This window comes from Intrasporangium oryzae NRRL B-24470, from assembly GCF_000576595.1.
GTDB classification, from domain to species: domain Bacteria; phylum Actinomycetota; class Actinomycetes; order Actinomycetales; family Dermatophilaceae; genus Intrasporangium_C; species Intrasporangium_C oryzae.
The window spans coordinates 1-102,021 of sequence record NZ_AWSA01000014.1 but is presented as its reverse complement, the minus strand read 5'-3'; the positions used below and the strand labels follow the sequence as shown (position 1 = coordinate 102,021).

General features: G+C 71.5%; 95 protein-coding genes and 1 riboswitch. Of the genes, 36 read left to right on the top strand and 59 right to left on the bottom strand.

Translation table 11 applies throughout. The features are described from left to right. Positions 1-99 precede the first annotated feature (99 nt). The 5 genes from N865_RS08515 to N865_RS08495 all read left to right on the top strand — a co-directional run bounded on the left by N865_RS08515 (position 100) and on the right by N865_RS08495 (position 4,650). Positions 100-1,116 carry a zinc-dependent alcohol dehydrogenase family protein gene (locus N865_RS08515; protein WP_034804159.1) on the top strand — a complete coding sequence of 339 codons (1,017 nt, stop codon included), beginning with the start codon at positions 100-102 and terminating at the stop codon, positions 1,114-1,116. Positions 1,117-1,386: 270 nt separating this feature from the next. Next, positions 1,387-3,138: a phytoene desaturase family protein gene (locus N865_RS08510; RefSeq protein ID WP_084328070.1), complete on the top strand. Its 1,752-nt coding sequence runs from the start codon at positions 1,387-1,389 to the stop codon at positions 3,136-3,138. Next, positions 3,135-3,593: an SRPBCC family protein gene (locus N865_RS08505; protein WP_034804070.1), complete on the top strand. Its 459-nt coding sequence runs from the start codon at positions 3,135-3,137 to the stop codon at positions 3,591-3,593. Before N865_RS08510 ends, N865_RS08505 begins: the two co-directional genes overlap by 4 nt. 300 nt (positions 3,594-3,893) lie before the next feature. Further along, positions 3,894-4,280 carry a DUF6916 family protein gene (locus tag N865_RS08500; RefSeq protein WP_034804068.1) on the top strand — a complete coding sequence of 129 codons (387 nt, stop codon included), beginning with the start codon at positions 3,894-3,896 and terminating at the stop codon, positions 4,278-4,280. Between the two features lie 79 nt (positions 4,281-4,359). Continuing rightward, the gene (locus N865_RS08495; RefSeq protein WP_034804066.1) at positions 4,360-4,650 is read left to right on the top strand and encodes a DUF6916 family protein; all 291 of its coding nucleotides are present in this window, start codon (positions 4,360-4,362) and stop codon (positions 4,648-4,650) included. Here N865_RS08495 and N865_RS08490 read toward each other — a convergent pair. The 10 genes from N865_RS08490 to N865_RS08445 all read right to left on the bottom strand — a co-directional run bounded on the left by N865_RS08490 (position 4,629) and on the right by N865_RS08445 (position 18,190). Next, entirely contained in the window at positions 4,629-5,135 is a 507-nt protein-coding gene (locus N865_RS08490) for a GNAT family N-acetyltransferase (protein WP_034804155.1), read from the bottom strand. The two genes, N865_RS08495 and N865_RS08490, sit on opposite strands and share 22 nt — an antisense overlap. An 8-nt stretch (positions 5,136-5,143) precedes the next feature. Continuing rightward, positions 5,144-5,665, bottom strand: coding sequence for a phage tail protein (locus tag N865_RS08485; protein WP_034804063.1), 522 nt, complete (start codon positions 5,663-5,665; stop codon positions 5,144-5,146). 9 nt (positions 5,666-5,674) lie between these two features. Further along, positions 5,675-6,187: a phage tail protein gene (locus N865_RS08480; protein WP_034804060.1), complete on the bottom strand. Its 513-nt coding sequence runs from the start codon at positions 6,185-6,187 to the stop codon at positions 5,675-5,677. An 8-nt stretch (positions 6,188-6,195) separates the two neighbouring features. Then, positions 6,196-6,702 (bottom strand): phage tail protein, encoded by a 507-nt coding sequence (locus N865_RS08475; protein WP_034804058.1) that lies wholly within the window; start codon positions 6,700-6,702, stop codon positions 6,196-6,198. An 11-nt stretch (positions 6,703-6,713) separates the two neighbouring features. After that, positions 6,714-11,912: a beta strand repeat-containing protein gene (locus tag N865_RS21695; RefSeq protein ID WP_169735723.1), complete on the bottom strand. Its 5,199-nt coding sequence runs from the start codon at positions 11,910-11,912 to the stop codon at positions 6,714-6,716. A 267-nt stretch (positions 11,913-12,179) separates the two neighbouring features. Next, positions 12,180-13,556, bottom strand: coding sequence for a GH1 family beta-glucosidase (locus N865_RS08465; RefSeq protein WP_211244880.1), 1,377 nt, complete (start codon positions 13,554-13,556; stop codon positions 12,180-12,182). A 1-nt stretch (position 13,557) separates the two neighbouring features. Then, positions 13,558-14,430, bottom strand: coding sequence for a bile acid:sodium symporter family protein (locus tag N865_RS08460; protein WP_034804053.1), 873 nt, complete (start codon positions 14,428-14,430; stop codon positions 13,558-13,560). Between the two features lie 3 nt (positions 14,431-14,433). Then, complete coding sequence (locus N865_RS08455) at positions 14,434-16,605, bottom strand: beta-glucosidase (RefSeq protein ID WP_211244879.1); 2,172 nt, start codon at positions 16,603-16,605, stop codon at positions 14,434-14,436. 48 nt (positions 16,606-16,653) lie between these two features. Next, positions 16,654-17,700 (bottom strand): mechanosensitive ion channel family protein, encoded by a 1,047-nt coding sequence (locus N865_RS08450; RefSeq protein ID WP_051510357.1) that lies wholly within the window; start codon positions 17,698-17,700, stop codon positions 16,654-16,656. A 13-nt stretch (positions 17,701-17,713) separates the two neighbouring features. Then, a complete protein-coding gene (locus N865_RS08445) occupies positions 17,714-18,190 on the bottom strand; it encodes a DUF6069 family protein (protein ID WP_051510356.1) in 477 nt (158 codons plus the stop codon). A gap of 291 nt (positions 18,191-18,481) precedes the next feature. Here N865_RS08445 and N865_RS08440 point away from each other — a divergent pair, with 291 nt between their 5' ends. The 3 genes from N865_RS08440 to N865_RS08430 all read left to right on the top strand — a co-directional run bounded on the left by N865_RS08440 (position 18,482) and on the right by N865_RS08430 (position 22,647). Further along, complete coding sequence (locus N865_RS08440; protein ID WP_034804050.1) at positions 18,482-20,257, top strand: lipase family protein; 1,776 nt, start codon at positions 18,482-18,484, stop codon at positions 20,255-20,257. A gap of 199 nt (positions 20,258-20,456) precedes the next feature. Further along, positions 20,457-20,646: riboswitch (cyclic di-AMP (ydaO/yuaA leader) on the top strand. Next, entirely contained in the window at positions 20,647-21,528 is an 882-nt protein-coding gene (locus N865_RS08435) for a CHAP domain-containing protein (protein ID WP_034804047.1), read from the top strand. A 117-nt stretch (positions 21,529-21,645) separates the two neighbouring features. Continuing rightward, positions 21,646-22,647 carry a DUF389 domain-containing protein gene (locus tag N865_RS08430; protein ID WP_034804044.1) on the top strand — a complete coding sequence of 334 codons (1,002 nt, stop codon included), beginning with the start codon at positions 21,646-21,648 and terminating at the stop codon, positions 22,645-22,647. A gap of 39 nt (positions 22,648-22,686) precedes the next feature. On the opposite strand, the gene N865_RS08425 is transcribed toward N865_RS08430, so the two are convergent. Both N865_RS08425 and N865_RS08420 read right to left on the bottom strand, forming a co-directional pair. Beyond that, the gene (locus N865_RS08425; protein WP_034804042.1) at positions 22,687-23,478 is read right to left on the bottom strand and encodes a potassium channel family protein; all 792 of its coding nucleotides are present in this window, start codon (positions 23,476-23,478) and stop codon (positions 22,687-22,689) included. 198 nt (positions 23,479-23,676) lie between these two features. Then, entirely contained in the window at positions 23,677-24,831 is a 1,155-nt protein-coding gene (locus tag N865_RS08420) for a threonine aldolase family protein (protein WP_034804026.1), read from the bottom strand. A gap of 147 nt (positions 24,832-24,978) precedes the next feature. Between N865_RS08420 and N865_RS08415 the strand changes: the two genes are divergently transcribed. Then, positions 24,979-25,692 (top strand): ANTAR domain-containing protein, encoded by a 714-nt coding sequence (locus N865_RS08415; RefSeq protein ID WP_034804022.1) that lies wholly within the window; start codon positions 24,979-24,981, stop codon positions 25,690-25,692. A 171-nt stretch (positions 25,693-25,863) separates the two neighbouring features. Here N865_RS08415 and N865_RS21690 read toward each other — a convergent pair whose 3' ends face one another. The 3 genes from N865_RS21690 to N865_RS08400 form a co-directional block, all read right to left on the bottom strand. After that, positions 25,864-26,718, bottom strand: a complete 855-nt coding sequence (locus tag N865_RS21690) for a DUF4190 domain-containing protein (RefSeq protein ID WP_169735722.1) — start codon at positions 26,716-26,718, stop codon at positions 25,864-25,866. 259 nt (positions 26,719-26,977) lie between these two features. Further along, positions 26,978-27,877 (bottom strand): HAAS signaling domain-containing protein, encoded by a 900-nt coding sequence (locus N865_RS08405; protein ID WP_034804020.1) that lies wholly within the window; start codon positions 27,875-27,877, stop codon positions 26,978-26,980. Between the two features lie 18 nt (positions 27,878-27,895). Continuing rightward, the gene (locus tag N865_RS08400; protein ID WP_034804019.1) at positions 27,896-28,228 is read right to left on the bottom strand and encodes a PadR family transcriptional regulator; all 333 of its coding nucleotides are present in this window, start codon (positions 28,226-28,228) and stop codon (positions 27,896-27,898) included. A gap of 173 nt (positions 28,229-28,401) precedes the next feature. Here N865_RS08400 and N865_RS08395 point away from each other — a divergent pair, with 173 nt between their 5' ends. Beyond that, positions 28,402-28,683, top strand: coding sequence for a DUF427 domain-containing protein (locus tag N865_RS08395; protein ID WP_034804011.1), 282 nt, complete (start codon positions 28,402-28,404; stop codon positions 28,681-28,683). A 97-nt stretch (positions 28,684-28,780) separates the two neighbouring features. Here the strand turns inward: N865_RS08395 and N865_RS08390 are convergent, their stop codons facing one another. From N865_RS08390 to N865_RS08355, 8 genes are all read right to left on the bottom strand, one after another. Then, a complete protein-coding gene (locus N865_RS08390; RefSeq protein ID WP_084328068.1) occupies positions 28,781-29,725 on the bottom strand; it encodes a MurR/RpiR family transcriptional regulator in 945 nt (314 codons plus the stop codon). Between the two features lie 83 nt (positions 29,726-29,808). Then, the gene (locus tag N865_RS08385) at positions 29,809-31,107 is read right to left on the bottom strand and encodes a cyanophycinase (RefSeq protein WP_051510354.1); all 1,299 of its coding nucleotides are present in this window, start codon (positions 31,105-31,107) and stop codon (positions 29,809-29,811) included. A gap of 197 nt (positions 31,108-31,304) precedes the next feature. Then, a complete protein-coding gene (locus tag N865_RS08380) occupies positions 31,305-32,498 on the bottom strand; it encodes a M20 family metallopeptidase (RefSeq protein WP_034804009.1) in 1,194 nt (397 codons plus the stop codon). A gap of 4 nt (positions 32,499-32,502) precedes the next feature. After that, positions 32,503-33,255 carry an amino acid ABC transporter ATP-binding protein gene (locus N865_RS08375; RefSeq protein WP_034804134.1) on the bottom strand — a complete coding sequence of 251 codons (753 nt, stop codon included), beginning with the start codon at positions 33,253-33,255 and terminating at the stop codon, positions 32,503-32,505. Positions 33,256-33,329: 74 nt separating this feature from the next. Beyond that, positions 33,330-34,295: an amino acid ABC transporter permease gene (locus tag N865_RS08370; RefSeq protein WP_245603708.1), complete on the bottom strand. Its 966-nt coding sequence runs from the start codon at positions 34,293-34,295 to the stop codon at positions 33,330-33,332. Between the two features lies 1 nt (position 34,296). Continuing rightward, the gene (locus N865_RS08365; protein WP_034804007.1) at positions 34,297-35,256 is read right to left on the bottom strand and encodes an ABC transporter substrate-binding protein; all 960 of its coding nucleotides are present in this window, start codon (positions 35,254-35,256) and stop codon (positions 34,297-34,299) included. A gap of 152 nt (positions 35,257-35,408) precedes the next feature. Beyond that, entirely contained in the window at positions 35,409-36,725 is a 1,317-nt protein-coding gene (locus tag N865_RS08360; protein ID WP_157557619.1) for a hypothetical protein, read from the bottom strand. Next, positions 36,722-37,528: a helix-turn-helix transcriptional regulator gene (locus tag N865_RS08355; RefSeq protein WP_211244878.1), complete on the bottom strand. Its 807-nt coding sequence runs from the start codon at positions 37,526-37,528 to the stop codon at positions 36,722-36,724. The genes N865_RS08360 and N865_RS08355 overlap by 4 nt, the downstream gene beginning before the upstream one ends. 70 nt (positions 37,529-37,598) lie before the next feature. On the opposite strand from N865_RS08355, the gene N865_RS08350 reads away from it, so the two are divergent. Next, positions 37,599-38,405, top strand: a complete 807-nt coding sequence (locus N865_RS08350) for a DUF2249 domain-containing protein (RefSeq protein WP_034804003.1) — start codon at positions 37,599-37,601, stop codon at positions 38,403-38,405. Between the two features lie 39 nt (positions 38,406-38,444). Here N865_RS08350 and N865_RS08345 read toward each other — a convergent pair whose 3' ends face one another. Beyond that, a complete protein-coding gene (locus N865_RS08345; RefSeq protein ID WP_051510352.1) occupies positions 38,445-39,368 on the bottom strand; it encodes a CHAD domain-containing protein in 924 nt (307 codons plus the stop codon). 177 nt (positions 39,369-39,545) lie between these two features. Further along, complete coding sequence (locus N865_RS08340; RefSeq protein ID WP_157557618.1) at positions 39,546-41,474, bottom strand: erythromycin esterase family protein; 1,929 nt, start codon at positions 41,472-41,474, stop codon at positions 39,546-39,548. 156 nt (positions 41,475-41,630) lie between these two features. On the opposite strand from N865_RS08340, the gene N865_RS08335 reads away from it, so the two are divergent. Beyond that, positions 41,631-42,614: an aldo/keto reductase gene (locus N865_RS08335; RefSeq protein WP_034804002.1), complete on the top strand. Its 984-nt coding sequence runs from the start codon at positions 41,631-41,633 to the stop codon at positions 42,612-42,614. A gap of 80 nt (positions 42,615-42,694) precedes the next feature. Here the strand turns inward: N865_RS08335 and N865_RS08330 are convergent, their stop codons facing one another. Next, the gene (locus tag N865_RS08330; protein WP_084328067.1) at positions 42,695-43,000 is read right to left on the bottom strand and encodes a glutaredoxin domain-containing protein; all 306 of its coding nucleotides are present in this window, start codon (positions 42,998-43,000) and stop codon (positions 42,695-42,697) included. 63 nt (positions 43,001-43,063) lie between these two features. Here N865_RS08330 and N865_RS22250 point away from each other — a divergent pair, with 63 nt between their 5' ends. Together N865_RS22250 and N865_RS08315 are read left to right on the top strand one after the other, a co-directional pair. Then, positions 43,064-44,143 (top strand): DUF429 domain-containing protein, encoded by a 1,080-nt coding sequence (locus N865_RS22250; protein ID WP_084328066.1) that lies wholly within the window; start codon positions 43,064-43,066, stop codon positions 44,141-44,143. A gap of 200 nt (positions 44,144-44,343) precedes the next feature. After that, positions 44,344-45,198: a CPBP family intramembrane glutamic endopeptidase gene (locus N865_RS08315; protein WP_169735721.1), complete on the top strand. Its 855-nt coding sequence runs from the start codon at positions 44,344-44,346 to the stop codon at positions 45,196-45,198. Here the strand turns inward: N865_RS08315 and pgi are convergent. Together pgi and N865_RS08305 are read right to left on the bottom strand one after the other, a co-directional pair. After that, complete coding sequence (gene pgi, locus N865_RS08310; RefSeq protein ID WP_034804116.1) at positions 45,179-46,852, bottom strand: glucose-6-phosphate isomerase; 1,674 nt, start codon at positions 46,850-46,852, stop codon at positions 45,179-45,181. The two genes, N865_RS08315 and pgi, sit on opposite strands and share 20 nt — an antisense overlap. 209 nt (positions 46,853-47,061) lie before the next feature. Further along, positions 47,062-47,634, bottom strand: coding sequence for a DUF6529 family protein (locus N865_RS08305; protein ID WP_051510351.1), 573 nt, complete (start codon positions 47,632-47,634; stop codon positions 47,062-47,064). Between the two features lie 143 nt (positions 47,635-47,777). On the opposite strand from N865_RS08305, the gene N865_RS08300 reads away from it, so the two are divergent. The 3 genes from N865_RS08300 (at position 47,778) to N865_RS08290 (ending at position 49,632) form a co-directional block, all read left to right on the top strand. Then, positions 47,778-48,476 carry a class I SAM-dependent methyltransferase gene (locus N865_RS08300; protein ID WP_084328065.1) on the top strand — a complete coding sequence of 233 codons (699 nt, stop codon included), beginning with the start codon at positions 47,778-47,780 and terminating at the stop codon, positions 48,474-48,476. 103 nt (positions 48,477-48,579) lie between these two features. Next, positions 48,580-49,251 carry a Type 1 glutamine amidotransferase-like domain-containing protein gene (locus N865_RS08295; protein ID WP_034803999.1) on the top strand — a complete coding sequence of 224 codons (672 nt, stop codon included), beginning with the start codon at positions 48,580-48,582 and terminating at the stop codon, positions 49,249-49,251. Between the two features lie 87 nt (positions 49,252-49,338). Then, complete coding sequence (locus tag N865_RS08290) at positions 49,339-49,632, top strand: hypothetical protein (RefSeq protein ID WP_034803998.1); 294 nt, start codon at positions 49,339-49,341, stop codon at positions 49,630-49,632. A gap of 42 nt (positions 49,633-49,674) precedes the next feature. Here N865_RS08290 and N865_RS08285 read toward each other — a convergent pair whose 3' ends face one another. The 4 genes from N865_RS08285 to N865_RS08270 form a co-directional block, all read right to left on the bottom strand. Next, positions 49,675-50,160, bottom strand: coding sequence for a VOC family protein (locus N865_RS08285; protein ID WP_034803997.1), 486 nt, complete (start codon positions 50,158-50,160; stop codon positions 49,675-49,677). 142 nt (positions 50,161-50,302) lie between these two features. Continuing rightward, positions 50,303-50,581: a hypothetical protein gene (locus N865_RS08280; RefSeq protein WP_034803996.1), complete on the bottom strand. Its 279-nt coding sequence runs from the start codon at positions 50,579-50,581 to the stop codon at positions 50,303-50,305. A 42-nt stretch (positions 50,582-50,623) separates the two neighbouring features. Continuing rightward, positions 50,624-51,442 (bottom strand): hypothetical protein, encoded by an 819-nt coding sequence (locus tag N865_RS08275; RefSeq protein ID WP_051510350.1) that lies wholly within the window; start codon positions 51,440-51,442, stop codon positions 50,624-50,626. Further along, positions 51,439-52,116, bottom strand: coding sequence for a DUF4386 domain-containing protein (locus N865_RS08270; RefSeq protein ID WP_034803994.1), 678 nt, complete (start codon positions 52,114-52,116; stop codon positions 51,439-51,441). The genes N865_RS08275 and N865_RS08270 overlap by 4 nt, the downstream gene beginning before the upstream one ends. 102 nt (positions 52,117-52,218) lie before the next feature. Between N865_RS08270 and N865_RS08265 the strand changes: the two genes are divergently transcribed. After that, positions 52,219-52,923: a TetR/AcrR family transcriptional regulator gene (locus N865_RS08265; RefSeq protein ID WP_034803993.1), complete on the top strand. Its 705-nt coding sequence runs from the start codon at positions 52,219-52,221 to the stop codon at positions 52,921-52,923. Positions 52,924-53,149: 226 nt separating this feature from the next. Here the strand turns inward: N865_RS08265 and N865_RS08260 are convergent, their stop codons facing one another. Further along, the gene (locus N865_RS08260) at positions 53,150-54,583 is read right to left on the bottom strand and encodes an MFS transporter (RefSeq protein ID WP_034803991.1); all 1,434 of its coding nucleotides are present in this window, start codon (positions 54,581-54,583) and stop codon (positions 53,150-53,152) included. 113 nt (positions 54,584-54,696) lie between these two features. Here N865_RS08260 and N865_RS08255 point away from each other — a divergent pair, with 113 nt between their 5' ends. Beyond that, positions 54,697-55,494, top strand: a complete 798-nt coding sequence (locus tag N865_RS08255) for a MerR family transcriptional regulator (RefSeq protein WP_034803989.1) — start codon at positions 54,697-54,699, stop codon at positions 55,492-55,494. A 310-nt stretch (positions 55,495-55,804) separates the two neighbouring features. Here N865_RS08255 and N865_RS08245 read toward each other — a convergent pair whose 3' ends face one another. The 10 genes from N865_RS08245 to N865_RS08200 all read right to left on the bottom strand — a co-directional run bounded on the left by N865_RS08245 (position 55,805) and on the right by N865_RS08200 (position 67,718). Then, positions 55,805-56,074, bottom strand: coding sequence for a hypothetical protein (locus N865_RS08245; RefSeq protein ID WP_157557616.1), 270 nt, complete (start codon positions 56,072-56,074; stop codon positions 55,805-55,807). A gap of 3 nt (positions 56,075-56,077) precedes the next feature. Next, the gene (dnaB, locus tag N865_RS08240) at positions 56,078-57,460 is read right to left on the bottom strand and encodes a replicative DNA helicase (RefSeq protein ID WP_034803980.1); all 1,383 of its coding nucleotides are present in this window, start codon (positions 57,458-57,460) and stop codon (positions 56,078-56,080) included. A 484-nt stretch (positions 57,461-57,944) separates the two neighbouring features. Then, entirely contained in the window at positions 57,945-58,730 is a 786-nt protein-coding gene (gene nagB / locus N865_RS08235; RefSeq protein ID WP_034803979.1) for a glucosamine-6-phosphate deaminase, read from the bottom strand. Next, positions 58,730-59,794 (bottom strand): ROK family protein, encoded by a 1,065-nt coding sequence (locus N865_RS08230; protein WP_051510349.1) that lies wholly within the window; start codon positions 59,792-59,794, stop codon positions 58,730-58,732. The genes nagB and N865_RS08230 overlap by 1 nt, the downstream gene beginning before the upstream one ends. Then, positions 59,791-61,230 carry a beta-N-acetylhexosaminidase gene (nagZ, locus tag N865_RS08225; RefSeq protein ID WP_051510348.1) on the bottom strand — a complete coding sequence of 480 codons (1,440 nt, stop codon included), beginning with the start codon at positions 61,228-61,230 and terminating at the stop codon, positions 59,791-59,793. The genes N865_RS08230 and nagZ overlap by 4 nt, the downstream gene beginning before the upstream one ends. A 1-nt stretch (position 61,231) precedes the next feature. After that, positions 61,232-62,071 (bottom strand): carbohydrate ABC transporter permease, encoded by an 840-nt coding sequence (locus N865_RS08220; protein WP_051510347.1) that lies wholly within the window; start codon positions 62,069-62,071, stop codon positions 61,232-61,234. Further along, positions 62,071-63,063 carry a carbohydrate ABC transporter permease gene (locus N865_RS08215; RefSeq protein WP_084328064.1) on the bottom strand — a complete coding sequence of 331 codons (993 nt, stop codon included), beginning with the start codon at positions 63,061-63,063 and terminating at the stop codon, positions 62,071-62,073. The genes N865_RS08220 and N865_RS08215 overlap by 1 nt, the downstream gene beginning before the upstream one ends. A 132-nt stretch (positions 63,064-63,195) precedes the next feature. Then, entirely contained in the window at positions 63,196-64,551 is a 1,356-nt protein-coding gene (locus tag N865_RS08210) for an extracellular solute-binding protein (RefSeq protein ID WP_034803978.1), read from the bottom strand. Between the two features lie 234 nt (positions 64,552-64,785). Then, a complete protein-coding gene (locus N865_RS08205; RefSeq protein ID WP_034803977.1) occupies positions 64,786-65,913 on the bottom strand; it encodes an ROK family transcriptional regulator in 1,128 nt (375 codons plus the stop codon). Between the two features lie 272 nt (positions 65,914-66,185). Next, on the bottom strand, positions 66,186-67,718 hold the full coding sequence (locus N865_RS08200) for an MFS transporter (RefSeq protein ID WP_051510346.1): 1,533 nt from the start codon (positions 67,716-67,718) through the stop codon (positions 66,186-66,188). A gap of 79 nt (positions 67,719-67,797) precedes the next feature. On the opposite strand from N865_RS08200, the gene N865_RS08195 reads away from it, so the two are divergent. The 3 genes from N865_RS08195 to N865_RS08185 are packed head-to-tail and all read left to right on the top strand — an operon-like array spanning position 67,798 to position 70,192. Then, on the top strand, positions 67,798-68,073 hold the full coding sequence (locus tag N865_RS08195; RefSeq protein ID WP_034803976.1) for a DUF2277 domain-containing protein: 276 nt from the start codon (positions 67,798-67,800) through the stop codon (positions 68,071-68,073). 47 nt (positions 68,074-68,120) lie between these two features. Next, complete coding sequence (locus tag N865_RS08190; protein ID WP_051510345.1) at positions 68,121-68,849, top strand: DNA alkylation repair protein; 729 nt, start codon at positions 68,121-68,123, stop codon at positions 68,847-68,849. Then, positions 68,846-70,192 carry an MATE family efflux transporter gene (locus N865_RS08185; protein WP_169735720.1) on the top strand — a complete coding sequence of 449 codons (1,347 nt, stop codon included), beginning with the start codon at positions 68,846-68,848 and terminating at the stop codon, positions 70,190-70,192. Before N865_RS08190 ends, N865_RS08185 begins: the two co-directional genes overlap by 4 nt. A 339-nt stretch (positions 70,193-70,531) precedes the next feature. On the opposite strand, the gene N865_RS08180 is transcribed toward N865_RS08185, so the two are convergent. Then, positions 70,532-71,074, bottom strand: a complete 543-nt coding sequence (locus N865_RS08180; RefSeq protein ID WP_034803974.1) for a hypothetical protein — start codon at positions 71,072-71,074, stop codon at positions 70,532-70,534. Positions 71,075-71,191: 117 nt separating this feature from the next. Beyond that, positions 71,192-72,286 carry a 5-dehydro-2-deoxygluconokinase gene (gene iolC / locus N865_RS08175; RefSeq protein ID WP_084328063.1) on the bottom strand — a complete coding sequence of 365 codons (1,095 nt, stop codon included), beginning with the start codon at positions 72,284-72,286 and terminating at the stop codon, positions 71,192-71,194. 325 nt (positions 72,287-72,611) lie between these two features. Here iolC and N865_RS08170 point away from each other — a divergent pair, with 325 nt between their 5' ends. From N865_RS08170 to N865_RS08145, 6 genes are all read left to right on the top strand, one after another. Next, positions 72,612-73,925, top strand: a complete 1,314-nt coding sequence (locus tag N865_RS08170) for an ABC transporter substrate-binding protein (protein ID WP_051510361.1) — start codon at positions 72,612-72,614, stop codon at positions 73,923-73,925. Between the two features lie 134 nt (positions 73,926-74,059). Next, positions 74,060-75,046, top strand: a complete 987-nt coding sequence (locus N865_RS08165) for a carbohydrate ABC transporter permease (protein ID WP_051510344.1) — start codon at positions 74,060-74,062, stop codon at positions 75,044-75,046. After that, positions 75,043-75,873, top strand: a complete 831-nt coding sequence (locus tag N865_RS08160) for a carbohydrate ABC transporter permease (RefSeq protein WP_051510343.1) — start codon at positions 75,043-75,045, stop codon at positions 75,871-75,873. Before N865_RS08165 ends, N865_RS08160 begins: the two co-directional genes overlap by 4 nt. Beyond that, positions 75,870-77,483 (top strand): GH1 family beta-glucosidase, encoded by a 1,614-nt coding sequence (locus N865_RS08155; RefSeq protein ID WP_084328062.1) that lies wholly within the window; start codon positions 75,870-75,872, stop codon positions 77,481-77,483. The genes N865_RS08160 and N865_RS08155 overlap by 4 nt, the downstream gene beginning before the upstream one ends. Beyond that, positions 77,480-78,508, top strand: a complete 1,029-nt coding sequence (locus N865_RS08150; protein WP_034803972.1) for a LacI family DNA-binding transcriptional regulator — start codon at positions 77,480-77,482, stop codon at positions 78,506-78,508. The genes N865_RS08155 and N865_RS08150 overlap by 4 nt, the downstream gene beginning before the upstream one ends. A 138-nt stretch (positions 78,509-78,646) precedes the next feature. Continuing rightward, entirely contained in the window at positions 78,647-79,081 is a 435-nt protein-coding gene (locus tag N865_RS08145) for a hypothetical protein (protein WP_034803969.1), read from the top strand. Positions 79,082-79,308: 227 nt separating this feature from the next. Here the strand turns inward: N865_RS08145 and N865_RS08140 are convergent, their stop codons facing one another. Then, positions 79,309-80,052: a hypothetical protein gene (locus tag N865_RS08140; RefSeq protein WP_034803968.1), complete on the bottom strand. Its 744-nt coding sequence runs from the start codon at positions 80,050-80,052 to the stop codon at positions 79,309-79,311. A 198-nt stretch (positions 80,053-80,250) separates the two neighbouring features. Between N865_RS08140 and N865_RS08135 the strand changes: the two genes are divergently transcribed. Both N865_RS08135 and N865_RS08130 read left to right on the top strand, forming a co-directional pair. After that, positions 80,251-81,477 (top strand): sensor histidine kinase, encoded by a 1,227-nt coding sequence (locus tag N865_RS08135; protein ID WP_051510342.1) that lies wholly within the window; start codon positions 80,251-80,253, stop codon positions 81,475-81,477. Continuing rightward, positions 81,474-82,136 carry a response regulator gene (locus N865_RS08130; RefSeq protein ID WP_034804076.1) on the top strand — a complete coding sequence of 221 codons (663 nt, stop codon included), beginning with the start codon at positions 81,474-81,476 and terminating at the stop codon, positions 82,134-82,136. Before N865_RS08135 ends, N865_RS08130 begins: the two co-directional genes overlap by 4 nt. Before the next feature lie 81 nt (positions 82,137-82,217). Here N865_RS08130 and rplI read toward each other — a convergent pair whose 3' ends face one another. From rplI to N865_RS08100, 6 genes are all read right to left on the bottom strand, one after another. Next, entirely contained in the window at positions 82,218-82,664 is a 447-nt protein-coding gene (rplI, locus tag N865_RS08125) for a 50S ribosomal protein L9 (RefSeq protein ID WP_034803967.1), read from the bottom strand. Positions 82,665-82,687: 23 nt separating this feature from the next. Continuing rightward, positions 82,688-82,924 carry a 30S ribosomal protein S18 gene (rpsR, locus tag N865_RS08120; protein WP_013494395.1) on the bottom strand — a complete coding sequence of 79 codons (237 nt, stop codon included), beginning with the start codon at positions 82,922-82,924 and terminating at the stop codon, positions 82,688-82,690. Between the two features lie 148 nt (positions 82,925-83,072). Then, positions 83,073-83,669: a single-stranded DNA-binding protein gene (locus N865_RS08115; protein WP_034803964.1), complete on the bottom strand. Its 597-nt coding sequence runs from the start codon at positions 83,667-83,669 to the stop codon at positions 83,073-83,075. Between the two features lie 86 nt (positions 83,670-83,755). Continuing rightward, the gene (gene rpsF, locus N865_RS08110) at positions 83,756-84,043 is read right to left on the bottom strand and encodes a 30S ribosomal protein S6 (RefSeq protein WP_034803961.1); all 288 of its coding nucleotides are present in this window, start codon (positions 84,041-84,043) and stop codon (positions 83,756-83,758) included. A 241-nt stretch (positions 84,044-84,284) separates the two neighbouring features. Further along, entirely contained in the window at positions 84,285-85,616 is a 1,332-nt protein-coding gene (locus tag N865_RS08105) for a glycosyltransferase 87 family protein (protein ID WP_034803958.1), read from the bottom strand. Then, entirely contained in the window at positions 85,616-87,949 is a 2,334-nt protein-coding gene (locus N865_RS08100) for a transglycosylase domain-containing protein (RefSeq protein WP_034803956.1), read from the bottom strand. Before N865_RS08100 ends, N865_RS08105 begins: the two co-directional genes overlap by 1 nt. Positions 87,950-88,270: 321 nt before the next feature. Between N865_RS08100 and N865_RS08095 the strand changes: the two genes are divergently transcribed. The 4 genes from N865_RS08095 to N865_RS08080 all read left to right on the top strand — a co-directional run bounded on the left by N865_RS08095 (position 88,271) and on the right by N865_RS08080 (position 91,810). Beyond that, positions 88,271-88,789 carry a SigE family RNA polymerase sigma factor gene (locus N865_RS08095; protein WP_034803954.1) on the top strand — a complete coding sequence of 173 codons (519 nt, stop codon included), beginning with the start codon at positions 88,271-88,273 and terminating at the stop codon, positions 88,787-88,789. After that, complete coding sequence (locus N865_RS08090) at positions 88,786-89,874, top strand: hypothetical protein (protein ID WP_034803951.1); 1,089 nt, start codon at positions 88,786-88,788, stop codon at positions 89,872-89,874. The genes N865_RS08095 and N865_RS08090 overlap by 4 nt, the downstream gene beginning before the upstream one ends. A gap of 163 nt (positions 89,875-90,037) precedes the next feature. Next, positions 90,038-90,715, top strand: a complete 678-nt coding sequence (locus tag N865_RS08085; RefSeq protein ID WP_034803949.1) for a PadR family transcriptional regulator — start codon at positions 90,038-90,040, stop codon at positions 90,713-90,715. Between the two features lie 3 nt (positions 90,716-90,718). After that, positions 90,719-91,810, top strand: coding sequence for an inositol-3-phosphate synthase (locus tag N865_RS08080; RefSeq protein WP_034803947.1), 1,092 nt, complete (start codon positions 90,719-90,721; stop codon positions 91,808-91,810). Positions 91,811-91,900: 90 nt separating this feature from the next. Here the strand turns inward: N865_RS08080 and N865_RS08075 are convergent, their stop codons facing one another. Continuing rightward, a complete protein-coding gene (locus N865_RS08075; protein ID WP_157557615.1) occupies positions 91,901-93,181 on the bottom strand; it encodes a S8 family peptidase in 1,281 nt (426 codons plus the stop codon). A 33-nt stretch (positions 93,182-93,214) separates the two neighbouring features. Here N865_RS08075 and N865_RS08070 point away from each other — a divergent pair, with 33 nt between their 5' ends. Further along, on the top strand, positions 93,215-96,019 hold the full coding sequence (locus tag N865_RS08070; RefSeq protein ID WP_084328060.1) for a CHAT domain-containing protein: 2,805 nt from the start codon (positions 93,215-93,217) through the stop codon (positions 96,017-96,019). A gap of 139 nt (positions 96,020-96,158) precedes the next feature. Here the strand turns inward: N865_RS08070 and N865_RS08065 are convergent, their stop codons facing one another. Together N865_RS08065 and N865_RS08060 are read right to left on the bottom strand one after the other, a co-directional pair. Next, complete coding sequence (locus N865_RS08065) at positions 96,159-96,638, bottom strand: carboxypeptidase-like regulatory domain-containing protein (protein ID WP_034803943.1); 480 nt, start codon at positions 96,636-96,638, stop codon at positions 96,159-96,161. Next, positions 96,635-97,216: an RNA polymerase sigma factor gene (locus N865_RS08060; RefSeq protein WP_034803940.1), complete on the bottom strand. Its 582-nt coding sequence runs from the start codon at positions 97,214-97,216 to the stop codon at positions 96,635-96,637. Before N865_RS08060 ends, N865_RS08065 begins: the two co-directional genes overlap by 4 nt. Before the next feature lie 272 nt (positions 97,217-97,488). Here N865_RS08060 and N865_RS08055 point away from each other — a divergent pair, with 272 nt between their 5' ends. Beyond that, entirely contained in the window at positions 97,489-98,127 is a 639-nt protein-coding gene (locus N865_RS08055) for a peroxiredoxin (protein WP_034803937.1), read from the top strand. An 85-nt stretch (positions 98,128-98,212) separates the two neighbouring features. Here the strand turns inward: N865_RS08055 and N865_RS08050 are convergent, their stop codons facing one another. The 4 genes from N865_RS08050 to N865_RS08040 form a co-directional block, all read right to left on the bottom strand. Then, entirely contained in the window at positions 98,213-99,268 is a 1,056-nt protein-coding gene (locus tag N865_RS08050; protein WP_034803934.1) for a threonine aldolase family protein, read from the bottom strand. A 67-nt stretch (positions 99,269-99,335) separates the two neighbouring features. Continuing rightward, positions 99,336-99,482, bottom strand: a complete 147-nt coding sequence (locus N865_RS22680; protein WP_157557614.1) for a hypothetical protein — start codon at positions 99,480-99,482, stop codon at positions 99,336-99,338. Continuing rightward, positions 99,479-100,039, bottom strand: a complete 561-nt coding sequence (locus N865_RS08045; RefSeq protein ID WP_051510340.1) for an SDR family oxidoreductase — start codon at positions 100,037-100,039, stop codon at positions 99,479-99,481. Before N865_RS08045 ends, N865_RS22680 begins: the two co-directional genes overlap by 4 nt. Further along, positions 100,036-101,382: a DUF6421 family protein gene (locus N865_RS08040; protein WP_034804071.1), complete on the bottom strand. Its 1,347-nt coding sequence runs from the start codon at positions 101,380-101,382 to the stop codon at positions 100,036-100,038. Before N865_RS08040 ends, N865_RS08045 begins: the two co-directional genes overlap by 4 nt. Between the last annotated feature and the right edge of the window lie 639 nt (positions 101,383-102,021).

Below are 102,021 nucleotides of genomic sequence, written 5' to 3'. Positions count from 1 at the left end.
AGGGCGTGCGGGGAGGGGGCGCGCGGGGAGGAGGGCGCGGGACGGCCACCGTGAGAGCGGGGTTGGACGCGTCCGCGCGCCGGCATGAGGATGGAGACCATGCGCGCAACGACGATCCATGCCCCACGGGACATCCGGTTCACCGAGGTGCCCGACCCGACGATCGAGAAGCCGACCGACGCCATCGTCCGGGTCGTCGCCGGCTGCATCTGCGGCTCCGACCTGTGGCCCTACCGCGGCGAGAACGCGATCACGCCCGGCTCGACGATCGGCCACGAGGCGGTCGGGGTCGTCGAGGAGACCGGCTCGGACGTCTCGGGCTTCGCGCCGGGCGACTTCGTCATCATCCCGTTCTGCCACAGCGACAACACGTGCCCGCACTGCCGAGCCGGCTTCACGTCGGTCTGCACGAACCAGGGCTGGACCGAGAGCGGCCAGGCCGAGCTCGTTCGTGTGACGCAGGCCGACGGCAGCCTCGTCAAGACCGATGGGATGCCCGACTCGTCGCTCATCCCATCGCTGCTCACCCTCTCCGACGTCATGGCGACCGGGTGGCACGCCGCGGTCGCCTCGCGCGTCCGCCCTGGTGGCACGGCCGTCGTCATCGGGGACGGCGCGGTCGGCCTGTGCGGGGTCATCGCGGCGAAGGAGCTCGGCGCCGAGCGCGTCGTGGCGATGTCGCGGCACGAGCCTCGGCAGCGGCTGGCCACGGAGTTCGGCGCGACCGACGTCGTCGCGGAACGTGACGATGCCGGCGTCGAGGCCGTCATGGAGCTGACCGGCGGCATCGGCGCGGACGCGGTCCTCGAGTGTGTGGGCACCGACCAGTCGATGAAGACGGCATTCCGGGTGGCTCGACCGGGTGCGACGGTCGGCTTCGTCGGCGCGCCGCACGGGGTCGAGCTTCCGGTCCGGCAGATGTTCGTCCGCAACGTCGGCCTCGCCGGCGGCATGGCCCCGGTCCGGGCCTACCTGCCCGACCTGCTCGAGCGCGTCCTCGACGGGCGGATCGACCCGGGCAAGGTCTTCGACCTCACGCTCCCCCTCGACCAGGTCGCCGAGGGCTACCGCGCCATGGACGAGCGCCGCGCGATCAAGGTGCTCCTGCAGCCCTGAGCCGGAGGGCGCTCCGCCTGGGTGCCAGCGCCGGAGGTGCACCGACATCAACCCGTATGCCGCTGCCCCCGCCCAGCCACCCACGGCCCCGCGCTCGCGGCGCGATACTCGTCGCACGGCATACGCGCTCGCGCCTGACCCCGGCCCGCGCGGTCCGCGCGTGGACGGGCAAGCTGGCCACCCGGCATACGGACGCTGGGTGGTGCCTCGGGTTGAGGCGGCACGAGCCGGGGTACGCAGCGAAGAAGAGCCGGCGACGAGAGGAGCCTCATGACCACCGTCGATGCCGTCGTCATCGGGTCCGGGCCGAACGGGCTCGTGTCGGCCAACCTGCTCGCCGACGCGGGCTGGTCCGTGCTCCTCCTCGAGGCCCAGTCGACGATCGGGGGCGCCGTCGCGAGCGACTCGTCGGTGGCCCAGGGCTACGTTCACGACACGTTCAGCTCGTTCTACCCGCTCGCCGCGGCCTCGCCGACGATCCAGGGGCTGGGGCTCGACCGCTTCGGGCTCGAGTGGGTCCACGCACCCGCCGTCTGTGGGCACCCGTTGCGCACCGGCGGGTGGGCCGTGCTCGAGCGCGACCGCCACACCACCGCCGCCGGCCTCGACGCCCTCCACGCTGGCGACGGGGACGCGTGGCTCGACCTCTGCACCACGTGGGACCGCGTCGGCGACCACGTCATCGACGCGCTGCTCACCCCCTTCCCGCCCGTGCGCTCCGGGCTCGGGCTCGCCCGACGCGTCCCGGGCGCCGGTGGCCTCGCCCTCGCCCAGGCCCTGCTCCGACCCGTCCGGAGCCTCGCGGCCCGGTCCTTCCGCGGGGAGGGGCCGCGGCTGCTCCTCGCCGGCAACGCCGCCCACTCGGACATCCCCCTCGACGCTCCCGGATCGGGCTTCATGGCCCTCCTGCTCGTCATGCTCGGGCAAGCCCACGGCTTCCCCGTCCCGCGTGGAGGGGCTGGTCGTCTCAGCGCCGCGATCGCCGACCGCTTCACCGCGCTCGGCGGGGAGATCCGCGTCGGCACGCCCGCGACCGGGATCGTCGTCCGGAACGGGCGCGCCGTCGCGGTACGCACCCCCGACGACGAGGTCGCCGTGCGGCGAGCGGTCGTCGCCGACGTCTCCGCGCCGGCCCTCTACGGCGGGCTCGTGCCGTGGGAGGAGCTGCCCCACCACCTGCGGGCCCGGATGCGTCGCTTCGAGTGGGACCCGGGGACGGTCAAGGTCGACTGGGCCCTCGACGGCCCGATCCCTTGGCGGGACGCTCCCGACCGACCCCCGGGCACGGTCCACCTCGCAGACTCCGTCGACGAGATCACGCGGACCATGGACGAGATCCGCTCCGGCCTCGTGCCGTCGGCGCCCTTCATCCTGCTCGGTCAGATGGCCGCCGCCGATCCCGGCCGTGCCCCCGTGGGGCACGAGGCGGTGTGGGCCTACACCCACGTGCCGCAGCGCATCCGCGGCGACCTCGGCAGCGTCACCGGGGCCGGCTTCGGCGGGGGTTCCGGATCCGGTGCGCAGGGATCCCGAACGATCACGGGGCGCTGGGACCGCGACGAGGCGGAGCGGTTCGCCGACCGGATGGAGGCGCGGGTCGAGCGCTTCGCCCCCGGCTTCCGCGACCTCGTCGTGGCCCGGCGGGTCCTCGGGCCGCGCGAGCTCGAGGCGCGTGACGCGAACCTCGTCGGGGGCGCCCTCAACGGAGGCACCGCCACCCTGCGGCAGCAGCTCGTCCTGCGGCCGGTGCCCGGACTGGGCCGTCCGGAGACACCGGTCGAAGGCCTCTACTTGGGCTCGGCCTCGGCCCACCCGGGCGGCGGTGTGCACGGCGCCTGCGGGGCGAACGCCGCACGCGCCGCCCTCTGGCACAACCGCGTGCGACGGCGGTTCCCCGGTCCTGGCAACCGGAAGCTGAAGGGACGCATGCAGGGGAGCCAGGTCCAGGACAGCCATGTCCCGGAGAGCCGTATGCAGGAGAGCCGTATTCCGGAGAGCCACGGACCGGGGCCGACGACATGAGCACGACGACCCGGCTGTGCCGGTGTGAACCCGAGGACGTGTTTGCCGTGCTCGCCGACGGGTGGAGCTACGCGTCCTGGGTCGTCGGCGCCGCCCGGATCCGCGACGTCTCGCCCGACTGGCCGTCCCCCGGGGCGACGATTCACCACTCCGTCGGGGCATGGCCGCTTCTTCTGCACGACTGCACCGTCGTCCGGTCGGCCGATGCACCGACCCGCCTCGAGCTCGAGGTGCGCGCGTGGCCGAGCGGTCAAGGAGTCGTGACCGTCAGCTGCGAACGGGTCGCGGATGGCACCCGCGTGACCATGGTCGAGGATGCGACGCAAGGGCCCGCCTCCCTCGTGCCAAAGGTCCTGCGCGACCCGGTCCTCGACTGGCGCAACACCGAGACCCTGCGTCGTCTGGCGACGATGGCCGAGCACCGTGCGCGGAGCACCAGCGGTCCGACCGCCTGAGCCACGCTCGAGAGCGGAATCCTCACCCGGGCCGAGCACCACACGACCTCCGCCCCGGCGGAGTAATCGTGGTCCGGGAGCGCCCCGCCACCACACGACCTCCGCCCCGGCGGAGAAATTGGGGTCCGGGAGCGCCCCGCCACCACACGACCTCCGCCCCGGCGGAGAAATCGCGGTCCGGGCGTCGGGCCCTCGGACAGGCGGTTTGGAGTTCCCCGTTTTCCCGCGCGCCGACCTGCGCGGGCGGGATGATGCTCCCGTCGCCGGCGTCGTCGGCATCTCTCGCGTGAAGGGGGCGTCATGGTCCTCAGTCGTCGCAGCATCGTCCTCGGCGGTCCGGTGGCCGTCGCCACGACACTCGTCCCGACGCACACCGCGTCGGCGGCGACGTCCACAGGCACGTCGGGCTCGCTGCTCAGCAGGTCGCGGTTCGCGAGCCGCGTGGGCGCCTCGTTCACCCTGACAGCAGGCGGCACCCGCTGGTCCGTCACGCTGTCGCGGGTCACCGACGTGCTCGGCGCCCCACCCGGCGACGACCGCCGGTTCGCGGTGACCTTCACGTCGCCGAGCGCCGGGCCCTCGAGCGGGACGTGGACGGTCTCGCGTCCGGGGTTCACCGCGACGACGCTCTTCGGCGTCGCCGCCCCGGACCGCCGGTCATTCACGGCCGTGGTCAACCGGATCTGACGGGGCCACCGAGCCGCGACTCAACCAACGCCCCAGCAGTACCGCTCCGCCCCTCAGGCCAGACAGACGGGATCGCACCATGGACCTCGCCACCGCGACCGCCGAGTCCTTCGCCCCGCTCGTCGGGGAGCAACTCGCCCTGCGAGCACCGACCGGAGAGGCGTTCGATGCCGTCCTCGTCGACGTGACGCAAGGACCGCCCGGGGCGGGCCGAGACCAGTTCGCGCTCCTCTTCGTCGGCGGCCCGACCCCGCCCGCGCGCCAAGGCGTCTTCGAGGTCGCCCACCCGAGCCTCGGCCGGCTGGAGATCTTCCTTGTGCCGCTCGGCCCGGACGGACGGGGCGAGCGCTACGAGGCGGTCTTCGGCTGACCGGCCGGTCGCCGCAGGAAGAGATAGATCCCGAGGTCGTCGACGACCTCGAACCCGAGCCGCGTGTACAGCCGCAATGCGGGGTTGCTCCGCTCGACGTGGATCGTCGTCGCCTTCCCGGTCGCCTCGGACTCCGCGATGACCGCGGTGAGCAGCCGCGTCCCCACCCCCTGCCCGCGGTGCTCCGGCGCGAGGGTGATGTCGACGACCCTCACTTCGTCGGCGCGTCGGTCGACGCAGAGCCGCCCAGCGCGTATGCCGTCGACGACGACCACGTCGAACGTGCCGTCCGGGTTCTGCCGGCGCCATGACGCGTCCTGAGCGTCGAACTGCTGCGTGACGAAGGCCCTCCTCGTCGCCTCGTCCCACGGGACCAGGGCGAGCTCCGCTGCCCGCGTCGTCGCGTAGAGGTCGAGGAGGAACCGCCGGTCCTCGGGCGTGATCGGGCGCAGCTCGACGACGCGCCCCGGGCCAGGGGGGCGCACGATCCCCGTCACGGGCGCTGCGGGTAGATGCCCTGCAGAGCGATGACAAAGAGCAGCCCCAGATAGGGCTGCATGTTGTTGTGCGGCAGGTTCCCTCCGGTCGGGCCGGCCATGGAGGGGGCCATCGAGGTGACCCCGCCGGGAGCGGCATACGAGTTGATGCCGCCCGTCTCGGCGGCCAGCAGGTTCGCGGCGGGGGTCCGGTCGCCGCCCTCGGCCTGCGAGGCAGCCATCGAGTGGGTGTGGGCGGGCATCTCGCTCTGGAGCAGGGTCACCGTCTGCTCGCCACCGGACTCGCCCAGGTACCGCTGGGAGAGCCCCGGGCCCTGGCCCGGGTGCATCGGCGCGGATCCGCCGAGGTTGGGCAGCCCGAAGGTCGTCCTCCCATCCCCGCCGTACGTCGTCCCGAGGAGGGAGAACAGGGCCGTGTTCTGGCTGATCGGCAGGAGCTGGCCGTCGCAGGTCGCCCATCCGGTCGGCGCGAAGGTGAAGCCGACGATGCGGATCTCGGCCACGAAGGGATCGGACATGGCGGCTCCTCAGTTCGGGGTCGGGTAGATGCCGAAGACGGAGATGATGAAGCTGATGCAGAGGTAGGGCTGCAGGTTGTCGTGCGGTTGGGAGCCGCCGCTGGGGGCGGCGCTCGATGGGTGCAGCGTCGTGTGGGGCTGGTCGGTGCCGTAGGCGAAGACCGTCACGCCGGCCGTCGTGGCCGGGACGTTGCCCGTGGGCGAGGTGACGGACGCCGTCGCCGAGGACCCGGCGACCGGGTGCGTGTGCGCTGGTATCTGCTGCGTCGTCAGGGTGACCGACTCGACGCCCCCGGCCTGCCCCTGGACGTAACCGGCTCCGTCCGCGTGGACGGGGATCCGGCCCCGAAGGTCGGGCAGCGCGAAGGTCGACTGGCCGTCGCCGCCGTACGTCGTGCCGATGAGGTTGAAGAGGGCGTCGTACTCGCTGATGGGCAGCAGCTGGCCCTCGCAGAAGAACCAGCCGACCGGCGCGAAGTTGCCGCCGAACATCCGGATCTCGCCGATATACGGATCGCTCATAGTGACTCCTAGTTGCGCGAGGGGAAGATGCCCTGGAGAGCGATGCACATCAACAGGACGAGGTAGGGCTGGCGGTTCTCGTGCGGCTGACTGCCGCCGGCGGGGGCGAGAGCGCCGGCGTCCATCGCGACGAGGTTCTGCGCCGGCGCGTAGGCGGGAGAGCCCACGCTCGTCGCGAGCATCGAGAGCGGGTCGGGCACCCCGGTGGTCGCGCTCGCATCGGTCGCCAACACCGGGTGCGCGTGCGTGGGCAGCTCGCCGACGGTGAGCGTATGGCTCGCCTCCCCGGCCGACTGGCCCTGGCTGATCTCCTGCCCGATGTGGAGCGGGACGCGGCCGAGGAGGTTGGGCAGGGCGAAGGTGACCCTGCCGTCGCCGCCGTACGTCGTGCCGAGGAGGGAGAAGAGGGCCTGGTTCTGGTTGATCGGGAGGAGCTGGCCGTTGCACACGGCCCAGCCCTTCGGGGCGTAGCCGAAGGCGATCAGCTTGATCTCGCCGAGGAAGGGTTCGGACATGGTCGCTCCTTCTAGAACGCCAAGGTGCAGGGGATGAAGTTGCTGCCGCTGATGACTGCCGCGCCACCCGTGCCGAACGTGCCCGAGGCGCTGAGCGGGTTCTGCCCGGACACGTAGCTCTCGGTCTGCGCGGCCGTCGACGGGTTGTTCGGCAGGCCGACGACGCCGAAGTCGTTCGTCGTCGACACCGTGCCCTGCTTGCGCAGCCCGATGCCGGGGGTCACGGTCCCGACGCCGGTGCTGCCGGCCGTCGTGTTCGACGAGATCTGCAGGCACACGTTCGTGTCGGCTGCTGTCCCTGACGATGTGCCCGAGTCGACGCGGATGCCGGCCGCGCTTGCCGTCGTCGAGGGGGCCGCGACGTTGTTGTTCTGCACCCTCGCGTTGAGCGTCCCCGTGGAGTTGGCGAGGAAGCGGATGCCCGAGCTGTCGGTCGACGAGACCGTGTTGTTGCTGATCGTCGCGTTGAGGACGGCACTGTCGAGGGTCGTGAGATCCGACAGGACCCGCTTGTCCGTCCCGCCCGCGATGCCGAACGACCCCGAGATCTGGGTCTGCGGCTTGACGTAGTTCCCCGTGATGGCGCTGTTGAGCACGTGCGCCCCGGTGACATCGATGGAGACGCAGGTGCCTCGGTTGAGCCCGAGCGGTGAACCGGCCGTGCCGTTGCTCGTGACGTCGACGTAGCTCGTGCCGCGCCCGGTGAGGGCGACCTCGATGCACTGGGTCGACATCGGGTTCGCGGCGCTCGCCCCGGCGACGAGGTTGCCGTTGATCGCGAGGTGCGAGCCGCTCGACCCGAAGTTGGCGACCGGGCCAGACGAGCTGGCCGGGTTGCCGCCGAGGAGGATGATGCCTCCGCCGTTCGGGTAGCCCGTCACGCTGTTGCCCGAGATCGACCCCGACCCGATCGCCGCCGTCGTCGTGCTCGAACCGGACAGGTCGAAGAGGATGCCCGACCCGGCGGAGTCGGCCGAGGCGGCCGGGCTCTGGACAGTGTTGTTCGTGACCGTGACGGACGTGAGGATGCCGCTCCGGTTGACCACATGAATGCCGCCACCATAGGCACCGACGAGGTTCGACTTCGACACCGTGAACGCGTCCGTCACGTTGGCGATCGTCGGACCGTCGTCGTTGAAGGCGATGCCCGAGTGGAGCGCGTTGTGGCTCGCCGTCCCGTTGCCGGAGATCGTGCCGCTGACGAACGAGAAGCCGGAGACGCCGGTCCCGTCGATGCCGGGGGCGTTCGGCGTGCCCGTCACCGTGAGGTTGGTCAGGCTGACGTTCTTCGTGCTCGTCAGCGACACCCCGGCGCCCGTCGTGTTCTGGATCGTTCCGCCGGACGCGTCGCCACCCTGGGCGGCGCTGCCACCACCGAGGACCGTCAGGCCGGCGGTCGTCCCAGTGTTGTTGAGGCGTATGCCGTTCACCGCGCCGTTCGCGCTGACGCTCTTGAACGTCAGGCCGCCGGTGCCGATCGTGACCCCGTCCACGGTGAGCGCCGTGCCGGTCGTGCTCGAGAGCGTCGACGTCGTGCTCGTCGCGGAGACGGTCCCGCCGCCGGTCGCCGTGAAGGCGCCCGCGCTCGTCGTCGAGATGGCGAGCTTGCCGGAGAACGCCACGGCGGCACCCGAGTTCGACGAGAGGGCCACCGCCGGTCCCGTGACCGGCCCGGTGAAGGAGACTGTCCCGCCGGTCCGGCCGCTCACGTTGACGGACCGCCCGGCGCTCCCCGTGACCGTTGCCCCGATCGTGATCGTGGCCGCGCCGCCGCTCTGCCCGTTGATGTCGACGCCGTCGGCCCCGCTCGTCGACACCGTGACCGGGGTCGTCGTGCCGACCGTCGCCGCTCCGATGGCCTCGGCGTGGATGCCGTCGCCCGAGGCACCTGTCACGTCGACGCCCTGGACGTCGGCGCCGGTCGCGAGGTCGATGCCGTTGCCACTCGCGTTGGTGATGACCGGGTTGGTCCCGCCCGCCGCGACGATGGTCGAGCCGCCCAGGACGAGGCCGTTGGGCTGACCCCACAGGCGCTGGTTGCCCTCGAGAGGCAGACCACCGGCATACGACCCGGATCCGGGGTAGACGAAGATGACGTCGCCGGCGGAGTCGACGTCGCCTGAGCCGCCGGCACCGTCGAGCGTGCTCAGCGAGGTGAGCGGGCGACCGGACCGGCCGTCGCTCTGCGCGCCGCCGTAGGCGCTGTCGACGTACCACACGAGGTCCGAGCCGATCGCGACCGAGACCGTGCCGGTTGCGCTCGCCTGTCCGTCGCTGACGGTGTAGGTGAAGGTGTCGGTGACGCTCTTGTCGCCGACGGCGGGCAGGAAGGTGAAGCTGCCGTCCGCGTTGATGGTCGCCGTGCCGCCGCGCGTCGACGTCGTCGTTCCCGCGGTGACGGTGAGCGGGTCACCGTCCTGGTCGGTGTCGTTGGCGAGCAGGAGGTTGCCGCTCAGGGTCACCTTGGGCCCGGTGCCGGTCGTCCCGAGCACGGCGAGCGTGTTGCCGACGGCCCCGGTGTAGGTGTCGGTGGCCGCGACGGGCGGGTCGTTGACGTTGTTGACGGTGATGGTGAACGACGTCTCGTAGGTGAGTCCACCGCTGTCCTTCGTCTGGATCCGGACCGAGTACACGGCCTTGGTCTCGAAGTCGAAGGAGGCCGCTGTCTGCAGGGTGTCGCCGGAGATCTGGAACGACGCGTTGTCGGTGCCGCCCGCGCCGCTGACCAGCGAGTACGTGAACGTGTCGCCGGCGTCCGGGTCCGTCGTCGAGAGGGTCCCGACCGCGGTGCCGGAGGGCTTGTTCTCGTCGACGGCGGCGTTCGACAGGGCCAGGCCGGTCGGGGCCTCGTTGACGTCGGTGACCGTGATGGTGAAGGACTTCGCGAAGGTGTTGCCGGCCGAGTCCTTCGTCTGGATGCGGACCGAGTAGCTGTTCTTCGTCTCGAAGTCGAACGAGGCGGCGGTCGCCAGCGTGTCGCCGGAGATCGAGAAGGACCCGTTGTCGGTGTCACCCGCGCCGCTGACCAGGCTGTACGTGAACGTGTCGCCCGCGTCGGGGTCGGTCGTCGACAGGGTCCCGACGGTCGTGCCGACGGGCTGGTTCTCCGCCACGGCGGCGTTCGAGAGGGCGAGATCGGTCGGGGCTGCGTTGGGGCTGACGGTGAAGGAGAAGGAGACGTCCGAGGCCATCGTGTCGGGCGGGTCGATCGGGTCGGTGTCGTGGACTCCGGTCGCGGTGATCGAGACCGTGCAGGTGGCTCCCGGCGGCAGCGGGTCGGTCGGGTCGAGGGTGATGGTCGAGCCCGGCGAGCCGGAGAGCGTGAAGGCGACCGGGGTCCCGGTCGGGCATGCGACGGCGAACGCCGCATCCGTGGTCGTCACCGACTCCGTGAAGGTGATGACGATGTTCGCTCCGGAGCTGGCGTCGGTCGCGCCGTCGGCGGGCGACGTCGAGGCGACGGCGGGCGCGGTGTCGACGGTCGTGAAGGTCGCCGACACGTCCGAGGTCATCGTGTCGGGCGGGTCTCCGGTGTCGACGTCGGACACCTGGCTACCGACGACCTTGACCGTGCACGAGCTCGTGCCAGGCAGGTCGGCCGTCGGGTTGAGCGTGACGGTGTCGGAACCGGAGCCGGACAGTGCGTAGCCCACCGGCGAGCCGCCGCACGTCAGCACGAAGGACGATGACGTCACGGTGACGGGCTCGGTGAAGGTGACGACGACGTTCGAGCCGGGGTCGACGCCGGAGGCGCCGTCGGCGGGGCTCGTCGAGACGACGGCCGGCGGGGCATCGGTCGTGAAGCTGAAGGTGTAGTCGGACGCCAGGTGGTCGGGCGGGTCGACACCGTCGACGTCGCTGATCGCCGCCGCGGTGACGGTTACCGTGCAGACGGACCCGGTCGGCAGGGAGGCGTCCGGTGCGATGGTCAGGGTGGTCGTCCCGGAGCCCGTCGCCGTGTACGTCTTGGGGTCGCCGCCGCAGCTGAGCGCCACGGGGGTCGCGGTCGTGTCGACGGGCTCGGAGAAGGTGACGGTGATCGACGTATTCGTTGCGACGTTGGCGGCGTTGTCGGTCGGGCTCGTCGAGACCACCGTCGGGGCGAGGTCGAGCGTCGTGAAGCCGATCGAGATGGGCGCGGTGAGCTGGTCGGGCGGGTCACCGGTGTCGACGTCGGTGATGGAGGACGCCGGCGCAGTGAGCGAGCACGTCGTCGTGAGCGGGAGGGCGGCAGCCGGGTGGACGGTCACCGTGTCGGTCCCCGAGCCGGTCACGGTGACGGCGCGGGACGACCCACCGCACGTCAGGGTGAAGGCGCCCGCGGCGACATCGACCGGCTCGCTGAAGGTGAGGGTGATGCTCGCCGAGGCCTGGACGTCGGTGGCGCCGTCGGCGGGGGTCGACGAGAGGAGCGTGGGAGCCGCGTCGACCGTGAAGCTGAAGGTGTAGTCGGCGGCCGGGTTGTCGGGCGGGTCGTTGGTGTCGACGTCGCTGACGCCACTGGCGGGCACGGTCACGGAGCAGAGGGCGCCGGGCGTGAGGTCGCCCTGCGGGTCGAGGGTGAGCGTGGTGCCGGGCGAGCCCGCTTCGGACACCGGCTGGGCGACCCCGTCGCACGTCATCGTGACCGAGTCCGGCACGACCGTGACCGGTTCCGAGAACGTGATCGTCACGTTCGTCGTCGTCGAGACGTGGGTGGCGCCGTCGGCGGGGGACGTGGAGATGACGCGAGGGGCCGCGTCGTTGGGGGTCACCTGGTAGGGCACCTCGCTCGAGGTGCACAGCACGGGGTCGGTGACGTAGCGCAGCACCCCGGAGGAGGCGTCGGCGCAGAAGTAGACGACACCGCTCGTGGGCGGGAGGGTGAGCTGGAGAGCCGGCGGACGGCACTTCGAGAAGCTCGTGACGTACCGCGACGAGCCGGAGGGCTGGACGCAGACGCGCACCGGGCCCGGCTTGAAGGTCACGAGGGTCTCGTTCTTGCCGCAGTCGGACGCCGTCGCGACGGCGCGAAGGTTGCCGTTGCTCTTGAGCGCGCACGCGTAGCGCAGCTCCGTCGGCGCCGTCGTCGCCTGGCTGGCCATCGGTGACACGAGGGCACCCACGAGCGCGACCACGCAGAGCACGGCGAGCCGCGCGAGGTGTCGGCCCATGGATCCGGCCTGCGGCCACGTGGCCGTGCGGTCACCCGGGACGGTGGAGCGAGGCATCATCACAACCCTCCGTGCACAGGACGGGCATCTCCGTGTCTCACGGCCCGGTCGGGCGGTCGCAGCGCACGGACGAACAACCCTGTGCTGTGTGATGGATACCACTCGGCGACAGGGGCTCGCGGCAGAATCCGGCGTGCTGACCGCTTTGTCCGCCTTTCCGACGGCGCGTCGCCGACGCCGTGGGTGAGGAGACGGACGCGGCCTGCGCGAACGCGCGCCGGGCTCAGCGGCATACGACGCGTGCCGTATGCCGCCGTGCCGGGTTCACACGACGGCGTTGGTCCGCGTCACCTGGCGGAAGTACTCCGCGCTGAGCTTGGGGGTGCGGACCTGGGTGTCGAAGTCGACGTGGTGCAGGCCGTAGCGGTTGAGGTAGCCCGCGATCCACTCGAAGTTGTCGATGACGCTCCAGTGGAAGTAGCCCTTGACCCGCGCGCCCTCGGCGGTGGCGCGCTGGAGCTCGCCGAGGTAGCTGCGCAGGAACATGACGCGCGCCGTGTCTGCGACGGCACCATCGACGAGCTCGTCGGTTGCGGCACAGCCGTTCTCGGTGATGTAGATCTCGGCGGGGTCCCACACCGACTGGATGAGCCGCGGACCCCAGTAGATCGACTCGGGGCTGACGTGGTGCCAGCTCGCGAAGTGGGGGTGCGACGGCTGGAACGGGAGGACCTCGTAGCCGAGCGGGTGCGTCGCCACGTCGTCGCTCGCCCGGACGTAGAAGTTGGTCTGGTAGATGTTCACACCGACGAAGTCGAGGGGGCTGCCGATGACAGCGAGGTCCGCGTCGGTGAAGGCCGGGGCGTCGGCGCCCGCCGCCTCGAGGTAGGCGTCGGTGTAGCGGCCCTCGAGCATGACGGTGATGAGACCGGCGTTCGTCTCGCGCATCGCCGTCTCGGCGGCCCGGACGTTCTCCGGGGTGTCGATGACCGGCACGCAGATGTTGCTGTTGTCGGCTGGACCGACCTTGATGCCGGGCCGGCCGTGGGCGCGGATCGCCTGGACGGCGAGGCCGTGACCGAGGACGGCGTGGTGGCGGACCTGGTTGACCTGCTGCGCCGGGAGCTGCAGGCCGGGCGCGAGGATCCCCGTCGCGTACCCCGAGTCGACCAGGTTGGAGAACTCGTTGATCGTGAAGAAGTGACCGACGCGGTCGCCGAGCTGCTCGGCGACGTGGGCGGCATAGGCCCCGAAGGCCTCCGGGGTCTCGCGCGAGGTCCAGCCGCCGCGGTCCTGGAGGGCCTGCGGGAGGTCCCAGTGGTAGAGCGTCGCGAAGGGCGCGATGCCGGCCGCGAGGAGCTGGTCGACCAGGCGGCTGTAGAAGTCGATGCCCTTCGGGTTCGGCGTGCCCGTGCCGTCGGGGAAGATCCGCGGCCACGAGATCGAGAAGCGGTAGGCGGTCGCGCCGAGCTCCTTCATCAGGCGCACGTCCTCGGGGTAACGGTGGTAGTGGTCGCAGGCGACGTCGGCGGTGGCGTCGACCAACATCTTCCCGGGCGTCCGCACGAAGGTGTCCCAGATGGACGGGCCTCGTCCGTCCTCGTCGACGGCGCCCTCGATCTGGTAGGCCGCCGTCGCGGTCCCCCAGAGGAACCCGTCGGGGAAGGAGCGGGCCGCGGGTCCGCCATCTGCTGTCGTCATCTCAACCTCCTTGGGGGGCCGGCTCGCTCGCGACGAGCCGGCGCTTCTGCCAGTTGACATACGGCTTGGTGACGATCCCGATGAGGACCGCATAGAGGATGACGGTCGCCGCGAACGACTCCTTGGGGAAGTTCGCGGCGGCGATGCCGATCGCGATGCCCGGGTTGCGGTTGGCACACGCGATCGCGAGGACGATCGAGTGGTCGCGGTCCGGACCGCCCAGCACGTGGCCGATCAGGAGCCCGGCGGCGATGAAGAGGGACATCGCGAGGAGGGTCCCGAGGGTGGCCACCTTGAGGACCGAGGGGAAGACGAGGACGAGGAGCACGACGATGGCCACGAGCATGAGCAGGTTGGCGAGCCGGCTGATCGGCTCGTTGGCCCGGGCGGCGAAACCGGGTGCCAGTCGCTGGACGATCATGCCCGCGGCGAGCGGCAGCAGCACCGTCGTCACGATGGCCGTCGCGATCGTCCCCGGCTCCACGCCGAACGGCCGGCCCATGACCCGGCCGAGGAACTGCGTGAGCGCCGGCACGATGACGATCGACAGCGCGGAGACCGCGAAGGCGAGCCCGTAGGAGTAGGAGAGGTGCCCGCCCGATGCCATGGTCGTGCGCGGGAGCAGCTGCGGGATGGGCGAGAGCGCGATGACGACGAGTGCGACGCGGGCGGCGTGCGGGAAGTCGAAGTAGAGCTCGATCGCGAGCGCGACGACGGGCATGACGACGAACATCGCGAGAAGGCTGACGAGGAGCAGCCGCGGCCGGCGGACAAGGTACTCGACGTCGGAGCGGGTCGCCCCGAGGCCGGCCGCGAAGACGGTCGCGGCGACGCTCACCTGGAAGGTGATAGACAGCAGCTGGGTGACGGTCATCGGTCACCGACCGAACCCGCGCGAGTGGAGTGGCGCCTCCGCCTCGAGGATGTGGTCACCCGCGGATCTCGACACCGCGACGCGGTAGAGGCCGCCCTCGATGCGCCAGTGCCCGTCCTGACCGGTCGTCCCCTCGTAGCGCGCGAGGAGGCGCGGGTCGGCCTCGAAGTCGATCCGCCGCGACTCGCCCGGGTCGAGCTCGACCCGGGCGAAGTCGAGCAGCCGGAGGCGGTCGGTGCTCGGGCCCTCGACGAGGTAGAGCTGCGGCACGTCGGCGCCGCGGCGGTCGCCCGTGTTGGTCACGGTCACGGACGCCGTGACCGTGTCACCGCCCGCCACCTCGAGCCCGCTGTAGTCGAAGGTCGTGTAGCTGAGCCCGTGCCCGAAGGGGAAGAGCGGCTCGTGACCGTGGTGCGCGAACCAGCGGTAGCCGACGTTGGCCCCCTCGTCGTAGTGGATCTCGACGGGGGTGCCCCACGGAGTGCCGAGGCCGGGCAGCTCGGGACGCGGCGTCTGGTCGAGGCTCGCGGGGAAGGTGACGGGCAGCCGGCCGGACGGGTTGACGGCGCCGGTCAGGACGTCGGCGATGGCCCGACCGCCGAGCTGGCCCGGGTACCAGGCCTGGACGATCGCCCGGACCTGGTCGCGCCACGGCATCGTCACCGGGTTGCCGGTCTCGAGGACGACGACGGTGTTGGGATTGGCGGCGGCCACCGCGTCGATGACGGCGTCCTGTCCCCACGGGAGCGACAGGTCGGCCAGGTCGAAGCCCTCGCCCTCGAGGCGGATCCCGAACACGATGACGAGGTCGGAGCGCCTGGCCATGAGGGCGGCCTCCGCCGGGCTCATCCCCGGGTCGAACTCGATGTGGGCGTGCGGCAGGGCCGATCGAAGCTCGGCGAGCGGGGAGGACGGGAAGAGGTAGAGGTTGCGGCCGACGCCCATGATGCCCGGCCCGCCGATCTTGATGACCGCGGCGAAGCCACCGGGTGGGGTGACCGCGCTCGACCCCGTCCCCGTCGGGACACCGGTCTGCGCGTAGCCTCCGATGACGGCGATCCGTATGCCGTCCTGCTGGGCGAGCGGGAGGATGCCGTCGTTCGCGAGGACGACGATCCCCTCGCGCGCCGTGTCGAGCGCGACCTGCGCATGAGCATCGAGGTCGACGGTCACCGTCTGCGCAGGGTCGCCGGCCCACGTGTCGATCCCGACGGCATACATCGACCGCAGGATGCGACGGACCATGTCGGACAGACGCGCCCGCGGGAGGCGGCCGTCGGCGACCGCTGCCGGGAGGTTCTCCGGGAAGGGCTGGTGCTGCCACATCATCGAGTCCATCTGGGCGCCCGACTCCTGGTCGAGCCCGGCGAGGGCGAACTCCCAGTCGGGGGTGGCGCCCCAGTCGGACATCACCCAGCCGGGGTAGCCCCAGGCCCCCTTGAGGACATCCTCGATGAGGACGCGGTTGCCGCCGGCGTAGTCGCCGTTGATCTTGTTGTAGCCCGTCATCACCGCGCCCGGCTGCGAGCGCTCGATGGCGATCTCGAAGGCGAGCAGGTCCGACTCGCGGTGTGCGGCCGGGTCGATGACGGCGTCGAGCCAGTGCCGGTTGGTCTCGTTGCAGTTGAGCGAGAAGTGCTTGATCGTCGAGATGACCCCCTCGCCCTGGATGCCGTTGATCGACTCGGCGGCGAGGACCGCACTGAGCAAGGGGTCCTCGGAGAGGTACTCGAAGTTGCGCCCGTTGCGGGGGTCTCGGGCCAGGTTGATGCCCCCCGCCAGCTGGACGGTGAACCCCCGGCTGCGCGCCTCGCGGCCAAGCATCCGCCCCGCGGTGCGGGCCAGCTCGCGGTCGAAGCTCGCACCGAGGGCGATCCCGGCCGGGAGTGCCGTCGCGGTGTCGCCCGGGCGGTAGCCGGGGTTCGTGACGCCGAGGCTCGCATCGCTCATGAGCAGGGCCGGGACGCCGAGCCGTGGGACGCCCGGCGTGTAGCCGGCACTCATCGGGACGTCGGGAGGGATCCGGGGGTCGCGGTTCGGGCTCATGGGGTTGGCGCCCATGACACTGGTGAGCAGCGCCAGCCGTTCGTCGTCGGTCATCTGCTCCTCGACGCGGCGGGCCCGGTCATCGGGCGACTCTGCCGATGCTGTCGATTCGTCTGCGGTGCCAGCCATGTGAGCCTCCTGGTCGGGGATGCGCGCCCACGGGAGCGCGTTCGTGGGTCACTTCGGTTGCGGGGTGGTCTCCTGCTGGATGAGCCGGTAGTGGCCGTGCGGCATCGAGCCGGGTCGACCCTGGAGGTAGGCGAGCAGGCCCTCGCGCACCTCCCAGACGAGGAACGCGACCGTGTCGCTCCGGGTCGCGCTGACGAGGCAGCGGAGCACGACATGGGTGTCGGTGGTGTCCTGGACGACCAGCCGGGCCTGACGTCCGTCCCAGTACTCCGAGGCGGAGACGATGCGCTCGAGCTCGGCGCGGGCCGCTGGGACGTCGACGGTCCAGTCGGCGGTGACGTCGACCTCGCCGACGATCTGCGCCCCTGCGTGGGTCCAGTTGCGGAAGGGCGTCGTCGTGAAGTACGTCGACGGCAGGATGAGCGTCGTGCCGTTCCAGACCCGGACCGCCACGTAGGTCAGGGTGATCGTCTCGATCGTGCCCCACTCCCCGTCGATGACGACGACGTCACCGACCCGGATCGCGTCGGTGAAGGCGATCTGCATCCCGGCGAAGACGTTGCCGAGGGTCGTCTGGGCGGCGAGGCCGGCGACGATCCCGAGCACCCCGGCCGACGCGAAGAGGCTGACGCCGAGCTCGCGGACGATCGGGAAGGTCCAGAGGATCGCCCCAAGCGCAACGAGAACGATGAGCGAGACGACGATGCGACGGATGAGGGTGATCTGCGTGCGAACGTGACGGGCCCTCAGGTCCTCCAGGTCCTCGGGGAACTTCGCCAGCGCCGCTCGTTCCACCGTCATCGCCACGACGACGGCGAGCCAGGCGATGGCCGCAGTGAGGCCGAGGTCGAGGACCGCGGCGATCCCGCCGGCCCACGCCCGGTCGAGCGCCCGGTTGTAGAGGACCATCGCGGCAAGGACGCAGATCGTGATCGTCGGCGCCCGGCCGGCCCGGCCGTCGGTCACCGTGACGCCGAGCCGGCGCAGGAGCCACCGGAGCAGGGCCGACAGGCCCACACCGACGAGTGCAGCGACGGCGGCCACCACGACCGCCGTCCCTGCGATGCGCCACGCCCCCGCGCCCTCCTCGAGCATGCCCTGCCGCTCCTCAGGGCTGCTGCCAGGTCCGCTCGGCGTCGACGACGGTCCGCGACAGCACGGCCGTGAGCAGGGAGGCGATGGCGAGGCCGATCACGAGGTTGATGACCGACGCGGCGATCTTGCTCGCCATCGTCCCGCTCTGCGCGAACGGGAGGACCATGGCCGCCGCCGTGAGCAGTCCGATGATCCAGCCGAAGAAGGCCCTCGGCTTGGGCGTCGTCACGGACAGCAGATGGGCGAGCCCGGTGGCGGCCAGCGCGGCGGCGAAGGCGGTGGCGGCGTAGTTGAACGCGAAGGAGTCGGTGAGATCGAGCCAGAGCGCGGGCTTGGTGAGCTTGATGTCGAGGACGCCCTGGCAGACGAGCACGCCCAGCCCTCCCACCAGGCCCGCGACGAGGGCGGTGGCGAGGCCGCCCGACCAGAGCCTGCCGGCGTCGACGACCACCGTGGATCGTGGGCGGCCGGTGTGTGGATCGATCGTCATGGAACCCCCATCGGATCGGGCGTCCGGCCGGCGGCTCGTGCCACCGCCCGTGGACCCCCCACCCGACCCCCGGGAGGGGAACCGCGACGCTGCTGCCAGCGTACGGCCGGGAGCGCGCCGGCGGAAGGAAGGCGCAACCAGCGCCAACCCGACGCCAACCCGACGCCAACCGCCAAAGCGACGTCAACCCGGCATCAACCCGGCGTCAACGGATCGTGGGGGCAGGGTGACGGCCTGGGGACGACGGAGCAGCCGTCGACACGCATCCTGCCTGGTCCTACGCTGATTGACATGCGCGGGCGCCAGCTCACCCAAACGCAGGCAAGCGCTCGGAGACGCCTCCCCCGATGGCTCTCCGGCCTCCTCGGCCTGCTGTGCATCCTCGTCGGGGCGTTTCTCGTCCTCAAGCCGTTCTCGTCGTTGGCGATGCTCGTCCTCGTCATCGTCGTCGGCCTGGTCCTGACCGGTCTCGGCGAGCTGAGCGACGACGATCCTCCGGGTGGCCGACGGCTCGCCGTGGCGCGCGGCGTCGTCTATCTCCTCGCCGCCGTCGTGGTCCTCGTCTGGCCCGGCGCCACGATCCGGGTGCTGTCGGTCGTCGTCGGGATCGCCCTCGTCGTCGGTGGCGTGCTCGACGTCGTCGGTGCGCGCCGCCTGAGCGGCACCACACGGTGGAACGCCCTCGTCAGCGGGATCGCCTCGGTCGTCTTCGGCCTGCTCGCCCTTGCGTGGCCCGACGTCACGACGCTCGTCATCGCGGTCGTCTTCGGGGCCAAGGTCGTCATCCTCGGCGTGCGACTGCTCGTCGACGCCGTCCGACGCACCCGGAAGGGAGACCTCGAGGCCGCGCTCGCTCACGACGAGTCTCCCAAGGGGGGCTGGTGGCGGCTGCTCGGCAGTGTCGGCGCACTTGCCGCCGCACTCGTGCTCATCCTCGTCAGCCTCACCTTCCAGCGTGGAGTGCCCACGGCCGACGCGTTCTACGACGCTCCGCAGTCGGTGCCGGCGCAGCCCGGCAAGCTGCTGAAGTCCGAGCCGTTCACGCGCAAGATCCCTGACGGCGCCATGACCTGGCGGATCCTCTACACGACGACCCGCGACGAGGGACAGCCCGCCGTGGCCAGCGCCCTGGTCGTGGCCCCCAAAGCTGCGGCCACGACCCCGAGCCCGGTCATCGCCTGGGCGCACGGCACGACGGGTGCCGTGCCCGGCTGCGCGCCGACCGTCCTCGACGACCCGTTCGAGACCGGCGCGATGTTCATCGAGGACAAGGTCATCCAGAAGGGCTGGGTCATGGTCGCGACCGACTACGTCGGCCTCGGGACCGAGGGACCACACCCGTATCTCATCGGCCAGGGCGAGGGCCGTTCGGTTCTCGACGCGATGCGGGCCGCACGCCAGCTCTCCGGGGTCAGGCTGACCGACCAGAACGTCGTCTGGGGGCATTCCCAGGGTGGCGGAGCCGCCCTCTGGACGGGGGTCCTCGCCCCGACCTACGCCCCGGAGCTGAAGATCGCCGGCGTCGCGGCCCTCGCCCCGGCGAGCAACCTCATAGGCCTCGTCGAGAACCTCCACAACGTCAAGGGCGGGTCCCTCTTCGCGGCCTACGTCATCGACGCCTACAGCCGGATCTATCCCGACGTGCGGTTCGACGACTACGTGAGGCCCGGCGCCCGGACGGTCATCCGCGAGATGGCCACGCGGTGCCTCTCCGAGCCGGGCGTCATGGTCTCGGTCATCTCGTCGCTGCTCGTCGGTCCGCAGATCTGGTCGCAGGACCCAGGGACGGGTCCGCTCGGCAAGCGACTCCAAGACAACACCCCGCCGGCCAAGATCCAGGCCCCCCTGCTGCTCGGTCAGGGGGCGGCGGACTCCCTCGTCGTGCCGACCGCCCAGGCTGCCTACGTGAAGTCGCTGTGCGCGGCCGGGCAGCAGGTCGACTACCGGACGTATGCCGGACGCGACCACGTGCCGCTCGTCCAGGCCGACTCCCCCCTCGCCCCCGAGCTCCTGGACTGGACCGACCAGCGTCTCGCCGGGGCCGCGCCGAAGAACACCTGCCCCTGAGTCGCGACTCGAGGGTCTGCGGGCCCGTTCGGACGTGACCCTCGCCACCTTTTTGCCGGACCAAATCGGTCCATTAGGCGGCGAAACACCCCTCGGTCGTTACCTGAGCGTGACTTCCACCTGACCATTCATTTACTGTTCTACGGTCCGGCGCCCCCGTCGGATGCTCGTGAGGCAGACGCCTAGTCCTGCCACTGCCTCACCGGGCCAGCTCAACCCGCATGGCAGGAGCGGGGGAACCACTTTCCTCCGGGCGTCTCCGGACGCCCTTGGGGTGAAGCCTCCGGCTCGAGTCGCGACAACCGTCGCGACAGAGAGAGCCGAAGGCCGGGCACGCATCTCCTGCCCGAACCCGACAGCTAACTTCGCAGGCGCCGGAGAGGTACATCGTGAACATTGACAAGCGTCCCGGCCGCCATCGCGCGCCCGGAAGGCACCACCCGCTCACCGAGCTCAGGTCCATCGCCCGCGAGTCGGCTCAGCCGGCCATGAAGGGCGCCGCCATCGTCGCCGCCGCTGGTGGCCTCGTCGCCACCGTCGCCCAGCCGGCGAGTGCCGAGACTCGGGTCCCCGCTGTGGCCGCCCCGGCCACCGCCCCAGCCGTTGTCGGCCCCGCTGTCGCAGCGGTCCCGTCCGCGGCATCCGCCCTCACCTCGATCGGTCTCGCCGCGGCCACGACCGCGCCGAGGGTCGCCACGGTCCCGACCGTCGTCATCGAGGACATCGAGGTCAAGGAGGCCCGTGCCAAGGCTGCCGCCGAGGCCAAGGCGAAGGCGGCCGCGGCTGCGAAGGCCAGGGCCGCTGCCGCAGCGAAGGCCCGTGCCGCCGCTGCGGCCCGCGCGTCGCGCAGCACGACCCGGACCGCCATCGCGACGAAGTCGACCTCCAACTCCTACACCCCCCGGGCCTCGTCGGGCTCGCGCTCGTCCTTCAACTGGGCCACTCCGGGCCAGTGCACGTGGGGCGCGCTCAACAAGTGGCACCAGTCCGAGGGCTACTACCCCGGCGGCTGGACCGGCAACGCCATGGCCTGGGCCTGGGGCGCGCGGAGCGCCGGCTACACCGTGAGCAGCACGCCGCGCACGCGCTCGATCCTCGTCATGCAGCCGGGTGTCCACGGCTCGTCGAGCGTCGGCCACGTCGCGTGGGTGACTCGTGTCAGCGGCAACCAGGTGACGATCATCGAGATGAACGCCCTCGCCGGCCCGTACAACTACAACACCCGCACGCTGACCCAGACCAGCGGCATGCAGTACATCTACGCCCCGTGACCGATGTCCCGGTGAGCTGAGGCGCACGACGGCGGGGAGGGTGCTCGACACCCTCCCCGCCGTTGCCGTATCCGCAGCCTTCGAGACAGCAGCCTCAGGCGCCGCGATACTCGGCTCATGGCTCACGCCCTGCGCAACCGGATCCTGCCCGCCAACCAGCGCAGGACGCTCGACGAGCTGACTGCGGACCTTGACCTGACCGTCGGGGACACCACAGCGAAGCGGTCGGCCTTCTGGACGATGCTCGTCCTCGCCGGGGTCATCGCGACAGCCGGCGTGCTGGCCGACTCGACGGCCACCGTCATCGGCGCCATGATCATCGCGCCGTTGTCGACGCCGATCATGGGCATGGCGCTCGGCCTGGTGAAGCGCGAGCGTCTGGGCGGCCTGCGCTTCGTCGTCCTCGGGGCCCTGCTCGTCATCGCGATCGGGGCGCTCTTCTCCCTCGCCATCCCGGGCACGACGACCTTGCTCGACAACAGCCAGATCGCCGGGCGGACCTCGCCCAGGACGATCGACCTCGTCGCTGCGCTCGCGACCGGGCTCGCCGGCGCGGTGGCCCTGGCTCGACGCGACGTCGGCGCGGTGCTGCCCGGCGTCGCGATCTCGATCTCCCTCGTACCGCCGCTCGGGGTCGTCGGTGTCTGCCTCGGCGAGGGAGAGCCGGGCTTGGCGCTCGGAGCGTTCATCCTCTTCCTGTCCAACCTGCTCGCGCTCGTCTTCGCCGGGATGTTCGTCTTCACGACACTCGGCTACACGGCCGAGGCCCGGGAGCGCGCAGGACGGCCACGAGCCGCATACGCGACGCTCGCCATCATGGTGGTCCTCGTCCTCGTGCCACTCGTGGCCAACTCGCTCGTCAGCTACGGGACGACGGTCATCAGGAGCGAGGTCCGGATGGCGGCGCAGAAGTGGCTGTCGGGCACCTCCGGGGCCGAGCTGACAGGCGTGGACGTCGTGTCGACGACGATCCTGGTCCGCCTCTCCACCCCGGGTGAGCTCCCCTCCGTGTCAACGCTCCTCGGCTCGCTCGACGGCAAGGTTCCGGGCAGCTTCCCCATCGTCATCGAGAAGTCGCTCGGCGAGCGCATCGAGGTCGGGACCGTTGCCGGCCGCTGAGCCCACCGCTCCGCTCCCTGACGGCGTCGCGGATCGTTCTCAGACCTGGTCTCGGCCGCGGCCGACGTCAGGATCTGCCTCTCGGCCCGACGCAGCGGCGTCACCCGTCCCGCCGTCGTCGCGCTCGAACCGCAGGCTCCGCCGGTCGGGCAGGGACGCCGCGAAGAGCGAGACGATCATCGCGACGAAGGTGACGAGATAGACCTGTCCGACGACCGCCTCCGACATCGTGGCCAAGCGGCCGAGGTCGGTGACCGGGACGTTGTCGCCGTAGCCGAGGGTCGAGATCGTCTGGAGGCTGATGTACATGTAGATCGTCGTCGAGACCGGTGCCCCGAAGAAGGGCTCGGTCGACAGCGCGTCGATCGCCTGGAAGAGGAACGCGTAGGCGACGGCGATCTGGAGGTAGGCCGTGACCGCGCCCAGGACGGTGGCGATGGTGATCTCGCGGTGGCGGACGAGACGACGAGCGACGATGACCGGCAGGGCCGCAGCCGCGAAGAGCCAGAGCAGTCCGGGGCCGAGGTTGACGGAACCCGGCGTGATCACCGGAGGGGCCGCCAGCAGCGCCCAGACGATGTTGGCGGCGAGCACGAGCAGGACGTAGACGTAGGTCACTCGACGCCACCGTCGAGACACGCCGGAGGCCCCGAGCGCGACCAGAAGGGCGGCTCCGCTCAGCGCGTGGGTGATCAAGGACCCGAAGGCCGACCCGGTCGTGTCGATGAGCGAGAGGCCGATGATCGACGCGAGCACGAGAAGAAGGGCCGCTCCGAACCGGTCGAGGTAGGAGCCCTCCCGGACCCCCTTGCCGATCGCCCGCAGGGCCATGGACCCGCCTCCTGTCGCTGCCGCCCGCCCGGACCGGCTCACCGGGGCCGGCGCCGATTCCGTCGCCGACACCGCCACTGTGCCACTGTGCCACTCGCCCACCCGCGCATGTGGGACAACGCGTGACCTCGCGCCGGCGCAACCAGCCGTGGACGGTCGGCCCGACGGCGCCACCGATCCGCGGCGGTCGGGGCGAGCTCAGTCGACGAACACGCGGACGAAGGTGGCGACGGCCTCGTCGAGGTCCCACTCCATCGTCGAGTGCCCGACCTGGAACTCCGCCCGCGCCCAGCCGGGCACGTCGGCCGACCGCCAGGTGGGCGTGAGGGCGACGTGCTCTCGCTCCATCGCGACGACCATGCGCTCGTTGAGGTCCTCTGCGTCGCGCGCGACGTACACCCGGAAGGCGTTCGTGTGCGGTGTCGCCGGATGGACACGTATGCCGCGGGCGGCGAGCCGCTCGGACAGCTCGACAGCGCGGGCGTGGAAGCCGGCCATCCGGGGAAGCTCGGCGTCGAGCCCGCGAAGGGCGGCGACGGCATACGGCATGAGGCTGAAGAGGGTGCCGCCCATCCGCGAACGCCAGGTGCGGGCCTGCGCCAGCTGCTCCTCGGGGCCGACGAGCGCCGCACCGGCGAGGCCGGCGAGGCCCTTGTAGAAGGAGACGTAGACGCTGTCGGCGAGCGCGGCGATCTCGGCGAGCGGGTGGCCGAGGTGCGGCTGCGACTCCCAGAGCCGCGCGCCGTCGAGGTGGAGCGGCACTCCCCGAGCGCGACATCCCTCCGAGAAGACGACGAGCTCGTCCCAGGTCGGCAGGAGGAAACCCCCGTCGCGGAGCGGCAGCTCGAGGAGCGCAGCCCCGAGAGGTCCGGGGATCGCATCGAGGTCGGCGACCTGCGGCACCCGAGGACCGTCCGTCAGCAGCTCGAACTCGAACCCGTGGATCAGGCGTGGCCCGTCGGCCTCGTGGTGGAGCAGGTGCGACAGGCCCGGGAGGGCCACCCTGCGGGACCCGCGCTCGTCGCACCAGACGCGGAGCATCGACTGCTGGGCCATGATCCCGCTCGGGAAGAAGACGGCCGAGGGCTTGCCGAGGAGCTCGGCGAGACGACGCTCGAGCTCCTCCACCGGGCCGCGGCCGCCGTAGCGGTCCCACTCGCCGGCGTCGCCGAGGCCCGCAACGATGTCCGCGAGGTCGCGCAGCTCCTCCTCCGGCGTCCGCGGCATACGGCCACCGAGCCACCGGGTCACGCCGCGGAGCGCGACCCGCGCCCGCTCCTCGAGCGTGGGGGCGCCCGGCGCCCCCGGGTCCGTCTCGGGCTGGGTGGGTCGGGTCGCGGCGGTGTCGCTCATGGTCGCCATCCTGCCGTGGCGCTCCCTGCCCGGGCACCCGCTTTGTCCCGATCGTTCCGGCCCGGCGTCCGACCAGTCCGATGACACCGCGCCCCGAGCGACAGGCGACGATGATGGCGGCGAGGGCCGCCGGGGTACCCACGTGGCATGAAGCCGATCGCTCAGACGGACGAAGCCCTGCGGCAGCTCTCCCGATACGGCGACGACCGCCTCGCCACCGACCTTGCCGAGGTCGTGCGCCGGGCCGTCGAGAAGGTGCCCGACCTCGTCGGATTCAGCCTGGGCCTGGTGCAGGAAGGCATCGTGCTCACCTACGTGTTGACGGCCGGCGAGCTCTCGGCCCTCGACGGGGTGCAGGACCTCGGCGGTGGCCCCGGCGTCGACGCCGCCGCGAGCGTCGATGCCGACGCCGCCGCGAGCGTCGACGACGCCGACGACGCGGGCCTGCTCGACGAGGGGAGATGGCTCACGCTCGCCCAGTCGGGGTCCGCCCTGGGGGTGCTCAGCACCTTGTCCCTGCCGCTCCTGGAGCACGGCGCGGTGACGGTCGGGATCAGCCTGTACGGGGCCGGCTCCGACACGTTCGTCGGCCGCGAGGAGGAGCTCGCGCGGCTCTTCGGGGCCTGGCCTCCCGGCGCGACATCCAACGCCGACCTGTCGTTCAGCACGCGACTCGAGGCGGCCCGGGCCCCGTCGCGGCTCGAGGACCTCGCGACGATCGACCTCGCCGTCCGAGTGCTCTGCGCGGCGCACGGCGTCAGCCCATCGCTCGCGCGGGCCCACCTCGAGGAGGCGGCCGCGGACGCCGGCGTCGACCTCGTTGCGCTCGCCATCGCCGTCGTCCACCACGGCAAGGGGTGACGGACCACCGCCCGTTCGCCTCAGCGGATCCGGGATGGCGCGGGGTCCCGCTCACCCAGCCCGTATGCCGCTGGGCGGGCCCACGTGAGCCGGCCCAGCGGCATACGGGCTGGGTGGGGAGCCGTCAGGCGTCGGGACAGGGGGCCCCGGCCGGCTCGCCCGACGACGGCGCTACCTGAGGACCGAGCTCGACAGCTTGCCCGCCGTCGCGGACACGATGCAGACGACGCTCCGGTTGGTCCGCCAGTCGAAGTCGGTCGCCGGGTAGAGATAGAGGAGGTCGAGCTTCTCGATCTCCTCTTCGACGATGAGGTCGGAGACGGTGTTGCCACACGTCTTGTCGGCCAGTTCGGCCGCCCGGTCCTCTCCGGGGAAGGCGCCCGAGGGAAGACTCACCGTCGTGACGATCTGCGCCTCGTGCGGCGTGGTGCAGGGCCGGGCCGTGACCAGGTCGAGCGCGGCGCTGTCGCTCTGGGGGATCCCGTCGAAGCAGTCGCCGTCGCGGAGGGTGTCGATGCCGACCTGGCGGACGGCCGTCACCGAGCCGGCGGCGTCCCGGGTGGGGCCGCCGACGTCGATGATCACCCCGGCGATGACGAAGCCCCAGAACAGGGTCGCGAGCAAGCCGAGGACGATCCCGGCGATCGCGAGTCCGCGCCCCTTCTGCGTCCGGGTCCGGAGCTGGTTGAGCGCGATGATCCCGAAGACGAGTGCGAGGACCGCGGTGATCGGGAAGAACCCGGCGAGCCCGCAGCAGAGGGCCGCGATGGCGAGCCCGTTGGTGCCCTGGTGGTTGCCGCCACCGAGCGGCAGAACAGGAGGCGGCGCCGTGATCGGGCCGGGATTCGGGCCGGCGGCGGTATACGGGAGGCCGACGGGGGCGGACCAGTCCGCCGCAGTCAGGGGCTCGGACGGCGGGGCGGCCTGGGGAACCGGAGAGGTCACCGGCGTGGTCACCGAGGCGGGCCCGGGGACGGGCTCGGTGGTGGAGTCGGCCGTGTGGCTGACCGGTGGCTGCTCGTTCACAGGCCGGAGCATCGCACACGGATGCCCGATGTGCGCGCTGTGGGATCGGACCGGTCAGGACCTGGTCCGACGCATCGATCAACGCGCAGATCAACTCGCAGATCACCTCGCATCCGGTGCTGCCAGGACAACACCAGACGCCAGATGATCCGCAGGCTGATCGGCGACACCCGAGGATCGCGATCAGCCTGCGGATCATCGTGCAGGTGGGATCGTCAGGTCCGCCCCCGTCGGCAATCGGGCAGGGGCGGCGGGTGCGTCACGACGCTTTTGTGGTCGCAGCCTGGGTCGTCGCACTCGGCACCGGCGTCGTCGCGCCAGAGCCGCCGACCGAAGCCATCGCCGAGGGGGTCGCCGAGGAGCTCGGCGCCTCAGCCGGTCCGGGCGCGTCGGGGAGCGGCGCGATCGTCGCCGGAGGGATGTAGACGTTGGTGTTCGCTCCCTGGGGCGGGAGGGGGTGGCCGTCCTGGTCGAAGACGCGAGCGTTCGGGACGGGTCGGCCCTGGGCGTCGTAGACGAAGTATCCCGTGACCGGGAAGCCGTCGTAGGCCAGTCCGGGCGTCGGGGGCGAGTAGACCACCTCGCCGCTCGACCAGTCGGGTCCGGAGTGGGTGAGCTCGGAGGGAACGACGACGAGCAGGGTCACGAGGACCGTCACGACGTTGAGGGTGGTCGCGAGCCTCCGCCTCGGACCGGTCCACGCCCGACCGGCCCGACCGAGCCAGAAGGAGATCGCGGCTCCCGCGAACCACATCAGCCAACTGTGGGGATCGCGGCCGAGGAGGCCCGCGACGGCCCAGGCCCCGATGATGCCGCGGAACACCCACCACACCGGCACGAGGTCGGCGAGCCAGGCCCACCGGCGCACCCGGTCGTCCCAGCGGTCCCGCAGGCGACGCACCAGATCCCCGATTCCCGTCGACGCCGACGCCACCACGCGCGGGGGCAGGCCTGCGGCGGAACGCAGCTCGGCGGCATACGCCTCGGGGGTGCCGAGACGGTCGCGGACTCGCCCGCCCGACTCCGCGACGAGCTCCGCGAGGTCGGCCTCCATGCCCTGGGTCAGCTCGTCGACGTCGTCGGCGGGGAGGTCGCCGAGGGCGACACGGACCCGCGCGACGTACCCCCGCACGTCGTCGCGGGGGGTGGAGGCGATCAAGGTGGGTGTCGGTGTCGTTCATGGTGTGACTCCTGCCGTGTCCAGCAGGCCACCCATGGCCTGCGCGAATGCCTTCCAGGTCTTGCCCTGCAGGTCGAGCATCGCCCGGCCCTGCCTGTTGATCCCGTAGTACTTGCGGTGCGGGCCCTCCTCGGAGGCGACGACGTAGGAGGTCAACGCCCCCGCGGAGTAGAGGCGACGGAGCGTGCCGTAGACGGAGGCGTCACCCACGTCGGCGAGCCCGGCAGCACGGAGCCGCCGGACGATGTCGTAGCCGTAGCCGTCCTCCTCGGCGACCACGGCGAGCACCGCCAGGTCGAGCACTCCCTTGACGAGCTGGGTGGAGTCCACGGTCCCGTCCTCTCTCGTGCCGTTGTCGTGGATTGCGGATTACCGTGATCTGCACGGTACTACGCGGTCCGTAGTAGTGGGTGCGACACGACGAAGCAGTTTCGCGAGCGCTGGAAGGTTTTGAGCGGCCCGGCGGTTGTTGGTTGAAATGGTCCGAAGCTGAAGGAGATGCAGTGCGCGCCATCTGGAACGGCAAGGTCATCGCGGAGAGCTCCGACACGGTCGTCGTCGAGGGCAACCACTACTTCCCGCTCGAGGCGGTGGACCCGAGCGTCCTCCAGCCGTCCGACACCCACTCGACGTGCCCGTGGAAGGGCATCGCGTCGTACTTCTCGATCAACGTCAACGGGCAGACGAACACCGACGCGGCCTGGTTCTACCCCGAGCCGAAGAGCGCCGCCTCCCAGATCGAGGGCCGGGTCGCGTTCTGGCGCGGCGTCACCGTCACCGACTGACCCGCCCGAAGCGCAGCCGGCCAGCCCGACTGGCCTGACGGGCCTGACGGTCCGTCTCCGGCCGCAGCCCGATCGGGCCCGGCGACGCGACGGGTCGTCAGTAGAGCTCGAGCTCTCCCGCGACCTGCTCGACGCGGCCCATCCGTGCGTGCGCATCCTCGCCGAGCCGCGAGACCACTCCGGCGAGGACGGTCTCGACGACGGCGAGCGAGGGAGCCATCGCGTCGTACGGCGAGGGCGAACCGATGTCGGCCGCGAGGACGACCTCGGCCTCCGAGGCGATCGGCGAGAGGAAGACGTCCGTGAAGAGCAGGACGCTCGCATGGCGGCTCCGCGCGAACCGCGCGAGCTGCAGCGCCTCGGGTTCGTAGCGGCGGAAGTCGAAGACGACGATGACGTCGCGGGCACCCAGGTCCGCCAGGACCGCCGCTCGGGACGACACGGTGTCGGGAAGCATGCGCACGTCGGAGCGGAGCTGCTCGAGGTGCTGGCAGAGGAAGCGCGCGAGCAGACCGCTGAAGCGGCCGCCGCTGAGGTGGATCCGGCGGTGGCTGCTCGAGAGGAGCTCGATGGCGCGCGCGAGGTCGTGCGGCGCGATCGTGCCGAAGGTCCGTGCCATCGAGTCGGCGGCAACGCGGGCCGCGTGCTCGAGCAGCGCGTCGGCGTCGGACCCGCCGGCCCCGGCCCGGGCGGCCGCGGACGCGTCGTAGAGCGAGAGGGGCGAGGCGTTGCGCGCGTCGAGGTCGTCGCGCAGGGCCTGCTGGAAGTCGGGGTAGCCGGCATACCCGAGCCGGTTGACGAAGCGGATCACCGTCGGGCCGCTCACACCCGCCCGGACGGCGAGCCGGGCGACCGTCTCGAAGCCCGCCGACGGGTACGCGGCAAGGAGGACCCGGGCCACCTTGCGCTCGGACGGGCTGCACTCGCCGAGGCGACGACGGATCGTGTCGGCGAGCCCCTGGCCGCCCGCCGGCGCGGCCGTACCGTCGTCGCTGTCGCCGGTGAGGTGCCGGGCACCGGGGGCGACGGGGTGTGGCGTCACAGGGGCTCCCTTCGGGCGGTCCCGCGCGGCGCGTCGTCACGCCGCGCGGGAGCGTGGTGTCTCAGTGTGCGTCCTCGGGCGCCTCAGGAGGCGTGGATCCCGAGCACGAGTCCCGAGAAGGCGACTGCCGTGCTTCCGTCGCGCGTCCGCGCGCTCGTGTCCGCGGCCCGCGTCAGCGTGACGGTGAACTGCGGGTCGTGCTCGAGCGTGGTGCCGCTCGCGCTCGACTGCGTCGTGGCCACGATGTCGCGGGCGAGTCCGATGAGCTCGTAGCCCGGGGACGTGCCGCGGAGCGACGAGAAGACGTCGTCCGTCTCGACCGCGACGGGGCGGTCGACCGGCGAGAGGTATGCCGTGTCGCCGGCTGCCGTCGTCCGGTCGTGTCGCGGGTCGTAGCGGTCACCACGGGTCAGCCACGTCCAGCGGACCCCGTCGATGGCCCAGCGGCCGGCGGCGTCGGTGCTCGTCCGGGCGGCGGCGAGGTCGAGGACCGAGATGCCGCGCTGGCCGATGACGGACAGCTCCTCGCTCGCCGTGCCGGCGTGGTCGACGACGAGGGCCGTGTTGGGGTCGAGCCCGAAGACGCGACGGTTGCCGGTGTCCGCCGCGAGACGGATGGCTCGACCCTCGCGCCCGTAGGCCGTGAAGTGTGTGTCGAGCAGGCCGGAGCGGAAGAAGCCGAAGCCGCCCTCGGGAAGGTAGCCGAGTTTCGTCGCGTCGTCGAAGTAGCCGGGTGTGGCACCGGCGACGAGGCCCTCCCAGCTCTCCCCGCCGGTGACCATGTCGGCACCCGCCTGGATCTGGGCGCCCGCCGAGGTCCCGGCGACGACGGCGCCGCCCTCGAACGCGGCGCGGATCGCGGCGAGCACCTTCGAGTCCCGCTGCTTCGGGCCGCGCTGGAGGACCTGGACGAGGCGGTACTGGTCGCCGCCGCCGAAGAAGAAGCCGGTCATGGAGCGAACCTTCGCCGCGAGCGCCGGGTCGTCGGCCGCGGCGATGTGGTCGAGATCGACGGGGATGTACTCGGCGTCGCCCGCACCGTACTTCTCGAGCAGGTCCGAGTAGAACGCGCCGTTGAACTCGGAGTTGGACTCCCACTTCGTGCCGACGTCGGGATCCTGCGACTTCGGCACCGAGGCCGCGGTGATGACGCCGATGTGCGCCGTGGCGCCACCGGCCCGGCGGACGATCTCGCCGTAGATCTCCGTGTTGCTGTCGGAGAGGCTGCCGCCGACGAGGACGAGCTGGCCGCCGCCGACCGGTGCGGTCGCACGGGGGGCCGGGGCGGCGGCGTGCGCGGCCGGGGCTGCGACGGCCGCGACGAGGACGGCCGCCGTGGCGGTGGTGAGGAGTCGGCCGAGCCGACGCGTGAGGTGGTGCATCGATCCTCCTGGTGAGGGGTGGGCGCAGTGCGGTGGGCAAGCGGTGATGCGGGTGGTGCCTCGTGCGATGGGTCAGGACGTGCAGCGTTGGTGCGGCGGTGCAACGGTTCAGGCAGTGCAGCGGTTCAGGCGGTGCAGCGGTTCAGGCGGTGCAGCGGTTCAGGCAGTGCAGCGGTGCAGGTGATGCAGCGGGTGGATCAGTTCGTGGGGCCGGCGCCGAGTCGCGCGATGAGGCCGGCGAGGAGCGCGATCCGGGGTGCGACGCTCGAGAGGTCGAGCCACTCGGACTCGCTGTGGTCGTCGCCGCCGATCGGCCCCAGCCCGTCGAGGGTCGGGCAGCCCGCGGCGGCGACGATGTTCGCGTCGGACACCCCGCCGGTGACGGCCGCCCGGACGTCGATCCCGAGCGGAGAGCCCACCTCGCGGGCGAGGGCGACGAGCCGCCCGGTCGCCTCGGTCCACTCGAGGGGCGGGCAGGCGTCCCGGACGTCGAGGCGCAGGCGCGTCCCGGCTGTCCCCGGAGTCGAGATCCGCGTCCGGGCGGCCTCGATGACCTGCTCGATGTCATCGAGGTGAGCACCGCGAACCTCCGCGACGACCGTGGCCTCACTGGCGACGACGTTGGGCCGAGTGCCCGCGCGGACGACGCCCACGTTGACGGTCAGGCCCGGACGGGTCCGGTCGAGCTCGGCGAGCGCGAGAACGACGCGGGCCGCCTCGACCGCCGCGCTCGCACCCCGGTCGGGCTCGACGCCCGAGTGGGCGGCCTGTCCCGAGACCGTGACGTGGAGGTCCGCGACCCCCTTCCGCGCGCCGACGAGGTCGCCGTTCTCGCGGGCGCACTCGAGGCAGAGGGCGACATCGCACTCGGCCGCGAGCTCCCGGAGCAGGGCGGCGCTCCCTGGGGCGCCGATCTCCTCGTCGGGCGTCAGGACGACGACGAGCTCGCCGAAGGCGTCCCCACCGAGCGCGTCGAGCGCGTCGACGGCATAGAGGCCGGCGAGCAGGCCGCCCTTGTCGTCGCTGACGCCGGGACCGAGCGCGCGCGTGCCCTCGACCCGGAAGGGGCGCGCCGCCGCGGTGCCATCGGCGAAGACGGTGTCGAGGTGCGCGAAGACCATGACGCGCGAGCCCCCTGAGCCCGCGCGTCGGCCCACGACCACGTGACCGAGCAGCTCGCCACCGCGGTCGTATGCCGGGTGGCGGGCGACGTCGAACCCCGCCCCGCGCAGGCGGTCGGCCGCCCACGAGCCCACCCGGTCGACGCCGGCGGCGTTGCGGCTGCCTGAGTCGATGGAGACGAGGTGCGCGAGGTCGCGCACGAAGTCGGCCTGCCGGTCGCGGGCATGGAGGAGCAGGGCCGACGGGTCGGCCGTGGTGTGGAGACTCATGCGTTCAGAGGACCTTGGAGAGGAAGGCGCGGGTGCGCTCGTGGCGGGGATCGACGAGCACCTGATCGGGCGCGCCGGACTCGACGATGACGCCCCCGTCCATGAAGGCGACGAGGTCGGCGACCTCACGGGCGAAGCCGATCTCGTGCGTGACGACGACCATCGTCATCCCGTCGGCCGCGAGGTCCCGCATGGCATCGAGGACGTCACCGACGAGCTCGGGGTCGAGCGCCGACGTCGGCTCGTCGAAGAGCATGAGCTTCGGGCGCATCGCGAGGGCGCGGGCGATCGCGACGCGCTGCTGCTGGCCGCCGGAGAGGGCGCTCGGGTAGGCCTTGGCCTTGTCGGCGAGGCCGACCCGCTCGAGCAGGGCCCGTGCGTGCTCCTCGGCGTCGCGCCTCGACTCCCGGCGCACCTGGGTCGGTGCCTCGACGATGTTCTCGAGGGCCGTCATGTGGGGGAAGAGGTTGAACCGCTGGAAGACCATGCCGATCTCGGTCCGGCGCGCGGCGACCTCCTTCTCGCGCAGCTCGTGGAGCCGGCCGCCGCGCTCGACGTAGCCGACCGGGTCGCCGTCGACGGTGAGCCGGCCGGAGTCGATCTTCTCGAGGTGGTTGATGCACCGCAGGAAGGTCGACTTGCCCGAGCCCGAGGGGCCGAGGAGCACGGCGACCTCGCCGCGCCCGACCTCGAGGTCGATGCCCGTGAGGACCTCGTTCTGGCCGAAGCGCTTGCAGACCTGCTCGGCCCGGACCATCGGGAGACCCGACCCCGCGGCGTCCGCGCCGGCGTCGGGACCCGGCTGGACGGCATACGTCGTGCTGGTGGTGGTCATGCGATGGGCTCCTTGGGCTGACGGCTCGCCACGAGACGGGCGAAGGCCCCCTGACGGGCCCCGGCGACGCCACGGCCGTAGCGGGCCTCGAGCCAGGACTGCGGGACGGAGAGCAGCGTGGTGAGGGCGAGGTACCAGATGCTCGCGACGACGAGCAGCGGGATGACCTTGAAGTTCTGCGCGTACGCGGCCTGGATGTTGGACATGAGGTCGTGGCCCGAGATGACCGACACGAGCGCGGTCGTCTTGAGCATGGTGATCGTCTCGTTGCCCATCGGCGGGATGATGACGCGCATCGCCTGCGGGAGGACGATCCGGCGCATCGTGCGCCCCGGCGTCATGCCGAGGCTGTGGGCCGCCTCCGTCTGGCCGGCGTCGACCGACTGGATGCCCGCGCGGATGATCTCCGACGCGTAGGCCATCTCGTTGAGGCCGAGCGCGAGGAGGGCCGCGACCGTGGCCGGCACGAGGTCGCTCGTCGAGCCCTCGAAGAAGACGACGTCGGTGAAGGGGATCCCGATCGTCGTCGTCGGGTAGAACGCGCCGAGGAAGCCCCAGAAGATGAGCTGGACGAGGACGGGCGTGCCGCGGAACACCCAGACGAACGCGCCCGACACGACGCGCAGCACCGGGTTCGGGGAGAGGCGCATCACCGCGACGACGACTCCCCCGACGAGACCGACGGCCATCGCAGCCGCCGTCAGCCAGATCGTCGTCCAGAGGCCCGAGAGGACGAGGTCGGACAGGAGGTAGTGCCAGACGGTCGGCCAGTCGAGGTTCTCGTTCTTGGCGAGGCTGACGACGACCGACAGGGTGACGACGCCGACGAGGGCCCCGGCGACCCAGCGACCCGGATGGCGGACGGGGACCGCTTCGAGGACCGGCGCGCCCGGCTGGCCCGGGACGGCGGCCGGGCCGCCGTCCCGGGTCTCCGAGGTGGACTCTGACAGGTGCACGGACACGTCAGCTGGTCGCGGCGTTGATGGTCGCCTTGTCGATGGCGATGCCCTCGACGCCGTACGTGGCGAGGATCTTGGTGTAGGAGCCGTCGTCCATCAGCGACTGGAGCGCGAGCTGGATCGCGGTCGCCAGCTCCTTGTCCTTGTTGGCGACGCCGATGCCGTTGGGCGTGGACTGGTAGCCCGTCGGGGCCGCGGGGTCGTTGACGACCTCGAAGGCGTTGCCGTTGTCGGTCGTCTTGGCCGAGTAGCCGGCCGCGGGCTTCGTGGCGAGGGCGGCGACGACCTTGCCGGCCTTGATCGCGAGCTGCGCGTCGGAGTCCTTCGGGAACTGCTGGATCTGGATCTCGCCCTTGCCGCCCGCGGTGCACTCCTTCTGCCACGCGGTGGCGAGGTCGAGCTGGTTCGTCGCGGCCTGGACGGCGACCTTCTTCCCGCAGAGGTCCGTGTAGGTCGTGATCTTCTCCGGGTTGCCCTTCGCGACGAGGACGCCGGTGCCCGACGCGGAGTAGTCGACGAAGGTGAGCGCGGCCTGGCGCTCCTTCTTGTCGGTCATGGCGGAGATGACGGCGTCGAACTTGCCGGCCTGGACGGCCGGGATGATGCCGTCGAACTTCTGCGGCGTGAACACGAACTTCACGCCGAGCTTGGCGCCGATCGCCTGGCCGAGGTCGTGGTCGACGCCGGTGATGTCCTGCGAGCCCTCGCTGACGAACATCTCGAAGGGGGCGTAGGGGACGTCGGTCGCGACGCGCACGGTGCCGGCGTCGAGGAACTTCTGCGGGACGGCCTTGCGGGCGGCCCCGTCGACCGAGATCGCGATCCCGGCGACGGTGACCGGAGCGGCGGCCGAGGCGCCCTTCGAGGGCGTGGTCTCTTCTGCGGAGGTGGGGCCCCCACAGCCGGACAGGAGCACGGCTCCAGCGGCGAGGGCAGCAAGGACGGAGATGGGGCGTGCAGTCACGGCGGTGATCCTTCGGTCGCGTGGAGTGATTCGCTGCGCTGCGAATCGGCCGTTGCGCACGTTACAGATCGTGCCGCGTCGCGTCTAGATGTAACACTCGTGACGTATCAAACCGTGACACCACCCGACCACACGGGAGTCGCCGTCAGGAGTCACCCTTCGCGGCGCGCCCGCTCGGGCACCTCCCGCTTGGGCACCTCCCGCTCGGACAGAGCCGCCCCGCGCGAGGCGCGGTCGGCCCTCGCCCGGACCGAGACGCGGACCGCGGAGACCATGAGGGGCAGGAAGGACCCGAGGCCGACGAGCACGAGGGCACCTCCCACGGTCCGGACCGGCTCCGGCCACGGGAGCAGGGCGAGCGGGAGGCCGACGTTCGTCAGGGCGAGCCGGAGCAGGCCACCGCGCTCGATCGCGCGCGTCGTCGCCCGGACGACGTGCGGACCACCGCGGAGGGCGACCGGCATGAGATACGAGAGCGCCCCGACGAGGAGCTGTGCACCGAAGCCCACCGCGAGCGCCGGGCTGGCAGCTGACAGGAGGTCCTCGGCCTTCTCCCACGTCGGCGAGGTGAGCAGGGCGATCGTGAGCAGGACGATCACCGCGACGAGCCACACGAGGCCGGAGAGGACCGAGCGGGTGGCGAAGGATCGTGGCGGCCGCTGCCGGGCGGCCGCGACGAACGGCACGGCGAGCATCGCCAGGCCGGCCAGGTAGACCACGAGCCCGAGCGCGGCGACCGTGAGCCACCCGACCAACGCCGCCGTCACCGTGATGACGAGCCCCCCGACGACGACAGGAAGAGCCCGGGCGGCGGCGCGCTCTGCGCCGCCGGGGATCCGGGTGCGCAGCATCGTCGGCCAGAACGTCAGGAGCGTCCCGAGGACGGTCAGCCCGAGCCAGCCGAACACGTTGACCGTGACGTGCGCGACGACGAGGTTGGGCGCAGAGTCCTCCTCGATCCGCGCCAGGATGGTCCCGAAGGTTGCTCCCAGGGGGAGCATCAGCGCGGCACACACGTAGTAGCGGACCGTCACGGCGAAGCGCGCAGGCAGGGCCGCTCGCAGCTGCCGGAAGAGCGCGGCGCCGTGCCAGGCGGCCGCGGCGGCCACCGAGGTGGCGCCGACGAGGGTGAGCGGCCACCACTCCGCGAGAACCCCGACGAGGACGCAGAGCACGCCGGCGTTGAGCAGCACCAGGCGGGATGACCGGGCCCGGAGGTCCCCCTGGCTGTGGGGCGTGTGCAGGAGCGCGTCGGCGAAGTGCGCGCTCCACACGAGGACGGAGTGGCTGACCGCACCGAGCAGGAGCAGGTGGATGAGCAGCCACGTCGGCGCGTGGAGAACGGGACGGGCCAGCGCGACGAGGCCCGTGGCGACGAGCCAGACGACCGCGGGCGCGTCACGCAGCACTCGTGAACCGGACGACCCGCGGGAGGGCTGCGAGCCCCGCGAGAGATCGGACGCCGTCATGACGCCGACCCCTCGAGGGACGCTGATGCCAGGCGCAGGCGGCACGCCCCGGGCTCGGAGAACGCGAGCAGCTCGGCCCCCTCGGCCGGACGCCCCCAGGTCTGGAGGGCCCCCCGGACGATGCCGAGGTGGACGCCGCAGACGACGTCCGGATAGCGCCGGGCGGCGTCGAGGAGAGGACATCGGGTCAGCCGGACGTCGCTGACCGTGGAGTCGATCTCCGGGGCGAAGCCGAGCTCGTCGAGCAGGGCGACGACGCGGCGGCGACCCTCCGGGTCGCCGCCATCGCCACCGACTCGGACGCCGCCCACGGAGTCGTCCGTCGTGCCGGCCGTCGTGCCGTCCGTCGTGTCGTCCGTCGTGCCCCCCACCAGCTCGCGGCCCCAGGCGACCCCCGCCTCGATCGCATCGGCCCGCGGGTCGGCGCTCGTCCGGTGGATCGCCGCCGCGAGCGCCGTGGCCAGACCTGCGTGCTCCATGGCGCGGCGGCCCGGCGTGGCGACGACGGCCTCGTAGAGCCAGGCCGGACGTCCGCGCCCGCTCGGTACGGCCCGGCGCCGACGCACGCGACCGTCGCCCTCGAGCCCGTCGAGGTGCTCCCGGAGCGTGTTGACGTGCAGCGCGGTCGCCTCGCCGAGCTCCGCGAGGGTCACGGGGGCGGCATACGACTCGAGGGTCTCGAGCACGGTGCGACGCGCTCCCGAGAGGAGTGGCGGCGGCGCATCGGGGACGGCGGGCAACGGCCCCCACCCCGGGGCCTCGGGTCCCGTCGAGACGTCGGGGGTGGTCCTCTTTTTTTCCACGGAACTCAGTGTAGTAAAATCGGAGCGCACCGCCAACCGACGATGTGTCGCCCTCACCCGGAGGTCACCCATGAGCCACCTGTCCATCGCCTCGACCGAGGCGGACGCCCGCGCCGCCGCCGCTGTCGAGCAGCACCATGCCGCGATGGCGGGGGCGCTCGCCGTTCGCGTCAGCGCCGTCCTGCAGTCCGCGGCCCGCGGTGAGCGTGCGGCGGTCGACGCCGCCGGGGCGCTCGTGACGTGGAGCGAGGACGAGCTCGTCCCGCACGCCCTCGCCGAGGAGTCGACGCTGTATGCCGCTGCGCGCGCCCTTCCCGAGGGTCGCCTCCTCATCGGCGGCATGGTCGCGGAGCACGCCGTGATCCTCGGCCTCGTGCGCGAGATCTCCGACGCGACGGAGCCGGTCGCGGCGGCCGCGGCGGCGCGGGCCCTGCAGGTCGTCTTCGAGGGCCACCTCGCCAAGGAGAACACGCTCGTCCTCCCACTCCTCACCGCAGACCCCTCGACCTCGGTGGCCGACCTGCTCGGGGGCCTCCACGAGCTCGTCGGTGGCACGCCCAGCGCCCACGAGGGAGAGCACCCCGAGAAGCAGGGTCACGCCGAGGAGGGCGACCACCCGTGCACGTGCGGCGCGGACGACCCGGGGGCGCTCCCCGAGCTCGACGCCCGCGTGATCCCGCACGCGATCCGCCACGCGACGATCTTCGGCGCGCTCGACAGCCTCGCCCCCGGACGCGGGCTCGTCGTCGTGGCGCCGCACGACCCGGCGCGACTGCTCGCACAGGTCGAGGCACGCGAGCCCGGCGTCTTCTCGATGGAGCGCCTGGAGCAGGGCCCCGAGACGTGGCGGGTGGCGCTCGTGCGCCGCGCCGGCTGATCCTTCCTGCTGACCCCGAGCCGCCCGCTCCGGCGCCCGTCAGCCCTTGAGCACCCGACGGATCTTCTTGCGGTTCAAGGCTTTCCACGCGCCCTCGAAGTCCCGCACGGCGACGGCAGCCCGCTCCTGCTCGAAGGCATGCAGCCGGCCGTACGTGAACGTGTCCTCCCCGGCGGCGTGGGCCGTCGCGGCGAACTCACGCAGCCACTGCCGGGCGACCACCGTGTCCTGGTGCTCGCCGAGCGCGTCTTGCACCCGCTTGGCGGACACGGCATACCGCGTGGCGCGAGCGCCGAGCACCGGGACCGCGGACTCGGCGCCGTACCGCGCCCGCTTGGACTTCTTGCGTGCCTCGTGAAGGGCGAGGTCTCGCTCGGTGGGATCGCTGACGCTCTCGACGGCGCGGACGGCCTTGCGAAGCCGCTTCGTGTCGCGGCGCAGGAGCCGGCGGACGACGGGGCGGGCCCGCCCGGTCGCGTCGTCGAGCAGGGGTGGCGCCTCGGCGAGCCGGGCCAGACCCTCGAGAAGTCGTGCGTGCCGTTCCCCCAGGAGCGCCTGGCGTCCCTCTTCGAGCCCGGTGTCGTAGGCCGCTCGGAGCGTCGCGTCGATGCGCTCCCTCACCGGTCCGGCAAGCAGGTCGGGATCCTCGGCGTCGAGGAGGGCGTCGAAGCGCGCGGCGAGCACCTGCGCGTCGCGGGCGCGGGCGAGGGTCTGCCCGAGCCAGCGCAGCTCTTCGCGCAGGGGGTCGGTCTGCTCTCGGTCGAGAAGCGGTCGGTAGGTCGTCAGGGTCGACCGCAGCCGGCGGGCGGCGATGCGCATCGCGTGGACCGAGCCCGGCTCGGACGCGCGGACCGCCTCGTCGCGGCGCCGGAGCTCGGCCGACTGGGAGGTGAGGAGGTCGCGGAGGAGCTGGCCGGCGGATCCCGTTGGGGCCTCGGCCTCGTCACCGTGCGGCGTCGTCATGGCTCATCGTCCACCCGGCGAGCCCCCGACGCAGCCCAAACGCCTGCCATGCCCGGCGCCGAGTGCGCTGCCGCGTCCCGGACCCGAGGGGCCGTATGCCGCCGGGTGGGCCCGCGAGCCGACCCGGCGGCATACGTCGTGGTGGGGTGAACCGGGGTGAACCCCGGCACCGACATATCAGAAGCCGGTGGGCTCGGTCTCGTACTCGGGCTCGACCGGGCGGCCCTCGTGGTGGAGTGGCTGCAGGGCACGTGTCTCCTCGAACCAGACGAGGGCGTCGTAGCGGGCGCCCATCCGCGTCGGCACCTCGTTGCCGCGACTGCGCTCCGGCGCGTAGACGACACCGATCGCGCGGTGGCCGAGCCAGCACGAGAGCCACGGCCCGGACCGGTCCGGCCCGAAGACGAGCACGGACGGCTCGCCGAGGGCCCGGTGGAGGAGGTCCTCGTGGGTGCCCGCCCGGGCGAGCGGCACCTGCATGACCTCCTCGGGCTCACCCCACCCGGAGCCGGCGACGACCGTGCCGCGGTGTCCCGCGAACCCGACGAGGACGACACCCTCGTCGTGGTGGCGCTCGCGGACGAGCTGGCCGACGTTGACCATGCCGGCCCGCGCCATGTCGGTCGCGCGAGCGTCACCGACGTGGGTGTTGTGCTCCCAGACGATGCCCTTCGACTCCGGCCCGAGGTGATCGGTGAGCCGGTCGATCGTGTCGGCCATGTGGAGGTCTCGGACGTTCCACGATGTCCGGTCACCGCGGACCATCGCGCGGTAGTAGCGCTCGGCCCCCGCGGCGACCTCCGCGTTCTGCCCCGCCGCGAAGGCGACCTCGTCGCCGGCGGCCGACTCGAGGGTGCGCCGGCGCACCTCGACGAGGAGCCCGACGACGTCCGCCTCGCACGTCTCCGGCACGAGACGGGTGCTGTACGCATACCGGTGCGGGTCCTCGTGGAACGGCAGGAAGCACTGCCACGCCTCCATCGCCGCACCGAGGGCCTGCGGCGCGTGGGCCTCGAGCCAGGTGATGACCTCACGGAGGGAGTCCCAGAGGGAGTAGACGTCGAGTCCGTAGAAGCCGACACGCTCCCCTGCCGGACGGGCGAGGTTCCAGGCTCGGAGCCAGGCGAGGAAGTCGGCGACGTCGCGGTTGGCCCACATCCACGTCGGCCAGCGCTCGAACTCGGCGAGGACGGCGACGGCGTCGAGGTCCTGCTCGGCGAGCCCGCGGACCCACCGGTTGATCCTCCAGCAGTCGGGCCAGTCACCCTCGACCCCGATCCACGTGAAGTCGCCCGTCTCGATGAGGCGACGGGTGATCTCGGCCCGCCACTGGTAGTACTCGTGGGTCCCGTGCGAGGCCTCCCCGAGGCAGACGAACCGGCTGTCGCGGGCGCGGTCGACGAGCTGCTCGAGGTCGGCGGCCGAGCGGAGCGGCCGGGCCAGGGACCGGATCTCCCCGAGGCGTGCGGCCTCGTCGAGGAGGTGCACGACTTCGTCGTCGGTCGTCGGCCCGAAGTGCCGGTAGTGCTCGCCGACGGCCCGGAAGCGCCGGGGTGCTGTCACCGCGACGACCTCGTCGGCCTCGGGCAGCTCCCGGAGCCGGTCGGGCGCGCCGACCGGGACCGCCAGCACCACACGGGCCGCCCCGCGGTTCCGCGCGATGCGGCACGCGACCCGCGCGGTCGCGCCCGTGGCGAGCCCGTCGTCGACGATGACGACCGTGCGGTCCTCGAGCGGGATCGCCGGCCGGCCGGCGCGGAGGAGCGCGAGGCGCCGCGCGAGGACGGCGCGCTCCTTCTCCTCGACGGCGGCGACGTCCTGGAGTCCCAGCCCGAGCCGGGTGACGAGGTCCGTGTCGACGACGCGGGCCCCGCCCTCCCCGATGGCGCCCATGGCCATCTCGGGGTGGAACGGCACGCCGAGCTTGCGCACGACGAGGACGTCGAGCGGCGCGTGGAGCGCCTCGGCGACCTCGAAGGCGACCGGGACCCCGCCTCGCGGGAGGCCGACGACGACGGGATCGCTGTCGTGGAGGTGCCGCAGCTGGCGGCCCAGCTGCCGTCCCGCGTCGACCCGGTCATCGAACTCGCTGTGCCCACCGAACATGGTGCTCACCTCCACCCGAGGTGTAACCCCGCCGCACCCGCGCCGGGCAGGGCCGATGGTCCCTGCTCGGCTCTCTCTGCACGACCGGGCACGCGTCCGGGGCGCGCCTGCACGAGCAGGCGCGCGGCGACGCGGCCCGCAGGGCAGACTTCAGGGATGAGATTCGTCGAGGTGGACGGGCTGGGCCCGGTCAGCCGGGTGGGGCTCGGGACGTGGCAGTTCGGATCGCGCGAGTGGGGATACGGCGACGGCTACGCCTCCCGCGTGGCGATCGACATCGTGCGGCGGGCCCGCGAGCTCGGGGTGACCCTCTTCGACACGGCCGAGATCTACGGCTTCGGCCGGAGCGAGCGGATCCTCGCCGACGCGCTCGGCGACGACCGCGAGCGGGTCGTCGTGGCGAGCAAGCTCTTCCCGCTCGCCCCTTTCCCGCCGGTCGTCCGGCGTCGCGCGGAGGCGAGCGCGCGCCGGCTCGGCGTGCGGTCGATCCCGCTCTACCAGGTGCACCAGCCGAACCCCGTGGTCCCCGACTCGGTGACGATGCCCGGCCTGCGTGAGCTCCTCGACGCCGGCCGGATCGGCGCCGTGGGCGTCTCGAACTACTCCCTCGACCGGTGGCGCCGCGCCGACGCGGCCCTCGGCCGGCCGGTCGTCAGCAACCAGGTGCAGTTCTCGCTCGCGCACCCCGCCCCGCTCGACGACCTGGTGCCGTTCGCCGAACGAGAGGGTCGCATCGTCATCGCGTACAGCCCGCTCGCGCAGGGCCTCCTCGGCGGTCGCTACTCCGTCTCCCACCGCCCGGGCGGCGTCCGCGCGGCGAACCCGCTCTTCGGCACGGAGAACCTCCGCCGGGCCGAGCCGCTCCTCGCCACACTGCGCGAGGTGGCGGGGTCGCACGGCGTCGAGCCCGCCCAGGTCGCGCTCGCCTGGCTCCTCGGCCTTCCCCAGGTCGTCGTCATCCCCGGCGCGTCGAGCGTCGAGCAGCTGGAGTTCAACGTCGCCGCCGCCGAGATCGACCTCGACCCCGCCGCGCACCAGGCCCTCACCGACGCCGCGCGGGCCTTCGCCCCCGTCGGAGGCTTGCGTACCGCGACCGACGCCGTCCGGGCGCGCCTCCGCCGCGAGCCGGCGCCCCGCTGACCCCGCCGTCGGCGCGGGCCGCGGTGAGCGGCATACGGGCGCCGTATGCCGCTGGGCCCGCCACCCGAGACGCGGCTCGGTCAGCGCGCCAGCGCAGCGACGACGAGCGCCGGGTCCGGGTTCGTGTGGGCGACTCCGGAGATGAGGACCGTCGGGACGGTCTCGTTGCCGTCGTTGACCGAGCGCACCCACGCCGCCCCGTCGGCGTCCTCCCAGATGTTGACCCAGGCGATCTGCTCGCTGTGCCGGCGCACTTTGGCTCGCAGCCGCATCGTGAAGGGGCAGTTGGGGCGCCAGTAGACGGCGACTCCCGTCGCGCCGTGGGCTTGGGCCTCGGCGTGCGGCGTCGGGGACGGGATGGCGACGAAGTGCTCGGCGATGCCCATGGCGCAAGGCTAGAGGCTGCGGAGGTGTCGCGACGCTCCCACGAGGTGCGGTTGGGTGGTGCCATGGACACGGATGTATGGCAGGCACGGATCCGTGCCTTCGCCGACGAGCGGGAGTGGGACGTGTTCCACACCCCGAAGAACCTCGCGATGGCGCTGTCGGTCGAGGTCGCCGAGCTCGTCGAGATCTTCCAGTGGCTCACGCCGGAGGAGTCGGCTGCGGTCATGGCGGGCGAGCGCCGGCAGGACGTGCTCGACGAGGTTGCCGACGTGATGACGTACCTCCTTCGGCTCGTCGACGTGCTCGGCATCGACCTCGACGCAGCGCTCGAGTCCAAGGGCGCGCGCAACGCCGTCCGCTATCCGGTCGAGTCGTCTCGAGGGTCGAGCGCGAAGGCGCCGGCGCTGGAGATCGCCCCCGCTCCCCCGTCCGTCCCCGACCCGGTCGAGGTGACCGTGCCGGTGCTCGGTGTCGACGGCTGCCGGTCCGGGTGGGTCGGCGCGGTCCTCGAACCGGGTGCACCCCGGCCGCGGGTCGTCGTCGCGGCGACGGTCGCCGAGCTCGTCGAGCTGGTGCGACAGTCGCTCGGCATCGAGGTCGTCGGGATCGACATCCCGATCGGCCTGCCCGACAGCACGACTCGTCAGGCCGACGTCCTGGCGCGTCGGGCGCTCAAGGGCAAGTCGTCGTCGGTGTTCACGACGCTCACCCGAGCCGCCTACCTCGCCGGGACCCGGCTGGAGGCCGATGCCGCCAACCGGGCCGCATCGGGCCAGGGGGTCGGCGCTCAGGCCTTCGCGCTGCGCGAGAAGGTCCTCGACGTCGACGCATGGGTGCGCTCGCGCCCGACGGTGTCGGTGATCGAGGTGCACCCAGAGCTGTCGTTCGCGACGATGACCGGAGCCCCGGTCCTGGCGAACAAGAAGACCGACGAGGGGCGCCGGGCCCGCCTCGCCGCGCTCGCCGCCGCGGGGATCGCGTCCCCGTCCGTGCTCTCCGGCAGCGGGTATGCCGCTGACGACGTCATCGACGCCTGCGCGGTCGCGTGGACGGCTGCGCGCCACGCCGCCGGGCTCGCGACGTCGCTGCCGGAGACGCCGGAGCGGTTCTCCGACGGGATCGCGGCGGCCATCTGGGTGTGACCGGCTCTCGCGGGCGCGGCGACCGGGTCGTCGCAGCCCCGTCGATCGTTCCGCCGGCTCTCGCGCGCTAGCCGCGCGTGTCGTCGGTACCTTCGGCCCTGTCTCGGCGGGAGCCGAGGCGATCGACTGGTGCCATGCCCCTACCGGACCGCATCGATGAGGACCGGACCATCCGAGGGCACGCATCACCCGGTCGACGCGTGCTCTGGTTCTTCGTGCTGTCGTACGCGATCAGCTGGGCCTGGGTCATCCCGTGGGCCGCGACCGGCCACACCGTCGAGCAGGGTGTGGGGTGGCCGACGCAGCTGCCCAGCCTGGTCGGGCCGATGCTCGCCGCGTTCGTCCTTACAGCGTCGACCGAGGGACGTGCCGGGGTCGGGGACCTCGTGCGTCGCATGGTCCGGTGGCAGATCGGGTGGCGCTGGTGGGTCGCCGCGGTGAGTCCGCTCCTCTTCTTCCTCGTCGTGCTCGCGGTCATGGCCGTGGCGGGCCTGGACGTCCCGGCGCGGGACGACGTCGCGAGCTTCAGCGGCATACCTCTGGGGCTCGGGCTCATCGGCGTCTGGACGGTCGTGTTCCTCGTCAACGGGTTCGGCGAGGAGACGGGGTGGCGCGGCTACGCCCTTCCCCAGCTGCAGCGGCGGTTCGGGCCGCTCACGGCGACGCTCATCCTGGCGGCTGCGTGGGCCGGATGGCACGTGCCGCAGTTCTTCTACCTGCGCAGCTACAAGGACTTCCCGCCCGCGATGGTCCCCGTGTTCGTGTTCGGTCTGCTCGCGGGAGCAGTCGTGCTGACGTGGCTCTACAACGGCACCGGCGGCAGCATCCTCGCCGTCGCCGTCTGGCACGCGCTCTACAACCTCACGGGGGCGACGAGGGCCGCCGGCTCGGGGGCTCTCTCGGCGGTGATGTGGACGTTCGTCGTGGTGACCGCGCTCGCGCTGCTCGTCCTCGAGTGGCGGGCGTCGCGAGCGGGGGGTCGGTCGGTGCTCGGTCCGCGCCCCGCCAGGCGGCGGGCCGCGGACCCGGCCGCGTCTACCGTGCGCGGTGGCTGAGGTAGTAGCGGACGAGCGACTGCGTCGAGGCGTCCTGCTCGGCGAGCGCGGCTTCGTCACCGGCCACGGCGGGGGTGACCTGCTTGGCCAGCTGCTTGCCGAGCTCGACGCCCCACTGGTCGAAGCTGTCGATGCCCCAGACGACGCCCTGCGTGAAGGTGATGTGCTCGTAGAGGGCGATGAGCTGACCCACGACGGACGGCGTCAGGGCGGGAGCCATGATCGACGTCGTCGGCCGGTTGCCGGGGAAGACGCGCGCAGGCACGATCTCCTCGGCCGTCCCCTCGGCGCGGACCTCGTCGGCCGTCTTGCCGAACGCGAGCGCCGCCGTCTGCGCGAAGAAGTTGGCGAGGAAGAGCTCATGGACGTCGCTGTCGCCGTCGGTGAGCGGGTTGGCGGGCGTCGCGACGGCGATGAAGTCGGCGGGGATGAGCCGGGTGCCCTGGTGGATGAGCTGGTAGAAGGCGTGCTGGCCGTTGGTGCCGGGCTCGCCCCAGAACACCTCGCCCGTGTCGGTCGTGACGGGTGAGCCGTCGTAGCGCACGCTCTTGCCGTTGCTCTCCATGGTCATCTGCTGGAGATAGGCAGGGAAGCGGTGGAGGTACTGCGCGTAGGGCAGCACGGCGTGGCTCCCCGCGCCGTGGAAGTCGACGTACCAGACGTTGAGCAGGCCCATCAGGGCCGGGACGTTCTCGGCGAGGTCGGCCTCGACGAAGTGGCGGTCGATGGCGTGCATCCCCGCGAGGAAGTCGCCGAAGTTCTCGGGGCCGATCGTCACGGCGAGGACCGTGCCGATGGCGGAGCCGACGGAGTAGCGGCCGCCGACCCAGTCCCAGAAGCCGAACGCGTTGGCGGGGTCGATGCCGAACTCGGCGACCTTGTCGAGCGCCGTCGAGACCGCGACGAAGTGCCGGGCGATCGCCTCGGACGCCTCGTCCTCCGAGTCGTCGATGGCACCGGCGCCTCGAAGGCCGTCGAGGAGCCAGGCCCGGCAGAGGCGGGCGTTGGTCAGCGTCTCGAGGGTGGTGAAGGTCTTGGAGGCGACGATGAAGAGGGTCGTCTCGGGGTCGAGACCCTTCGTCTTCTCGGCGACATCGGTCGGGTCGATGTTGGAGATGAAGCGGGCCGTCAGGCCGGCCTGGACGTAGGGCTGGAGCGCCTCGTAGACCATGACCGGGCCGAGGTCGGAGCCGCCGATGCCGATGTTGACGACGATCTCGATCGGCTTGCCGGTGACGCCGCGCCACTCGCCGCTGCGAACCTTCTCGGCGAAGGCGTAGACCTTGGCCAGCTCGGCATGGACGAGCGGGACGACGTTCTCGCCGTCGACCTCGATGTCGGCGTCCGCCGGGGCGCGAAGCGCCGTGTGGAGGACGGCGCGGTCCTCGGTGACGTTGATCTTCTCGCCCGCGAACATCGCGTCACGCCGCTCGGTCAGGCCCACCTGCTCGGCGAGGTCGACGAGGGCGGCGAGGATGTCGCCGTCGACGAGGTTCTTCGACAGGTCGACGTGGAGGTCGGCGGCCGTGTGGGTGAGACGCTCGGCGCGGCCCGGGTCGTCGGCGAACGCCGACCGGAGGTCGATCTCGCGGCCCTTCAGCTCGGTCAGGCGAGCCCAGGCGGTCGTGGTCGTGGGGTCGATCGGTGTGCTCATCAGGTCAGCTCCCATGGTCCGCGGCTCCGGTGGGCCGGTCGTTGATGTCGCCCTTTTCCTCTCGCGAGCCTAGTGAGGCGCGGACCCCGCGTGTAGGCCGCGCCCGCGGCGTGGTCTCCGCGTCATCGGCCCTGGCACGCCCGTCCGGTCGCCCAGCACTCTTCGTCTGGCCGGCTGTTCGACGGGCCCAGCGGCATACGCCAGCGGGCTCAGCCGTAGGTGCCCGAGCCGGGCCAGCCCACCTGAGCGATGTACCAGACGGCCGAGGTCAGGACGACGCCTATGAGGACGGCGAAGAGGAGGCCGCCCGCGACCGGGATGAGCCACCCGGGCGCGCGTCGGGAGCGGACGGCGACCACCTTCACGACCACGGCTCCGAAGACGGCGCAGCCGAGTATGCCGTGCACGACCGTTCGCGTCGACACCCCCTGGCCCGTCTGCAGGCCGAGAGCCCACAGGCACGTGTAGGCGACGAAGGTGGTCATCACGATGGCGACGACCCCGGTGACCCGGTGGGCCATGCCCAGCCACGAGGGAGCCGCGATCCCGAGCCGGCCGTAGAGCCAGAGGGCCCCGACGATCTGGAGCAGGGCCAGGACGCCGATGACCGTCGAGAGCACGACCTTCATGTCGATGACGCTCTGGAAACCGAGGGCGGTGGTGCCGCTGGCGGTCGGCTGGTGAGCCGCGCCGAACACCCCGATGAGGAGTGCGACGACTGCGCCGGCCGCGAAGGCCGCCAGCGGGACGGCCATGCCCTTCTGCGCCGTGGTGTCGGCCATGGGTTCAGCATCCTCCCCGGCCGCTCGCTTGGGAACGCTTCTGGCGCGTGCGACGAACTTGGACGGGAGAATCGGCTGTGGTCGTGCCACCCTTGCACGGGTTCGCTCCCGCCCGGGGAGCACCCAACGGGAGCGAGGACTCTGTGAGGGCCGACCACTACGACAGCTTCGCCGTGAGCTACGCCAGAGCCAACGAGTCAGGTCTCTTCAACAAGTACTACGCGCGACCGGCGATGATCGAGCTGGCCGGCGATGTCCGGGGACATCGGGTGCTCGATGCCGGATGTGGCTCCGGACCTCTGTTCGAGGACCTCCGCGCCAAGGGCGCCATCGTGACCGGCTTCGACTCCAGCCCGGCCATGCTCGAGCTGGCACGACAGCGGCTCGGTGACGACGCCGACCTGCTCGTGGCCGACCTCAGCCGGCCCCTGCCGTTTGCCAACGCAGCGTTCGACGATGTCGTCGTCTCCCTCGTGCTGCACTACCTGCAGGACTGGACGGCACCACTGTCCGAGCTGCGGCGCGTCCTCAAGCCCGGTGGCCGCCTTCTCCTGTCGGTCAACCATCCCCGCATCCTCGAGTCGAGCGACCCGAGTGCGGACTACTTCTCCGTGACGCAGTACTCGGAGGAGTACACCTTCGACGACCAACGCGCAGTCCTCACGTACTGGCACCGGCCGCTGCACGCCATGAGCGACGCGTTCACCGAAGCGGGCTTCCGCATCGCCGTCATCAGTGAGCCGCCCTTCTCACCGAGCACCCCGCGCGAACTGCTGCCGCCGGACATCGGCGATCGACGCGCGTTCATCTGCTTCCTGTTCTTCGTCCTCGTGGCCTGCTGAGGGTGCCGCCTGGTGTGTACGGTGTGAACACCTCTCGGGTGAGCCCCCTTCGGAGTGACCAATGGGTCCCCGAGAGATCCCTGACGACTCATGGAGGCAGGCAATGAAGCTTCTCCTCACCTCTGGCGGGGTCACGAACACGAGCATTCGTGATGCCTTGATCGGCCTGCTCGGCAAGCCGATCGCCGACTCGAGCGCCCTGTGCATCCCCACCGCGATGTATGGCCACCCCTGGGTCGGCCCCGGCACGAAGGCCTGGCAGTTCATCAGCGGGAAGTCCGAGAATCCCATGGTCGACCTGGGCTGGGAGTCCGTCGGCGTGCTGGAGCTGACCGCGCTGCCCAGCCTCGACGAGGAGCGCTGGGTGCCTGTGGTGCGGGAGACGGACGTCCTGCTGGTGTCGGGCGGCGATGCCCTCTACCTGTCCCATTGGATGCGGCAGTCCGGGCTGGCGGATCTGCTGCCGACGCTGGGCGAGAAGGTCTGGGTGGGACTGAGCGCCGGGAGCATGGTGATGACCCCCAGGATCGGCGAGGACTTCGTCGGGTGGAGACCGCCGACCGGTGACGACCGCACGTTGGGGATCGTGGACTTCTCGATCTTTCCCCACCTGGCGCCCGACGGCATGCCGGGCAACTCCATGGACGAGGCCGAGCAGTGGGCGGCCGGCATCGTCGGCCCGGCCTACGCGATGGACGACCAGACGGCCATCAGGGTGGTCGACGGCACCGTCGACGTCATCTCCGAGGGGCAGTGGAGGCACTTCCCCGCATAACGGTTCACGACCACTCCGAGTCCGGGTCGACCCCTCATGTCGGCTCTTGCCGCGCCGCTCGGATCCGCGATGGCAGCATGGCCTGTCATGAGCGGGAACGACGGTGTCGAGGTGAACGCGCTGGCGATCAACGTCGCCATCCCGGAGTCGCTCCGCTGGACGGACGTCAGACGCGGAGACACCTTCCGGCTGGAGACGCTGACCGTCCGGCTCCTTCCCCACGGCCACCTCGCCGCGAAGGCGTACGGTCGGCCGGTCGAGGGTGGCCGCGGCGCCTACGTCTCGTTCCCGGTCCCGGACCGGCCGGAGATCGCGAGACTCATCAGCGAGGCGGCCGACCGGGCCGGGGCACTGTGGGCGTCGCACCGCGGCCCGCAGTGAGGAGCAGCCACCAGCCCTCGTGACGTCCGTTTCGTCGCGGGGCTATGCCGTGTCGAAGGCTCGCTGGAGCTCGGCGATGTCGAGCTTCTTCATGCTGAAGATGGCATCCGCGACCGCCTTCTCCTTTGCGGGGTCCTCGGAGTGCAGCTCGGCGAGCATGCTCGGGACGACCTGCCACGAGAAGCCGTACTTGTCCTTGAGCCAGCCGCACATGCTCTCCTCGCCCCCGTCGGCGGTGAGGGCGTTCCAGTAGCGGTCGATCTCGGCCTGGTCGTCGCAGAAGATCTGCACCGAGGTGGCCTCGGAGAAGGTGAACTCGGGCCCGCCGTTCAAGGCGGTGTAGGGCTGACCGTCGAGCTCGAAGTCGACGGTCATGGCCGTGCCGGCGCTGAAAGGGGCGGGGAACGGGCTGCCCTCCGGGTAGCGCTGGATCCGCCCCACCTTGGAGTTGGGGAAGACCGAGCAGTAGAACTCGGCGGCTTCTTCGGCCTGCCCGTTGAACCACAGGCAGAGGGCTGTTCGGGTCATCGGCGTGTCCTCCCTGTCTCGTCACCGTCGCGCCGCGTCTGCGGGCGGACGGAGCACGTCCACCGCTGGTCCCACCCATCATCACGCGGAGGGCTTCTGGGATACAGAGCCAACGTCGCGGGAATCGGCTGGCCGGTCCCGCTCAGTCCGCTGCGTTGGGTGCGGAGCGACGCCCGAGGGCGAAGCCGCTGACGCCGCCGAGGAGGACGAGGCCGGCGGCGAAGAGGCCGAGAGCGGCATACCGCCGGGTGCTCACGAAGACGAGTGACGACACGGTCTCCTCGGAGGTCAGCGGTTCGTAGGAGAACCAGCCGAACCCGGCAGGCTCGCTCCGCCACAGGAACACCCCGACAGCGACGAGGACGGCTGCGAGCACCACGCCACCCACGACCAGCTTCCGTCCGCGCCCGCGTGAGGTCATGGCAGCAACCTACTCATCGGCACGGACGCGTTGGCCCTCGTGTCAGCTGCCGCCCTGGAAGAACGCGAGCAGGGCGGGAGCGGGGTTGGCCGCGGTACTGATGTTCGCAGCGGTCACGACGCCGAAGAACGCCGCCAGCGCGAGCACCGCGAGGGCCATCAGGACCAGCGTGCGTCGCTGCCGCCGCTCGTCGCGCGGCACCCGCGCGCGGCGCCGCCACAGGAGCACGGCCGCCGCGATGAGCCCGACGGTCACGACGCCACCCAGCCAGGACATCGCCACGTGGTATGCCGCGAAGTCGCGCACCAGCGCGTCGAGCGCGGGCGAGTGCCCGCCGTCCGCGAGACCGCGCTGGACCTGGGCCGTCGTGGCCGCGAGGTCGGTGTTCGACGAGCCGAACGGGATGAGCCCGAGCGCCGACGACAAGGGGGCGATCGCACCCTGGATGTTGGCCACGAGGATCAGCAGGGCGAGCACGGCCAGGGCCGCCTGCACGGCGCCGACCGTCCCGACGACGAGTCGTCGTCCCAGGCGCTCGGCGTGGACGTATGCCGCCCAGAGCCGCGGCGCCAGCGCAACGAGGACGACAAGCAGGAGCGCGGCGAGCACCGCCTTGATGACGTGGAACCGCGCCCAGTAGTCGACGGGGCGAGCGAGGTCCGGGCCGACGACGCCCTCGCCCGCGGACCAGAAGCGCACGAAACCGGTGCTGAGCGACTGGCCCAGGGTCGACACGTCCGGGTATCCACCACCGGGGCCGAACGACGCCAGCCGGAAGGGTACGAACGCGACGGCAAGGACGAGGAGAACGGCCCCGGCGATCAGCCTGGGCGTGGATCCTTGGCGAACCAGCAGGGTCATCGGACCTCCATGAGCTCTCGTGCGGGCGTGGTCTGGGCGGGTGACCGGAGCCCTCGAAGGACGAGTTGCGCGGCCAGACACACCTCCCAGGCGAAGAGCGGGACGGCGAGCAGCGGCTGCGGTGTCGCGAGGCCGAACATGACCGTCACGTTCATCAGGGCGACCAGGGTCGCCCCGACGATACCGAGGACCGGGATGAATCGCGGAACCAGACGGCGCCGGAGCAGCAGCGCGGCGAGCACGACGGCGTTGACCGGGTTGATGAGCCCCGGGCCGACGAGGAACGTCCAGTCGTGCACGAGGTGCAGGCCGGCGGTGACAGCCGGGTCGAGCCCCGAGCCGGCGCTGCTCGCGGGGCGGGCGACGGCCGGCAGGATCGCGACGACGCCGACGAGGATCACCGAGGCCTCGAGGGTGCGCAGGGCGACGTACCCGACGGCTGAGCCGTGCCCGTGGCTGCGGAGCAGCGGATAGAGGGTGAGTGACGTGCCGACGACCGCGACGGCGAGGACCACCTCGAGGAGTGCGGCGACGAGCACGGACGTCCTTCCGGCGAGGGCAGCCGTCGGGTCGAAGGCCGACCCCCCGTAGAGCGGCACGGCCGCGACGGAGGTGACCCAGGTGACGAGGTAGAGCAGGCCGGCGAACCTGGCGAGAGCGCGTGGATTGGTCATCGTGGCTCCGTGAACTCCGAGGTGTACGGCGTACACCTTCGCTTGAGAGCGTAGGCATACGATGTACACCCGGTCAAGAAACCCAGTCCCCGAGGAGGTCGTATGCCGCGTGGCTCGGCAAGCGCCCGCGAGCCGCTCAGCCGCGGGCGGGTCCTGAGAGCCGCGATCGCTCTGGCCGACGCCGAGGGCATCGACGCCGTGAGCATGCGCCGGCTGGCCGAGGGTCTTGGGGTCGTGCCCATGGCCCTCTACAAGCACGTCGCAGACAAGGACGACCTCCTCGACGGCATGGTCGACACGCTCATCGGTGACATGCCGGCCCTGCAGGCGCCTCGGCCAACCCAGTGGCGAGGCGCCGTGCGCGACACGATCCTGGGGGCCCGGGCCGTCGTCGCCGCGCACCCGTGGGCCCGTCGCGCGATCGAGACCCGCACGGTCCGTACGCCAGCCGTCCTCGGCCACATGGAGCGGCTGACCCAGCTGTTCCTCGGAGCCGGGTTCTCACCGGACCTGACCCACCACGTCATGCACCTGCTCGGCAACCGGATCTGGGGGTTCAGTCCCGAGCTGTTCAACGATCCGGGCGGCGCACCCAGCCCCACAAAGAGGCGCACCTCGGGGACCCCGGACCCGCAGGACTACCCGGGCATCCTGCTCATCGCGGCGGACGCCCAGGCCAGGCGGCCAGGGGCGGTCGGCTGCGACGAGGACTTCGAGTTCGACTTCGCGCTCGGGGTCATCCTCGACGGTGTCGCCCGGCTCCACCGGTCGAAGTGGGCCTCGGACGCGGCCCGAGACGGCGGGTAACCCGTCCGCTCGTCCCTGGTGTCTTGACCGCCCGGTCGAGCCGCGCGCGGCAGTGCCGCGGGGGTGCTCGACACGCCTACGGCACTGCCCACCGTCGCTGGGCAGTGCCGTAGGTCCGTCCGATGACGGGCGGGGGCGCGAGGTGCGGCGACTGGCGCCCGACGGCCGGCGGCCGGCGCCGGCGCCCGTGCCCGCGCTGCGCGCTGGGCCCGACGTGGACGCGGACTCACGCGGGGACGGCGCTCGTTCGACGTGCGGGCAGCGCCGCGACTGCGGCAAGCACCCCCATGACCCCGGCCAGGTAGACGAGGCTGTGCTGGAAGGCAACGCCGACGCCGGCCGTCGTCGCGGTGAAGTAGATGAGCCCGACGAGGGCGACGCCGATGCAGTTCCCGAGCTGCTGAACGGTCGACATCGTGCCGCTCACGAGAGCCGCGTCCGCAGGCTTGGCCTGCGACATGACCGCGCCGATCTGAGCGGTGAGGCACACGCCCATGCCGAACCCGGAGACGACGAGCCCGGGGGCGAGCCACAGCGCCGACCCGTGCGCGCCCGCGTCCGCGACGCCGACCCACGTGAGCAGGTGTCCGGCCAGGAACACGACGGCGGACGCTGGGGCGACGAGGCGGCCCCACCGGGCGACGAGGACGGCAGCCCGGGAGGTGCCGACGAGATAGGGAACGGCCACGAGACCGAACAGCGCACCGGACTCCAGGGCGCCAAGGCCACGGTCGGTCTGCAGGTAGAGCGCGAGGACGAGGAAGTACGACGCCATCCCGAGGAACAGGAGGAACTGCCGTGCCAACCCGAGACGAAGAGACGGTGTCGCGTCGATCACGACGCGCAGGAGCGGGTCGTCGCCGCGTCGCTGCAGCGGCCCGGCGCGGGCCACGAGGGGAAGAGTCAGAACAGCCGCGCCGGCAAGACTCAGCCAGGTCCACAGTGGCCAGCCGTGGCTCGGACCCTCCAGCAGCGGCAGGAGCACGGCGACGAGGGCCGATGTCAGCAGAGCGACCTCGATGAGGTCGAGGCGCGGTGCGCGCGCGACACGGACGTCGGGGACGGCGCGACGAAGGAGCGCGAGAGTGAGGACGCCGACCGGCACGTTGACGAGGAAGATCGAACGCCAGCCCAGGCCGAAGAGGTCGAGCTCGATGAGGATGCCGCCGATGAGCTGTCCCGACACGGCCGCGAGTCCCATCGCCATGGAGTAGGCGGCGACGGCGCGCCGGTAGGCCGCCCCCGAGTAGACGTCACCGATCAGCGCCAGGACCATCGGCGTCAGCATCGCGGCGCCCACGCCCTGGACGAAACGTGCCGCCATGAGCACGTCCATCGTCGGAGCCAGCCCGCACGCGGCGGACGTCACGACGAAAAGGGCGGTGCCAGCGGCATACATGCGTCGGCGACCCCAGCGATCGCCGACGCGGGTGGCCGCGAGAAGGAGGGCGCCGTAGGCGAGTCCGTAGCCCGCGACGACCCACTCGAGGGCGGTTGCGGTGGCGTGGAGGTCGCGCTCGATGGACGGGAGGGCGACGTTGACGATGAAGAAGTCGAGGACGTTGAGGAAGATGCCGGCGAGCAGCACGAAGAGCGGTAGGCGGCCGGGAGCGTCGGTGACGCGTGGGGCCACGTCGGTGCGGGTGCGTGTCTGTGTCATGACTCCGTTGTCGGGTCTCCGGCAAGGGGAGAGTCAAGCGCCTGCGCGACGCTTTCCCGTGGCGCGATCCGGGGGCTTGAGTCTCCCCCTGTGGGAGAGTCGAGCCTGTGTCCATGAGCACACGACTGAGCATCGGCGACTTCTCCCGGATGACGTTCCTCAGCGTCAAGACCCTGCGGCACTACCACGAGGTCGGGCTGCTCGCGCCGGCCGAGATCGACGCCCACTCGGGCTACCGCTATTACCGGCCGGACCAGGTCGGCTCGGCCCAGCTGATCCGCCGCCTACGGGACCTCGACCTCCCGGTTCCCCAAGTGCGCGAGGTGCTCGCGGCCCCTGACGCCACGACGCGCGATGCCGTCATCGCACAACACCTCGACCGGATGACGCGTCAGCTCGAGCAGACCCAGGCCACCGTCGAGTCGCTGCGGCGCCTGCTCTTCAGTGGTGGTCCGGAGCTCGAGGTGTCGGTGGTCGAGGAGCCCGACGTCTGGGCCCTCGTGGCGCGGGCGGTGGTCGGCGGCGACGAGGCGCCGGCCTGGTGGGTGCAGACGTTCACCGAGCTGCACGCCGCGCTTCGCAGTGCGCGAGTGAAGCGGACCGGGCCGGACGGGACGCTGTTCCCGACCGAGTTCTTCACGGAGGGGGCGGCCGAGCTGACGTGCTTCGTTCCGGTACCGGAGGGAACGCCCGGCTCGGAGCGCATCGCCGGTGATCGGCTCGCGACGACGGTCTATGACGGCCCGTTCGGTGACCTCGACACTGCGTACGGCGTCGTCGGCACCACGGTCACCGAGCGCGCCATCGCGAGCGACGGCCCCATCCGTGAGCGGTATCTCCCGCGCGGTGACGAGGACGACCTGCTCGACCACCGGACCGTCGTCTGCTGGCCGGTGACCGCCGCCGACTGAACCCCTCTCCGCCCTTCAAGCGGGGTCGTCAGAAGTCCTCCCGATGCGGTCGGCTGCGACGAGGACGACGAGTTCGACTACGCGCTCGGAGTCACCGTGGATGGAATCGCCCGGCTCCACCCGTCGAAGTCATCCATCTCGAGGACCAACGGTCGCGCCGATCCGGCTCGGCCGGGTTCCAATCGCATGGAGTGAGTATCGCCCGGCGGGGAGTGCCGGCAGCCGACCACCGGCGCGGGCGCTGACTGCAGGACCGCGCCGCGGCAGTGCTCCAGCCCGATGACCTCGATGAGACTGGAGGTCCACCGTGTCACATTGACTCTGTCCTGCGTGATGCTGAGCCGGTGCGCGTCAGCGGTTCCGTCTGGATCGTCATCGGATCGTCGGCAGTTGCTGGCGCGGCGGTCAGTTTCGCGCTGACGAGCGACTCGTGGTGGAGCTGGTTGACTGCCTTGGGCAGCAGCTTGACCGTTGCGAGCCAGCTCGAGCGAGCACCCATCTCAGACCCGGACAGGCACGAGCAGCACACCGTCGACGGATGCTGCACGGCATCGCGGCGTTGAGGGCCGTCGACATCCACCGCTCAGAAGTTCGTGGCCATGTTGGTGAAGCGGCTGAAGTGGCCCTGGAAGGCGACGACGATCGTGTCGGTGGGGCCGTTTCGGTGCTTCGCCACGATGAGGTCCGCCTCGCCCTCACGCGGGGAGTCCTTCTCGTAGGCCGCCTCGCGGTGCAGCAGGATCACCATGTCGGCGTCCTGCTCGATCGATCCGCTCTCACGAAGGTCGCTCATGGCGGGCTTCTTGTCGGTGCGCTGCTCGGGTCCACGGTTGAGCTGCGAGATCGCGATGACAGGGACCTCGAGCTCCTTGGCGAGCAGCTTCAGCGCACGCGAGAACTCGGACACCTCCTGCTGGCGGGACTCGACGCGCTTGCCGGACGTCATGAGCTGGAGGTAGTCGATGACGACGAGCTTGAGGTTGTGACGCTGCTTGAGGCGGCGGCACTTGGCCCGGATCTCCATGAGCGACATGTTGGGCGAGTCGTCGATGAAAAGCGGCGCGTCGGACACCTTGCCCATGGTCGACGCGAGACGGGTCCAGTCCTCCTCACGCATCGTGCCCTTGCGCATGTGCTGGAGCTGGATGCCGGCCTCGGCCGAGAGCAGACGCATCGTGATCTCGGTGCGGCTCATCTCGAGGGAGAAGACGACGGCGGCCATCTTGTGCTTGATCGCAGCCGACCGCACGATGTCGAGCCCGATCGTGGACTTGCCCATGGCCGGGCGGGCGGCGATGACGATCATCTGGCCGGGGTGCAGGCCGTTGGTCAGGGCGTCGAGGTCGGTGAAGCCGGTCGGCACGCCGGTCATCTCGCCGGACCGGCCGGAGGCCACCTCGATCTCGTCGACCGTGGCCTCGATGACCTCGCCGAGCATGTGGTAGTCCTCGCCGCCGCGCTTGTCGGCGACGGCGTAGACCTCGGCCTGGGCGGCGTTGACGATGTCCTCGACGTCACCGCCGCCCTGGGCGTAGCCGAGCTGGACGATGCGGGTGCCGGCCTCGACGAGGCGGCGCAGCACGGCGCGCTCGGCGACGATCTGGGCGTAGTACCCGGCGTTGGCGGCGGTCGGCACCGAGGCGATGAGCTCGTGGATGTAGGCCTGGCCACCGACACGGGTGAGGTCGCCACGCTTGGTCAGCTCGTCGGCGACGGTGATCGCATCGGCAGGCTCGCCGCGGCCGTAGAGGTCGAGGATCGCGTCGTAGATCAGCTCGTGGGCGGGCCGGTAGAAGTCGGTCCCCTTGAGCTGCTCGACGCAGTCGGCGATCGCGTCCTTCGACAGGAGCATGCCGCCGAGCACGGATCGCTCGGCGCCGACGTCCTGGGGCGGCAGCCGGTCGTCGGCCGGTCCCCCCTCACGAGTCGGCGTGAACGCACTCGTGCTCAGCTCGTCGAGCGACACGGCCCGGCCTCCCCCCATCGTGTGAAATTACCTCGGTGCAACTATCGAACTCGCGACCACCGACAACAGCCCCCGGAGGCCGTTGCCGGCCTCCTCGCCGAACCCCCACCCGGGAGCACCGCCCCAACCTAGAGCCGGGCCGCCTCTGCGACAAACGTCCCCTGTGGACAACGCGTGGACAACTCGGAGGACAAGCCATCAACAGCTGTGGACAAGGTGTGTGCACAACGGTGACTTTCCTCCGGAGCTCCTGCCTCGGCGTGGCCGCTGACGTGCGCAAACGCACGTCCACCGGGTGTGGACAGAAAGTTCTCGAGGCCTGTGCTGTCACGTTCCCGTCATCCACACACCCGGGGGTATGCCGCTGAGCGGGGTCGCGCTGTCACCGCCCGGATCCGCGGTCGCCGAGACCCGACCGCGCGCGTCGTCATGGCCGGTCGAGCCACCCCGCAGGCACATCCTCCGGGCCCCTGCCCGGAGCGGGTCAGAGACCGGCTGCCGACTCGTCGTAGTACTCGCGGTTGCGAAGGCCAGCGGCGGCCGCCTCGTCCACGACGACGAGCGCATCGGCGTGGAACTGGAGCACCGAGCCCGGGCACGACGCCGTGAGCGGTCCCTCGACGGCGGCCGCGACAGCAGGGGCCTTCGACGCGCCGGTCGCGACGAGGAGGAGGCGTCGGGCCTCGAGGACCGTGCCGAGCCCCTGCGTGACGCAGTGGGTCGGCACGTCGTCGAGCGACTCGAAGAAGCGGGCGTTGTCGGCCCGGGTTCGCGAGGACAGGCGCTTGACCCGGGTCCGCGACGTCAGCGACGAGCCCGGCTCGTTGAAGCCGATGTGGCCGTTCCTGCCGATCCCGAGGATCTGGACGTCGATGCCACCGACACCCCGGATCAACTCCTCATAGCGCGCGGCTCCGGCAGCGAGCTCGGACTCGTTCCGCCCGGACCCGTCCGGCACGTGGAGGCGCTCCGGGGCGAGCCCGACCCGACGGCATACCTCTGCGACGAGGACCTCGCGGTAGGACTCGGGGTGGCCGGCGGGGAGCCCGACGTACTCGTCGAGGGCGAAGCCGTACGCCTCCGAGAAGTCGACCTGACCGCGGTCGACCGCGAGCGCCAGCTCCTTATAGAGGCCGAGCGGCGAGCTTCCGGTCGCCAGCCCGACGACGGGCGCTCGCCCGGCCGCGACCGACTCGGCCACCGCCTCGATGACGACCCGCGCAGCCCGGCGCGCCGCCTCCTCGGGACCTGCCGTGACGAAGACCTCCATCAGCCGGCCTTTCCCTCGAGCGTCTCTGCGAGAGTGCGGTCGCGCGACCCATCGACCGATCCGTCGAGCATACCGACGCGGACCTGGTCGGCCCCCTTTCGGTCGCGGACCTCGGCGATCGCGCCACCTCGATGGTCGGCACCGACCCACGCGGGCGAGTCGGGCAGCCAGGCCGCCCCGAGCGCCGCGACCGGAACGGCCGACGGGAGCAGCTCGAACCGGTCGGCGAGCCCGAGCGACGCGACGACTCGCGCCGAGGAGGCCCGCCGCTCGAGGTCGGCGAGGATCCCGGCGTGCAGCGGGGCACCCAACGCGGCCAGCCCGCCGCCGATGACGACCCGCTCCGCGCCCGAGGCGAGGACGAGCAGCTGGATGGCGAGCCCGACGCCGCTGCAGAGCACGTCGACGGCGGCAGCGGCGGCGCCGTCCCCGACCTTCGCCGAGGCGAACGGGTCCGGAAGCAGCCTTTCCCCGGCCGGCCACATGCGCGCCATCGTCGACCCCGAGGCGACCGTCTCGAGACAGCCCACCTGGCCGCACGAGCAGACCACGTCCCCCCCGACCGGCAGGTGCCCGATCTCTCCCGCCACCCCGTGGAGGCCCCGCACGACCTGGCCGTCGACGACGACCGCCGACGCCAGTCCGGTCCCGAGGTTGAGGTAGGCGAGGCGCTCGCCGGGCCGGGGTCGGACGATCCGGGCGGCGCCGATCGCGGCGGCCTTGACGTCGTTCTCGACGGCAACGGCCCGCCCGAGGACGTCCTCGAGCGCGCGGCCCAGCGCGAGCTCCTCCACGCCGAGGTTGACGGCGTGGTGCACGACGCCGCTCCCGATGTCGACGAGACCGGGCATGCAGGCGCCGACGGTCGTGATGTGGTCGAGCCCGCCGACTGCGGCCGCCACCTCGAGGGCGAGGAACCGGACGACGTCGACGACGCCCACGGGCCCGTGGCCCGACGGAGCGGTCCGGAGCGCCGCGACCCCGTCCTGCGCGGACCCGGAGTGGTCGTCGCGGACCGCGACGACGGCGGTCTTCGTGCCGCCGATGTCGATGCCGAGCCTCATCCCGCGTCCACCCCGCCCGCAGGATGATCGCCCAGGCCGAGGAGGCGGCCGAGCTGCTGACCGACGACCAGCGAGCCGCCGTACGTCACGAGGTCGGCGCCGCCGCGCGGCCAGCCGCACTCGACGACGATCGTCCGGTGTCCAGCGGCACGCATGCGCTCGGCCGTCCGCCAGGCCGGGTGGTCAGCGGACAGGTCGCGGGCCGCGACGGCGACCTTGGCTGCCGCGGGCACGTCTGCCTCGGGCACGGTCAGCCCGGCCGCCTCCGGACCCCACGCGACGTGACCGACGGCGAGGTTGGCCAGGGTGTCGACCTGGACGATCGCCGGAGCCGCCGCGTCGGCGATCCACTCGCGCGCCGCAGCCTCGAGGTGGAACCAGCCCGCGAGCGCCTCCGCCTGCGCGAAGGCGCCCTCGCTGGGTGAGCCCTCGAGCGGCGGGGGGAACAGGCCCGAGAGGAGGGCGACGCGGTGCGCTGCGTGCTCGACCCGCTCCCGGGGCAGCCGGCCCGACTCGACGGCGGTCAGGATCGCCTCGACGACCTCGGTGAAGAGGACCTCGGAGGTCTCCGAGCCGAGACAGAGCAGGTCGCACCCGGCGGCCAGTGCCCGGACGGCCGCCTCGGGGATGCCGGTGATCGCCGAGGCGCCGGCCATGTCGAGGGCATCGGTGACGATGACCCCGCGGAACCCGAGCTGTCCCCGCAGGACCTCCTCGAGGAGCACCGGCGAGAACGTCGACGGCCGGTCCGGGTCGATCGACGAGACGAGGACGTGGGAGGTCATGACACAGGCCGTACCCGCAGCAATGGCGGCCCGGAACGGCTCGAGCTCTCGCGCTTCGACCACCTCGCGCGGCGCGTCGACCCGGGGCAGTCCGAGGTGCGAGTCGGTGACGGTGTCGCCGTGGCCGGGGAAGTGCTTCGCGCACGCCGCCACCCCGGCCGACTGCATCCCCTCGATCCAGGCCGCCGTGTGCCGCGCGACGTGGGCCGCGTCGGCGCCGAAGCTCCGCACCCCGATGACGGGGTTCTCGTCGGCCGAGTTCACGTCGACCACCGGGGCGAGGTCGAGGTTGATGCCGTATGCCGTGAGCTCACGTCCGATGGTCGCCGCGGACTCCCGCGTCAGCGCGGTGTCATCGATCCGGCCGAGGAGGGCGTTACCGGGCTGGGGCGAGCCGGTCGGGTAGTGCAGGCGGGTGACGTCGCCACCCTCCTCGTCGACGGTGAGGATCAGGTTCGGCGCCGCGTCCCGCAGCTCGGCGCACAGCTGAGCGAGCTGGCCCGGCCCGGCCACGTTGGTGCCGTACAGGCAGACGGAGGCGAGCCCAGCGGCATACTCCCGCGTGATCCAGTCGGGGACGGTCGTGCCGATGAATCCGGGCATGAGCGTGCCGAGGACGAGGCGCCGCAGCGCCTCTTGGTGAGTCGTCATGTCAGCCCTTCACCGCCCCGCCGACGAGCCCACTGCTCATCCGGCCCTGCACGACGAGGAAGAAGATGATGACGGGGACGGCGACGAGCGTCGAGGCGGCCATGACCTGGCCCCAGTCGGTCTCGCGGGTCGCGCTCGCCTGGACGAAGCCACGCAGCCACAGCGGCAGGGTCCGCGCCTGCTGCTCGGTCATGACCACGAGGGCGACGGTGAACTCGTTCCACGCCTGGAGGAAGGCGTACACACCGGAGGCGACGAGGCCGGGGGCGAGGAGCGGGAAGGTGATGCGCAGGAAGGCCTGGGTGCGGGAGAGCCCGTCGACCATGGCGGCCTCCTCGAGCTCGACCGGGACGCCCGCGACGAAGCCGCGCAGCATCCAGACGGTGAAGGGCACGACGGCCGCGGTGTAGAGGATCGCCAGGCCGATGACGTTGTTGAGCAGGCCGAGCGAGCTCATCATCTTGTACTGCGCGATGAACAGGCCCTCGGCGGGCAGCATCTGGATGAGGAGCAGCGCGAGGATGAACGACCTCCGGCCCCGGAAGCGGAACCGGCTGATCGCGAGCGCCCCGAGGAAGGCGATGAAGAGCGCCGCCGCGACGGTCGTGAGCGTGACGGCGAGCGAGATGCCGATCGCGCTGAGGAAGCCGGGGTCGGAGATGACGGCCCGGAAGTTGTCGAACGAGCCCCCGAAAGGCAGGAAGGTCGGGGTCGTCGACTGCAGCGCGACGTTCGGCAGCAGCGAGGAGTTGACCATCCAATAGACGGGGAAGGCCCAGGCGAGGGCGAGAACGATGGCGAGGGCGGTGAGCAGCCCGGTCCGCACGGTCTTGGCGCGCATCAGGACTCCTCCTTCATGATCGAGCGGACGTAGTACCAGCTGAGGGCCACCGTGAGGGCGAGCATGAACACCGACACGGCGCTCGCCGTTCCGAAGTCCCCTGCACCGGTGCCCAGCCGGTAGACGAACGTGCCGAGCAGGTCGGTCTCGTTCGCGACACCACCCGCGTCCTGGAGGATCTTGATCTGCGTGAAGACCCGCAGGTCCCAGATGAGCTGGAGGAGCAGGACGATGGACAGGACGGGGGCGATGAGCGGCACGATGATGTAGCGGAGCCGCTGCCAGCCGCCCGCGCCGTCGATCTGGGCCGCCTCGAGGACCTCGGTCGAGACCTGGGTCAGGCCCGCATAGATCGACAGGGCGACGAACGGGACGCTCATCCAGACGACGATGACCGCCGCGACGACGAAGAACGAGAGCGGCTCGGCGAGCCAGTTGTGGCCCTCGGCGTCGACGCCGAGCCGGACGAGGAGCCAGTTGAGCAGGCCGCGCCGCCAGTCGACGAGCCAGACCCAGACGGTCATCGAGGCGACGACCGGCATGGCCCAGGCGAGGAGGAGCGCGAGCTGGAGGATGATGCGGGTGACGCGGCCGACGGCCTGCATCAGCAGCGCGAGCCCACCGCCGATGGCGACGGTCGTGAGGGCGCTGACGAGACAGAAGGCGATCGACCGGGCGACGACGGCCCAGAGGTCGGGGTCGGTGACGATCGCCTTGTAGTTGTCGAGGCCGACCCACTCCGGGGGCTGGCCGAACTGCTGGAGCATCCCGAAGTGCTTGAAGCTCGTGGCGAGCTGCCAGCAGACGGGGTAGCCGAGGGCGACGACGAGCAGGGCGAGGGTCGGGACGATGAGGAGGAGGGGGACCCTGCGGCCTCGGCGCTTGGCGCGGGCGGGGAGGGCGGCCGGTGCGGGGGACTCGGCTCGGGGGCCACCGGAACCGGAGCCCGTGGCCGGCTCGTCGGTCACGATGACCGGTTGGGGGGCTGACATGGGGGGCCTTTCGAGCAAGGGGTGCCCGGCGGCCGGACGGGGATCGCCCGACCGCCGGGCCGTGCCTCACGGCACGGTGTACCTCAGGGTGTTGCGAGAGCGTGCTGCATGCTTACCGCAGACCGTCGCGGGTCACTTCATGTTGAGCATCGGCGTGATCTTGGCGTCGTACGCCTTGGCGAGGGCCGTGAGGTCGGCCGCATCGCGGATCTTGCCGAAGAACTCCTCCATGACCTGGGCGGACTCGACCGCGGCCCAGCCCGGCGCAGCGGGCGTCAGCTTGGAGTTGGAGGCCGAGGCGATGAGGGCCTTGGCGAACTCGTCCGAGCCGAGCGAGCTGACGTAGTCGGAGTTTGCCGGGCCGAGGCCGGCACCGCCGAGCTTCTGCTGGTAGTCACCCGAGAAGATGATCTTCATGAGCTCGCGGGCGAGGTCCTGGTTCTGGCTCGCCTTGGAGATCGCGATGTTGGAGCCGCCGGCGAAGACCGGGGCCGGCTTGCCGTCGTTGCCCGGGAGCACGAACGCCGTGAACTTCGCCGGGTTCCACTCGCGGACCTTCTTGCCGTCCTTCGTCTTGAGGTCACCGATCGACCAGTGGGCCCAGCCCGGGGCCATGATCGTCGCGGCGGCGAGGGACGTCTTGCCGGTCACCTGCTGCTTGTCGTCGAGGATCTCGTCGGAGTCGTTGACGTAGAGCCACGGCGTGACGTCCTTGGCGTCCGCCGGCGCCTTGGACGCGTTGCGGTAGAGGTCCTGCAGCTGCTGGAGACCCTTGACCGTGTTGGGGTCCGACAGCGTGGAGACCCACTGGCCGTTCTCCTTCTTGGCCAGGTCACCGCCGTTGGCGAAGATCCACGAGATGCCGTTGCGCCAGTCCTGGCCGCCGATGAAGAAGCCCGAGAAGTTCTTGATGTTGCGCGGGTTCTTCGCGGTGATCGTCTTGACGGCCGTGTTGAACTCGTCGAGCGTCTTCGGGGTCGCGACGCCGGCCTCCTTCCACAGGTCGGCGCGGGCGAACATGTAGCGCGAGCCGAAGTAGTAGGGAAGGGCGTACTTCTTGCCGTCGACGCTGCCGGCGTCGACGAACGACGGGAGCAGCTTGGACCCGCCGAGCTCGTCGTACATGTCCGAGATGTCGGAGAACGCGCCGACGTTGGTGAACGTCGGCGACTGCGTGTTACCGAGCTCGACGACGTCAGGGGTGTTCTTGGGGTCGGGGAGCGCCGTGGTCAGCTTGGTGACGAGGTCGGGCCAGGCCTGCTCCTCGATCTTGAGGGTGGCCCCGGTCTTCGTCTTGAAGGTGTCCTGAAGGTAGGTCCGCAGCTCCTGGGGTGTGTCGCTGCCGGCAAGCCACAGGGTGATCGTGCGCTTGGAGTTGTCGGCCTTCGACGGCGACGCGCCCGGCGACGCTGTCGTGCCACCACCGCCACAGGCGGTGAGCAGCAGGGCCGTCGTGGTGGCCACGGCCAGGCCAAGGGTCTTCTTCATTGCTGGTTTCCTTTCACGTGGCCGCGGGCCGCGGACCGAGTTGCGTGATGAGCCGGATGGACCGGGTGCTGCGCGTGATGGTGCGTGGTCTGTCTGGGTGTCGTCGTTCTCGTGCGTTTCGTGCGTCTGATGGGTTTCGTGCGTCTGGTGGGTTTGGCGGGTTTCGGGTGGTTCGCCCAGGTGGTGTGGGCTGTCTGGGACGTGGGCCAGCACGGCATATGCCGCCGGGCCGGCTCAGGCGACCCCGAGCTGGTCCCAGAGGACGAGCACCGAGGCGCCCCGCAGGACGATGTCGGTGGAGTCGGAGGCGAGCCGTACGACGAGGTCCTCGGCGGGGCGGGCGAGGGTGCGAGCGCGCAGGGTCTCGTCGACGGCGCGAAGGAGGGCATCGCCGAGGAGGTGCTCGGGCCCGCTGAGGACGACCTCGGACAGGTCGAGGACGCCGACGACGGGAGCGAGGGCGATCCCGAGCCGCTCCCCGGCCTCTCGCAGCGGGGCGTCGTCGGTCGCGCCGGCGAGGGCCTTCTCGAGGTTGGGAGCCGAGAGCCAGGTCTCGAGGCAGCCGACCTTGCCGCATCGGCACGGCGCCCCGCCGTCGGTGCCGACCGTGACGTGTCCGATCTCACCGGCGGCGAAGTGCGCGCCGCGGACGCGCTGACCGCCGACGATGAGACCGCAGCCGACACCGCGGCCGATCTTGACGAGGAGGAGGTCGTCGCCACCGTCCCCGAGCGTGTAGTGGGCGTGGACGGCGGCGTCGGCGTCGTTGCAGACGAACACGGGGAGCTGTGTCGCTTCGGCGAGCAGGTCGCGGAGCGGGACGTCGGTCCAGCCGAGGTTGGGCGCCGTGCTGACGACGCCACCGGGGCCGACGAGACCGGGCGTGCCGACGCCGACGCCGAGGAGGGGGGCGGTTGCGGCGCCGACGATCTCGTGGACGAGGTCGAGGAGCGTGTCGAGGATCTGCTTGCCGCGCTCGTCGCCGATCGAGCGTTCGGCGCGGGCGAGGATGTTGCCGTCGAGGTCGAGCACCGCGGCCAGGAGCACCTCGTGGGCGGTGAGATCCACCCCGATGATCTGCAGGCCCGTGCGGTTGACGTCGACGAGGGTGGCGGGCTTGCCGGGCCGGACGACCTCGGACGGCCCGAGCTCCACGGCGTGGCCGCTCTCGAGGAGCTGGCTGACGAGGTCCGACACGGTCACCTTGGTGAGGCCGAGCTCTCGGGCGAGGTCGGCCCTGCTCATGGCGCCGGTCGAGTACAGCGACTGGAGGACGAGCGACAGGTTGTGCCGTCGTCCGTGCGCCGGCTGCACTGCCGATCGCTGCCGGACCCGTCGGGCGCGGGGAGGAGCGGTGGTCACGGGAGTTAGTAAACTTTACTAACTCCCAACTGACAAGACCCCGTCCCAACATTTTCTGCCAGCCGAGCAACCCAGCGATCCCACCCCCACCACGCGCGCTACGGCACTGCCCAGCAATCCTGGGCAGTGACGTATGGAGCAGGAACACCCCCACCCCGCGGGCTACGGCACTGCCCAGCAATCCTGGGCAGTGACGTAAGGAGCAGGAACACCCCCACCCCGCGGGCTACGGCACTGCGCACGAATCCTGGGCAGTGCCGTAGCGGCGGAGGTCAGGCCACCTCGGGTTGGGCCTGCCCGACAGGCTCGGCGCGCAGGCCGAGCGCCGTGATCACGGCCCCCGAGGCGACCAGGCCCGCGCACACCCACATCGCGGCGCGATAGGCGCTCGCCATCGCGACCGGGTCCTCGTAGGCCGCCCCGGACAGCCCGACGAGGGGCGGCAGGGCCGCGACGGCGAGGAGGCCGGCCGTGCGCGAGACCGCGTTGTTGACCCCGCTCGCCGTGCCCGACAGCTCGTCCGGCGCCGCGGCGAGGACCGTCCCGGTCAGCGGGGCGACGAGCATCGCCAGCCCGAGGCCGACGAGCGTCATCCCGGGAAGGATGTGGACGGCATACGACGGCTGCGACGGGGCGAAGCCGAGCAGGACGAAGCCGGCCGCCGCGACGAGCGTCCCTCCGACCATGTACCTCCGGGGGCCGTGGACCGTCGCCAGCGCGCCGAAGCGCTGCGCGAGCAGGAGCATCGCGAGGCTGAGCGGCAAGGTGGCCGTTCCGGCGGCGAGTGCCGACCACCCGGCCACGACCTGGAGGAAGAGCACGAGGAAGAGCAGCGCCGCGCCGAGTCCGGCGTAGACGAGGAGGGTGACGATGTTGACCGAGGTGAAGACCCGGCTCTCGAAGAGCCGCGGCGGCACCATCGGGTGACTGGTCCGACGTTCGACCAGGACGAACCCGACGAGCGACAGGACGCCGACGACCCCGATCACCCACGGAAGGAGGCCGCTGTGGCTCGGGCCGGTGGTGAGGGCATAGGTCAGGCAGCCGAGGCCGAGCACGGCGAGCGCCACGCCAGCGACGTCGAGGCGCCGGGTCGCCTGCGGGTTGCTGGACTCCGGCACGTAGAGCACCGTCAGCACGACGACGAGGGCGGTCAGCGGCACGTTGAGCCAGAACGCCCACCGCCAGCTGTGGTCGACGAGCCAGCCGCCGATGATCGGTCCTGACGCCGAGGCGACCCCGAGCAGGCCCGTCCATGCCCCGATCGCCGCCATCCGGTCCTTGCGACGGAAGGAGGCCTGGAGGATCGCGAGGCTTCCCGGGACGAGAAGGGCCGCCGCGACGCCCTGCACGGCGCGCGCGGCGATGAGGGTCCCGATCGACGGTGCCAGGCCGCACGCGAGCGAGGCGAGTCCGAAGCCCGCCGTGCCGATCGCGTACATCCGGGCCCGTCCGAAACGGTCACCCAGTGACCCGCCGAGAAGGATGAGTGACGCGAGAGCCAGTGCGTAGGCGTTGACGACCCACTGGAGCTGCGCGAGGTCGGCATCGAGCTCACGGCCGATGTGCGGGAGTGCGACGTTGACGATCGTGCCGTCGAGCAGGGCGATCCCGCTGCCGAGGATCGTCGTCGTGAGGACCAGCCTTCCGCGGCGGGTCCCCATGGCGAGCTGCTTCGCGAGGGCGCACTCCCCGACGTCCGCGGCGACGCCCACCGCGAGAGGAGGGGTGCACGTGACCGGCGGCGCCGTCGCGACTGGCGCCAGGTCCGGCACGTCCGTTGCCGCTCGGGGCTCATCGACCATGCCCTCCATCGTCGCACCGCCCGCGAGACGATGCAGCGCTCAGCGGGCACGGTCGGTGGCGCGGCCTACCCTTGGAGGCATGTGCCGGAACATCCGCCAGCTCCACAACTTCGACCCGCCGGCGACGAGTGACGAGGTGCGCGCGGCCGCGCTCCAGTACGTCCGCAAGGTGAGCGGCGCCACCAAGCCCAGCCAGGCCAACCAGGAGGCCTTCGACGAGGCCGTCGAGGCGATCGCCCACGCGACCCAGCACCTCCTCGAGCACCTGACGACGAGCGCTCCGCCCAAGGACCGCGAGGTCGAGCGCGAGAAGGCTCGCGCCCGCAACGCGGTCCGGTTCGGCACTCCCGCCTGACGGCCGCTCAGGACGGGACGTCCCCGGTCCCGGCTACGTTGGTCGCCATGTCCGCCGACGCCCTGTCCGACCCGGAGGCGCGCCTCGACCTCGCCGCGGCCATCACCGCTGCCCTCGAGCAGGCCGCCGACCCCGAGCGGGCGGCGGGCCAGCAGCGTTACATGAAGTCGGCCATGCCCTACTTCGGCCTCACCTCCCCCGCCTTCCGGGCCGTGGTCGGGCCGATCCTGCGCGACCCGGCCTACCGACTGCGCTCCCGCGACGCGTGGCTGGCGACCATCGAGGCGATCTGGCGCGGGGCCACCCATCGCGAGCAATGGTATGCCGCTCTCGCCCTTGCGCGTCACCGTCCCTACCGGGCCTGGGTCGACAGCGACGCGATGCCGCTGTGGGAGAGGCTGATCCGCGAGGGCGCCTGGTGGGACGTCGTCGACGACATCGCGACGCACCTCGTGCGCGACACCGTCCTCGCCGCTCCTGCGGTCGAGGCGCCACGGATGCGCGAGTGGGCCCGGAGCGATTCGTTGTGGGTCCGGCGCGCCGCGATCCTCTGCCAGGTCGGCACGCGCGAGCGCCTCGACCAGGAGCTGCTCACCGACGTCATCGAGCCCACCATCGGCGACCCGGACTTCTTCGCGCGCAAGGCGATCGGCTGGGCCCTGCGCGACCACGCCCGATCCGACCCGGAGTGGGTGCGCCGCTTCGTGGCCGGGCACCCGGACCTGTCGGGGCTCTCGCGCCGCGAGGCCCTCAAGCATCTCGGGCCGCTCCCGTGACCGCCACCCCGCAGCCGGTGGCGCAGCCGAGCCATCGGCGCGAGATCCTGCGGCTCGCGGTCCCGGCGTTCCTCGCCCTCATCGCCGAACCGCTCTTCCTCCTCGCCGACTCGGCGATCGTCGGCCACCTCGGAACGGCCGAGCTCGCCGGCCTCGGGGTCGCGAGCGCCGCCCTGGCGACGGCCGCGGGCGTGTTCGTCTTTCTCGCCTACGGCACGACGAGCGTCGTGGCCCGCCACCTCGGCGCGGGTGACGAGCGCGCGGCCATCAGCGCCGGCCTCGACGGGCTGTGGCTCTCGGTCGGCATCGGCGCGGTGACGGCCGTCGTCGTCGCGGTCGCGGCGCGGCCGATCTGCGCCCTCTTCGGCGCCTCTCCCGCCGCGCTCGACCAGGCGACGACGTACCTGCGGATCTCGGCCATCGGCCTCCCCGCGATGCTCGTCATCATGGCGGTGACGGGGGTGCTCCGGGGCCTGCAGGACACGACGACCCCGCTCATCGCCTCCGTCGCCGGCTTCGGCGCGAACATCGTGCTCAACGTCGTCCTCGTCTACGGCCTGCACTGGGGCATCGCCGGCTCCGCCTGGGGCACGGTCACGGCCCAGACCGGCATGGCCGTCGCCCTCGTCACCGTCGTGCTCCGGCAGGCGGGGCGCCGGGGCTCGGAGCTGCGACCCCACCCTGGCCGCGTCCTCGCCGCCGCCCGGACCGGCTTCCCGCTCCTCGTGCGCACCCTCGCTCTCCGGGCCACGCTCCTCGTCACGACGTGGGTCGCGGCCTCCCTCGGCGACGTCCCCCTCGCAGCCCACCAGGTGGCCCTCACGGTGTGGTCCTTCCTCGCCTTCGCCCTCGACGCCCTCGCGATCGCGGCACAGGCCCTCACCGGACGCGCCCTGGGTGCGGGCGACACCGTCGGGGTGCGCGTGACCACGGCGACGATGGTCCGCTGGGGCGTCTGGGGAGGCCTTGTGCTCGGGCTCGTCCTCGTGGCCCTGCACGGCGTCATCCCGCCGCTCTTCACGTCCGACCCCGATGTCAGGGCGACGCTCGGAGCGGCGCTCGTGGTCGTCGGACTCGGCCAGGCCGTCTCGGGCTACGTCTTCGTCCTCGACGGCGTGCTCATCGGGGCGGGCGACGGACGCTGGCTGGCATGGGGCCAGCTCGCGACCCTGCTCGCCTACCTGCCGATCATCCTCACTGTTCGCGCCGCCGGGCCGAGCGGCTCGGCCAGCCGCGACGTCGTCACCCTCTGGCTCGCGTTCACGGCGTTCATGGTGATCCGCGCCGGCATGCTGGGCTGGCGGTCCCGGCAGGACGCCTGGATGGTGACGGGCGCCCGCTGACGGCGCCAAGGGCTTCGCTGACCACGCCGGGCTTCGCTGACCGCGCCGCGCTCACGGGAGGCCCAGCGAAGCGGCCGGTCAGGGCCACGAGAAGGCCGCCCAGCGGCATACCAGCTGAGGTGTCCGAGCAGCGGCGCCGCAAAGCCCACACAACTGGGACGGCAGACTCAGGGTTCTTTAAGGTGCGGCGGTCATAGTCGTCTACGTGAGTTGCTCCTGTGCGGCTCGGTGATCTCCTCCCCCTGTCAGATCACCGGGTCAAAGGGCACCCGCCCCTGCTGGTCTTGTTCGGCGACGTGACCAGCGGGGGCGGGTTTTCTCGTTTCCGGGCAGCTGCCGCTAGAGCATCCGCCGGTCGACCCGCCCCGCGAGCAGGAAGAGCACGCCGCCGACGATGAGCGGCAGTGCAACCGCTCCCGCGGACCCCCCGATGCCGTGCAGCACCGGCCCCTCCCCCTGGCTGAGCGCGCGTCCGACGCGTTCGAGCAGGGGCGCCACGCCCGCCACGAGCAGGAGGATCGCGGCATGACGCGGCTCGCGCAGACCCAGGAACGCGATCGGCACCGCGACGACGAAGGCCGCGACGGCCGTGCCGGGCCCCCAACCGGTGGTGACACTCGTGAAGGCCCCCAGCACGGCGAGCGCCACGACGACGACCACCGCCCCGTCGAGGATCCGCCCCGACGCGTCGGGCAGGCGCAGGACGACGAGGGTGAGCAGGACGATCGCGGCAACGACCGCCGCGGAGAGCAGGCCCCCCGCCACCCCACCCGGGTCACGGATGACCTCGGCGACGTACCAGACGGTGGCCAGCACCCCGAAGCCGACGACCCACACGAAGGCTGCCCTGGTCAGACCCGGAGCCTGTTTCCACATGGCCATCACCCGATTCGAGCCTCGCCTCACCGTCCCGAGGGGTCCCGGGACGGTGGCTCACGCCCATCGTCCCGCGCGACGAGCCGTCCGAGGCGCGGGTGTGAGCGACGAGACCGACTGCGGTCAGTACGCGCCCTCGACGAACTCGACGTCGGCGAGCAGCGTCTGGATCTCGGCCGTCGTCGGCATCGCGGTCGAGCAGCCCAGGCGGCCGGCGACGATCGCCCCGGCGACGTTGGCGAAGTTGAGGACGCGCTCGAGGTCCCAGCCGCTCAGGAGGCCGTGGACGAGCGCCCCGCCGAAGGCGTCGCCCGCACCGAGCCCGTTGACGACCTCGACGGGGAAGGCTCCGACGTGGACGCGCTCGGAGTCGCTCAACGCGAGCACCCCGTCGCGACCCAGCTTGACGACGGCGAGCTCGACCCCGCGGTCGACCAGCGCCTGGGCGGCGAGCTCGGGGTCGGTCTCCCCGGTCGCGATCGCGCACTCCTCGCGGTTCCCGACGGTGACGGTCACGTGAGCGAGGGCCCGCTGCACCTGGTCGTGCGCCGTTGCGGCGTCCGGCCAGAAGGTCGCGCGGTAGTCGAGGTCGAGCACCGTGTGGGTGCGCCCCGCGCGCTCCTCCCACGCGGCGACGTGCGCCGAGCGACTCGGCTCCTGGGACAGCCCAGTCACCGTCGACCAGTAGACTCCCGCTTCCCGAATCGCCTGCAGGGGAAGGGATTCCGGCTCGATGAGCAGGTCGGGGGCCGTCGGGTGCCGGTAGAACCAGATCGGGAAGTGGTCGGGCGGGAACACCTCGCAGAACGTGATCGGGGTGGGCGGTCCGCCACGGACGGTGCCGACGAACGCGTCGTCGACGCCCATCGTGAGCAGCTGCCGGTGGACGAAGCGGCCGAACGGGTCGTCCCCGGTCCGGCTGATGAGCGCCGCCCGCCGACCGTGCCGGGCGGCGGCCACGGTGACGCTCGCCGCGCTGCCCCCGAGGAACCGCTCGAACGTGCGCACCTCGTCGAGGGGGACGCCGTACTGCTGCGGGTAGAGGTCGATGCCGACCCTGCCGATCGCGAGGAGGTCGTAGGGACGGCGATGCTCTGGGGCCTCGTCACGCAGCCGGTCGGGCCGGTCGTTGGCGGGTCGGTCGGGCCGGTCGTCGCCGCGGTCGTCGCCGACGGGCCGGTCGTCGGCGACGGGGTCGGTCACGTCGTATGCCGTCATGGCGCGCTCCCTCGTCCGGCCCGCTCGGGCGTCGGGCCGTGACCCCCATCCCAACCCGGCGGCGAGCGGCCGGTCAACGGTCGAAGGGCCCTGTTCCCCGCCTCATACCCGTTCCCGCCCGTCCCGGGAGCGCGTGCCACCGGGCTGCACACCCGGGAACGGTTGGTCACGGGTTGGTAACGGTGGTTGACCGCTGGGCATCGGAGCCCCCATTCTCTCCGTGAGAGCGCTCTCATGGTTGGGTTTCCCGCTGGGAGAGCGCTCCCACACCCACCCCCGGGCAGAGACCGAAGGAGCTCTCATGGCATCGCGCACGACACCGCGCATGGCATCTCGCAAGGCAACACGAACCACCCGCACCGGCCGCATCGCCGTCACCGCGGCCCTGTCCGTCGGGGTGCTCGCCGCCCTGACCGCGTGCGGAGGGGGCTCCGACGCTGCCGACGCCGCCAAGACCAGCAGCGCCAGCGGGCCGGTCACGCTGACCCTCGCCACATTCAACCAGTTCGGCTACGACGAGCTGATCCCGGAGTTCGAGGCCACCCACCCCAACATCAAGGTCACCCACAAGAAGGCCGCGACGTCCAACGAGGCTCGCGACAACTTCTTCACCCGCCTCGCCGCCGGCAGCGGCATGGCCGACGTCGAGGCCGTCGAGGTCGACTGGCTCCCGGAGATGCTCCAGTACTCCGACAAGTTCAACGACCTCAACAGCCCCGACGTCCAGGGCCGCTGGCTCGACTGGAAGGCCAAGGCCGCCACCGACGCCAAGGGCCACCTCATCGGCTACGGCACCGACTCCGGCCCCGAGGCGATCTGCTACCGCAGCGACCTCTTCAAGAAGGCCGGCCTGCCGAGCGACCGCGACTCCGTCGCCAAGTTCTTCGGCACCACGTGGGACAGCTACTTCGCCGCCGGCAAGCAGTTCAAGGCCAAGTCCAACGTGCCGTTCTTCGACAGCATCGGCGCCACGTACCAGGGCATGATCAACCAGGTCCAGGCCGCCTACGAGAACCCGTCCGACGGCACGGTCACGGCCACGGACAACCCCGAGGTCAAGAAGATCTACGACCAGGTCGTCCAGGCCGGCATCACGGACGGCCTCTCGGCCAAGCTCCAGCAGTGGAGCGACGACTGGACCGCGAGCTTCCAGAAGGACGGCTTCGCGACCATGCTCTGCCCCGGCTGGATGGTCGGCGTCATCGAGGGCAACGCCAAGGGCGTCAAGGGCTGGGACGTCGCCAACACCTTCCCCGGTGGCGGCGGCAACTGGGGTGGCTCCTACCTCACCGTGCCGAAGCAGAGCGCGCACCCGAAGGAGGCTCAGGAGCTCGCGGCCTGGCTGACGGCCCCCGAGCAGCAGATCAAGGCCTTCAAGAAGGTCGGCGCCTTCCCGAGCCAGAAGGCTGCCCTCGAGAGCCCCGAGCTCGCCGCGGTGACCGTCGCGTCGTTCAACAACGCCCCGACCGGCAAGATCTTCGCCGAGCGGGCCAAGGCCGTCACGATGTCCCCGTTCAAGGGCACGAAGTACTTCGCCATCAACGACGCCATGCAGCAGGCCCTCACCCGCGTCGAGCAGGGGACCTCGCCGCAGGACTCGTGGAACAAGTGGGTCTCCGACGTCAAGGCGCTCGGCTGAGCCGAGCGGTCGCACCCCGACCAGCCCTGAACGAGCCCACGGCGTACCCCACCGTATGCCGCTGAGCGCCGATCCGCGGACGGCCCGGTGACCCCACCAGGCACCGGGCCGTCCGCCCGACGAGCGGAACCGCCGTGACCGTGCACTCCCCCTTGCGCACCGAGTTCCCAGGACGCCCCGAGCCCGCGGAACGCACCCCCACCCCGACCCGTCCGGCCTGGCGCCGGCGCCTCACCCGCGCCGACGAGAAGGCCTCCCCCTACCTCTACGTCTCGCCGTTCTTCATCCTCTTCGGCCTCGTCGGCCTCTTCCCGCTCGTCTACACCGCGTACGTGTCGGTCCACGAGTGGAACCTCATCGGCGGGGAGGGCGACTTCGTCGGACTGAAGAACTACACCGACGTCCTCGCGCAGCCCTACTTCTGGAACGCCCTGCGCAACACGATCAGCATCTTCCTGCTCTCGAGCGTGCCGCAGATCATCCTCGCGCTGCTCATCGCCGCCGCCCTCGACAGCGGCCTGCGGGCCCGGACCTTCTGGCGGATGGGGGTGCTGCTGCCCTACGTCGTCGCTCCCGTCGCGGTCGCGCTCATCTTCAGCAACCTCTTCGGCGACAAGTTCGGGCTCTTCAACCACCTGCTCGGCCTCGTCGGCCTCGACCCGATCCAGTGGCACAAGGACGTCCTGCCGAGCCACGTCGCGATCGCCACGATGGTCAACTTCCGCTGGACCGGCTACAACGCGCTGATCTTCCTCGCCGCGATGCAGGCGATCCCGCGCGACTACTACGAGGCGGCCATGATCGACGGCGCGGGTCGGATCCGGACCTTCTTCTCGATCACGATCCCCCAGCTGCGCGCCACGATCATCTTCGTCGTCATCACCTCGACGATCGGCGGCCTGCAGATCTTCGACGAGCCACGGATGTACGACACCGCCGGGATGGGCGGGGCCGACCGCCAGTGGCAGACGCTGACGCTCTACCTCTACCACCTCGGCTGGACCCAGAAGAACTTCGGGCGCGCCTCGGCCGTCGCCTGGATGCTCTTCCTCATCGTCGTGGTCTTCGCCGTCATCAACTTCCTCGTCACCCGCCGGATCTCGTCGAAGGGATCGCGATGAGAATCGTGCGCCGCACCCAGGCCAGCCCCACGGCATACGTCTTCCTGCTCATCGTCCTGCTCGCTTCGGCCTTCCCGCTGTGGTGGTCCTACGTCATCGGCAGCAAGGACGCCGCGGCGATCGTGCGCGACCCCTACTCCCTCGTGCCGGGTGGCCACTTCCTGGAGAACGCCTCACGGGTCGCCACGTCGATCCCGTTCTGGAAGGCGATGGGCAACAGCGTCCTCGTCTCGACGGTCGTCGCGTTCTCCGTCGTGCTGCTCTCCACCCTCGCCGGGTTCGCGTTCGCCAAGCTCCGCTTCCGCGGCCGGGCCGGGCTTCTCGTCTTCGTCATCGCGACGATGGCCGTGCCGACCCAGCTCGGGATCGTGCCGCTCTTCATCGTCATGGCCAAGCTCGGGTGGATCGGCAGCCTCGGCGCCGTGATCGTGCCCTCGCTCGTCAACGCCTTCGGGGTCTTCTGGATGACCCAGTACCTCGGCGAGGCGCTCCCCGACGAGCTGATCGAGGCCTCCCGGGTCGACGGGGCCTCGACCCTGCGCACCTTCTGGAGCGTCGCCCTCCCGGCGGCCCGTCCTGGTGCGGCGATGCTCGGCCTCTTCACCTTCATCGCGACGTGGACCAACTTCTTCTGGCCCTTCATCATCCTCGACCCGGGAAACCCCACGCTGCCGGTCGCGCTCCAGCAGCTCCAGGCCGCCTACTACGTCGACTACTCACTCGTGCTCGCCGGGGTCGTGCTCGCCGCGATCCCCCTCCTCATCGTCTTCGCCGTCGCCGGCCGTCAGCTCGTGTCCGGCATCATGCAAGGAGCAGTCAAGGGATGACCCCCAACCTCACCACCGCCGTCACCGCCGTCACCGCCGTCACCGCGGGGACCTCGGCACCCGCGCCGGCCGTCACGCTGGCGCCGACCCGGCCGGTCCCGGCCGACTTCGTCCTGGGGGTCGCCACCGCTGCCTACCAGATCGAGGGCGCCCGCCACGAGGACGGGCGCACCGACTCGATCTGGGACACCTTCTCCCACACGCCGGGAGCCGTGGTCGCAGGCGACACGGGGGATGTCGCCTGCGACCACTACCACCGGTATGCCGACGACGTCCTGCTCATGAAAGAGCTCGGGATCCAGTCGTACCGCTTCTCGACCTCGTGGGCTCGGGTCTGCCCCGACGGCGGGCCGGTCAACCCGCTCGGTCTCGACTTCTACGAGCGGCTCGTCGACTCCGTCCTCGCGGCCGGCATCGCCCCCTGGCTGACGCTCTACCACTGGGACCTTCCCCAGGCCCTCGAGGAGCGCGGCGGCTGGAGGTCCCGCGAGGTCGTCGACCGCTTCGTCGACTACGCCCTCGCCGTCCACGACCGGCTCGGCGACCGCGTCTCGACGTGGACGACCCTCAACGAGCCGTGGTGCTCGTCGTTCCTCTCCTACACCGGCGGCGAGCACGCGCCGGGTGGCACCTCTCCCGCCGACGGCCTCGCCGCGGCGCACCACCTGATGCTCGGTCACGGCTCCGTCGTGCAGGCCCTCCGTGAGCGCGACGCGTCCCTCCGCCTCGGCCTCACCCTCAACTTCACCGTCGCCGACCCGCTCGACCCGTCGGACCCGCGCGACGTCGACGCGGCCCGCCGGATCGACGGCCAGATGAACCGGGTCTTCCTCGACCCGATCTTCAAGGGCGCGTACCCGGCCGACTTCCTCGAGGATGTCCGCGGGCTGGGACTCGAGGACCACATCATGGACGGTGACCTCGAGGTCATCTCGACGCCGATCGACGTGCTCGGTGTGAACTACTACAACGGCTCGCTCGTCAGCCACCGACCGGCGCCGCCGCGTCCCGACGCCGCGCCCGCGGGCCCGGCGATCGCGCACCCGACGCGGTCGCCCTTCCCGGCTGCCGACGACGTCCACCACCACCCGCACGACCTCCCCGTGACGTCGATGGGCTGGCCGATCCAGCCCGAGGGCCTCACGCGGATCCTCGTCCGCCTCCAGGAGGAGTACGCCGGCCCGGCCGGGGTCGACCTCCACGTCACCGAGAACGGCGCCGCGTTCGACGACGTCCCCGACGCGGAGGGCTTCGTCGACGACCGGGAGCGGACGGCATACGTGCGAGCCCACCTGTCGGCCGTCCTCGACGCGATCGACGCGGGCGTACCCGTGCGCGGGTACTTCTACTGGTCGCTGATGGACAACTTCGAGTGGGCGTGGGGTTACGACAAGCGGTTCGGTATCGTCCGAGTCGACTACGAGACCCAGCAGCGCACCCCGAAGACGAGCGCACTCGACTACGCCCGGATCATCGCCAGCCGCGAGCTGCCGATCGACGCGGCCACCGAGACCTCGGCCTTTGGCACGATGGACCTGAAGAGCACCAACGGCACCGTTACCACGCGTGCCACCTCCCACTTCGACTCCGTAGGAGAGATCGACGCATGAGCGACGGCACGCTCGCCGTCCCCGGGCGACCCACCCTCGAGGAGGTCGCCCGGGTGGCGGGCGTGTCCCGCGCGACCGTGTCCCGCGTCATCAACGGCTCACCGCGGGTCAGCCCCGAGGTGCTCAGCGTCGTCGAGAAGGCGATCGCCCAGCTCAACTACGTGCCCAACCGGGCGGCCCGCTCCCTCGTCGCACGGGCGACGATGTCCATCGCGCTCGTCGTGCCCGAGGACGCCCACCGCTTCTTCGGAGACCCGTACTTCGCCGATGTCGTCCAGGGCATCAGCGACCGGATCGACGACAGCGACTACGTCCTCAACCTCCAGCTGACGCACCCGAGCTCTCCCTCGGAGAAGACCCGGCGCTACCTCCTCGGCGGCAACGTCGACGGGGCCATCGTCGTGTCCCACCACTCGGGCGACCACTTCCTCGCCTCGCTCGGGCAGTCGCTGCCGGTCGTCTTCGGCGGCAGGCCCTTCGGTGAGGTCTCCAGCAAGACCGACTACTACGTCGACGTCGACAACCGGCTCGGCGCCGTCCAGGCGACCGAGCACCTCATCACGCACGGACGCCGGGCGATCGCGACGATCACCGGACCGACCGACATGCCGGCCGCCATCGACCGCGAGCAGGGGTGGCGCGACGCCGTGCGGGCCGCTGGACTGTCCGAGGAGCGTCTCGTCCACGGCGACTTCACCGAGGCCGGTGGCGTCCGCTCGGCCCTGACCCTGCTCGACGAGCACCCCGACGTCGACGCGATCTTCGTCGCGAGCGACCTCATGGCGAGTGGCGTCATGCTCGCCCTCGAGGAACGCGGCCTCCGGGTGCCGCAGGACGTCGCCATCGTCGGGTTCGACAACAGCCGCTACGCCACCCGCGGGCCCATCGGGCTGACGACGATCGCCCAGCCGTCGCAGCAGATGGGCGTCGTCATGGCCGACACCCTGCTGCGGCTGCTCTCCGGCGAGCACCCCGAGCGCGTCAACCTCCTCGAGACGCATCTCGTCATTCGCGACTCCGCCTGAGGGCGACGTCGGGGAGCCCGTCGGCCCCGCCCTCGCCCTCGGCACCTGAGGTCGGCCTCCTGACAACCTTTCCGCCGGCCGGACGGTCTTGTCGGTGTGGCTCGACAGGCGAGCCCGACGAGGCAGGGGGAACAGGCCATGAACACGACACGCATCCTCGGATCCGGCGCAGGCGCCGCACTCGCGCTCTCGCTGCTGACCGTGGCTCCGGCCCAGGCGGGCGGCGACCCGGGATACCCGGTCGGCACCATCAGCGTCGAGCGCACGGCCGTCCTCGACGGCGACACCCTCCGGGTCGGCGGCTCGTACACCTGCGAGGGCGCGGGCGACCGGATCGGCACCCTGGGCTTCGAGGTGCAGTTCCGAGGTGGGTCCTCGACGGAACGCGTCGAGGTCACGTCGCTGCGCTGTGACGGAGCGTCCCACGCGTGGGCGACCGACGTCCCTGTCGAGGGCGGGAGCACTCCCCTCGGGTCGTCGACGTTCTGGGGCTCGATCCAGGTGTGCGAGACCCCGGACGGTCCGTGCCCGATGAAGCTCGTCGAGGAGCGTGTCGTCGTCCGCCCCGGGTGAGTGTCAGTCGAGTCGGCCCAGCCGGCCCAGCCGGCCCAGCCGGCCCAGCCGGCCCAGCCGAACGAGTCTGCTCGATGGCGCCGGGCGGCCGTGACCGCTCACAGGGGCTCCCCGGGCGGTCGGGCGGAAGGGGCCGGCTCCGCGTCTGCGGAACCAGCCCCTTCTCCACTCGATCGTTCCTCGCCCAGCGCCACCCCGGATGCACACCGCGGGAGGGACACGACGGGTCAGTCCGCGAGGCGCATGCGCTGGAGGATGCGGACCCCCATCAGCGCGAACGGCGAGAAGCCGACGAGCACCATGGCGGCGACGAGCACCGGCGCACCCGCACCGAACACCATGAGCCCGGCGACGCCCGCCACGAACAGGCCGATGGTCCACCAACCGAGGACGCCGGCCCGGGCGAGACCGACGAGGAGCAGGATCGGACCGATCAGGCTGAACGGCTCGGTGCCGTCCCAGAGCCAGACCAAGGAGGCCTCCTTGAACCCCCGGAAGAGCTCGACGGCCTGCTCTGAGGTCAGGGCTCGCCCGGCCGAGGCGTTCCACCAGTCGCTGAGGACCATTCCCGAGACGTTGGCGAAGCCGATCGCCGTCAGCACTGCTCCGACGACCGCGAGCCACGCGCCGCGGACCCCTCGGACGAGTGCCGGCGCCGCGAGGACACCGAAGGCGATGGCGAGGTTGCCGTAGTGCAGCAGGAGCGCCGACACCTGCGTCATCGTCGTGTCCCGGGCCAGCGAGGCGATGTAGTCGGCGTCGGCCATGCTGTCTGCCGGCGGCGAGGTGTACATCCCGAGGGACCAGAGCACCGGGCCTGCGATGAGGGCCGCGGCAGCCGCGGCGGGAAGGGCCCGTGCGACCCGACGGCTGCGGTCGGCGGGGCGCTCGGCGGCACGTTCGGCGGCACGCTCGGCGCGGACACCGGACGTCGAGCTGGAGCTGGAGCTGGAGCTGGAGTTGGAGGTCATGGTGATTCCCTTCGTCGTACCCCGGTCAGGACCGGGGGCGCCGTTGTGGCGACACCGGAACTCTCCGGCCGGCGCACCTCAGTGGAGATCCCCCGAGACGTACCGATCTCGCCTCCGTCGTCCGGCGGACCCGAGGAGGGACGTCCTCCCTCTCACGGCGGATCCGCCGCGTTCGCTCCCCGCCCTAGGCTTCACGTCATGTCCACGTCAGCCGGAGCCGCCGGCCGGGCGCACCTAGCCCGCCTCCGCGGCGCGCGCCTCCTGCCGTATGCCGCCGCCCTCGTCCTTGGACTGCTCGGGCTCGTGGAGGCGTGGTCCGACCCCGGGTTCCGTCCGATGTTCGGAAGCCTTGCCGTCGTGGCGGCCTGGATCTCGATCGGGTTCCTCGTGGCCACCACGTGGCCGGCCGCGGGCGCCGTCGTCGTGGCGGCCTTCTATCCGCTGAGCACGGTTCTCGGGGCCCCGGGGCCGGGCGGCACCGGCCTCATCGCGGTCCTCGTCGCCGTCGCCTGGGCCGGATATGCCGCACAGCCCCGACGCTCTCGTGCGGCACTCGTCATCGTCATCGGCCTGTTCATCGCTGCCGACGCGGTCAAGCACGGGATCTCGTGGGACACCGTGTTCTTCCCGGCGATCTTCGTCCCCGCCTGGTGGACGGGCACGCTCGTCCGCCGCGAGCAGGAGCGCAGCCGCCAGCTCACCGCCATGGCCGCCGAGATCGACGCACAACGCGAGGCGACGGCCCACGCGGCGGTCGTCGAGGAACGAGCCCGGATCGCCCGCGAGGTCCACGACTCCGTCGCCCACTCGGTGAGTGTCATGACCCTCCAGATCGGCGGGCTGCGACGCCAGCTCGCCGACGTGCTCTGGGACCGACCGGTCGAACGTGACGTCATGCTCGGGCTCGAGCGCCTCGGCCGGCAGTCCGTCGAGGAGCTGCGGGCCGCCGTCGGGATCCTGCGCGACGAGTCGGAGGACTCGTCGGTCGGCCCGGCCTCGCTCGCCCGGGCCGAGCAGCTCGTCTCCGACGTGCGAGCTGCCGGGCTCAACGTCTCCCTGGTCGTCGAGGGCGAGCTCGCCGGCCTGCCGCGCGGCTTGGACGTCGCGGCATACCGGGTCGTCCAGGAGGCGCTGACGAACGTGCTCCGGCACGCCCCCGCGGCGACGGCGATCGTCCGGGTCACGCGGGGCGACGACGAGCTGAGCGTTCTCGTCACGGACGACGGACGAGGCGCGCGGCCGAGCGAGGGCGCCGGGTCGGACGGCCCACGTGCGAACCGCAGTGGCCGACCAGTCGGTGGGCACGGGCTCGTCGGGCTGCGTGAGCGCACCGAGATGTTCGGCGGGTCGCTCGCGGCAGGGCCGGGAGCCCACGGCGGCTTCGAGGTCGCCGCGCGGTTCCCCCTCGACCGGAGGTGGTCATGACGATCAGGGTGCTCCTCGTCGACGACGAGGCCATGGTCCGGGTCGGCCTGCGGATGGTCCTCAGCGCCGAGACGGACATCGAGGTGGTCGGCGAGGCCGCGGACGGTGGTGCCGGCGCGCAGCTCGCGCGCACCCTCCGGCCCGACGTCGTCCTCATGGACGTCCGGATGCCCGACGTCGACGGCATCGAGGGGGCCCGGCAGGTCCTCGCGACGTGCCCCGCGAGCCGCGTGGTCATCCTCACGACCTTCGGCGAGGACGAGTACATCGAGAGGGCGCTCCGCGCGGGCGTCAGTGGGTTCCTGCTCAAGGTCTCGCCTGCGGAGCAGCTCATCGAGGCCGTGCGCACCGTGGCAGCCGGGGGCGGCCTGCTCGACCCGGCGGTGACCCTTCGCGTCATCTCGTCCTTCGCGGCCGCGCCGCCCGGCCGGACCGCCCGCTCGGCGGCCCTCGACGCCCTGACGCCACGGGAGCGGGACGTCCTCACCCTCGTCGCGCGTGGCCTGTCCAACGCGGAGGTGGCCGCCGAGCTCTACCTCGGCGAGGCGACGGTCAAGACCCACGTGTCGAGCGTGCTGCTCAAGCTCGGCCTGCGCGACCGGGTCCAGGCCGTGGTCACCGCATACGAGACCGGCCTGGTCCGGCCCGGGGAGGCCTGAGCCGAGACGGGGCCGGCGGGATGCAGAAGGGGCCGGCCCCGCAGCAGCGGAACCGGCCCCTCCTCGAGCGTCACGCCTGGGTCAGGCGGGGACGACCTCGAACTTGAGCGTCGCGGCAACCTCGGGGTGCAGACGGACGGTCGCCTCGTAGGAGCCGAGCGTCTTGATGTGCGTCTTGACCTCGATCTTGCGCTTGTCGAGCTCGGGACCACCGGCAGCCTTGACGGCCGCGGCGATGTCCGCGTTGCTCACGGCGCCGAAGAGGCGACCCGACTGGCCGGCCTTGGCCGGGACCTGGACCGACTTGGCCTCGAGCTGGCCCTTCATGCCCTTGGCGGTGTCGAGGTCCTTGATCTCGCGGACCTCGCGGCCCTTGACGAGGGCGTCGACCTGCTTCTGGCCGCCCTTGGTCCACGGCGTCGCGAGGCCGCGCGGCATGAGGAAGTTACGGCCGTAGCCGTCCTTTACCTCGACGACGTCACCGGCGGCACCGAGGCCGGAGACCTCGTGGGTGAGGATGAGCTTCATGGTGTTCTCCTTGGTCCCGAGGCTCAGCGAGCGGAGCTCGAGTAGGGCAGCAGAGCCATCTCACGGGCGTTCTTCACGGCCGTGGCGATGAGGCGCTGCTCCTGGACGGACACACCGGTCACGCGGCGAGCGCGGATCTTGCCGCGGTCGGAGATGAACTTGCGCAGGAGCGCGGTGTCCTTGTAGTCGATGTTCTCGACCTTCGCCGCCTTCAGCGGGTTGGCCTTCTTCTTGGGCTTGCGCACAACGGGCTTGGCCATCGTGGTGCTCTCCTTCTGGTGAGAGCCCGGGGTTTCTCGCCCCGGGATGGGGTTCTACTTCTTTGTCTGTATGCCGCCCAGCTGGCTGGGCGACGAACGCTGCGTGGGTCCGTGGCCGGGTCACACCCGGCCGACGGGGACCGTCCGATCAGAACGGGGGCTCGTCGTAGCTGGGGGCCTGGCCCCAGCCACCCTGGCCGCCGGACTGTGGACCACCCTGACCCGCGGGCTGGCCCTGGGGAGCACCCCAGCCGCCACCCTGCGGGGCGCCGCCCTGCTGGCCGCCGGTGCTGCCACCGGTCGCCCACGGGTCCTCGGCGCTCGGGCCGTTGTTCCAACCGCCACCCTGCTGGCCGCCGAAGCCACCGCCACCGCCGCCGCGCTGGGTCTTGTTGACCTTGGCGGTGGCGCTGCGCAGGGAGGGACCGATCTCGTCCACGTCCATCTCGACGACGGTGCGCTTCTCGCCTTCCTTCGTCTCGTAGGACCGAGACTTGAGGCGGCCGGACACGATCACGCGGGTGCCACGCTGGAGCGACTCGGCGACGTTCTCCGCCGCGTCACGCCACACCGAGCAGCGCATGAACAGCGTCTCGCCGTCCTTCCACTCATTGCTCTGGCGGTCGAACTGCCGCGGCGTGGACGCCACGGTGAAGTTCGCGACCGCGGCACCGGACGGCGTGAAACGCAGCTCGGGGTCGGCGGTCAGGTTGCCGATGATCGTGATGACGGTGTCGCCTGCCATGGATCTCTTCCTTGGATCGCGTCGGTGATCGGTCGATGACCTGTGCCGCCCTCCGGGGAGGAACGGTCAGATCGCTGACGGTGGGATCAGGCGCCGGGGCGCAGCAGCTTGGTGCGCATGACCGACTCGCTGAGGTTCAGCTGGCGGTCGAGCTCCTGGGCCGTGGCCGGCTCAGCAGTCATGTTGACGACGACGTAGATGCCCTCGGACTTCTTCTTGATGTCGTAGGCGAGACGGCGACGGCCCCAGATGTCGACGTTGTCGACGGTGCCACCATCGCTCTTCACCACCGTGAGGAACTTGTCCATCGTGGTCGCAACGGTGCGCTCTTCGGTCTCCGGGTCGAGGATGACCATGAGTTCGTACTGACGCATGCTTCTAACCCACCTCCTTTGGTCTTGGCGGTCACGAGTCTCTCCCGTGACAGGAGGGTTGCATTCGTCCCACCGCGTGCCAGCTAGGTGCAGCCTCGCAGATCGGACCGACATTCGGGCGGTCATGATCCACAGGACTCGGGCACACGGTGAACCCGGCAAGACTACCCGGCCCGGCGGCATACCCCGAAATCGAGGCGACCGCGCGACCCCGCGGCACCGGCGAGACGCCTGTCAGCCCTCAGGTGATGCGGACGAGAAGACGGTCGGGTGCGTCGGTCATGACCCCGGCGAGGTCGTCGGGGTCGGGCCCGCTCCGCCCCCACCGGTCCCGGGCGCGCATCCACACGACGGCGGCGAGCCACAGCACGGCGATCACACGCAGCATCGAAAAGAAGGCGTACCAGGGCGCGGGCATACCGCGGTCGGGCACTGTCGTCGCCGCGATCGTCAGCCAGACGGCGACGAAGTTGAGCGCCTCGGCACCGGCCCAGATGAGGTGGTCACGCCACTGGAGGGCGCACCAGGCGATGAGGGGCACGAGCCAGAGCGAGCTCTGCACGGTGAAGGACTTCCCCGTGACGAGCACGATCGCGACCATGAGCAGCGAGACCTCGGCGATCGTCGGCCTCCGGGCCGACGTCAGAGCGAGGACCGCGCCGGCGACCAGGGCGACGACCCAGCCGAGGACCGTGAGGATGGTGACCGCACCGACGGGCAGCGCGTGGCCGGCGAGCTGGGGCAGCAGCCACGGCGACCCGTAGCCAGCGCCCGCCGAGAGCCAGCCCGAGTAGGCCGACGTGGCGGCGTCCGGGTTGAGCAGCCAGAGGAGGCCGAAGAGCCCGGCGAAGACTCCGAGGGCGACCGTTGCCGTGCGTGCGAAGTCCCGGCGCCGACCGGTGCGCAGGCAGAGCAGCCCGATCGCGACGAGGATGAGCACGGGATAGCTCCGCGCCCCGATCGCGAGCCCGAGGTAGACCCCGGCGAGGGTCGGGTGCCGCCTCGACCACGCCCAGAGTCCCGCGCTCGCGAGCGCGACGCCGAGCAGGTCCGCCGAGACGAACCCGACGAGGGCGACCACGGGCGACAGCGCCACGTGGGCCGCCGCGAACGGGTGGCGGGCGCTCGAGGCGACGAGCCAGATGATGACGAGCACGAGGATCGTGAGCGCGACGGCCCACAGGGCGAAGTACCACGTCGTCCGCGTCCGGAGGGAACCGTCCCCCGGGGCGAGGCTCGCGACCGCCGTCAGGGCGAGGGCCGTGAGTGGCGGCTGGCCCGTGACCGGCGCCCCGGCGCCGCCCTGGAGGTATGCCGCGAGCCCGGCCTTGACGTTGGAGTCACGGTAGGCGCTCGGCAGGTCGGAGTAGCAGGCGTTCCAGAACTGCCCCTGTCCCGTGAAGCTCGTGCGCAGGCACGGGATCCGCAGCGCGATCCCGAACGCCGTCGGGATCGCCGCGAGGGCGGACAGGACCGCGGCGGTGAGCACCCAGGGGAGCTCACGCGCCGCGGCATACCGTCCCCGTGGTCCTCCGATGACCTCGGAGGCCGCGGTGACGACGGGGTCGGACATCAACCCTTGCCCGGTTTGGTGGTGGTCGTCGTCAACGTCGGTGTCGGGAACAGCGTGACCGTCCCCGTGTCGGTGGGAGTCGGTGGGCCCGGGTCCTTCGTCTTCGTCGGCTTGACCTGCGTCGTCGGCGGCGCCTGCGTCGTGGTCGTCGGCGGCGCCGTCGTCGTGGTCGTCGGGGCCGTGGTCGTCGTCGTCGTCGGCGTCACGATCTTGTCGTCGCCCACCCCGACCCGCGCCGGGAACGGAAGGACCTCGACGCCCTCCATCGTCGGCTTCATGAAGTCGAGCCAGATGTCGGCAGGGACCGTCGCACCGGTCAGCGGGTCGGAGCTCTCGCCGTTGGTCAGCGTCGTCGGGTTGCCGTTGGCGTCGGGCTTGTAGAGGCCCACGGAGACGGCGAGCTGCGGGACGAAGCCGGAGAACCAGATCGACTTGCTCTCCTCGGACGTACCGGTCTTGGCGGCGACCGGGCGGTCGGGCATCTCGCGGCCGATCTTCGTCGCCGTGCCGCCGGGCTTGACCGTGTACGTCATCGCGTCGGTGACGTCGGCGGTGATGTCCTTGTCGAAGGCGCGTCGTGTCTGCGGCTTGGCCTCGTAGACGAAGTCGGGGTTTGTCGTCGAGGTGACCTTCGTGACGAAGTACGGCTTGGAGCGGACCCCCTGTGCGGCGATCGTCGAGTAGGCGGAGGCCATGTCGATGACGTGCGGCGAGGCCGTTCCGAGGACGTTGCCGAGGTCGTTCTCGAGACCGAGCGTCTTCTCGGGGATGCCGGCGTCGATGGCGGCCTGCCGGGTCAGCGGCGGCCCCATCTTCTCGTTGAGCGCGACGAAGGCCGTGTTGATGGACCGGCCGATCATCCGGCGCATGTCGACCATGCCGTAGGAGCGCCCGCCGAAGTTGTTGACCGGGTGCGGGTAACCCTTGAACTCCTGGGGCGAGTTGCCGTCGAACTGCGTCTTCGTCGAGATGCCGTCGCGGACGGCGGCGAGGACGGCGAACGGCTTGAAGTTGGAGCCGCCCTGGAGGATCGCCTGGGTGGAGTTGTTGAGCTGCCTCTTGGCGTAGTCGTCGCCGCCGTACATCGCGACGACGGCGCCGTCGCCGGGCCGGATCGCGACGAGGCCGCCCTGGACCTTGTCGGGCAGGTTGTCCTTCATCGCCTTGACGGCGTTGGCCTGGGCCTTCTTGTCGATCGTCGTGACGATGCGCAGGCCGCCCTTGTCGAGGTCCTCGTCGGTGATGCCGTTGGCGAGCAGCTCGCGCTTGACCGCGGCGGTGATGAAGCCGGTCGCACCCGAGGAGAACCTGTTGCCCTTGTACGGCTGGATCTTCGGCAGCTCGGTGTACTTGGCCCGCTCGGCGGCGCTCAGCCAGCCCTCCTCGACCATGCCGTCGAGGACGTAGCTGACGCGCTTGACGAGGTTGGCCTCCGCGCGCGGTCCGTTGGCCGGGTCGTAGAGGCTCGGCGCGTTGATGACCGAGGCGAGCACGGCCGCCTCCGGGACGGTGAGCTTGGAGACGTCCTTGTTGAAGTACGCCTTCGAGGCGCTCTGGACGCCGTAGGCGCCGCGGCCGTAGTAGATCGTGTTGAGGTAGTTCTCGAGGATCTGCGACTTGCTCAGCTCACCGTCGATCTTCATCGCGATGAGGATCTCCTTGGCCTTGCGGGAGATCGTGCGGTCCTGGCTCAGGAAGTAGTTCTTGACGTACTGCTGCGTGATGGTGGAGCCACCGACCTGCGCCTCACCCGTGACGCTCGTCTTGATGGCGCGCAGGATGCCGCCGAGCGAGATGCCGTTGTTGGCGTAGAAGGTGCGGTCCTCAGCGGCGATGTGCGCGTCCTGGACGAACTTCGGGACCTGGTCGAGCTTGACCGACTCCCGGTTGCCGTCGGCCTGGGCGATGCGGTCGAGCTCGGTCTTGCCGTCGGAGTAGTAGACGATCGAGACCTGCAGGTTGGCGATCTGGTTGGGCTGTGGGATCTGCATGCGGTTGTAGGCGATGAAGACGCCGATGATGCCCATGACGACGAGCACGGCCCCGACGATCGAGCCCCACTTGAGCGTGCCGAGGGCCCAGCGCTTCCAGTCGCGTCCCCCCCCGCCGTCGCCGCCGCTTCCGCCGGAGCCGCCTCCGCCGGTGCCGCGGACGCCGTTGCCGGAGCCGGAGCCGGAGCCGGAGCCGAGCATCGCGGCGCGGCCCGGGTAGTCACGGCCGCCGCTCGGGCGGCCGGTGCCGGCCGCTCCGCCGTTGCCGTCACGGCTGGGGGCACCGCCACGCTTGCTCGCAGCCAGCTGGGCAGCACGGATCTCGTGCCTGCTCTGAGTCACTCCATCACTTCCGTTCGCCGATCGGGCCGAGAGTGCTCCCGAGCCGACCAACAGTATGGACCGGGCGCCCCCCATACACCGAAACGAGGCCCGCCACGCACAGGGGGTACACAGACGCGGGACCGCGCCCAGCGGCATACGCAGGTGCGCCACGACACAGCCGCGGAAGCCGCCCGTATGCCGCTCGGCCGGGTTCGGGTCCGCACCTCCCGTGCAACCTTCCGCGAGGTCACTGTGGTCCTTGTACGCGTGATGACGACAATGGACGCCGGCAGCGAGGCACCCCTTGCACCCGGGCTGCCGAGGACAGGGGATCGTGTCGTGGAGCGCATCGGCTTTGAGGTGTTCGTCGCTGCCCGTTCGACGAGCCTGCTGCGCACCGCCTACCTGCTGACGCACGACCGCGCCCTCGCCGAGGACCTCGTTCAGACGGCCCTGGCCAAGGCGTGGTTCGCGTGGGGCCGGATCGAGGGGCAGCCGGAGGCCTACGTCCGCCGGATCATGGTCAACACGTACTCGAGCTGGTGGCGGCGCAGGTGGAACGGTGAGCAGCCGACCGCGGAGCTGCCCGAGTCGCGCCGCGACGGGCGGCACCGCGACCACGCGGAGGCCGCGCAGGTCGACGACCGCACCACCCTGTGGGGCGCGCTCGGCCGGCTCCCGAAGCGGCAGCGTGCCGTCGTCGTGCTGCGCTACTACGAGGACTTCTCCGAGGCCGAGACCGCCGAGCTGATGGGCTGCTCCGTCGGCACCGTCAAGAGCCAGGCGAGTCGGGCGCTCGCGAAGCTCCGCCTCGACCCCACCCTGCGTCCGATCTCCGACGAGGAGCCTGTCCGATGAACCTCTCCGACCTGCGCGACGAGCTGACCACGCGCGCCGACGGCCTGGCACCCGCTCGCGACCTGCGCGCCGGGGTCGTCGCCCGGGTGCGCGCCACGAAGCAGCGCCGGGCCGCGGTCGCCGGTTCGGTGGCGACGCTCATGGTCGCGGCCCTCGCGGTCGGGGCCGTATCCTCCCTCGACCGCCCGGTGGTGCGCACCCCGGCAGGCACCCCGTCGAGCCCGGCGCCCATGGTCGGCGACGACGGCATGCCGTACCGGGTCATCCCCGACTCCCCGGGCGACGTCGTCAAGGACGGCCTGCGCTACCGCAGGCAGGTCGCCGACGACCGGCTCGCGGTCGGCTTCATCGGCGACCGGGGCCAGGGGCAGTTCTCACTGCTCTGGGAGCCCACGACGACGCACGTTTCCCTGGGCGCCGAGTGCTACCTGCCGGGCCTGACCAACGCCGAGGCTGCGAAGTACCTCGTCACGGTCGGCCTCGAGGGCAAGAAGGGCTTCCTCGCCAACCAGTGCTCTGGCCGACGACCGGCCGAGCGTGACCTGCCGGCCGGCGGCGCCGTCCCGGGCGAGCCGGGTCGGGGCTGGACGGAACTGGCCGTGGGCCGGAGCGCGCGCCTGCGCGTCCAGCTGGTCGACGCTGAGACCCAGAGACCGGCATCGGTCGACAGCGCGCAGCTGACCGGCGTCGTGTACGAGCTTGGTGCCCAGACGCGCATCGTGGACGCCTCGGGCACGACGGTCGCGTCGCTGCCGAAGGTCATCGAGCACCAGGGCTACCCGTACCGCTTCCTTGCCATGGAGGCTGCGCCCGCTGACAGGAACCCGATGCCGAGTCTGGAAACCCCCGCCCGGGTGCCCTTCATGGTGACGGCCGGCGTCACGGGATCGGACGCGTCCTCGCACCCCGGCACGGTGTATGTCACGGGTCTTGACCAGAAGTCCGGCGCGACGAGCGGCGGCTGGCAGACCCTGCCTCAGCCCGCACGCGCGGCCGGACGCGTGGGCCTCCAGTCCGAGGGTGCGGCGCCCTTGGGCACGGCGTTCGTCGCCACCTACGTCCTCGACACTTCGCCCACCCCCTGACTGCTGTCTCCCCTGCCTCGTCGGGGTCGAGTGGCCGGATCGAACCGCGGTTTCGGCAGGTCTGGGCCGTTCCTGCGCCTCGATCCGGCCGTTGAGCCCACGACGCATCAAGATACGTCGTTGAGATGTATCGCGCCGATATATCCGCGTGTAGGGTGAAGGCGTGCCTTCCTCATCGCGACCGACCAGCCGCCGTGCTGCGCTGCTCGAGTTCGCGATCCTCGGCCTCCTTCACGACGGTGCCCTGCACGGCTACGAACTGCGCAAGCGCCTGACGACGGCCCTCGGCATCTTCCGGGCCCTGTCCTACGGGTCGCTCTACCCGGCCCTGCGCAACCTCGTCGAGGCCGGCTTCATCCACGAGACGTCCGAGCCCGCCGGGACGTCCTCGCTCGGCACGGCGAAGCGACCGCGGATCACCTACGAGCTGACCGCGGACGGCAAGGAGCACTTCCAGGACCTCGTCGCGGCGAGCGGGCCCGACGCCTGGGACGACGACGACTTCGACGTCCGCTTCGCCTTCTTCTCCCGGACCGAGGCCCAGGTCCGCCTCCGCATCCTCGAGGGCCGGCGGTCCCGCCTCGAGGAGCGACTCGCCAACGTGCGCGAGGCCTCGATCCGCAACCGGGAGCGCATGGACAGTTACACCCTCGCCCTCCAGCAGCACGGCGAGGAGCGCGCCGAGCGCGAGGTCCGCTGGCTCGAGGAGCTCATCAGCGCCGAACGGCGCGCGGCCCTCGACCCCGGCCCGGCGGCATACGACACGCCCGTCGCGCCCCCCGAGCAGACCCATACCAGCCAGACCCAACCCAGCCAGACCCAGCCCAACAACAAGGAGTGATCCATGGGATCCGTACGCGTCGCCATCGTCGGCGTCGGCAACTGCGCGAGCTCGCTCGTGCAGGGTGTCGAGTACTACAAGGACGCTGACGCGACCGCGTCCGTCCCCGGCCTGATGCACGTCCAGTTCGGCGACTACCACGTCAAGGACGTCGAGTTCGTCGCCGCGTTCGACGTCGACGACAAGAAGGTCGGCAAGGACCTCGCCGAGGCCATCAACGCCTCCGAGAACAACACGATCAAGATCGCCGACGTCCCGACCACGGGTGTCGAGGTCCAGCGCGGTCACACGCTCGACGGCCTCGGCAAGTACTACCGCTTGACGATCGAGGAGTCGGCCGCCGAGCCGGTCGACGTCGTCCAGGTCCTCAAGGACCGCAAGGTCGACGTCCTCGTCTCCTACCTCCCGGTGGGCTCGGAGCAGGCCGACAAGTTCTACGCGCAGTGCGCCATCGACGCGGGCGTCGCCTTCGTCAACGCCCTGCCCGTCTTCATCGCCTCCGACCCCGAGTGGGCCGCGAAGTTCGAGGCCGCCGGCGTCCCGATCATCGGTGACGACATCAAGAGCCAGGTCGGCGCGACGATCACCCACCGCGTCATGGCCAAGCTCTTCGAGGACCGTGGCGTCGTGCTCGACCGGACGTACCAGCTCAACGTCGGCGGCAACATGGACTTCAAGAACATGCTCGAGCGCGAGCGCCTCGAGTCCAAGAAGGTCTCCAAGACGCAGGCCGTCACGAGCAACCTCACCGGCCCGCTCGCCGGCAAGAAGGACGACCGCAACGTCCACATCGGCCCGTCCGACTACGTCGCGTGGCTCGACGACCGCAAGTGGGCCTACGTCCGCCTCGAGGGCCGCGCGTTCGGCGACGTCCCGCTCAACCTCGAGTACAAGCTCGAGGTCTGGGACTCCCCCAACTCGGCCGGCATCATCATCGACGCCATCCGTGCGGCGAAGATCGCCAAGGACCGTGGCATCGGCGGCGCCCTGCTCTCCGCCTCGTCCTACCTCATGAAGTCCCCGCCGGAGCAGCGTCCCGACGACCTCGGCCGCGCCAAGCTCGAGGCGTTCATCGCCGGCACCGAGGCCCGCTGAGTCTCAGCACCACAGGCCGTATGCCGCTGGGCCCGCTTCCACCCGGAAGCGGGCCCAGCGTGGTGTCGGCGAGGATCGCCCGCCGCCCGGTCAGGGCAGGGCGGGGCGCCCGGCGTGCAGGGGCGCGTTCGCGTCGGCAACGATCTTGAGCGCGGCCCACGCGTCCTTGGGCTGCTTGCCGGGGTTGGCCGAGAGCCAGGCGGCGAACAGGCCCGACACGAGGGGCGTCGAGAACGAGGTCCCGCTCCACTTGGCCATCCCGTTGACGAACTGGACGACCTTCGGCGGCACCGACGGCGGCTCGGTGTACGTGTAGGCCCCGTTGGGGTAGGCGTTGACGACATCGCTCCCGCGGGCGTACACGTCGACCCAGTCGCCGGGCCCCACGGGTCCGCGGTTGCTGTAGACGGCCAGGGACCCGTCGGCGTCGAGAGCGCCCACCGCGACGGCCTCAGGCCAGCCGAGACTCGCCGGTGCGAACGGCCCCCCGTCGCCGTCGTTGCCCGCCGCGCAGACGAGGATCGTGTTCGTGTGGCTGAGGTGGTCGTCACGGAACACCTGAAGCCCGAGCAGCACGTTGGCAGCGGTCGTCCGGGTGCCTGCAGACATGCTGATGAAGTGCGGGCCGGTGTCGAGGGCGGCGACGAGCCGCGGGACCAGATCGCTCTCGCAGATCGCTCCCCCGCTGCTCATGAGCGCATGCACGTAGACCTCCGCCTTGGGCGCCATGGCCCGCAGAACGCCGGCGACGAAGGTGCCGTGCCCCCGGTAGTGGCTGCTGAGGATCGGGTCCGGATCCTCAGGTTCTCCGTCGACCTTCGGGGCGTTCCTGAGCCAGGAGTGCAGCTGGACCACGCCCGAGAGCAGGCCCGTGTCGATGACCGCCACCTTCACGCCGCCCCCGGCAGCGGCGTCCGGGTTGACGGGCGGGACCGGGTCCGGCGGCGTGGTCAGGTCGTGTCCGCCCACCAGCTCGGGCTCGGTCGCTGGGCAACAGCTCGCCGACGTGATGTGCAGGACGTGGTCGATGGCGACCACGGGGCCTCGGGGGTCCGGAACGGCTGCGTTGACGTCGTCGACGAGCTGCAGCATCTCGGCCGCGCTCCTGCTGCTGACAGAGAAGGCGCTGAGGCCCGGGATCGGGTCATGCCGGCTGACGTTGGCTGGGCCGAGTCTGGTGTTCAGCTGGGGCGTGACATCGACGGCGCGGTCCGCGCGTGCGAGGACCCGGTCGGGCCGGAAGAGGAACTCCGCCTGGCCGGCGGGGGCGCCTGGGGGGAAGGTGTTGATCGAGACGCCCTGTCGGGCGAAGGCGGCCCTGATCTGTCGGATCTGTTCGGACAGGCGCTGCGGTGAGTTGACCTCGGGCATGATCGCCTCCAACGGGTTTGGATGGGTGGAGTCATGGAGCCAGACGCACGCAACCGCGTACCTGATACGGCGCGCCGTGATGCCGGCGCGTCCGGTGCCACCCGTGCAGCGGATGCGCTGGCACCCACCGACCTCGCCGACTCACTGCTTCCTCTGGCAATATCCCAGCCCGAGGCCGCGCTCGCATCAGCTGAGTCCCTGATCTCGAGCGAGACGGACCCGACGACCCTGTCCGTCGCCCACCAGGCGGCAGCCATCATCTACCGCGACCGAGGACGGACCGACACGGCCGTCGCCCACGGGTTCACGGCCCTGCGCCACGCGCGCCGCGTCAGCGCCGAGCGCCAGGGGGACGTGCTGGCCACGCTGGGGACGACCTTGATCTACGCCGGCCGGACCTCCGACGGGCTGAAGCGGCTCGACGAAGCGTTGACCCTCACGCCCCAGCGTGGACTCCCAAGGCTGCTCGTGCGCCGCGGCAACGCCTTGACCATGCTGGCGCGCTACCGCGAGGCGGTCGACGACCTGACGCAGGCCATCGACGGATGCCACCGCGCGCAGGACACCCTCTGGGAGGGCCGCGCCCTCAACAACCGTTTCGACGCCTACCTCGCACTGGGCGAGACGGATGCCGCGGAGCGGGATGCCGTCCAGGCCGCGGAGCTCCTCTCGAGCGTGGGCCAGGATTTCGAGGCAGCCCAGGCCGTCCACAACCAGGGCCTCGCGGCGCACCTCCGCGGCGACCTTCCTGCCGCCCTGACCCTGCTCGACGAGGCGGCCGAGCGCTACGGCGCCCTGGGGAACGTGCGGCATGACCTCATCATCGAGCGCACCCAGGTCCTGCTCACCGCCGGGCTCATCGACGAGGCGCGTGACCTCTGCACGGACACGCTCGCGAGCACCGAGCGGGCGCCGATCCGAAGGGCCGAGCTGCTTCTCACCCTGGCCCGGGCCGCTCTCGCCCAGGGCGACACGGAGGCGGCCGAACGGAGCGCCGACGAGGCCGCCAGGCTGTTCGCGGCCCAGCTCCGCGGCGGCTGGGCGGACCGGGCCAGGCTGCTCCGGCTGCGCGCGCAGTACCTCGCCGACCACCCCGACCTCCTGCCGTGGATGGTGGAGCCCCCCGTCGCGACCGCGCGGATGTCCGGCTCGGCCTCCCGGCGCACGTCGAGGATGCTGCGCGAGGCCACGGCCTTGGTGGAGTCGATGCGCGAGCGGCGTGCCACCGAGCTCAACGTCGCGCTCGTGCTGCACGGACGGATCGCCCACGGAGCCGGCCGTGACGACGACGCCCAGCGCAGCCTTGCCGCGGCATCCGCCACGAGGCAGACCGGACCCCCGCTGTCGCGGGCCGCAGCCTGGTTCGCGCAGGCCCTGCTCGCCCAGCACCGGGGCGACCGGCGCGCGCTGTTCCACGCATGCCGTCAGGGCCTCGACGCGGTCGACGAGCACCGGTCCACGCTCGGTGACATCGAGCTGCGGGCGCTCGCGAGCGGCCACGGCATCGAGCTCGCGCGGCTGGCCATCGCGGAGGCGGTCCGCGGAGGCCGGTCCCGGCAGATGCTCTGGTGGACCGAGCGGTGGCGCGCGGCCGCGCTCAACGGGTCCGCGACCCGGCCGAGCGAGCCAGGGCTGCGCCGAGATCTTGCCGCCCTGCGGGACGTGACCCGCCGACTCGAGCCCCTCGACGCCACCGACGCCGCCTCGCAGACGCTGGTCCGGGAGCGCACCCGGCTCGAGGCCTCCGTTCGGCGGGTCCACCGACACCTGCGGGCCGAGGGCTCTCGCGGCGACCGCAGACCGGGAGAGGGGGCGCTCGATCTCGGAAGCCTGCTCGACGCTCTCGGTGAGGCCGACACGGTGCTCACCCTCGTCCACGACCGGGGCCGGCTCCACCTGGTCACGGTGGCCCGGGGTCGGGTGACCCGCCGCGAGGTGGGGCCCCTGGCGGCCGCCGAGCAGGAGGCGGAGTTCGCCCGGTTCACCCTGCGCCGGGCGGCTCACGGCCGTCCGGTCGACCTGTCGAGCGCCGGTCGCCGCCTCCAGGACGCTCTCCTCGGCGTCGCGCCCCCACCGACCTGGTCGCGCGGCGGGCGCCGTCCGCACGGCGATGAGGGTCCGTCAACCTCGGTGACCGGCCGACTCCCCCACGTCGTGGTCGTGCCTCCGGCCGACCTGCTCACAGCGCCATGGGGTCTGCTCCCCGTGTTCGACGACGTCGTGCTGTCGGTCAGCCCGTCGATCAGCCAGTGGCTCCGCGCCCGGCGGGTGCGACCAGACGCGGAGCGCGGCTCCGTCGCACTCGTGACGGGCCCGAACCTCACGACGCGCGAGGCCGAGGTGTCGGAGCTGCGGCGCATCCACCGTGGTGCCCGGGTGCTCGGACCCTCACAGGCGACGGTGGCCGCTGCGCTCGCCCTGCTCGACGGCGCGGACCTGGCGCACGTCGCCGCACACGGTCAGTTCCGTGCCAATGCTCCGCTCTTCTCGGCCCTCCAGCTGGCCGACGGCCCGTTGACCGTGCACGACCTCCAGCAGCTGCGCCGACCTCCCCGCTCGATGGTGCTCTCTGCCTGCGACTCGGGAGGTGCGGCCTCGATCGGCCCCTACGAGGCGCTCGGTCTCGTGTCGAGCCTGCTCGGGATGGGCACCTCCGGCGTCCTCGCAAGCGTCGTCCCCGTCAACGACCAGGCAACCCTCGAGGTCATGGCCGAGGTCCACGGCGTGGCCGGAGCCGGTGGGACGCTCGCCGAGGGGTGGCTGGCCGCCCGACAGGCCGGGAGGCCCGACCCCCTGCTCGCCGCGACGGCAGCCTCCTTCACGGCCTGGGGAGCCTGACGGCAGGCGCACCGCGCCTTGCCCGGACGGTCGCGACGCCTGCCGTGCCCGCCGAGGCGGAACGGATGGAGCAGCGGCGGCCGACCCAGCGGCATACGTCATCGCGCACGTCATCGCCCACGTCATCGCGAGGGCGGGGTCAGCCGATCTCGAACCAGCGCGTCGAGAACGCCGGACGGCCGTCGTGCTCGAGCAGGATGCGCACGAGGCCGAGGGCGAGGTTGGCGACGGTGAAGCGCCCCTCGACGACGTCGACCGTCGTCGAGGAGTCGGCCGTCTCGACCGTGACGCTGCGGCCGGAGAGCACGGGGCCGTGGGCATCGGTCACCACGCCGACCATGGCGCCGAGACCGCCGCGGACGGTCACCTCGACGTCGATCGAGATGTCGCCGTGCTCGAAGAAGTAGAGACGGCTCGTCCCCGGCGAGGAGCGGACCACGCTCAGGTCGGGAGGGCTCGACACGAGCTCGAGCAGCTCGAGCTCAGGGTTGCGGAACGCGAACGCGGCCTTGCCGAGCTCGACGACGGGGTCGGGCACCGGGTCGATGACCTCCGCGATCGCGCCGAGCCGCTCGAGGAGACGGGCGTCGTCGCCGTTCAGCTCATCGCGCGGGGTCATGGTCGACCTCCCTCGAAGGCGTAGCCGCTGCCGGCCACGAGGTCCCGGAGCTGGTTGAGGCAGCGCATCCGCGTCGGACCGATCGATCCGACCGGCATGTCGAGGGCCTCGGCGACCGCGCCGTAGCTCGGCCGGTCGCACGACATGAGCACCCGGAGGAGCTCCTGGCACCGCTCGGGCAGCCTGGCGAAACACGACCACAGCTCGGCGTCGCGCTCGTCATCGAGCAGGGCGGTGTCGAGGGCGACCGCCTCGATGTCGGGCAGGTTGACGGCGAGGTCGTCGTCACGCACGACGACGTCGCGGCCCCTGCGGCGGAGCATCGACAGGCTCTCGTTGCGCGCGGTCGTCGCGAGCCATCCCGCGAGCGCCTCCGGTTGCCTGATCCCGCCGAGGTGGTCGAGCAGCCGCAGCCAGGTGTTCTGGACGACGTCGGCAGCATCGTCGGGGCCGAGTCGATGGGCCCGTGCCACGCCCCAGAGCAGCGACGAGAAGCGCTCGACGATGGCGTTCCAGGCGAGGGCGTCGCCCTCGGACGCGGCGGCGACGAGCTCGGTGAGGCCACTCGGTTCGCCCATGCCACGCCCCCTTCTCGGGTGCACAGTGTATGGCTCACCCCCTGCAGAGTCACCGGGATCGAGCCAGATACGCAGGCGGAGCCTCGTGCGCCGGTCCGGGGTGCGGGATGCAGGTCTCGCCTCTCGGACCGCGTGAGGGGAGGGGCGAGACACCCCCGCGCGTCGCAGTATTTGGACACCCATAACACCATGCACTGCTCGGCTTCCACAATGGAGTGCAGACCGGGCCCCCGCAGTCCATCACGTGGCCCGCACGCGAAAGGGACACGACGATGACGGTGCGTCTGGGCGAGATCGCCCCTGACTTCACGGCTGAGACGACCGAGGGGCAGCTCTCCTTCCACGACTGGAAGGCCGACAGCTGGGCCGTGCTCTTCAGCCACCCCGCCGACTTCACGCCGGTCTGCACGACCGAGCTGGGCCGCGTCGCCGCGCTCGAGGACGAGTGGGCCGCCCGCGATGTCAAGGTCCTCGCCGTCTCGGTCGACCCCATCGAGCAGCACCACGCCTGGAAGTCTGACATCGAGGACGTCGCCGGCGCCACGGTCGGCTACCCGATCATCGCCGACGACGCGCGCACGGTCTCCGAGCTCTACGACATGATCCACCCCGGCGAGGGCGACACCTCGGGCGTCCGGTCCGTGTTCGTCATCGACGCGGCCAACAAGGTCCGCCTCACGCTGACCTACCCCAAGAGCGTCGGGCGCAACTTCGACGAGGTGCTCCGCGCGGTCGACGCGCTCCAGCTGACCGACCGCGGCCCCTTCTCCACTCCCGCCGACTGGAAGGACGGCGACCAGGTCATCGTCGCCCCGACGCTGTCGACCGAGGACGCGCGGGCCCGGTTCGGCGCAGAGGCGGTCGAGGAGGTCAAGCCGTACCTCCGCTTCACCGCCGCACCGACCGCCTGAGCGGGACGGGTCGGAACCACTCGACGGCCTCGAGAGGTCACGGGCCCGCGGTCGGGCGGGAGGGCGGCATACGGACGGCCGGTGGTCAGCCGATGAGGCGACGCAGCTCCGCGACGAAGGCGTCGACGTCGGCCTCTGCCGTGTCCCACGAGCACATCCAGCGCACCTCGCCCGTGGCCGGGTTCCAGTCGTAGAAGCGGAACCGCTCGCGCAGGGCCTCGGCCACGTCGCGGTCGAGGATGGCGAACACGGCGTTGGACTGGACCGCCTGGGTGATCTTCACCCCGTCGACCGAGCCGACACCGGCCGCGAGGCGCTGGGCCATCGCGTTGGCATGGCTCGCCGAGCGCAGCCAGAGGTCGTGCTCGTAGAGCGCGAGGAGCTGTGCCGAGACGAAGCGCATCTTGGACGCGAGCTGCATGTTGAGCTTGCGGAGGAAGACGAGCCCGTGCTGCTCCGCGGTGATCTCGGGGTTGACCACGACGACGGCCTCGGCCGCGAGCGCGCCGTTCTTCGTGCCACCGAGGCTGACGACGTCGACGCCCGCCTCGGAGGTGAACGCCGCGAGCGACGTGCCGAGCGTGGCGGCGGCGTTGGAGATCCGGGCGCCGTCGAGGTGGACCCGCATCCCGAGGGAGTGCGCGTGGTCGGTGATCGCGCGGACCTCGTCGGGCGTGTAGCAGGTGCCGAGCTCAGTGGTCTGGGTGATCGACACCGCGAGCGGCTGCGCCCGGTGCTCGTCGCCGAAGCCCCACGCCTGCTGGTCGATGAGCTCGGGCGTCAGCTTGCCGTCGGGAGTCTGCACCGTGAGCAGCTTGAGCCCGCCGACCCGCTCGGGGGCGGCGTTCTCGTCGGTATTGATGTGGGCCGTCTCCGCGCACACCACGGCACCCCAGCGCGGCAGGAGCGACTGGAGGGCGAGGACGTTGGCACCGGTCCCGTTGAACACCGGCCACGCCGTGGCCCCCGCCCCGAAGTGCTCGGCGACGACGGCCTGGAGGCGCTCCGTGTAGTGGTCCTCGCCGTACGCGATCTCGTGGCCGCCGTTGGCGTCCGCCAGCGCCTCGAGCACCTCGGGGTGCAGGCCGGCGTAGTTGTCCGAGGCGAAGCCGCGTCGTCCGCGGTCGTGCAGGGTGCTCACTCGTCCCCTCCGGGGGTGGTCGTCGATGGTGTCGTCAGCGGGCAGCAATGGCGTCTTCAGCAGGTCTTCAGCGAGTCCCGGCCGGGCGCAGGTCGACCCGAGCGCCGTTGAGCGCTGCCGCGTCGCCCTCGATCATCTCGCGGATCCCCTCCGCGAGCGCCGCCGGGGTGGTCGCCGTCCTGCCCTCGCCGATCCAGCTGACGATGCCGGTCACGGCTGCGGCGGCCTGTGGACGGGGGTCCTCTTCCGCCCCGACTGCTCGGCGCGGAAGGAGTCGGCGAGGGCCGCGATCCAGGCCTCGGCCGCGGCCTTGGCCGCGACGTAGTTCGCGTTGCCCGCGGTGGGCGAGGCGACCGACGCGGCCGAGATGATGACGGCCCGGCCCGCGGGAGAGGCGACGAGGTCGTCGTGGACCGCGAGCGTCACGTGGCGCAGCGTGTCGATGAGCAGCGCAGACAGGACCGCCCAGTCTGCGTCGACGTTGTCGGTGAAGGCCTTGCCGCCGCGCCACCCGCCGACGAGGTGGACGAGGCCGTCGATGCGACCGTGGGCCGTGCGCACCTCGTCGACGGCGGCACGGGTCGCGCTCGGGTCGGTGAGGTCGCACGTGTGCGTCGTCAGCGCATCCGAGGCGACCTCGGCCGCGACGGCGGCCAGGCCCTCGGCGTCGCGGTCGACTGCTGCGACCCGGTGGCCGGCCGCGACGAGGGCGGCGCAGGTCGCCCGCCCCGTCGCGCCCGTCGCGCCGGTGACGATGACGACGCTCATCATGCCGTCCGCATCGTGCCGGTGATGCCGGCGGTCGACTCGATGACAGGCTTCATCTTCTTGGAGAGCGCCTCGAAGAACATGGAGAGCGGGAACTCGTCGTCGAGCACGGCGTCCGTGAGACCCTTCGGCGGGCCGTCGATCGGCAGGGCCGTGCGGTCGCCGGCGAGGTAGCGGGCCCACGCCGAGCCGGGGTGCGGCGTCACGACGGAGGAGACGAGCTCGTAGGCCGCGAGCCAGTGGGCGACCTTCGGCCGGTCGATGGAGCGCCAGTAGAGGTCCTCGATCGCGCGGCCGAGCTCGAGGACGGGCTCCGCGACGTTCTCCCACTCGATCGTGAGGCGGTTGTCCGTCCAGTGGAGGACGCCCTTCTGGTGCAGCCACGCGAAGAGCAGCTGCCCACCGAGGCCGTCGTAGTTGCGCACCCGCGAGCCGGTGATCGAGAAGCGGAAGATCCGGTCGAAGAGGATGGCGTACTGGACCATGCGGGCGTGCGGGTGGCCCTGTGCCTCGAGCGCGACCGACTCACGGAAGGCCGTGAGGTCGCAGCGCAGCTCCTCGAGCGAGTAGAGGAAGTAGGGCATCCGCTGCTTGATCATGAACGGGTCGAACGGGAGGTCGCCGTGCATGTGGGTGCGGTCGTGGATGAGGTCCCACATGACGAAGGTCTCCTCGGCGAGCTGCTGGTCGGCGACCAGGTGCAGCGCGTCCGGCGGGAGCACGAGACGCGTCACCGAGGCGGCCTCGGTCACGACGCGGCGGAACCGCGCCGCCTCGCGGTCGGCGAAGATGCCGCCCCACGTGAAGGCCGGGACCTCGCGCATGGCGACGGTCTCGGGGAAGAGGACGGCCGAGTTCGTGTCGTAGCCCGGCGTGAAGTCGAGGAACCGGATCGGCAGGAAGAGCTTGTTGGAGTAGTCGCCCGCCTCGAGGTCGGCGACGAAGTCGGGCCAGATGACCTGGAGGAGCACCGCCTCGACGTTGCGGTCGGGGTTGCCGTTCTGGGTGTACATCGGGAAGACGACGAGGTGCGGCAGCCCGTCGACGCGGTTCTGCGCCGGGGCGAAGGCGAGGAGGGAGTCGAGGAAGTCGGGGACCTCGAAGCCGCCGTCGGCCCAGCGGTGGAAGTCCTTGACGAGCGCCTCGAGGTAGTCGGCGTCGTGCTGCAGGAGGGGCGCGAGGCCCTCGATGCCGGAGCAGATCCGGCCGACGAGGTGCGCGGCGTGCTCGTGCGTCCCGGCGTCGGGGAGCGACCCGTCGGCGGCCTGGAGGGGACGGAGCTCGACGACGGCTGCCTTGAGCTGCTGCCAGGCCGGCTCGCCGACGAGCGGGTGCGGCTCGGCCAGGCTGTGCGACTCGGCGGGCTCAGCGGCATACGACACCGCGTTGAGGAGGAGCTCGGCGAACGCGCCCGCGGCAGCGTCAGCCTCGCCCGGGCGGACCGAGAGCACGACGACGCGGCGACCGCCGAGCGTGGTCACGGCGGCGACCGGGGCCGGGCCGACGCGCAGGAGCGGGGTCGCCGCAACCTCGGTCGAGGGGGTGAGCGCGAGGGCGCCCGTGGCTGCGAGCCCGGTCACGTCGACGCGGGCGAGCAGGTCCGGCGCGCCGGGCACGAACTCGGCGGGGCGGGCCTCCTTCGCGGCGCGCACCTCGCCCTCGGGGGCCGGGCCGGCGGGCTGGACCGACAGGCCGGGCCATTCGGACGCGAGCCCCAGGACGACGACGCCCGCCCTCTCGGGCAGCGCGCCGAGGACGCGGTCGAGCTCGACGGCCTGACCGGCCGCCTGACCCGCACTCTGGTCCACGACGACGACGTCGGCGTCTGCTGCCGAGGTCGTGAGGTCGACCGCTCGGCCCTGCAGCGACGCGCGGAGGTCGGACTTCTCGTCGAGGACGAGGACGGACGGAAAGACTCGCATAGAAGAGGCCCTTGTCGATAGATCCTTCGGTTTCCTAGGGCCTGTCTGTTAACCGGACGCGGT

Bases quoted from the DNA above. Each gene is read 5' to 3' on its own strand.
- N865_RS08145 (WP_034803969.1), top strand. From the start codon at position 78,647: ATGAACACGACACGCATCCTCGGATCCGGCGCAGGCGCCGCACTCGCG.
- N865_RS08375 (WP_034804134.1), bottom strand. From the start codon at position 33,255: ATGGTCCGGGCCGAGCAGGTCTGCAAGCGCTTCGGCCAGAACGAGGTC.
- N865_RS08345 (WP_051510352.1), bottom strand. From the start codon at position 39,368: ATGACGACGCCGCACGGTGACGAGGCCGAGGCCCCAACGGGATCCGCC.
- N865_RS08115 (WP_034803964.1), bottom strand. From the start codon at position 83,669: ATGGCAGGCGACACCGTCATCACGATCATCGGCAACCTGACCGCCGAC.
- nagB (WP_034803979.1), bottom strand. From the start codon at position 58,730: ATGGAGGTCTTCGTCACGGCAGGTCCCGAGGAGGCGGCGCGCCGGGCT.
- N865_RS08230 (WP_051510349.1), bottom strand. From the start codon at position 59,794: ATGAGGCTCGGCATCGACATCGGCGGCACGAAGACCGCCGTCGTCGCG.
- N865_RS08270 (WP_034803994.1), bottom strand. From the start codon at position 52,116: ATGACCAATCCACGCGCTCTCGCCAGGTTCGCCGGCCTGCTCTACCTC.
- N865_RS08105 (WP_034803958.1), bottom strand. From the start codon at position 85,616: ATGTCCGACCCCGTCGTCACCGCGGCCTCCGAGGTCATCGGAGGACCA.
- N865_RS08160 (WP_051510343.1), top strand. From the start codon at position 75,043: ATGAGAATCGTGCGCCGCACCCAGGCCAGCCCCACGGCATACGTCTTC.
- N865_RS08385 (WP_051510354.1), bottom strand. From the start codon at position 31,107: ATGCACCACCTCACGCGTCGGCTCGGCCGACTCCTCACCACCGCCACG.
- N865_RS08515 (WP_034804159.1), top strand. From the start codon at position 100: ATGCGCGCAACGACGATCCATGCCCCACGGGACATCCGGTTCACCGAG.
- N865_RS08425 (WP_034804042.1), bottom strand. From the start codon at position 23,478: ATGGCCCTGCGGGCGATCGGCAAGGGGGTCCGGGAGGGCTCCTACCTC.
- N865_RS08075 (WP_157557615.1), bottom strand. From the start codon at position 93,181: ATGCCCGAGGTCAACTCACCGCAGCGCCTGTCCGAACAGATCCGACAG.
- rpsF (WP_034803961.1), bottom strand. From the start codon at position 84,043: ATGCGTCAGTACGAACTCATGGTCATCCTCGACCCGGAGACCGAAGAG.
- N865_RS08415 (WP_034804022.1), top strand. From the start codon at position 24,979: ATGAAGCCGATCGCTCAGACGGACGAAGCCCTGCGGCAGCTCTCCCGA.
- N865_RS08045 (WP_051510340.1), bottom strand. From the start codon at position 100,039: ATGATGAGCGTCGTCATCGTCACCGGCGCGACGGGCGCGACGGGGCGG.
- N865_RS08055 (WP_034803937.1), top strand. From the start codon at position 97,489: ATGACGGTGCGTCTGGGCGAGATCGCCCCTGACTTCACGGCTGAGACG.
- N865_RS08200 (WP_051510346.1), bottom strand. From the start codon at position 67,718: ATGGTCGATGAGCCCCGAGCGGCAACGGACGTGCCGGACCTGGCGCCA.
- N865_RS08485 (WP_034804063.1), bottom strand. From the start codon at position 5,665: ATGTCCGATCCCTTCGTGGCCGAGATCCGCATCGTCGGCTTCACCTTC.
- N865_RS08475 (WP_034804058.1), bottom strand. From the start codon at position 6,702: ATGTCCGAACCCTTCCTCGGCGAGATCAAGCTGATCGCCTTCGGCTAC.
- N865_RS08450 (WP_051510357.1), bottom strand. From the start codon at position 17,700: ATGCTCGAGGAGGGCGCGGGGGCGTGGCGCATCGCAGGGACGGCGGTC.
- N865_RS08220 (WP_051510347.1), bottom strand. From the start codon at position 62,071: ATGCGCGCCAAGACCGTGCGGACCGGGCTGCTCACCGCCCTCGCCATC.
- N865_RS08060 (WP_034803940.1), bottom strand. From the start codon at position 97,216: ATGGGCGAACCGAGTGGCCTCACCGAGCTCGTCGCCGCCGCGTCCGAG.
- N865_RS08510 (WP_084328070.1), top strand. From the start codon at position 1,387: ATGACCACCGTCGATGCCGTCGTCATCGGGTCCGGGCCGAACGGGCTC.
- N865_RS08440 (WP_034804050.1), top strand. From the start codon at position 18,482: ATGCGCGGGCGCCAGCTCACCCAAACGCAGGCAAGCGCTCGGAGACGC.
- N865_RS08455 (WP_211244879.1), bottom strand. From the start codon at position 16,605: ATGGCTGGCACCGCAGACGAATCGACAGCATCGGCAGAGTCGCCCGAT.
- N865_RS08340 (WP_157557618.1), bottom strand. From the start codon at position 41,474: ATGTTCGGTGGGCACAGCGAGTTCGATGACCGGGTCGACGCGGGACGG.
- rplI (WP_034803967.1), bottom strand. From the start codon at position 82,664: ATGAAGCTCATCCTCACCCACGAGGTCTCCGGCCTCGGTGCCGCCGGT.
- N865_RS08140 (WP_034803968.1), bottom strand. From the start codon at position 80,052: ATGACCTCCAACTCCAGCTCCAGCTCCAGCTCCAGCTCGACGTCCGGT.
- N865_RS08155 (WP_084328062.1), top strand. From the start codon at position 75,870: ATGACCCCCAACCTCACCACCGCCGTCACCGCCGTCACCGCCGTCACC.
- nagZ (WP_051510348.1), bottom strand. From the start codon at position 61,230: ATGACGACTCACCAAGAGGCGCTGCGGCGCCTCGTCCTCGGCACGCTC.
- N865_RS08295 (WP_034803999.1), top strand. From the start codon at position 48,580: ATGAAGCTTCTCCTCACCTCTGGCGGGGTCACGAACACGAGCATTCGT.
- N865_RS08290 (WP_034803998.1), top strand. From the start codon at position 49,339: ATGAGCGGGAACGACGGTGTCGAGGTGAACGCGCTGGCGATCAACGTC.
- N865_RS08080 (WP_034803947.1), top strand. From the start codon at position 90,719: ATGGGATCCGTACGCGTCGCCATCGTCGGCGTCGGCAACTGCGCGAGC.
- N865_RS08065 (WP_034803943.1), bottom strand. From the start codon at position 96,638: ATGACCCCGCGCGATGAGCTGAACGGCGACGACGCCCGTCTCCTCGAG.
- N865_RS08360 (WP_157557619.1), bottom strand. From the start codon at position 36,725: ATGACGGCGTCCGATCTCTCGCGGGGCTCGCAGCCCTCCCGCGGGTCG.
- N865_RS08495 (WP_034804066.1), top strand. From the start codon at position 4,360: ATGGACCTCGCCACCGCGACCGCCGAGTCCTTCGCCCCGCTCGTCGGG.
- N865_RS08350 (WP_034804003.1), top strand. From the start codon at position 37,599: ATGAGCCACCTGTCCATCGCCTCGACCGAGGCGGACGCCCGCGCCGCC.
- N865_RS08265 (WP_034803993.1), top strand. From the start codon at position 52,219: ATGCCGCGTGGCTCGGCAAGCGCCCGCGAGCCGCTCAGCCGCGGGCGG.
- N865_RS08330 (WP_084328067.1), bottom strand. From the start codon at position 43,000: ATGGGCATCGCCGAGCACTTCGTCGCCATCCCGTCCCCGACGCCGCAC.
- N865_RS08130 (WP_034804076.1), top strand. From the start codon at position 81,474: ATGACGATCAGGGTGCTCCTCGTCGACGACGAGGCCATGGTCCGGGTC.
- N865_RS08445 (WP_051510356.1), bottom strand. From the start codon at position 18,190: ATGACGATCGATCCACACACCGGCCGCCCACGATCCACGGTGGTCGTC.
- N865_RS08255 (WP_034803989.1), top strand. From the start codon at position 54,697: ATGAGCACACGACTGAGCATCGGCGACTTCTCCCGGATGACGTTCCTC.
- N865_RS08420 (WP_034804026.1), bottom strand. From the start codon at position 24,831: ATGAGCGACACCGCCGCGACCCGACCCACCCAGCCCGAGACGGACCCG.
- N865_RS08505 (WP_034804070.1), top strand. From the start codon at position 3,135: ATGAGCACGACGACCCGGCTGTGCCGGTGTGAACCCGAGGACGTGTTT.
- N865_RS08090 (WP_034803951.1), top strand. From the start codon at position 88,786: ATGAACCTCTCCGACCTGCGCGACGAGCTGACCACGCGCGCCGACGGC.
- N865_RS08150 (WP_034803972.1), top strand. From the start codon at position 77,480: ATGAGCGACGGCACGCTCGCCGTCCCCGGGCGACCCACCCTCGAGGAG.
- N865_RS08460 (WP_034804053.1), bottom strand. From the start codon at position 14,430: ATGACCGTCACCCAGCTGCTGTCTATCACCTTCCAGGTGAGCGTCGCC.
- N865_RS08070 (WP_084328060.1), top strand. From the start codon at position 93,215: ATGGAGCCAGACGCACGCAACCGCGTACCTGATACGGCGCGCCGTGAT.
- N865_RS08500 (WP_034804068.1), top strand. From the start codon at position 3,894: ATGGTCCTCAGTCGTCGCAGCATCGTCCTCGGCGGTCCGGTGGCCGTC.
- N865_RS08305 (WP_051510351.1), bottom strand. From the start codon at position 47,634: ATGGCCGACACCACGGCGCAGAAGGGCATGGCCGTCCCGCTGGCGGCC.
- N865_RS08275 (WP_051510350.1), bottom strand. From the start codon at position 51,442: ATGACCCTGCTGGTTCGCCAAGGATCCACGCCCAGGCTGATCGCCGGG.
- N865_RS08135 (WP_051510342.1), top strand. From the start codon at position 80,251: ATGTCCACGTCAGCCGGAGCCGCCGGCCGGGCGCACCTAGCCCGCCTC.
- N865_RS08285 (WP_034803997.1), bottom strand. From the start codon at position 50,160: ATGACCCGAACAGCCCTCTGCCTGTGGTTCAACGGGCAGGCCGAAGAA.
- N865_RS08195 (WP_034803976.1), top strand. From the start codon at position 67,798: ATGTGCCGGAACATCCGCCAGCTCCACAACTTCGACCCGCCGGCGACG.
- N865_RS08465 (WP_211244880.1), bottom strand. From the start codon at position 13,556: ATGACGACAGCAGATGGCGGACCCGCGGCCCGCTCCTTCCCCGACGGG.
- N865_RS08215 (WP_084328064.1), bottom strand. From the start codon at position 63,063: ATGTCAGCCCCCCAACCGGTCATCGTGACCGACGAGCCGGCCACGGGC.
- N865_RS22250 (WP_084328066.1), top strand. From the start codon at position 43,064: ATGGACACGGATGTATGGCAGGCACGGATCCGTGCCTTCGCCGACGAG.
- rpsR (WP_013494395.1), bottom strand. From the start codon at position 82,924: ATGGCCAAGCCCGTTGTGCGCAAGCCCAAGAAGAAGGCCAACCCGCTG.
- iolC (WP_084328063.1), bottom strand. From the start codon at position 72,286: ATGACGGCATACGACGTGACCGACCCCGTCGCCGACGACCGGCCCGTC.
- N865_RS08190 (WP_051510345.1), top strand. From the start codon at position 68,121: ATGTCCGCCGACGCCCTGTCCGACCCGGAGGCGCGCCTCGACCTCGCC.
- N865_RS21695 (WP_169735723.1), bottom strand. From the start codon at position 11,912: ATGCCTCGCTCCACCGTCCCGGGTGACCGCACGGCCACGTGGCCGCAG.
- N865_RS08260 (WP_034803991.1), bottom strand. From the start codon at position 54,583: ATGACACAGACACGCACCCGCACCGACGTGGCCCCACGCGTCACCGAC.
- N865_RS08335 (WP_034804002.1), top strand. From the start codon at position 41,631: ATGAGATTCGTCGAGGTGGACGGGCTGGGCCCGGTCAGCCGGGTGGGG.
- N865_RS08180 (WP_034803974.1), bottom strand. From the start codon at position 71,074: ATGGCCATGTGGAAACAGGCTCCGGGTCTGACCAGGGCAGCCTTCGTG.
- N865_RS08170 (WP_051510361.1), top strand. From the start codon at position 72,612: ATGGCATCTCGCAAGGCAACACGAACCACCCGCACCGGCCGCATCGCC.
- N865_RS08430 (WP_034804044.1), top strand. From the start codon at position 21,646: ATGGCTCACGCCCTGCGCAACCGGATCCTGCCCGCCAACCAGCGCAGG.
- N865_RS08210 (WP_034803978.1), bottom strand. From the start codon at position 64,551: ATGAAGAAGACCCTTGGCCTGGCCGTGGCCACCACGACGGCCCTGCTG.
- pgi (WP_034804116.1), bottom strand. From the start codon at position 46,852: ATGAGCACACCGATCGACCCCACGACCACGACCGCCTGGGCTCGCCTG.
- N865_RS08480 (WP_034804060.1), bottom strand. From the start codon at position 6,187: ATGAGCGATCCGTATATCGGCGAGATCCGGATGTTCGGCGGCAACTTC.
- N865_RS08280 (WP_034803996.1), bottom strand. From the start codon at position 50,581: ATGACCTCACGCGGGCGCGGACGGAAGCTGGTCGTGGGTGGCGTGGTG.
- N865_RS08380 (WP_034804009.1), bottom strand. From the start codon at position 32,498: ATGAGTCTCCACACCACGGCCGACCCGTCGGCCCTGCTCCTCCATGCC.